This is a genomic window from Streptomyces sp. DH10, from assembly GCF_029813805.1.
GTDB classification, from domain to species: Bacteria; Actinomycetota; Actinomycetes; order Streptomycetales; family Streptomycetaceae; genus Streptomyces; species Streptomyces coeruleofuscus.
Window position 1 is genome coordinate 1 of record NZ_JARVKU010000002.1, and the last position, 107,486, is coordinate 107,486.

The 107,486-nt window shown below is 70.8% G+C and carries 119 protein-coding genes and 1 rRNA gene; 59 read left to right on the forward strand and 61 right to left on the reverse strand.

Going from position 1 to position 107,486, the window contains the following annotated elements:
• Nucleotides 1–10 precede the first annotated feature (10 nt).
• A 5S ribosomal RNA gene (gene rrf, locus QC385_RS03480) occupies nt 11–127 on the forward strand.
• Between the two features lie 62 nt (nt 128–189).
• Here the strand turns inward: rrf and QC385_RS03485 are convergent.
• From QC385_RS03485 to QC385_RS03500, 4 genes are read right to left on the reverse strand one after another with little or no spacing between them, the layout of a single operon-like run.
• Nucleotides 190–861 carry a response regulator transcription factor gene (locus QC385_RS03485; RefSeq protein ID WP_279539771.1) on the reverse strand — a complete coding sequence of 224 codons (672 nt, stop codon included), beginning with the start codon at nt 859–861 and terminating at the stop codon, nt 190–192.
• The gene (locus QC385_RS03490) at nt 858–2,105 is read right to left on the reverse strand and encodes a sensor histidine kinase (RefSeq protein WP_279539772.1); all 1,248 of its coding nucleotides are present in this window, start codon (nt 2,103–2,105) and stop codon (nt 858–860) included. The genes QC385_RS03485 and QC385_RS03490 overlap by 4 nt, the downstream gene beginning before the upstream one ends.
• Before the next feature lie 24 nt (nt 2,106–2,129).
• Nucleotides 2,130–2,909 (reverse strand): ABC transporter permease, encoded by a 780-nt coding sequence (locus tag QC385_RS03495; RefSeq protein ID WP_279539773.1) that lies wholly within the window; start codon nt 2,907–2,909, stop codon nt 2,130–2,132.
• Entirely contained in the window at nt 2,906–3,826 is a 921-nt protein-coding gene (locus QC385_RS03500; RefSeq protein ID WP_279539774.1) for an ABC transporter ATP-binding protein, read from the reverse strand. The genes QC385_RS03495 and QC385_RS03500 overlap by 4 nt, the downstream gene beginning before the upstream one ends.
• Nucleotides 3,827–3,920: 94 nt before the next feature.
• Here QC385_RS03500 and QC385_RS03505 point away from each other — a divergent pair, with 94 nt between their 5' ends.
• The gene (locus QC385_RS03505; protein WP_279539775.1) at nt 3,921–4,484 is read left to right on the forward strand and encodes a GNAT family N-acetyltransferase; all 564 of its coding nucleotides are present in this window, start codon (nt 3,921–3,923) and stop codon (nt 4,482–4,484) included.
• Here QC385_RS03505 and QC385_RS03510 read toward each other — a convergent pair.
• The 7 genes from QC385_RS03510 to QC385_RS03540 all read right to left on the reverse strand — a co-directional run bounded on the left by QC385_RS03510 (nt 4,473) and on the right by QC385_RS03540 (nt 11,769).
• Nucleotides 4,473–6,116, reverse strand: coding sequence for a type IV secretory system conjugative DNA transfer family protein (locus QC385_RS03510; RefSeq protein ID WP_279539776.1), 1,644 nt, complete (start codon nt 6,114–6,116; stop codon nt 4,473–4,475). The two genes, QC385_RS03505 and QC385_RS03510, sit on opposite strands and share 12 nt — an antisense overlap.
• Before the next feature lie 11 nt (nt 6,117–6,127).
• Nucleotides 6,128–7,540: an ATP-binding protein gene (locus QC385_RS03515; RefSeq protein ID WP_279539777.1), complete on the reverse strand. Its 1,413-nt coding sequence runs from the start codon at nt 7,538–7,540 to the stop codon at nt 6,128–6,130.
• Between the two features lie 5 nt (nt 7,541–7,545).
• Complete coding sequence (locus QC385_RS03520) at nt 7,546–9,102, reverse strand: SCO6880 family protein (protein WP_279539778.1); 1,557 nt, start codon at nt 9,100–9,102, stop codon at nt 7,546–7,548.
• Complete coding sequence (locus tag QC385_RS03525; protein WP_279539779.1) at nt 9,099–10,433, reverse strand: hypothetical protein; 1,335 nt, start codon at nt 10,431–10,433, stop codon at nt 9,099–9,101. Before QC385_RS03525 ends, QC385_RS03520 begins: the two co-directional genes overlap by 4 nt.
• Nucleotides 10,423–11,250: a hypothetical protein gene (locus QC385_RS03530; protein WP_279539780.1), complete on the reverse strand. Its 828-nt coding sequence runs from the start codon at nt 11,248–11,250 to the stop codon at nt 10,423–10,425. Before QC385_RS03530 ends, QC385_RS03525 begins: the two co-directional genes overlap by 11 nt.
• Complete coding sequence (locus QC385_RS03535) at nt 11,247–11,369, reverse strand: hypothetical protein (protein ID WP_279539781.1); 123 nt, start codon at nt 11,367–11,369, stop codon at nt 11,247–11,249. Before QC385_RS03535 ends, QC385_RS03530 begins: the two co-directional genes overlap by 4 nt.
• Before the next feature lie 91 nt (nt 11,370–11,460).
• The gene (locus QC385_RS03540) at nt 11,461–11,769 is read right to left on the reverse strand and encodes a hypothetical protein (RefSeq protein WP_003991275.1); all 309 of its coding nucleotides are present in this window, start codon (nt 11,767–11,769) and stop codon (nt 11,461–11,463) included.
• A gap of 697 nt (nt 11,770–12,466) precedes the next feature.
• Between QC385_RS03540 and QC385_RS03545 the strand changes: the two genes are divergently transcribed.
• From QC385_RS03545 to QC385_RS03555, 3 genes are all read left to right on the forward strand, one after another.
• Nucleotides 12,467–13,213 (forward strand): trypsin-like serine peptidase, encoded by a 747-nt coding sequence (locus QC385_RS03545; RefSeq protein ID WP_279539782.1) that lies wholly within the window; start codon nt 12,467–12,469, stop codon nt 13,211–13,213.
• A gap of 156 nt (nt 13,214–13,369) precedes the next feature.
• A complete protein-coding gene (locus QC385_RS03550) occupies nt 13,370–14,371 on the forward strand; it encodes a bifunctional lytic transglycosylase/C40 family peptidase (RefSeq protein WP_279539783.1) in 1,002 nt (333 codons plus the stop codon).
• Nucleotides 14,372–14,616: 245 nt separating this feature from the next.
• Complete coding sequence (locus tag QC385_RS03555) at nt 14,617–15,336, forward strand: phosphatase PAP2 family protein (RefSeq protein ID WP_279539784.1); 720 nt, start codon at nt 14,617–14,619, stop codon at nt 15,334–15,336.
• Nucleotides 15,337–15,384: 48 nt separating this feature from the next.
• Here QC385_RS03555 and QC385_RS03560 read toward each other — a convergent pair whose 3' ends face one another.
• Entirely contained in the window at nt 15,385–16,932 is a 1,548-nt protein-coding gene (locus QC385_RS03560; RefSeq protein WP_279539785.1) for an FAD-binding oxidoreductase, read from the reverse strand.
• A 393-nt stretch (nt 16,933–17,325) separates the two neighbouring features.
• Here QC385_RS03560 and QC385_RS03570 point away from each other — a divergent pair, with 393 nt between their 5' ends.
• Both QC385_RS03570 and QC385_RS03575 read left to right on the forward strand, forming a co-directional pair.
• Nucleotides 17,326–18,162: a hypothetical protein gene (locus QC385_RS03570; protein WP_279539787.1), complete on the forward strand. Its 837-nt coding sequence runs from the start codon at nt 17,326–17,328 to the stop codon at nt 18,160–18,162.
• A 91-nt stretch (nt 18,163–18,253) separates the two neighbouring features.
• Nucleotides 18,254–18,424, forward strand: a complete 171-nt coding sequence (locus QC385_RS03575; protein WP_279540369.1) for a hypothetical protein — start codon at nt 18,254–18,256, stop codon at nt 18,422–18,424.
• A 7-nt stretch (nt 18,425–18,431) separates the two neighbouring features.
• On the opposite strand, the gene QC385_RS03580 is transcribed toward QC385_RS03575, so the two are convergent.
• Entirely contained in the window at nt 18,432–18,800 is a 369-nt protein-coding gene (locus tag QC385_RS03580) for a metal-sensitive transcriptional regulator (RefSeq protein WP_279539788.1), read from the reverse strand.
• Between the two features lie 203 nt (nt 18,801–19,003).
• Between QC385_RS03580 and QC385_RS03585 the strand changes: the two genes are divergently transcribed.
• Nucleotides 19,004–19,624, forward strand: coding sequence for a DUF47 domain-containing protein (locus tag QC385_RS03585; RefSeq protein WP_059418711.1), 621 nt, complete (start codon nt 19,004–19,006; stop codon nt 19,622–19,624).
• A 7-nt stretch (nt 19,625–19,631) separates the two neighbouring features.
• Complete coding sequence (locus QC385_RS03590) at nt 19,632–20,630, forward strand: inorganic phosphate transporter (protein ID WP_279539789.1); 999 nt, start codon at nt 19,632–19,634, stop codon at nt 20,628–20,630.
• Nucleotides 20,631–20,753: 123 nt separating this feature from the next.
• Here QC385_RS03590 and pstB read toward each other — a convergent pair whose 3' ends face one another.
• The 7 genes from pstB to QC385_RS03625 all read right to left on the reverse strand — a co-directional run bounded on the left by pstB (nt 20,754) and on the right by QC385_RS03625 (nt 29,023).
• Nucleotides 20,754–21,530 (reverse strand): phosphate ABC transporter ATP-binding protein PstB, encoded by a 777-nt coding sequence (gene pstB / locus QC385_RS03595; protein ID WP_279539790.1) that lies wholly within the window; start codon nt 21,528–21,530, stop codon nt 20,754–20,756.
• Between the two features lie 44 nt (nt 21,531–21,574).
• Nucleotides 21,575–22,633 (reverse strand): phosphate ABC transporter permease PstA, encoded by a 1,059-nt coding sequence (gene pstA, locus QC385_RS03600; RefSeq protein WP_279539791.1) that lies wholly within the window; start codon nt 22,631–22,633, stop codon nt 21,575–21,577.
• A complete protein-coding gene (pstC, locus tag QC385_RS03605; RefSeq protein ID WP_279539792.1) occupies nt 22,630–23,631 on the reverse strand; it encodes a phosphate ABC transporter permease subunit PstC in 1,002 nt (333 codons plus the stop codon). Before pstC ends, pstA begins: the two co-directional genes overlap by 4 nt.
• A 101-nt stretch (nt 23,632–23,732) precedes the next feature.
• Nucleotides 23,733–24,854: a phosphate ABC transporter substrate-binding protein PstS gene (gene pstS / locus QC385_RS03610; RefSeq protein ID WP_279539793.1), complete on the reverse strand. Its 1,122-nt coding sequence runs from the start codon at nt 24,852–24,854 to the stop codon at nt 23,733–23,735.
• 239 nt (nt 24,855–25,093) lie between these two features.
• Complete coding sequence (locus tag QC385_RS03615) at nt 25,094–25,543, reverse strand: NUDIX hydrolase (protein WP_279539794.1); 450 nt, start codon at nt 25,541–25,543, stop codon at nt 25,094–25,096.
• Nucleotides 25,540–26,676, reverse strand: coding sequence for a CHAD domain-containing protein (locus QC385_RS03620; RefSeq protein WP_279539795.1), 1,137 nt, complete (start codon nt 26,674–26,676; stop codon nt 25,540–25,542). The genes QC385_RS03615 and QC385_RS03620 overlap by 4 nt, the downstream gene beginning before the upstream one ends.
• Nucleotides 26,657–29,023 carry an RNA degradosome polyphosphate kinase gene (locus QC385_RS03625; RefSeq protein WP_279539796.1) on the reverse strand — a complete coding sequence of 789 codons (2,367 nt, stop codon included), beginning with the start codon at nt 29,021–29,023 and terminating at the stop codon, nt 26,657–26,659. Before QC385_RS03625 ends, QC385_RS03620 begins: the two co-directional genes overlap by 20 nt.
• A gap of 561 nt (nt 29,024–29,584) precedes the next feature.
• On the opposite strand from QC385_RS03625, the gene QC385_RS03630 reads away from it, so the two are divergent.
• Genes QC385_RS03630 through QC385_RS03650 form a run of 5 tightly spaced genes read left to right on the forward strand, consistent with a single transcriptional unit; the run spans nt 29,585 to nt 33,993 of the window.
• Nucleotides 29,585–30,127 carry an RNA polymerase sigma factor gene (locus QC385_RS03630; protein WP_279539797.1) on the forward strand — a complete coding sequence of 181 codons (543 nt, stop codon included), beginning with the start codon at nt 29,585–29,587 and terminating at the stop codon, nt 30,125–30,127.
• A complete protein-coding gene (locus QC385_RS03635) occupies nt 30,124–30,960 on the forward strand; it encodes a zf-HC2 domain-containing protein (RefSeq protein WP_279539798.1) in 837 nt (278 codons plus the stop codon). Before QC385_RS03630 ends, QC385_RS03635 begins: the two co-directional genes overlap by 4 nt.
• On the forward strand, nt 30,957–31,817 hold the full coding sequence (locus tag QC385_RS03640) for an ABC transporter ATP-binding protein (RefSeq protein WP_279539799.1): 861 nt from the start codon (nt 30,957–30,959) through the stop codon (nt 31,815–31,817). The genes QC385_RS03635 and QC385_RS03640 overlap by 4 nt, the downstream gene beginning before the upstream one ends.
• Nucleotides 31,814–33,325: an ABC transporter permease gene (locus tag QC385_RS03645; RefSeq protein ID WP_279539800.1), complete on the forward strand. Its 1,512-nt coding sequence runs from the start codon at nt 31,814–31,816 to the stop codon at nt 33,323–33,325. Before QC385_RS03640 ends, QC385_RS03645 begins: the two co-directional genes overlap by 4 nt.
• 17 nt (nt 33,326–33,342) lie before the next feature.
• The gene (locus QC385_RS03650; RefSeq protein WP_279540344.1) at nt 33,343–33,993 is read left to right on the forward strand and encodes an ABC transporter; all 651 of its coding nucleotides are present in this window, start codon (nt 33,343–33,345) and stop codon (nt 33,991–33,993) included.
• A gap of 10 nt (nt 33,994–34,003) precedes the next feature.
• On the opposite strand, the gene QC385_RS03655 is transcribed toward QC385_RS03650, so the two are convergent.
• Both QC385_RS03655 and QC385_RS03660 read right to left on the reverse strand, forming a co-directional pair.
• Nucleotides 34,004–34,507 (reverse strand): hypothetical protein, encoded by a 504-nt coding sequence (locus tag QC385_RS03655; protein ID WP_279539801.1) that lies wholly within the window; start codon nt 34,505–34,507, stop codon nt 34,004–34,006.
• The gene (locus QC385_RS03660; protein WP_279539802.1) at nt 34,501–35,094 is read right to left on the reverse strand and encodes a TIGR03086 family metal-binding protein; all 594 of its coding nucleotides are present in this window, start codon (nt 35,092–35,094) and stop codon (nt 34,501–34,503) included. The genes QC385_RS03655 and QC385_RS03660 overlap by 7 nt, the downstream gene beginning before the upstream one ends.
• A gap of 118 nt (nt 35,095–35,212) precedes the next feature.
• Between QC385_RS03660 and pdxR the strand changes: the two genes are divergently transcribed.
• A complete protein-coding gene (pdxR, locus tag QC385_RS03665) occupies nt 35,213–36,652 on the forward strand; it encodes a MocR-like pyridoxine biosynthesis transcription factor PdxR (protein ID WP_279539803.1) in 1,440 nt (479 codons plus the stop codon).
• Nucleotides 36,653–36,669: 17 nt separating this feature from the next.
• Entirely contained in the window at nt 36,670–37,605 is a 936-nt protein-coding gene (locus tag QC385_RS03670; protein WP_279540345.1) for a LysR family transcriptional regulator, read from the forward strand.
• Nucleotides 37,606–37,611: 6 nt separating this feature from the next.
• On the opposite strand, the gene QC385_RS03675 is transcribed toward QC385_RS03670, so the two are convergent.
• The 4 genes from QC385_RS03675 to QC385_RS03690 are packed head-to-tail and all read right to left on the reverse strand — an operon-like array spanning nt 37,612 to nt 39,397.
• Nucleotides 37,612–38,010: a hypothetical protein gene (locus QC385_RS03675; protein ID WP_279539804.1), complete on the reverse strand. Its 399-nt coding sequence runs from the start codon at nt 38,008–38,010 to the stop codon at nt 37,612–37,614.
• Nucleotides 38,007–38,294 (reverse strand): hypothetical protein, encoded by a 288-nt coding sequence (locus QC385_RS03680; RefSeq protein WP_279539805.1) that lies wholly within the window; start codon nt 38,292–38,294, stop codon nt 38,007–38,009. The genes QC385_RS03675 and QC385_RS03680 overlap by 4 nt, the downstream gene beginning before the upstream one ends.
• Nucleotides 38,295–38,336: 42 nt before the next feature.
• Complete coding sequence (locus tag QC385_RS03685) at nt 38,337–38,567, reverse strand: DUF397 domain-containing protein (protein WP_279539806.1); 231 nt, start codon at nt 38,565–38,567, stop codon at nt 38,337–38,339.
• Nucleotides 38,564–39,397 carry a helix-turn-helix domain-containing protein gene (locus QC385_RS03690; RefSeq protein WP_279539807.1) on the reverse strand — a complete coding sequence of 278 codons (834 nt, stop codon included), beginning with the start codon at nt 39,395–39,397 and terminating at the stop codon, nt 38,564–38,566. Before QC385_RS03690 ends, QC385_RS03685 begins: the two co-directional genes overlap by 4 nt.
• Nucleotides 39,398–39,758: 361 nt before the next feature.
• On the opposite strand from QC385_RS03690, the gene QC385_RS03695 reads away from it, so the two are divergent.
• From QC385_RS03695 to QC385_RS03705, 3 genes are all read left to right on the forward strand, one after another.
• The gene (locus tag QC385_RS03695; RefSeq protein ID WP_279539808.1) at nt 39,759–40,028 is read left to right on the forward strand and encodes a hypothetical protein; all 270 of its coding nucleotides are present in this window, start codon (nt 39,759–39,761) and stop codon (nt 40,026–40,028) included.
• A gap of 139 nt (nt 40,029–40,167) precedes the next feature.
• Nucleotides 40,168–41,016 (forward strand): hypothetical protein, encoded by an 849-nt coding sequence (locus QC385_RS03700; RefSeq protein ID WP_279539809.1) that lies wholly within the window; start codon nt 40,168–40,170, stop codon nt 41,014–41,016.
• 101 nt (nt 41,017–41,117) lie between these two features.
• Nucleotides 41,118–43,175, forward strand: coding sequence for a pectinesterase family protein (locus tag QC385_RS03705; RefSeq protein ID WP_279539810.1), 2,058 nt, complete (start codon nt 41,118–41,120; stop codon nt 43,173–43,175).
• Between the two features lie 57 nt (nt 43,176–43,232).
• Here QC385_RS03705 and QC385_RS03710 read toward each other — a convergent pair whose 3' ends face one another.
• The 3 genes from QC385_RS03710 to QC385_RS03720 form a co-directional block, all read right to left on the reverse strand.
• A complete protein-coding gene (locus tag QC385_RS03710) occupies nt 43,233–44,255 on the reverse strand; it encodes a glycoside hydrolase family 5 protein (protein WP_279539811.1) in 1,023 nt (340 codons plus the stop codon).
• A 163-nt stretch (nt 44,256–44,418) separates the two neighbouring features.
• On the reverse strand, nt 44,419–45,699 hold the full coding sequence (locus QC385_RS03715) for an LmeA family phospholipid-binding protein (RefSeq protein ID WP_279539812.1): 1,281 nt from the start codon (nt 45,697–45,699) through the stop codon (nt 44,419–44,421).
• A gap of 58 nt (nt 45,700–45,757) precedes the next feature.
• Entirely contained in the window at nt 45,758–47,581 is a 1,824-nt protein-coding gene (locus tag QC385_RS03720; protein ID WP_279539813.1) for a bifunctional metallophosphatase/5'-nucleotidase, read from the reverse strand.
• 143 nt (nt 47,582–47,724) lie between these two features.
• Here QC385_RS03720 and mshD point away from each other — a divergent pair, with 143 nt between their 5' ends.
• Nucleotides 47,725–48,651, forward strand: coding sequence for a mycothiol synthase (gene mshD, locus QC385_RS03725; RefSeq protein ID WP_279539814.1), 927 nt, complete (start codon nt 47,725–47,727; stop codon nt 48,649–48,651).
• A gap of 48 nt (nt 48,652–48,699) precedes the next feature.
• Here mshD and QC385_RS03730 read toward each other — a convergent pair whose 3' ends face one another.
• From QC385_RS03730 to QC385_RS03755, 6 genes are all read right to left on the reverse strand, one after another.
• The gene (locus QC385_RS03730) at nt 48,700–50,172 is read right to left on the reverse strand and encodes a sensor histidine kinase (protein WP_279539815.1); all 1,473 of its coding nucleotides are present in this window, start codon (nt 50,170–50,172) and stop codon (nt 48,700–48,702) included.
• A complete protein-coding gene (locus tag QC385_RS03735) occupies nt 50,169–50,906 on the reverse strand; it encodes a response regulator transcription factor (RefSeq protein WP_279539816.1) in 738 nt (245 codons plus the stop codon). Before QC385_RS03735 ends, QC385_RS03730 begins: the two co-directional genes overlap by 4 nt.
• Nucleotides 50,907–51,066: 160 nt before the next feature.
• Nucleotides 51,067–51,288, reverse strand: a complete 222-nt coding sequence (locus QC385_RS03740; RefSeq protein WP_279539817.1) for a hypothetical protein — start codon at nt 51,286–51,288, stop codon at nt 51,067–51,069.
• Nucleotides 51,289–51,313: 25 nt separating this feature from the next.
• Nucleotides 51,314–52,309 (reverse strand): S1C family serine protease, encoded by a 996-nt coding sequence (locus QC385_RS03745; protein WP_279539818.1) that lies wholly within the window; start codon nt 52,307–52,309, stop codon nt 51,314–51,316.
• A 101-nt stretch (nt 52,310–52,410) separates the two neighbouring features.
• Complete coding sequence (locus tag QC385_RS03750) at nt 52,411–53,454, reverse strand: LacI family DNA-binding transcriptional regulator (protein WP_279539819.1); 1,044 nt, start codon at nt 53,452–53,454, stop codon at nt 52,411–52,413.
• Between the two features lie 146 nt (nt 53,455–53,600).
• On the reverse strand, nt 53,601–54,380 hold the full coding sequence (locus QC385_RS03755) for a response regulator transcription factor (RefSeq protein WP_279539820.1): 780 nt from the start codon (nt 54,378–54,380) through the stop codon (nt 53,601–53,603).
• A gap of 174 nt (nt 54,381–54,554) precedes the next feature.
• Between QC385_RS03755 and QC385_RS03760 the strand changes: the two genes are divergently transcribed.
• The 9 genes from QC385_RS03760 to QC385_RS03795 all read left to right on the forward strand — a co-directional run bounded on the left by QC385_RS03760 (nt 54,555) and on the right by QC385_RS03795 (nt 60,186).
• Nucleotides 54,555–55,406 carry an alpha/beta hydrolase gene (locus QC385_RS03760; RefSeq protein ID WP_279539821.1) on the forward strand — a complete coding sequence of 284 codons (852 nt, stop codon included), beginning with the start codon at nt 54,555–54,557 and terminating at the stop codon, nt 55,404–55,406.
• Between the two features lie 38 nt (nt 55,407–55,444).
• Nucleotides 55,445–55,699, forward strand: coding sequence for a MoaD/ThiS family protein (locus QC385_RS03765; protein ID WP_010036212.1), 255 nt, complete (start codon nt 55,445–55,447; stop codon nt 55,697–55,699).
• A 3-nt stretch (nt 55,700–55,702) separates the two neighbouring features.
• Nucleotides 55,703–56,821, forward strand: a complete 1,119-nt coding sequence (locus tag QC385_RS03770; protein WP_279539822.1) for a hypothetical protein — start codon at nt 55,703–55,705, stop codon at nt 56,819–56,821.
• A 272-nt stretch (nt 56,822–57,093) separates the two neighbouring features.
• A complete protein-coding gene (locus QC385_RS03775; protein WP_279539823.1) occupies nt 57,094–57,831 on the forward strand; it encodes an LmeA family phospholipid-binding protein in 738 nt (245 codons plus the stop codon).
• A 204-nt stretch (nt 57,832–58,035) separates the two neighbouring features.
• Nucleotides 58,036–58,116, forward strand: a complete 81-nt coding sequence (locus tag QC385_RS44185) for a putative leader peptide (protein ID WP_350310325.1) — start codon at nt 58,036–58,038, stop codon at nt 58,114–58,116.
• A gap of 138 nt (nt 58,117–58,254) precedes the next feature.
• The gene (locus QC385_RS03780; RefSeq protein ID WP_279539824.1) at nt 58,255–59,100 is read left to right on the forward strand and encodes a sulfurtransferase; all 846 of its coding nucleotides are present in this window, start codon (nt 58,255–58,257) and stop codon (nt 59,098–59,100) included.
• A 43-nt stretch (nt 59,101–59,143) separates the two neighbouring features.
• On the forward strand, nt 59,144–59,431 hold the full coding sequence (locus tag QC385_RS03785; protein ID WP_010036201.1) for a DUF1416 domain-containing protein: 288 nt from the start codon (nt 59,144–59,146) through the stop codon (nt 59,429–59,431).
• An 86-nt stretch (nt 59,432–59,517) separates the two neighbouring features.
• Nucleotides 59,518–59,778, forward strand: a complete 261-nt coding sequence (locus tag QC385_RS03790; RefSeq protein WP_279539825.1) for a DUF3099 domain-containing protein — start codon at nt 59,518–59,520, stop codon at nt 59,776–59,778.
• Between the two features lie 21 nt (nt 59,779–59,799).
• Entirely contained in the window at nt 59,800–60,186 is a 387-nt protein-coding gene (locus tag QC385_RS03795) for a VOC family protein (protein ID WP_279539826.1), read from the forward strand.
• Here the strand turns inward: QC385_RS03795 and QC385_RS03800 are convergent.
• Nucleotides 60,180–60,542 (reverse strand): DsrE family protein, encoded by a 363-nt coding sequence (locus QC385_RS03800; RefSeq protein WP_279539827.1) that lies wholly within the window; start codon nt 60,540–60,542, stop codon nt 60,180–60,182. The two genes, QC385_RS03795 and QC385_RS03800, sit on opposite strands and share 7 nt — an antisense overlap.
• 216 nt (nt 60,543–60,758) lie before the next feature.
• Here QC385_RS03800 and QC385_RS03805 point away from each other — a divergent pair, with 216 nt between their 5' ends.
• From QC385_RS03805 to ygfZ, 3 genes are read left to right on the forward strand one after another with little or no spacing between them, the layout of a single operon-like run.
• Entirely contained in the window at nt 60,759–61,334 is a 576-nt protein-coding gene (locus tag QC385_RS03805; RefSeq protein WP_086849267.1) for an FABP family protein, read from the forward strand.
• A gap of 16 nt (nt 61,335–61,350) precedes the next feature.
• Complete coding sequence (locus QC385_RS03810; RefSeq protein ID WP_086602096.1) at nt 61,351–61,788, forward strand: Fur family transcriptional regulator; 438 nt, start codon at nt 61,351–61,353, stop codon at nt 61,786–61,788.
• Nucleotides 61,789–61,798: 10 nt separating this feature from the next.
• Complete coding sequence (gene ygfZ, locus QC385_RS03815; protein WP_279539828.1) at nt 61,799–62,764, forward strand: CAF17-like 4Fe-4S cluster assembly/insertion protein YgfZ; 966 nt, start codon at nt 61,799–61,801, stop codon at nt 62,762–62,764.
• 19 nt (nt 62,765–62,783) lie between these two features.
• On the opposite strand, the gene dtd is transcribed toward ygfZ, so the two are convergent.
• A complete protein-coding gene (dtd, locus tag QC385_RS03820) occupies nt 62,784–63,209 on the reverse strand; it encodes a D-aminoacyl-tRNA deacylase (RefSeq protein ID WP_010036184.1) in 426 nt (141 codons plus the stop codon).
• 212 nt (nt 63,210–63,421) lie between these two features.
• Here dtd and QC385_RS03825 point away from each other — a divergent pair, with 212 nt between their 5' ends.
• The 3 genes from QC385_RS03825 to QC385_RS03835 all read left to right on the forward strand — a co-directional run bounded on the left by QC385_RS03825 (nt 63,422) and on the right by QC385_RS03835 (nt 66,534).
• Nucleotides 63,422–64,054 carry an RsiG family protein gene (locus QC385_RS03825; RefSeq protein WP_279539829.1) on the forward strand — a complete coding sequence of 211 codons (633 nt, stop codon included), beginning with the start codon at nt 63,422–63,424 and terminating at the stop codon, nt 64,052–64,054.
• A gap of 85 nt (nt 64,055–64,139) precedes the next feature.
• Complete coding sequence (locus QC385_RS03830; RefSeq protein WP_279539830.1) at nt 64,140–65,402, forward strand: GNAT family N-acetyltransferase; 1,263 nt, start codon at nt 64,140–64,142, stop codon at nt 65,400–65,402.
• Nucleotides 65,403–65,604: 202 nt separating this feature from the next.
• Entirely contained in the window at nt 65,605–66,534 is a 930-nt protein-coding gene (locus tag QC385_RS03835; RefSeq protein ID WP_279539831.1) for a FadR/GntR family transcriptional regulator, read from the forward strand.
• A 39-nt stretch (nt 66,535–66,573) separates the two neighbouring features.
• Here the strand turns inward: QC385_RS03835 and QC385_RS03840 are convergent, their stop codons facing one another.
• Nucleotides 66,574–66,762: a hypothetical protein gene (locus QC385_RS03840; protein WP_086849255.1), complete on the reverse strand. Its 189-nt coding sequence runs from the start codon at nt 66,760–66,762 to the stop codon at nt 66,574–66,576.
• A 147-nt stretch (nt 66,763–66,909) separates the two neighbouring features.
• Here QC385_RS03840 and QC385_RS03845 point away from each other — a divergent pair, with 147 nt between their 5' ends.
• From QC385_RS03845 to QC385_RS03865, 5 genes are all read left to right on the forward strand, one after another.
• The gene (locus QC385_RS03845) at nt 66,910–67,788 is read left to right on the forward strand and encodes a GntR family transcriptional regulator (RefSeq protein WP_279539832.1); all 879 of its coding nucleotides are present in this window, start codon (nt 66,910–66,912) and stop codon (nt 67,786–67,788) included.
• Nucleotides 67,789–67,817: 29 nt separating this feature from the next.
• Entirely contained in the window at nt 67,818–68,531 is a 714-nt protein-coding gene (locus QC385_RS03850) for an HAD family hydrolase (protein WP_279539833.1), read from the forward strand.
• 233 nt (nt 68,532–68,764) lie between these two features.
• Nucleotides 68,765–69,829 carry a phosphotransferase gene (locus tag QC385_RS03855; RefSeq protein WP_279539834.1) on the forward strand — a complete coding sequence of 355 codons (1,065 nt, stop codon included), beginning with the start codon at nt 68,765–68,767 and terminating at the stop codon, nt 69,827–69,829.
• A 141-nt stretch (nt 69,830–69,970) separates the two neighbouring features.
• Complete coding sequence (locus QC385_RS03860) at nt 69,971–70,609, forward strand: TetR family transcriptional regulator (protein ID WP_279539835.1); 639 nt, start codon at nt 69,971–69,973, stop codon at nt 70,607–70,609.
• A gap of 41 nt (nt 70,610–70,650) precedes the next feature.
• Complete coding sequence (locus QC385_RS03865) at nt 70,651–72,681, forward strand: HelD family protein (RefSeq protein WP_279539836.1); 2,031 nt, start codon at nt 70,651–70,653, stop codon at nt 72,679–72,681.
• A gap of 89 nt (nt 72,682–72,770) precedes the next feature.
• On the opposite strand, the gene QC385_RS03870 is transcribed toward QC385_RS03865, so the two are convergent.
• On the reverse strand, nt 72,771–73,682 hold the full coding sequence (locus QC385_RS03870) for an NAD(P)-dependent oxidoreductase (protein WP_279539837.1): 912 nt from the start codon (nt 73,680–73,682) through the stop codon (nt 72,771–72,773).
• A 51-nt stretch (nt 73,683–73,733) separates the two neighbouring features.
• Here QC385_RS03870 and QC385_RS03875 point away from each other — a divergent pair, with 51 nt between their 5' ends.
• A complete protein-coding gene (locus tag QC385_RS03875) occupies nt 73,734–74,090 on the forward strand; it encodes a winged helix-turn-helix transcriptional regulator (protein WP_279539838.1) in 357 nt (118 codons plus the stop codon).
• 202 nt (nt 74,091–74,292) lie between these two features.
• Here the strand turns inward: QC385_RS03875 and QC385_RS03880 are convergent, their stop codons facing one another.
• From QC385_RS03880 to QC385_RS03890, 3 genes are all read right to left on the reverse strand, one after another.
• The gene (locus QC385_RS03880; RefSeq protein WP_279539839.1) at nt 74,293–75,474 is read right to left on the reverse strand and encodes a GDSL-type esterase/lipase family protein; all 1,182 of its coding nucleotides are present in this window, start codon (nt 75,472–75,474) and stop codon (nt 74,293–74,295) included.
• A gap of 4 nt (nt 75,475–75,478) precedes the next feature.
• Nucleotides 75,479–76,066 carry a TetR/AcrR family transcriptional regulator gene (locus QC385_RS03885; RefSeq protein ID WP_279539840.1) on the reverse strand — a complete coding sequence of 196 codons (588 nt, stop codon included), beginning with the start codon at nt 76,064–76,066 and terminating at the stop codon, nt 75,479–75,481.
• Nucleotides 76,067–76,159: 93 nt separating this feature from the next.
• Entirely contained in the window at nt 76,160–76,708 is a 549-nt protein-coding gene (locus QC385_RS03890) for a DUF2269 domain-containing protein (protein ID WP_279539841.1), read from the reverse strand.
• Between the two features lie 148 nt (nt 76,709–76,856).
• Between QC385_RS03890 and QC385_RS03895 the strand changes: the two genes are divergently transcribed.
• Nucleotides 76,857–77,510: a class I SAM-dependent methyltransferase gene (locus QC385_RS03895; protein WP_279539842.1), complete on the forward strand. Its 654-nt coding sequence runs from the start codon at nt 76,857–76,859 to the stop codon at nt 77,508–77,510.
• A gap of 19 nt (nt 77,511–77,529) precedes the next feature.
• Here QC385_RS03895 and QC385_RS03900 read toward each other — a convergent pair whose 3' ends face one another.
• A complete protein-coding gene (locus QC385_RS03900; protein WP_279539843.1) occupies nt 77,530–78,258 on the reverse strand; it encodes a hypothetical protein in 729 nt (242 codons plus the stop codon).
• 106 nt (nt 78,259–78,364) lie between these two features.
• On the opposite strand from QC385_RS03900, the gene QC385_RS03905 reads away from it, so the two are divergent.
• On the forward strand, nt 78,365–78,733 hold the full coding sequence (locus tag QC385_RS03905) for a VOC family protein (RefSeq protein ID WP_279539844.1): 369 nt from the start codon (nt 78,365–78,367) through the stop codon (nt 78,731–78,733).
• Between the two features lie 31 nt (nt 78,734–78,764).
• Here QC385_RS03905 and QC385_RS03910 read toward each other — a convergent pair whose 3' ends face one another.
• Nucleotides 78,765–79,658, reverse strand: coding sequence for a LysR family transcriptional regulator (locus QC385_RS03910; protein WP_279539845.1), 894 nt, complete (start codon nt 79,656–79,658; stop codon nt 78,765–78,767).
• Nucleotides 79,659–79,867: 209 nt separating this feature from the next.
• On the opposite strand from QC385_RS03910, the gene QC385_RS03915 reads away from it, so the two are divergent.
• Nucleotides 79,868–80,392 (forward strand): DUF6817 domain-containing protein, encoded by a 525-nt coding sequence (locus QC385_RS03915; RefSeq protein WP_279540346.1) that lies wholly within the window; start codon nt 79,868–79,870, stop codon nt 80,390–80,392.
• 2 nt (nt 80,393–80,394) lie between these two features.
• On the opposite strand, the gene QC385_RS03920 is transcribed toward QC385_RS03915, so the two are convergent.
• Together QC385_RS03920 and QC385_RS03925 are read right to left on the reverse strand one after the other, a co-directional pair.
• Nucleotides 80,395–81,012, reverse strand: a complete 618-nt coding sequence (locus QC385_RS03920; protein ID WP_279539846.1) for an HAD family hydrolase — start codon at nt 81,010–81,012, stop codon at nt 80,395–80,397.
• 52 nt (nt 81,013–81,064) lie between these two features.
• On the reverse strand, nt 81,065–81,586 hold the full coding sequence (locus QC385_RS03925; protein ID WP_279539847.1) for an ATP-binding protein: 522 nt from the start codon (nt 81,584–81,586) through the stop codon (nt 81,065–81,067).
• Nucleotides 81,587–81,717: 131 nt separating this feature from the next.
• Between QC385_RS03925 and QC385_RS03930 the strand changes: the two genes are divergently transcribed.
• The 3 genes from QC385_RS03930 (at nt 81,718) to QC385_RS03940 (ending at nt 83,604) form a co-directional block, all read left to right on the forward strand.
• Complete coding sequence (locus QC385_RS03930) at nt 81,718–82,392, forward strand: helix-turn-helix domain-containing protein (protein ID WP_279539848.1); 675 nt, start codon at nt 81,718–81,720, stop codon at nt 82,390–82,392.
• Nucleotides 82,393–82,481: 89 nt separating this feature from the next.
• Complete coding sequence (locus QC385_RS03935) at nt 82,482–83,153, forward strand: hypothetical protein (RefSeq protein WP_279539849.1); 672 nt, start codon at nt 82,482–82,484, stop codon at nt 83,151–83,153.
• Between the two features lie 118 nt (nt 83,154–83,271).
• Complete coding sequence (locus QC385_RS03940) at nt 83,272–83,604, forward strand: DUF2516 family protein (protein WP_279539850.1); 333 nt, start codon at nt 83,272–83,274, stop codon at nt 83,602–83,604.
• A 36-nt stretch (nt 83,605–83,640) separates the two neighbouring features.
• Here QC385_RS03940 and QC385_RS03945 read toward each other — a convergent pair whose 3' ends face one another.
• The 5 genes from QC385_RS03945 to QC385_RS03965 all read right to left on the reverse strand — a co-directional run bounded on the left by QC385_RS03945 (nt 83,641) and on the right by QC385_RS03965 (nt 89,109).
• Complete coding sequence (locus QC385_RS03945; RefSeq protein ID WP_279539851.1) at nt 83,641–84,990, reverse strand: PP2C family protein-serine/threonine phosphatase; 1,350 nt, start codon at nt 84,988–84,990, stop codon at nt 83,641–83,643.
• 300 nt (nt 84,991–85,290) lie between these two features.
• A complete protein-coding gene (locus QC385_RS03950; RefSeq protein WP_279539852.1) occupies nt 85,291–86,385 on the reverse strand; it encodes a C40 family peptidase in 1,095 nt (364 codons plus the stop codon).
• A 214-nt stretch (nt 86,386–86,599) separates the two neighbouring features.
• Nucleotides 86,600–87,418 carry a class I SAM-dependent methyltransferase gene (locus QC385_RS03955; protein WP_279539853.1) on the reverse strand — a complete coding sequence of 273 codons (819 nt, stop codon included), beginning with the start codon at nt 87,416–87,418 and terminating at the stop codon, nt 86,600–86,602.
• A 56-nt stretch (nt 87,419–87,474) separates the two neighbouring features.
• Nucleotides 87,475–88,110 (reverse strand): dihydrofolate reductase family protein, encoded by a 636-nt coding sequence (locus QC385_RS03960; RefSeq protein WP_279539854.1) that lies wholly within the window; start codon nt 88,108–88,110, stop codon nt 87,475–87,477.
• A 198-nt stretch (nt 88,111–88,308) separates the two neighbouring features.
• A complete protein-coding gene (locus tag QC385_RS03965; protein ID WP_279539855.1) occupies nt 88,309–89,109 on the reverse strand; it encodes a calcium-binding protein in 801 nt (266 codons plus the stop codon).
• A gap of 414 nt (nt 89,110–89,523) precedes the next feature.
• On the opposite strand from QC385_RS03965, the gene mshA reads away from it, so the two are divergent.
• On the forward strand, nt 89,524–90,861 hold the full coding sequence (gene mshA, locus QC385_RS03970; protein ID WP_279539856.1) for a D-inositol-3-phosphate glycosyltransferase: 1,338 nt from the start codon (nt 89,524–89,526) through the stop codon (nt 90,859–90,861).
• Nucleotides 90,854–91,363, forward strand: coding sequence for a YbjN domain-containing protein (locus tag QC385_RS03975; protein WP_279539857.1), 510 nt, complete (start codon nt 90,854–90,856; stop codon nt 91,361–91,363). Before mshA ends, QC385_RS03975 begins: the two co-directional genes overlap by 8 nt.
• Nucleotides 91,364–91,416: 53 nt before the next feature.
• On the opposite strand, the gene QC385_RS03980 is transcribed toward QC385_RS03975, so the two are convergent.
• The gene (locus QC385_RS03980) at nt 91,417–91,950 is read right to left on the reverse strand and encodes a hypothetical protein (RefSeq protein WP_279540347.1); all 534 of its coding nucleotides are present in this window, start codon (nt 91,948–91,950) and stop codon (nt 91,417–91,419) included.
• Nucleotides 91,951–92,331: 381 nt separating this feature from the next.
• Between QC385_RS03980 and QC385_RS03985 the strand changes: the two genes are divergently transcribed.
• Nucleotides 92,332–93,234, forward strand: coding sequence for an SCO1860 family LAETG-anchored protein (locus tag QC385_RS03985; RefSeq protein ID WP_279539858.1), 903 nt, complete (start codon nt 92,332–92,334; stop codon nt 93,232–93,234).
• 381 nt (nt 93,235–93,615) lie between these two features.
• On the opposite strand, the gene QC385_RS03990 is transcribed toward QC385_RS03985, so the two are convergent.
• Complete coding sequence (locus tag QC385_RS03990) at nt 93,616–94,431, reverse strand: helix-turn-helix domain-containing protein (protein WP_279539859.1); 816 nt, start codon at nt 94,429–94,431, stop codon at nt 93,616–93,618.
• A gap of 49 nt (nt 94,432–94,480) precedes the next feature.
• Here QC385_RS03990 and QC385_RS03995 point away from each other — a divergent pair, with 49 nt between their 5' ends.
• Together QC385_RS03995 and QC385_RS04000 are read left to right on the forward strand one after the other, a co-directional pair.
• A complete protein-coding gene (locus tag QC385_RS03995) occupies nt 94,481–94,924 on the forward strand; it encodes a DUF2000 domain-containing protein (protein ID WP_279539860.1) in 444 nt (147 codons plus the stop codon).
• A 116-nt stretch (nt 94,925–95,040) separates the two neighbouring features.
• The gene (locus tag QC385_RS04000; RefSeq protein WP_279539861.1) at nt 95,041–95,745 is read left to right on the forward strand and encodes a YqeB family protein; all 705 of its coding nucleotides are present in this window, start codon (nt 95,041–95,043) and stop codon (nt 95,743–95,745) included.
• A gap of 13 nt (nt 95,746–95,758) precedes the next feature.
• Here the strand turns inward: QC385_RS04000 and QC385_RS04005 are convergent, their stop codons facing one another.
• The 3 genes from QC385_RS04005 to QC385_RS04015 form a co-directional block, all read right to left on the reverse strand.
• A complete protein-coding gene (locus QC385_RS04005) occupies nt 95,759–96,199 on the reverse strand; it encodes a nuclear transport factor 2 family protein (RefSeq protein ID WP_279539862.1) in 441 nt (146 codons plus the stop codon).
• A gap of 140 nt (nt 96,200–96,339) precedes the next feature.
• Nucleotides 96,340–96,954 carry a DinB family protein gene (locus tag QC385_RS04010; RefSeq protein WP_279539863.1) on the reverse strand — a complete coding sequence of 205 codons (615 nt, stop codon included), beginning with the start codon at nt 96,952–96,954 and terminating at the stop codon, nt 96,340–96,342.
• Between the two features lie 290 nt (nt 96,955–97,244).
• Complete coding sequence (locus QC385_RS04015) at nt 97,245–97,844, reverse strand: TetR/AcrR family transcriptional regulator (protein WP_279539864.1); 600 nt, start codon at nt 97,842–97,844, stop codon at nt 97,245–97,247.
• A 55-nt stretch (nt 97,845–97,899) separates the two neighbouring features.
• On the opposite strand from QC385_RS04015, the gene QC385_RS04020 reads away from it, so the two are divergent.
• Nucleotides 97,900–98,364, forward strand: a complete 465-nt coding sequence (locus QC385_RS04020) for an SRPBCC family protein (RefSeq protein WP_279539865.1) — start codon at nt 97,900–97,902, stop codon at nt 98,362–98,364.
• A gap of 352 nt (nt 98,365–98,716) precedes the next feature.
• A complete protein-coding gene (locus QC385_RS04025) occupies nt 98,717–98,992 on the forward strand; it encodes a ribosomal protein L7/L12 (RefSeq protein WP_279539866.1) in 276 nt (91 codons plus the stop codon).
• A 103-nt stretch (nt 98,993–99,095) separates the two neighbouring features.
• On the opposite strand, the gene QC385_RS04030 is transcribed toward QC385_RS04025, so the two are convergent.
• On the reverse strand, nt 99,096–99,857 hold the full coding sequence (locus tag QC385_RS04030) for a phosphoglyceromutase (RefSeq protein WP_279539867.1): 762 nt from the start codon (nt 99,855–99,857) through the stop codon (nt 99,096–99,098).
• A gap of 192 nt (nt 99,858–100,049) precedes the next feature.
• On the opposite strand from QC385_RS04030, the gene QC385_RS04035 reads away from it, so the two are divergent.
• Together QC385_RS04035 and QC385_RS04040 are read left to right on the forward strand one after the other, a co-directional pair.
• Nucleotides 100,050–101,438, forward strand: a complete 1,389-nt coding sequence (locus QC385_RS04035; protein ID WP_443032845.1) for an MDR family MFS transporter — start codon at nt 100,050–100,052, stop codon at nt 101,436–101,438.
• Nucleotides 101,439–101,495: 57 nt separating this feature from the next.
• Entirely contained in the window at nt 101,496–101,639 is a 144-nt protein-coding gene (locus tag QC385_RS04040; protein ID WP_279539869.1) for a hypothetical protein, read from the forward strand.
• A 100-nt stretch (nt 101,640–101,739) separates the two neighbouring features.
• Here QC385_RS04040 and QC385_RS04045 read toward each other — a convergent pair whose 3' ends face one another.
• The 3 genes from QC385_RS04045 to phoU form a co-directional block, all read right to left on the reverse strand.
• Entirely contained in the window at nt 101,740–101,991 is a 252-nt protein-coding gene (locus QC385_RS04045) for an SCO4226 family nickel-binding protein (RefSeq protein WP_279539870.1), read from the reverse strand.
• A 178-nt stretch (nt 101,992–102,169) separates the two neighbouring features.
• Nucleotides 102,170–102,325 (reverse strand): hypothetical protein, encoded by a 156-nt coding sequence (locus QC385_RS04050; RefSeq protein ID WP_167407414.1) that lies wholly within the window; start codon nt 102,323–102,325, stop codon nt 102,170–102,172.
• Nucleotides 102,326–102,458: 133 nt separating this feature from the next.
• Nucleotides 102,459–103,160, reverse strand: coding sequence for a phosphate signaling complex protein PhoU (gene phoU / locus QC385_RS04055; protein WP_086845439.1), 702 nt, complete (start codon nt 103,158–103,160; stop codon nt 102,459–102,461).
• Between the two features lie 245 nt (nt 103,161–103,405).
• Between phoU and QC385_RS04060 the strand changes: the two genes are divergently transcribed.
• Entirely contained in the window at nt 103,406–104,698 is a 1,293-nt protein-coding gene (locus tag QC385_RS04060) for a sensor histidine kinase (RefSeq protein ID WP_279539871.1), read from the forward strand.
• The gene (locus tag QC385_RS04065) at nt 104,695–105,375 is read left to right on the forward strand and encodes a response regulator transcription factor (RefSeq protein WP_004929857.1); all 681 of its coding nucleotides are present in this window, start codon (nt 104,695–104,697) and stop codon (nt 105,373–105,375) included. The genes QC385_RS04060 and QC385_RS04065 overlap by 4 nt, the downstream gene beginning before the upstream one ends.
• A gap of 78 nt (nt 105,376–105,453) precedes the next feature.
• Here QC385_RS04065 and QC385_RS04070 read toward each other — a convergent pair whose 3' ends face one another.
• Complete coding sequence (locus QC385_RS04070; protein WP_279539872.1) at nt 105,454–106,146, reverse strand: DUF461 domain-containing protein; 693 nt, start codon at nt 106,144–106,146, stop codon at nt 105,454–105,456.
• Between the two features lie 583 nt (nt 106,147–106,729).
• Between QC385_RS04070 and QC385_RS04075 the strand changes: the two genes are divergently transcribed.
• Nucleotides 106,730–107,212, forward strand: coding sequence for a CarD family transcriptional regulator (locus QC385_RS04075; protein WP_003953493.1), 483 nt, complete (start codon nt 106,730–106,732; stop codon nt 107,210–107,212).
• Nucleotides 107,213–107,486: the final 274 nt, after the last annotated feature.

Here is a 107,486-nt window from a genome sequence, read left to right on the forward strand (position 1 = left end):
TTCATAGTGTTTCGGTGGTTATAGCGTAGGGGAAACGCCCGGTTACATTCCGAACCCGGAAGCTAAGCCTTACAGCGCCGATGGTACTGCAGGGGGGACCCTGTGGGAGAGTAGGACGCCGCCGAACAATTTTTGAGAAAGGCCCACACCTTATGGTGTGGGCCTTTTTTGTGCTTCCGTGAGGGTTTTTCACGACGGCTGGACCAGCTTCGTGTCGTACGCCAGGATCACCGCCTGAATGCGGTCGCGGGAACCGGTCTTCGCGAGGATGCGGCCCACGTGGGTCTTCACCGTCGACTCGGCCAGGTGGAGGCGTGTGGCTATCTCCGTGTTCGTCCAGCCCTTGCCGATGACCGTGAGGATTTCCCGTTCCCGGTCGGTGAGGGAAGCGAGGCGAGGGTCCTCGTGAGGTGCGGTTTCCGTCGTCGGGTCGGTCGGCAGGTGGTGGACGTAGGCGTCGAGGAGACGGCGGGTCAGGCTGGGGGCGACGACCGCGTCGCCGGTGGCCACCGCGCGGATGCCGGAGAGGAGTTCCTCGGGCTGGGCGTCCTTGACCAGGAAGCCGGAGGCGCCTGCGCGGAGGCCGGCGTAGGCGTACTCGTCCAGGTCGAAGGTGGTGACGATCAGGATGCGGGTGCGGTCGCCGGCGGCGGTGATGCGGCGGGTCGCCTCGATGCCGTCCAGGCCGGGCATGCGGATGTCCATGAGGACGACGTCGGGGTGCAGTTCTGCCGCCATGCGGACCGCTTCACTGCCGTTCGCCGCCTCGCCCACGACCGTCATGTCGTCCTGGCTCTCCAGGAGCATGCGGGAGCCGAAGCGTTGGAGGGGCTGGTCGTCGGCGATGAGGACCGTGGTCACTGCGGGGTTTCCTCCGGGAGGTGTAGGCGGACGCGCCAGCCCTGCTCGGGGTGCGGGCGGGGGCCAGCCTCAAGTGTGCCGCCGTACAGGGCGGTTCGCTCGCGCATTCCGGGTAGTCCACGACCGTCTCGGGACGGGCCGTCGCTTCGGCTGCCGTTGCCTGTGTCCGTGATCGTCGCTGTCACGGCTCCCTTGTCCTCGTACGACAGCTCTATCTTCGCGGTGGCGCCCGCGCCGGCGTGCTTGAGCGTGTTGGTGAGGGCTTCCTGGATGACGCGGTAGACGGTGAGCTGGCGGCCTGGGGGGAGGGTGGGGCTGCCGTGGGTGGTGGTGTGGACGGGGAGGCCTGCGGAGCGGACGCCGTCGAGGAGCTGGTCGAGGTCGGTGAGGCCGGGCTGGGGGGTCAGGTCGGCCTGGTCGTGCTGTTCGTCCTCCCGCATGACGTCCAGGAGGCGGCGGAGTTCGGTGAGGGCCTGGCGGCTGGTGGTGGCGATGGCGTCGAGGGCCTGGGCGGCGCGTTCCGGGGACTTGGCGGCCGCGTATCTGCCGCCGTCGGCGAGGCCGGTGATCACGGAGAGGTTGTGGCCGATGATGTCGTGCATCTCGCGGGCGATGCGGGCGCGTTCCGCGGCGGTGGCGAGTCGCGCCTGCTGGTCGCGTTCGGTCTCCAGGCGGCGGGCGCGGTCCTCCAGGGCCTCGGTGTAGTTGCGGCGGGTGCGGACCGTGATGCCGATGAGGACGGCCACGGTGACGGACATCAGCTGGGAACCGATCTGCTGGTCCCAGGTGCCCTCCCCGTGGCGGGCGACCGATACCAGGACCGGTGCGATCACCAAGCCCGTCGCCCACCACAGGTCGCGCAGGGGGCGGCGCAGGGCGATGTGGTAGACGACGGCGAGCTGGAGCAGGGCTGCCTGGAGGGCCGCGCCGGTCCAGGCGTTGACGAGGGCGAAGAGGGCCATGGCGGCGAGGACGGCCCGGGGGTGGGTGCGTCGCCAGAGAAGAGGCACCGAGAGACCGAGGCTCAGGGTGAGGAGGAGCCAGCCGGGGACGTCGAGGTTGTGGGCGTTGTGGCGCCAGCCGCGACCGACGTAGTCGATCAGGGCCGCTGTCACCCAGAAGCCGGTGATGTGCGCGTCCCACAGCAGGGGGTGGCGTCGGTCGAAGGCGCGCAGCCTGCGGGTGAGGCGGTGCGCGTACTCGGTGAGGGGCTCCTGCGCCCGGTCTTCCGTCACGGGGTTCATCGTGCGGGTTTCCGATGCCGCTTGTCAGACGTCTCGGCGTCGTAGGACCGCCGCGGCCATGGTGAGGGTCGCCGTCGTCCAAAGGATCATGGCGAGCAGGGCGGTGCCCGGGGAGGCCGTGCCGGGCAGGGGCTGGGCGGTGGTGAGGGTTTCCAGGGCCTTGCCGGGGAAGTAGCGGACGGCGTCGTCGACGATCTCGTACGGAAGCATGGCCAGGACCTCCGGGACGATCATGATGAGGCCGATGAAGGCGCCGATCGCCATCGGGACCGAGCGGACCAGGGCGCCGATGCCGAGGGCGAGGACGGCGAGGAGGGTAAGGCCGGCCGCGTTGCCGACGAGGGCGCGCAGGACGCCGGGATCGCCGAGGGCGGCGGACTGGTCGGTGCCGGCGAGGAAGGACTGGGCGAGGGGGAAGGTGACCAGGTTCGTCAGCAGGGTGAGGGGGAAGGCGATCGCGGCCAGGACGGCTGCCTTGGACCACAGGACGGGCAGGCGGCGTGGGACGGCGGTCATCGTGGCACGGATCTGGCCCGTGGAGTACTCGCCGGCCGTGGCGAGGATGCCCAGCACGCCGAGGTTGATCTGGGCGAACTGGGTGCCGAGTAGGACGAAGACGACCGTGTCCATGCCGCCTTCGCCGGTGCCGTCGTAGGCGGCGCCCAGGCCCGCGCCCATGGCGGCGGTGAGGGCGCTGGTGGCGATGAGGGTGATCCAGGTGGAGCGCAGGGTCCAGAGCTTGTGCCACTCGGAGCGCAGGACGCGGGCCGGGGTCACGCGGTAGGGGAGGGTCGCCGTGGTCATGCTGCCGCTCCTTCGAGGGTCGCCGTGTACTCCACCGCGTCGCGGGTGAGGTCCATGAAGGCCTCCTCCAAGGAGGCGGTGCCGGGTGTCAGTTCGTAGAGGGGGATGCCGTGGGCGGCTGCCGTGCGGCCGATGTGCTGGGCGTCCGCGCCGCGGACCTGGAGGGTGCCGGGGCTGTCGGTGGTGATGTCGACGCCGGGTGCGGTGAGCAGGCGTACGAGGTCGCAGGCCTGGGGGGTGACGATCTTGACGGTGCCCGCGCCGGAGTCGCGGACGAAGTCGGTGACCGTGGTGTCGGCGAGGAGGCGGCCGCGGCCGATGATGACCAGGTGCTCGGCGGTGAGGGCCATCTCGCTCATCAGGTGGGAGGAGACGAAGACCGTGCGGCCCTCGGCGGCGAGGGACTTGAGGAGGGTGCGGATCCACAGCACGCCCTCGGGATCGAGACCGTTGACGGGCTCGTCGAGGATGAGGGTGGCCGGGTCGCCGAGGAGGGCGGCGGCGATGCCGAGGCGCTGTCCCATGCCGAGGGAGAAGCCCTTGACGCGGCGGTGGGCGACGTCGGTCAGGCCGGTGAGACCGAGGACCTGTTCGACTCGTGCGCGGGGGATGCCGTGGGTGTGGGCCAGGGCGCGCAGGTGGTGGTAGGCGGTGCGGCCGGGGTGGACCGAGCGGGCCTCCAGCAGAGCGCCGACCTCCGTGAGGGGCGCGGGGTGGGCGGCGTAGGAGCGTCCGGCCACGGTGGCGTGGCCGCGGGTGGGGGCGTCGAGGCCGAGGATCATGCGCATGGTCGTGGACTTGCCGGCGCCGTTCGGGCCGAGGAAGCCGGTGACGGTGCCGGGGCGGACGGTGAAGGAGAGGTCGGTGACGACCGTCCGGTCGCCGTAGCGTTTGGTGAGTTCGTGTGCCGTCAGCATGCTTCGATGGTCGTGCGGGCGGGGGCGGCGGTCGTCGGACCGGCGGCGGTAATCGGGGTGAGGGGTGTCGTACCCGGGTACTACCGTTGCGGGCATGAGCTATGTGATCCGGTCCGTCCGTGCTGATGAGTGGGCCGCGGCGAAGGAGCTGCGGCTCGCGGCGCTGCGGGACCCGGTGGCGCACCTGGCCTTCCTGGAGACGTACGAGGAGGCCGTGGCCAGGCCGGACTCCTTCTGGCAGGAGCGGACGGCCGGCGCCGCCGAAGGGGCGGACGCGAGGCAGCAGATCATCGCCGAAGGGCCGGACGGGCAGTGGGTGGGGACGCTGACCGTGCTCGTGGAGGAGCCCGGGACGACGGACTGGGCCGGGTTTCCGGTGGAGCGGAAGCAGGGGCACGTGGTCGGCGTGTTCGTACGGCCCGAGGAGCGTGGGAGCGGGCTGACCGAGGTGCTGTTCGACGCGGCTCTGGAGTGGGCGTGGGGGCGGGGGCTGGAGCGGGTGCGGCTCATCGTGCACGAGGAGAACGGGCGGGCGCAGCGGTTCTATCGCCGGGCGGGGTTCCTGCCGAGCGGGCTGACCGTTCCTCTGGGGGACGCCCGGGAGTTGGAGTTCGTGCTCGAGCGGAGCTCGGCGGGGGTGCCCTTCTCAGACCGGTAGTTCGTCGTGCGGCCAGCGGGCGCGGCCCTGTTCGCGGGACCGGAGCAGGGCCAGGGTCGGCATGCCCCGGTCCGTACCGGTGGCCAGCAGCTCCGGGAGCTGCGGCAGCGGGGCCACGGCGGCGACGTCGTCCAGGACGAGCGTGAATGGTGGGTCGAGGCGACCGGAGGATGACCGTTCGGCCATGCGCCGGCCGCGCTCGACCACGCTGGAGACGAGGGCCGTCAGGAGGGGCATCGCGCCCGGATTCGTCCTGGGGTCCTCGATGGATTCACCCACCACATAAAGCGTGCCCCCTTCGTCGACGAAGGAATCCAGGGCGAGGGCATCATTTCGGTTGGGCGTGCAGGCCTCGCGGATGTTGACCGTGGAGAGGGCCGCGAGGGCACGGGTCGTCAGCTGCTGGGCCATGTCCCGGCGTTCGGGGTGGGCGGTGAGGGCGCCTTCGAGTTCGCCCGCGGAGCCTGGGGCGGCCTTGGGGTTGGTACGGAGGATCCGTACGGCGTCCTGGATCTGGTTGCCCTGGGACCAGCGGTGGACGTGGCGGATGGTGCGGCCGTCGATGGCGGCGGCGTGCAGGTAGCTCCGCAGGAGTGTCTCGGCCGTGTCGCTGAGGGCTTGATCGAGTTTGGCCGTGGGGCGGACGGGGGCGAGGAGGGCGGTCGCTCTTCCCGTGGCTGTGGCCTTGTCCTCACAGCCGGCTGTGGGCGACCAGTGGAGGCGAGCCGGGGTGGCGCAGAGGTGGGTGGGGTCGTAGAGGTGAGTGGGGCCCAGTTTGGCCCGGGCGTCTTTCGTGTCCTGCCAGAGGGCGGGGTTCGAGGTGACGACCAGGGCTGGGCCCTCCGCGTCGCGTACCGCCTGGGCGGCGGTGGTCTGGCGGGACTCCCTCGGGGCTACGAGGATCTTTTCCCAGCCGCCCACCCGTTCCCGGCCGAACAGGGAGACCGGGGGTGTGGGCGCGGCGGCCGGGGCCGGGGCGAGCGGCGCGGTCGGCTCCAGGATGTGCGTGGGCTCGGGGGCGGCGCGGCGGGGGGTGGGGACGTCGTGCTGCGCCGACGCGGCGGAGTCGTGGTGCGCCGGTGTCTGTGCGTCGTGCGGCGCGGGCGTGGGCGCCATGTGCCGGCCCGGTGTGGGGGCGCCGGGTTGCGCCGGGGCCGGCGCCCCGTGCTGCTCCGCCGCCGGCACCTCGTGCCGCGTCGGTGCCTCGTGCACGGCTCCTCCGGCGGACGCCGCGCGTTCCTCCGCGGCCGCCCGTTCCGCCCGGCGCCTCGCCCGGACCGCCCGCCACCGGGCCAGCGTGCCCATCACGAACACCGTCAGGACGACCAGGATCATCAACTGGCCGATGAACAGGCCCCAGAACAGGCCGTAGCCCGACAGTTCGCCGGGGGGTGTGTCGGGCCAGGCGCCGGGGATGTCGTGGGGCTGGGCGATGAGGCCGCGCATGGCCAGGGGCGTGCGGGCGAAGGTGACGCCGGACGGCCAGGAGCCGTGGGCGAACAGGGCGGCGAGGCCGGTGGCCGACCACACCAGCAGGGTCATGCCGAGGAGGAACGCGAGTATGCCGACCAGCAGGCCGTCGGGGATGCCTCCCTGGGTCTCGTGCCCGCTGCGGCGGTCGTCCGGTCTCACGCGTCCTCCCCCTACGCCACCGTCGATTCGGAGTCGCCCAGGCGGTGTTCCACGAAGGCCGCCGCCCGTTCCTCCGCCTCGAGTTCGGCGGCGTGCAGGGCGTCGTCCTCCGCGAGGTCGGCGGACGACTGGGTCATCGCGCGGTCGGTGAAGACCAGTGGGCGTTCGGTCTCCGTGACCAAGTGTTTGACGACCTGGACGTTGCCGTTGACGTCCCAGACGGCGATGCCGGGCGTGAGGGTCGGGATGATCTCCACGGCCCAGCGGGGGAGGCCCAGGACGCGGCCCGTCGCTCTCGCCTCGTCCGCCTTCTGGGCGTAGATCGTTCTCGTCGAGGCCATCTTCAGGATCGCCGCGGCCTCCTTCGCCGCCGCGCCGTCCACCACGTCGGACAGATGGTGGACGACCGCCACGAAGGACAGGCCCAGTCGCCGGCCGAACTTCAGCAGGCGCTGGAACAGCTGGGCCACGAAGGGGCTGTTGATGATGTGCCAGGCCTCCTCGACCAGGAAGATGCGCTTCTTCCGGTCGGGGCGGATCCAGGTGTGCTCCAGCCACACGCCGACGATCGCCATGAGGATGGGCATGGCGATGGAGTTGCGGTCGATGTGGGACAGGTCGAAGACGATGAGCGGGGCGTCCAGGTCGATGCCGACCGTGGTGGGGCCGTCGAACATGCCGCGCAGGTCACCGTCGACGAGACGGTCCAGCACCAGTGCCACGTCCAGGCCCCAGGCCCGTACGTCGTCTATGGCGACGTTCATCGCCTCGGCCGACTCGGGTTCGGGGTGGCGCAGCTGCTCGACGATGTCGGACAGGACCGGCTGGCGGTCGACGATGGTCGCGTTGACGTAGGCGTGCGCGACCTTCAGGGCGAAGCCGGAGCGTTCGTCCAGGCCGTGGCCCATCGCGACCTCGATGATCGTCCGGAGCAGCGCGAGCTGGCCCGTGGTCGTGATCGCCGGGTCGAGCGGGTTGAGGCGGATCCCCATGTCCAGGGCCGCCATCGGGTCCAGGCGGATGGGAGTTATGCCCAGCTCCTGGGCGACGAGGTTCCATTCACCCACCCCGTCCTCGCCCTGGGCGTCCAGGACGACGACCTGGCGGTCCTTGAAGCGGAGCTGGCGCAGGACGTACGTCTTCTCCAGCGCCGACTTGCCGTTGCCGGACTCGCCGAGGACCAGCCAGTGGGGGGCGGGGAGCTGCTGGCCGTAGAGCTGGAAGGGGTCGTAGATGTAGCCCTTTCCGGAGTACACCTCGCGGCCGATGATGACGCCGGAGTCGCCGAGGCCCGGGGCGGCCGTCGGCAGGTAGACCGCCTGGGCCTGGCCCGTGGACGTGCGCACCGGGAGCCGGGTCGTCTCGACCTTCCCGAAGAGGAAGGACGTGAAGGCGTCGGTGAGGACGGACAGCGGGTCCCGCATAGGTCCTACCTCCGAATGCCGGTGGCGAAGGGAAGGGTGTTCACGAAGGCGCGGTGGTGCTCGCGGTCGCACCACTCCAGCTTCAGGTACGACTTTCCCGCCGAGGCCCTTATCGTCCGCTTGTCGCGGGCGAGGGCCTCTGGGGAGCGGGAGGAGACGGTGATGTAGCCGACGAGGTTGACGCCGGCGGCGCCGCTGGCGAGGTCCTCGCCGCGCTGGTCGAGCCGGGAGTTCGCGGCCACGTCGCGCGGGTCGATGGTGCGGTTCATCTTGGCGGCGCGGGACGCCTCGGCCTCGTCGTTGGTCTTCTCGGTGAGCATGCGCTCGATGGCGACCTCGGTGGGTTCGAGGTCCATGGTGACGGCGACCGTGCGGATCACGTCCGGGGTGTGGACGAGCAGCGGGGCGAGGAAGTTGACGCCGACGGGGGTCATCGGCCATTCCTTCACCCAGGCCGTGGCGTGGCACCAGGGGGCGCGGGTGCTGGACTCGCGGGTCTTGGCCTGGAGGTAGGTGGGCTCCATGGCGTCCAGCTCGGCCGGCCAGGCATTACGTTTCGTCATCGCCTGGATGTGGTCGATGGGGTGGTCCGGGTCGTACATGGAGTGGATCAGCGAGGACAGTCTGCTCTGGCCGAGCGGCTGCCGTACGCGGATGTCGGCCTCCTGGAGGCGCGAGCAGATGTCGGTGAGCTCGCGGGCCATGACGACGGCGAGTCCGGCGTCCCGGTCGGCCTTGCCGCCGTGGGCGCGGGCGGCCCGGGCCATGGCGTTGGCCTCGGCGGCGAGGTCGCGGGTGTAGTGCATGCAGGCGACGAGGTAGGCGCGGTGCTGCTCGCTGCTGGTGGACACCATCGACTGGAGCTGCTCGTACGACTGCTGGAGCCACGGCGGTGCCTTGTCGTCCCCGCGCACGGCGACGTCCTTGGCGTGGGCGTCCGGGTCGGCGGGGAGGGTGCGGGCGAGCATCTGGAGGCGGGTGACGAAGCCGTCGCCGTTGGCCACGTGCTTGAGCAGCGTGCCGAAGCGGTCGACGAGGGCCTCCTGGTCCTCGCTGTCGCGCAGGCCGACGCCGGGGCCCTCGATTTCGATGGCGGCGGTGACGGTCTTGCGGTCGGCGTGCAGCAGGACGGCGATCTCGTCGGGGCCGAAGGGGGCGGAGAGCCAGGTGATCCGGCCGATGCCCGGGGGCGGTCCGACCTCGATCTCCCGGCCGTCGAGCCGCGTCCCGGCCTCGATGACGGAGGAGCGGTAGGCGGCTCCCTGCTTCAGGGTCCGCTTGTAGCTGCGGTTGATCTCGAACCACTTGTAGAACGTGCGGTGCTTGTACGGCACGTACACGGCGGCCAGCGCCAGCATCGGGAACCCGGCGAGCAGCACGATGCGCAGGGACAGCACGGGGACGAGGAGCCCGCACATCATGCCGAGGAACGCGCCCACGACGATCAGGGCGATCTCGCCGGTCTCGCGGTTGCGGCCGATGATCGCGTTCGGCCGGGCGCGGCCGATCAGATATGTACGGCGGGGCGTGACCGGATGGGACACGTGGGACTCGGTCGTCAACGCCCTTCACCTCCCGTGCGATTGGTACTGCTGTTGCGGGTGCTGCTGGCGTGGGGAGTGTTGACGGGGCTGCTCGAACGGGGTGCGGGTGCGGCGGAGGGGACAGATCCACCGCCGCCGTTCGAGGTGCGCGAGCTGTGCGCGGCGACTCCGCCGGAGGCGGGGTTGCTGGGGCGGGGGGCGGAGGACTGGCTGCCTCCGCCGTTGTTGTCGGCGCGGGAGCTGTGGGTCTTGATGCCCTGCGCGACCAGGGAGGCCGGGGAGCTGATGACGGCCGCGGCCTTGCCTTCGGCGCCCTGCATGAGGCGGTTGTTGCGGGAGCCGGCGATCTCGTCGCCGAAGCCGGGGACGAAGCGGTAGATCATCGCGCTGGCGAAGATGGCGAGCAGGATGATGGCGAGGCCGGAGACGACGGCGGAGAAGGCGTCGGGTCCGTCGTCGGCGGAGAGCGCGCCGGCGAGGCCGAGCACGATGACGATCACCGGCTTGACCAGGATCACGGCGATCATGATGCCGGCCCAGCGGCGGACGTGGCCCCACAGGTTCTTGTCGACGAGGCCGGCGTAGACGACGGTGCCGAGGAGGGCGCCGACGTAGAGCAGGGCGGCGCGGATGACGAGCTCCAGCCACAGCACGCCGGCGGCGAGGATGCTGACCAGGGAGACGACGATCAGCATGATCGGGCCGCCGCCGATGTCCTCGCCCTTCTTGAGGGCCTCGGAGAACGTGCCGAAGAAGGCGTCGGTCTGGTCGCCGGTGGCTTTGGCGAGGACCTCGGTGATGCCGTCGGTGGCCGATACGACCGTGTAGAGGATCAGCGGGGTGAAGGCGGAGGCCAGCACGGTCAGCCAGAGGAAGCCGATGGCTTCTGAGATGGCAGTGGTGACGGGGACGCCGCGGACGGCTCGCTTGGCGACGGCCAGGACCCAGAGCAGGAGCGTGAGGATCGTCGACGCGGCGAAGACGACGGCGTACTGCTGGAGGAACTTGGGGTTGGTGAAGTCGACGTTCGCCGTGTCCTTCACGGCCTCGCTGAGCTTGCCGACGGTCCAGGAGGCGGCGTCGGCACAGCCCTTGGCGAGGGAGGAGAGGGGGTCGAGGGTGGAGGTGGGGTCGAGGCGGGAGGTGCCGCCGCCGGAGCCGCCGCCACTGCCGGTGTCGCCTTCGCAGATCTCCCGGGCCCTGCCGGAGAGCAGGGAGCAGTTGTCGTTGCTGGGTGTGGGCGACGGCGTGGGGGCGGCGACCGCCCGCCCGGCGAACAGGACGACGGCGGTCTGTACGGCTGTGAGGGTCGCGGCGAGCTTGGCTGCGCGGCGCGGGCTACCGGGCATACGTGAACCCTCCGAACTCCTCGACGGCCTTGGAGATGTCGTCCGACGTCGACACCCTGTTGTCGCCGTTGACCGGCGCGGGGCCTTCCTTCTGGGAGAAGCTGTCGACCTTCCAGTCACCGTCGGTCCAGCGCAACTGGAGGGTCATGGTGAACCAGTCGTTGGTGACCGGGTTCTCCGACCTCTCCCCCGTCATCCCGTAGACACCTGTGCACCAGACCTCGACGGTGGCGGTGCCGCCTCCGTAGTCGGTGACCTTGGTGCCGACCGGCGTGGTGCGGGAGACGTAGGTGCTGCCCTTCGGCGCGTTGCCGTCCTGGTCCAGGCCGACCTTGTCCAGGAACGCCTTGTCGTACACCCGGTCGAGGTTTCTCTCCAGCTCGGAGACTCTCCCGGCGTCGAACACCTGACGGACGATCTCGGGGCGCCGAGCGGGCTTGAGGATGTCGGCCGAGACGAGCACCACCGCGTAGTTCGCCGCCGCGCTCTCCGCGCCCTCCTGGTCCTGGGCGAAGCCCGACGGGATACCGGCGGCCGACTTGGACTCGACGGGGCGTTGGCCGGAAGGAGCCGTGGCTGCTGTTTCCGGTTTGGTGCCGGCGTCGTCCGACGAGGAGGAATCGTCCCCACCCCGATTCGCGAAGGCGATTGCCGCGATGAGGAGGACGACTACGCCGACCACCGTGACCAGGCTGCGGGACGACGAGCGGCGGCGGGGGGTGCCGTAGGGGTCGGCTCCGTTGTCGGGCAGGCGGGTGCGGGTCTGGCCCGTGCCGCCGTAGCCGCCGGAGGCCTCGTGCTCGTCACCGAGACTCATGCCGCGTACGCCCCCTCGACGTCGTGCGGAAACACCTCGTACCGGTCGTACTGTCCGTACTCCTCGTACGACGGTAGCCGTGCTGGTTCCCGCGCGGGCGCGGTGTGGTGACTCGACATCAGGGAAACGCAACCTTCGCCGGTGGGCACGACGGGCGGGTGGGGTGGAGGGGGAGCCGGGCGTGCCCGGCCGGGGCGGGTGGGGCCCGGCCTACACGGCCATGCCGTAGACGATGGTGAAGAGCGTGCCGAGTGAGCCGATGATGAACACGCCCGTCAGGCCCGCGATGATGAGGCCCTTGCCCTGCTCCGCGCTGAAGGTGTCCCGCAGGGCGGTGGCACCGATGCGCTGCTTGGCGGCGCCCCAGATGGCGATGCCGAGGCAGAGCAGGATGGCGACCGCCATCACGACCTCGATCATCACCTTGGCCTCGTTGCCCAGGCTGCCGAAGGGGCCCCAGTCCGGAGCGATCCCGCCGATGATGGTGTTGATGTCTCCCTTATCGGCCGCAAAGAGCATGTAAGTCACCGCCCCTGTTGGGTAGTTCCGCACCCTCTGCGGTCGTGCAGAGGTCAGGCCTCATTGTCGCCGACGATGACGCTGTCGGATGTCGACTTGGCGTCATTGAGTGGCGGGTTTCGTACGAATACCTTGCCACCGTTCCGCGCCGGCCCCTAAGGGAGGCGACGGACGATGCACAAAGGATCGTATGGTCACTCTGTGTATCACGGCAGGTCACGCCGGGCAATGAGGCCTGAGCGAAACCTGTCGTGTGGTTCCGTCGTTGTGCCCTTCTACGACCTGCGTCACCTTTTCGGACCGTTTCTGACGGTCGGTCGGGTGAGCGGTCGACCCGGCGTTCTCCGGGTGAAGGCTACCTGGCGCGGGGAACGGGCCGCGGCTGGGTTGCCGCGGCCCGTTCGTCCCGCGTTTCTTCCGTGACGGTCTGTCACGACCGTGAGGGGCCAGCCGTGAAGGCGACTCCATTCGGGGTGCCCCAGCCGGTCGGTCCTGCATATCCCGTTCGGGCGGCGCGGAAGCAGCCGGTGGGGCAGGTGCCGTTGCCGCCGCCGGTGACGCCGTTCAGGCGGAGGTGTTCGCGTAGGGGAACTGCGCCGGGCAGGAGCCGCTGGACGGGGGGCCCGCCAGGGCGTAGGCGCCCGTGATGGTCGGGCGTCTGACGCTTCTCTCACCTTCGTCCGACACAGTGGCGCGGATGAAGCGCGTCCTCTCCATCGCCGTGGTTCTCGTGGCCCTCACCTCCGCGTCCACCGCGGTGGCCGACGACGGCGCCGGGCCCTTCGGGGTGACCTTCACCGCGGGGGCGGGTGCGGGGAGCGGGCGGGTCGGGGTGCTCGTCCCCGCCGAGCGGGCGACTCGGCCGGGCGGCGGGCACTTCTGTACCGCGTCCGTCGTGCGTGCTCCGTACCGGAATCTGCTCGTCACCGCCGCGCATTGCCTGGACGGGCGCGGGGAGCTCGTGTTCGTGCCCGGGTACCGGGACGGCCGCGCGCCGTACGGGGTGTGGAAGGTGAAGCGGCGGTTCATGCCCCGGGGGTGGATCGAAGGGCGGCGGGAGGACAGTGACGTGGCGTTCGCCGTGGTCGCGCCGCGGGGCGGAGAGGAGGTCGAGGACGTCGAGGACGTCGTGGGTGGCTACCGGTTCGTCACCGGTGCGGCGACGGGGGCGACGGCCGTGACCCTCACCGGATATCCCGACTCCCGCGAGACGCCCGTCAGCTGTACCAACAAGCCGACCGCGCACAGTCCCACCCAGCAGCGCATCGCGTGCCCCGGGTTCACCGGCGGCACCAGCGGAAGCCCCTGGGTGAACGGGGACGGGCAGGTCGTGGGGATTCTCGGCGGCCATGAAGACGGCGGGTCGACCCCCGATGTGTCCTACAGCGTGGTGTTCGGTGCGCAGGCGGGGCGGCTGTACCGGGAGGCGGCGGGCGACCCGTGACGGGCCGTGCGCCGGTTGCCCCCCGCCGTGCCGACCCGTGCTCTTGGGTGTTCCCCTTTCCGCCCCGACTCTCCTCCCCGTGATCATTCCGGCGCACGGCGGCCGCCTCTACACTGACCAGGCGACGGACTCCTGGCCGGCGAGGGGCGGTTGACGGTGCGTAAGGCATGGATCGTGGCGAGTGTTGCGATCAGCTCCGCCCTGGCCTTCGTGATGCTGCTCGTCGTCGGGGTCTACATCGTCGCCGGGAACCTGGCCAACGGGGTCGGCGGCGGGGCGAAAGCCCTCGCCAAGGGGGCGGTGCCCGCCGCGTACTCGGACCTCGTGCAGAAGTGGGGCAACCTCTGCCCCGCCATCAGCCCGGCCCTGCTCGCCGCCCAGCTCTACCAGGAGAGCGGCTTCAACCCGAGGGCCCAGAGCCACGCCGCCGCCCAGGGGATAGCGCAGTTCATTCCCGGTACGTGGGCCACGCACGGCATCGACGGCGACGGCGACGGGGACCGGGACGTATGGGACCCGAAGGACGCGATTCCCTCCGCCGCGTCGTACGACTGCGAACTCGCGTCGTACGTGAAGAAGGTTGGCGGGAATCCGACCGAGAACATGCTGGCCGCGTACAACGCGGGGGCGTACGCGGTGATCAAGTACGGGGGCGTGCCGCCGTACAGCGAGACGCGGAACTACGTGAAGAGGATCACGTCGCTCTCCGAGAGCTTCGCGGCACCCGTCGGGCGGGTCGACCCCTCCGAGCAGGCCGCCGGCGCCATCGAGTACGCGCAGAAGAAGCTCGGCACGCCCTACCTGTGGGGCGGCACCGGCACCGTTGAGCAGGGCGGACGGTTCGACTGCTCGGGACTGACCCAGGCCGCCTACGAGACGGTGGGCATCAAGCTGCCGCGCGTCGCCAACGACCAGTACAACGCGGGGCCGCACCCCGCTCGGGACGAACTGCTCCCGGGTGACCTCGTGTTCTTCTCGGACGACCTCACCAATTCGCGTGCCATCCGGCATGTCGGCATTTATGTCGGAGGCGGGTACATGATCGACGCGCCGCGAACGGGTGCGGTGATCCGGTTCGACCCGATCGACACCCCCGACTACTTCGGGGCCACCCGGGTGACCGAAGATGGCGCGAAAGCACTGCCCACGACGGTGTGAGCTGAGTGTGAACCCGCCCCCTGAGCTGCGAAGACGTGTCTCTCTTCGATAACGTCTGCGTGATCATTCGGTGGAGTGTGGAACGTATCAGCGGGGACCATGCGTTCCTGGTGACGTAGCCGAGCGGACGTGAGTCGGCACGTGTCACGCACGCGTGCAGCGGAAGCGGATCTACAACCACGGGGGTGGCAGGAGCGGCGCACACACAGGTGCGCCGGGAGAGACGATGAAGGGGCCGCAGCATCATGGCTGGACTCGCCGAATCCGGGTCGAACCCCGACGTCGACCTGCTCTATGACATCAATGGCCTGGCCAAGGACGCGCCGCCGTGGTTCGACCGGGTCATGGAGTTCGTGGGCGAGTACGGGTTGTTGCTCGCCATCGTCCTGCTCGTGCTCTGGTGCTGGTGGTCCGTGCGGCGCCGGGGCGAGGAGGACGCGGCGTCCTCCGTCGCGGCGCTGGTCTGGGCGCCGCTCGCGGCGGGGATCGCCGTGCTGGTCAACGTGCCGATACGGGGCTTCGTGGAACGGCCCCGGCCGTTCCTGGACCACCAGGGGCTCGAGGTGCTCGTCAGCGGCAAGACCGACTACTCGTTCGTGAGCGACCACGCGACGATCGTCATGGCGATGGCGGTCGGGCTGTTCGTCGCGAACCGGAGGTTCGGGCTGGTCGCGTTGGTGCTGGCCGTGTTCGGCGGGTTCATTCGCGTCTACATGGGAGTGCATTACCCGACCGATGTGGTGGGCGGGTTCGCGCTGGGGACGGCTGTGGCGTTGCTGTTGTCGCCGGTGGCGATGGCGCTGTTGACGCCGGTCACCCGGGCGATCGAGCGGTCGCCTCGGGTGGGGTGGCTTGTGCGGGGGCGTGGACGCGGGGTCGGTGGCGACGGGGCGGACGCCGTGGTCTCCGGGGCTCGGAGCGAGCGGGCCGGGGCCGGGGCGTCCGAGCGGGACCTCGCTGCGTAGTTCTCGGCGTTGGGGCTGAGGGCGGGGGCTTCCGCGGCCCAGCGGGTCCTAGAGCGCCTGCGGGTACGTGAAGAAGCGGGTCGGGTCGTATTGCTTCTTCAGTTTTGTCAGGCGGGTTGCCGCGTCGCCGTAGTACGCCTTGCGCCAGTCGGTCAGGGTCGGGTCCGTGTAGTTCTGGTAGGCCGCGCCTGAGGCGTGGGGGCGCATGGACTTGTGGGCCGAGGTGAGCCAGGAGCGGGCCGTGGAGCCCGTCGTGCCCGGGCGCCAGGAGGCGATGTACTGGGCCAGCATGCGGGATCGGCGGTGGACGAAGGCCGTGGAGGTCGGGGAGACACGGTTCACCGCTCCGCCCAGGGCGGTGAGCGCGATGCTGCCCGTGCCGCCGCGTACCGACCCGATCTGGGACAGCAGCGTGCGGATACCGGCCGCGGACAGGGAGCGGTCGAAGAAGTCCGACGCCGCGGCGTACGTCTCGCGGCCCAGCGCGCCCTTCGGGGAGCGGCCCGGAGTCGAGCCGGGCAGATGGCACTGGGCGTCCGTCGGGAACGAGGAGCAGCCGGCGTAGACCTCCATCGACTCCTCGTACGAGCGGCGCCGCAGGGAGACGTTGCTCGCCGGGGCGCCGACGCGGTCGGCGAGGCGGTCGACCGCGTTCTGGAGTTCGCCGTAGGTGCCGAGGGAGAAGGCCGCGACGGAGACGGTCGGCCTGCCGCCGGCGGCGCTCGCCAGGTGGAGGGACGACCAGATCTCGTCCGGCTGGGACGGGCCCCACTCCTGCCAGGCCTTCACCACCGCGGCCGCCTTCGACCAGGGCCAGGACATGTATGCCGAGACGCCCTGCGGGGCCGGGTGGGTCTTGAAGTGCAGTTCCGTCACCACGCCGAAGTTGCCGTTGCCGGCGCCGCGCAGGGCCCAGAAGAGGTCCTTGTGCTCGCGGGCGTCGGCGGTGAGCTGCTTGCCGTCCGCCGTGATCAGCGTGGCCCGGGTGAGGCTGTCGCAGGTCAGGCCGTAGGCGCGGGAGACCACGCCGTGTCCGCCGCCGAGGGTGAGGCCGGAGACGCCGACGGTGGGGCAGGAGCCGGCGGGGATCGTGACGCCCTTCGCGGCCAGCGCGCGGTAGACGTCGATGAGTTTGGCGCCGGCGCCGATCACCGCGGTGTCGCCGGAGGCCCGGACGCGGTTGAGTTTCGAGACGTCGATGATCAGGCGGCCGTCGCCGGAGGACCAGCCGGCGTAGGAGTGGCCGCCGTTGCGGATCGCCACGCGCAGGGCGTGGGCGCGGGCGTAGGCCAGGGCGGTGCGGATGTCGTCCTGGTGGGACACGTACGCGACCGCGGCGGGCTTGAGGGTGTCGAAACGGGTGTTGTAGAGCTGCCGGGCCGTCGCCCAGGCGGTGTCGCCCGGGCGGACGAGGGGGCCGTCGAGGTCGCGGGCGAGGGCGGACCAGTTGGCGGCGGTGACGGTTCTCGTGGTGGCGGCGTGCGTGGTGGTCGTGGCCCTGGAGCGGGTGTCCGAATGCGTGCAGGCGGTGGTGAGGGGGGTCGCGGCCGCGGCGATGCCCGCCGTGCCGACCGCGAGGAATGTGCGCCGTTCCATGGGGCCTCCCGGTGGTTCCGTCGTGGGAGACGGGGTGGTGGGGGTGAGGGTTCCATGGGGACGGCGTCGACGCAGCACTACCGCGTCAGCCGGCCACGTGTCTTTCCGCGTCCGTGCGCGCCTGGCTTCTCGCTCTTCTGGCCGGGCCGCGCCAGCCGCAGGTGCAGTGGGCCATGCAGAAGTGGCCCTTCTCCTTTGTCGTCGTGCGGTGTTCGGGGAGGTTGGGGGGAGCCTCCAGCCCGTCCTGCTGCGCCACGACGACCACGTTACCCAGCGCGGGTAAAGGCTTCGTATGCCGGCTCCCGCGGCTCGCGTGACGGGGGCACATACCGGTCGTTAACCGGAACAACAAGGGGGCCCGTGACGGACGTACCGGCTGGGGGTAGGCAGGCGATGACTGGGCGGCAGCGGGAACGACGGCACAGGCGGACGGGTGCGGCGGTCGTCGCGGCCGGGGTCATGGCCGGGGTGGGGCTGGGAGCCGGCGGGTGCGCGGGCGGTGACGCGGTGGCCGGGGACGCGGTCGTCGAGCTGCACCGGGCCGCGGACCGGCTGGTGGAGGCGGGGAGTTCGAAGGCCCGTACGTCGATGGAGATGGCCGCCGGCGGGACCCGGGTGACCATCCGGGGCGCGGGGGTCTACGACTACCGGAAGCGGATGGGGCGGCTGAGGGTGCTGCTGCCGCAGGATCCCGCGGGCGCCACCGGGCGCCGGCCCATCACCGAACTGCTCGCGCCGGGAGCGCTCTTCATGAAGAACCGGGGCGCCGGTGTGCCCCCGGACAAGTGGGTGCGGGTGGACATCCGGACCTTGTCCGACGGGAACCTCGTCACCGGCGGGGCCACCGATCCGTTCGCGGCGGCCGAGGTGCTGCGCGGGACGCGGTCGGCGAAGTTCGTGGGCAGGACCGAGGTCGCGGGCACCGGCGTGCGGCACTACCGGGGGACGGCGGATCTCGGCGCTGCCGCGAAGAAGGCCTCCGAGGGCAACAAGGAGGCTTTGAAGGCGGCGGCGAAAGGGTTCGCCACCGCCGAAGTGCCGTTCGACGTCTACCTCGACGACGAGGGGCGGATCCGCAAGGTCCGGCACCGGTTCAGCTTCGTGGGCGGGCAGCAGAAGAGCCCCGTGGCCGTCGCCTCGGTCACGTTGCTCTACGATTTCGGGGCCCCGGCGCGCGTACGGCTGCCGGATGCCGACGACATCTACGCGGGCAAGATCGCCGAGGAGTGACCGGCGTGAACTAGCCCGTCCGTGCCATGCGCGGTGTGTATGCCGCTCCCTACTCTAGGAAGTCGGTAACGGCAGAGATGAGGTGATGCACGTGGCTCCGGTCGGCGGTACGGCAGTTCAGGACCACGTGGCCCTCGCCGAGATCGAGCTGTGCGGAGAGCTGATCATCGCGGCCTCGGCCGCCGACGAGGACCGGCTCAGCCTGGAGAGCATCGACGAGGTGCTGAAAGTGGCCGAGGAGCGGGGCGCCCGCGCGGACTGAGCCCGGCTCACGTCCGCAGCATGCGGGCGATCGCCTGGGTCGCCTCCTTCACCTTCGCGTCGATCTCGTCACCGCCCTTGCCGGCGGCGTCGGCCACGCAGTGGCGCAGGTGCTCCTCCAGCAGTTGCAGGGCGAAGGACTGAAGGGCCTTGGTGGAGGCGGAGACCTGGGTGAGTATGTCGATGCAGTAGACGTCCTCGTCGACCATCCGCTGGAGGCCGCGGATCTGGCCCTCGATGCGGCGCAGGCGCTTGAGGTGCTCGTCCTTCTGCTTGTGGTACCCGTGCACGCCACGGTCGTGGTCGGTCACGACATCCGCTCCGGCGGTGACATCCGCGACATCCCCGGCATTCGTAACGTCGGTCACGTCCGTCATCGCGTCCTCCTGGTGGGCTGTGAGCCGACAGATACCCCTACTGGGTATATGGTATCGAACTTTGCTGGGTATACGGCCCTTGGACCGCCCCCGTGCTCATCACTGTGCCCGATGGGCGACACTGGTGGGCGGCCCGATAGCCGTGGCCGGATGATGCGCCTAGCATCAGCCTGACCGAAACCCAAGCAAGCCGAGGACCCCACGTGCGCTTTCGTCTGACCCCCAGGGAGACGAGCTTCTACGACATGTTCGCCGCCTCCGCGGACAACATCGTCACGGGCTCGAAACTCCTCATGGAACTGCTCGGGGCGGACGCTTCCGCCCGGGCCGAGATCGCAGAGCGTATGCGGGCAGCGGAACACGCAGGTGACGACGCCACGCACGCGATCTTCCACCAGCTGAACTCCTCGTTCATCACGCCGTTCGACCGCGAGGACATCTACTCCCTCGCGTCGTCCCTCGACGACATCATGGACTTCATGGAGGAGGCCGTCGACCTGGTCGTCCTCTACAACGTCGAGGAACTGCCCAAGGGCGTCGACCAGCAGATCGAGGTACTGGCGCGCGCGGCCGAACTGACGGCCGAGGCGATGCCGCACCTGCGGACGATGGAGAACCTCACCGAGTACTGGATCGAGGTCAACCGGCTGGAGAACCAGGCCGACCAGATCCACCGCAAGCTGCTCGCGCACCTCTTCAACGGCAAGTACGACGCCATGGAGGTCCTCAAGCTGAAGCAGATCGTGGACGTGCTGGAGGAAGCGGCGGACGCGTTCGAGCACGTGGCGAACACGGTGGAGACCATCGCCGTCAAGGAGTCCTGACCTCTTCATGGACACCTTTGCTCTGGTCGTGACCATCGGGGTCGCGCTCTTCTTCACGTACACCAACGGTTTCCACGACTCGGCGAACGCGATCGCCACGTCCGTGTCGACGCGGGCGCTGACGCCGAAGGCCGCGCTGGCCATGGCCGCGGTGATGAACCTCGCCGGTGCGTTCATGGGCTCCGGGGTCGCCAAGACCGTCAGCGAGGGGCTGATCCAGACGCCCGTGGGGTCGAAGGGGATGGGAATCCTCTTCGCCGCGCTGGTGGGTGCGATCACCTGGAACCTGATCACCTGGTACTTCGGGCTGCCGTCGTCCTCCTCGCACGCGCTGTTCGGCGGCATGGTCGGGGCGGCGCTCGCCGGTGGCACGACGGTCTACTGGCACGGAGTGCTGGAAAAGGTCGTCATTCCCATGTTCATCTCCCCGGTGGTCGGTCTGCTGGCCGGTTACCTGGTGATGACCGCGATCATGTGGATCTTCCGGAAGGCCAACCCGCACAAGGCCAAGCGGGGGTTCCGGATAGCCCAGACCGTCTCGGCGGCCGGTATGGCGCTGGGACACGGGCTTCAGGACGCGCAGAAGACGATGGGCATCGTGGTGATGGCGCTCGTCATCGCGGATGTCGAGGACTACGGCGATCCGATCCCGGTGTGGGTGAAGATCGCCTGTGCGGTGATGCTGTCGCTGGGGACGTACGCCGGTGGATGGCGGATCATGCGGACGCTGGGGCGGAAGATCATCGAGCTGGATCCGCCGCAGGGGTTCGCGGCGGAGACGACGGGGGCGTCGATCATGTTCACCACGGCGTTCCTGTTCAAGGCGCCGATTTCGACGACGCATGTCATCACGTCGGCGATCATGGGGGTCGGGGCGACGAAGCGCGTGAATGCCGTGCGGTGGGGTGTCGCCAAGAACATCATCCTGGGGTGGTTCATCACGATGCCGGCCGCGGCGGCGGTGGCCGCGGTGTCGTTCTGGATCGTGAATCTGGCGTTCCTGTAGGCGCTGCCCGGCGCAGCCGAGTGAGTACGCGAACGGGCCCGCCCCTGGGAGAGGGGCGGGCCCTTTTCGGCCTCGCGGTGGCACCGCCATGCAGCACCGCGAGGGGTCTCGGCGGGGGCGGGCTCAGCCGAAGCGGCCGGAGATGTAGTCCTCCGTGGCCTGGATCGACGGGTTGGAGAAGATGCGCTCCGTGTCGTCGATCTCGATGAGCTTGCCGGGCTGGCCGACCGCCGACAGGTTGAAGAACGCCGTGCGGTCGGAGACGCGCGCCGCCTGCTGCATGTTGTGCGTCACGATGACGATCGTGAAGCGCTCCTTCAGTTCCCCGATCAGGTCCTCGATCGCCAGGGTGGAGATCGGGTCGAGGGCGGAGCAGGGCTCGTCCATGAGCAGGACGTTCGGCTCGACCGCGATCGCCCGCGCGATGCACAGACGCTGCTGCTGGCCGCCGGAGAGGCCGGAGCCGGGCTTGTTCAGGCGGTCCTTGACCTCGTTCCAGAGGTTCGCGCCCTTGAGCGACTTCTCGACGATGTCGCTCAGCTCGCTCTTCTTGTAGTTGCCGTTCAGGCGCAGGCCCGCCGCCACGTTGTCGAAGATCGACATCGTGGGGAAGGGGTTCGGGCGCTGGAACACCATGCCGACCTCGCGGCGCACGGACACCGGGTCGATGCCCGACCCGTAGAGGTCCTCGTCGTCGAGGAGCACCTTGCCCTCGACCCGGCCGCCGGACGTCACCTCGTGCATACGGTTCAGCGTGCGCAGGAACGTCGACTTGCCGCATCCGGACGGGCCGATGAACGCCGTCACCGAGCGCGGCTCGACGGTCATCGAGATGTCCTCGATCGCCTTGTGGGAGCCGTAGTAGGCGGTCAGTCCGCTTACGTCGATTCGCTTGGCCATGATTGCTTCACTTCCAGACAGTCAGATCAGTCGCTGTGGCCGCGTCAGCGACCGGTCTTCGGGGCCTTCCAGCGGGCGATACCGCGGGCCACCAGGTTCAGGATCATCACGAAGGCGATCAGGGTGAGCGACGCCGCCCAGGCGCGGTCGTACGCCGTGACCTCGCCCGATCCGTACTGCTGGTAGATGTACAGCGGGAGCGACGCCTGAGCACCCTCGAAGGGGTTGGCGTTGATGAACTTGCTGCCGAACACCAGCAGCAGCACGGGCGCGGTCTCACCGGCGATGCGGGCGATGGACAGCATGATGCCGGTGGTGATGCCGCCGAGCGAGGTCGGCAGGACCACCTTGAGGATGGTGCGCCACTTGGGCACGCCGAGCGCGAGAGAGGCTTCGCGCAGCTCGTTCGGGACGAGCTTGAGCATCTCCTCCGTGGAGCGGACGACGACCGGCATCATCAGGATCGCCAGGGCGAGTGACCCGGCGAAGCCGAAGGGCTGCATGTCGAACATCAGCATGAGGCTGAGGATGAACAGGCCGGCGACGATCGACGGGATGCCGGTCATGACGTCGACGAAGAAGGTGACGGCCCGAGCGAGGTTGCCGCGCCCGTACTCCACCAGGTAGATCGCGGTGAGCACGCCGACCGGCGCGGCGATCAGCGTCGCGAGGCCGACCTGCTGCAGCGTGCCGAGAATGGCGTGGTAGATGCCGCCGCCCGTCTCCGCGTCGGTGACCACGCCCATCGAGTGGGTCAGGAAGTAGACGTCGAGGACCTTCGTGCCGCGTTGGACGGTCGACCACACCAGCGAGGCCAGCGGCACCACGGCGAGCAGGAACGCGACCCACACCAGTGAGGTGACCACGCGGTCCTTGGCCTGGCGGCGGTTCTCGACCCGGGCCGCGATGACGTACGTACCGAGGACGTGCAGGATCGCGGCGATCAGCGCCCACTGGATCTTGCTGTGCAGGCCGGCGGCGGCGCTGATGCCGAGTCCGAGGGCGACGGATCCGGCGGCGATGGCCCACGGGGCCCACTTGGGCAGCTGGCCGCCGCGCAGGGTGCTGGGGCGCTTGGCGGCGAGGGAGGGTGTGGTGCTCATGCGTTGGCCCCCGAGTACTCCTTGCGGCGGGCGATGATCGCGCGGGCCGCGCCGTTGACCAGCAGGGTGATGACGAACAGGACCAGACCGGAGGCGATCAGCGCGTCACGGCCGAACTCGCTGGCCTCGCTGAACTTGCTGGCGATGTTCTGGGCGAAGGTGCCGCCGCCCGGGTCGAGCAGGCTGGTGTGGATCAGGAAGTCGGGCGAGAGCACGGTGGCGACGGCCATCGTCTCGCCGAGGGCGCGGCCGAGGCCGAGCATCGAGGCGGAGATGACGCCGGAGCGGCCGAAGGGGATGACCGCCATGCGGATCACTTCCCAGCGGGTGGCGCCGAGCGCCAGGGCGGCCTCCTCGTGCATCTGCGGGACCTGGCGGAAGACCTCGCGGCTCACGTTGGTGACGATCGGCAGGATCATGATCGCGAGCAGGATGCCCACGGTGAGCATGGAGCGCGGGGCGCCGTTCTGCCAGGAGAAGATGCCGGTCCAGCCGAGGTAGTCGTCCAGCCAGCCGAAGAGGCCGGTCATGTACGGGACGAGGACCAGGGCGCCCCACAGGCCGTAGACGATCGACGGCACGGCGGCCAGCAGGTCGATCACATAGGCGATGGGGCCGCGCAGCCGGCGCGGGGCGTAGTGCGTGAGGAACAGCGCGATGGCGACCGAGACCGGGACCGCGATGACCATGGCGATGATCGAGGAAATGATCGTGCCGTAGGCCAGGACCGCGATGCCGAAGACCGGCGGGTTGACACCGGTGTTCCACTCGAAGGTCGTCAGGAAGTTGCCGTCGTCCTTGCTGATGGCGAGGACGGCGCGGTAGGTGAGGAAGCCCGCGATCGCGGCCATGATCACCAGCAGCAGAATGCCCGAGCCACGGGACAGACCGAGGAAGATCCGGTCTCCGGGCCGGGTGGCGCCACGGGCCGCGCGCTTCTGCTCGGCGGTGGGCGGCTGCGTGGGGGGAGGTGCGTCAGCTATCTGTGTAGTGTCCATCGGGTTCTCCGGTCTGCGGAACCGCACGTGCTGTGCGGCCCTTGGCGGCGGTGCACCGGACGGTGCGGTCCGGTCCCGCTGGGGACCGGACCGCACTCAGGTCAGCTCAGGCTCTCGACGGTCGTGCGAACCTTGGTGATGATCTCTTCGGGCATGGGCGCGTAGTCGTTCTCGGCGAGGATCTTCTGGCCGTCCTCCGAGGCCGCGTAGCGCAGGAACGCCTTGACCGCGGGCAGGGTCTCCGCCTTGTTGCCCTTGTCGCAGACGATCTCGTACGTCACCAGGACCATCGGGTAGGCGCCGTCGGCCTTGGTCGCGTAGTTCAGCTCCAGCGCGAGGTCCTTGCCGGTGCCGACGACCTTGGCCTCGGAGATCGCCTTGGTGGCGTTGTCGACGGTCGCCTCGACCGGCTCGGCGGCGCCGGTGTCGATGGCGACGGTCTTGATTCCGTCCTTGGCGTACGACAGCTCGAAGTAGCCGATCGCGCCGGCGGTCTGCTTGACCTGCGCGGCGACACCGGAGGACTGCGGAGCGGACTGGCCGCCCTTGGCCTGCCAGGCCTTGCCGCCCTCGTAGGGGAAGTCCTTCTTGGCGGTGGCGATCAGGTACTTGGTGAAGTTGTCCGTGGTGCCGGACTCGTCCGAGCGGTGGAACGCCTGGATCTTCAGGTTGGGCAGCTTCGCGTCGGGGTTCAGCTTCGCGATCGCCGGGTCGTTCCACTTGGTGATCTTGCTGTCGAAGATCTTGGCGATCGTCGCGGAGTCCAGGGCGAGCTTGTCGACGCCCGGGACGTTGTAACCGACGGCGATCGGGCCGCCGACCATCGGCAGGTCGATGCCCTGGCCGCCGGAGCAGATCTTCTTGGAGGCCGCGACCTCGTCGGGCTTCAGGGCCGAGTCCGAACCGGCCCAGGGGACCTGGCCCTGCGTGAACGCGGTGACACCGGCACCGGAACCGCCGGCCTTGTAGTTGATCTCCACCTGGCAGGCCGCCGAGAACTGCTTCACCCAGGCGTCGACCGCGTTCTTCTGCGCGGAGGAGCCGTCGGCGAGGACCTGGCCCGAGGCGTCGTCACACTTGATGTTGCTCGGCGCGGCGGCGTTGGAAGAGCCTCCGCCCGGGTTGCCGGTCTCGTCGGAGCCGCACGCCGTGAGGGCCAGGGCGCCGGAGACGGCGAGAGCACCGAGAGCGAGGGCCCGCCGGTTCATGCGCTGAAGCTTCACTTGAGTTCCTTCCAGGAGCCGCCGTCCTGAATCGGCGGCGTGCGAAGTCTGGTGACGCTGGACGAGACCGCGCACAGCAGGCGCGGCTCGCATCTGGCACGGCCGAAATTAGACAGATCAGGTGAAGGCGCCGATGGCCACACATGAACGAGGGGTGAACCCCTGCCTAAGGTGCGGTTAGGTCACGGAATGCTTACGGGGAGAGCACGTGCGGGTTCCGCTTCCCGTACCGGAAGGGCTCAGTCCGGTCTTCCGGCCTGTTGTGGCGGGTTCAGCACGGCGAGCAGCGCGTCGATCAAGGTGCGGTCGTGGGGCTGGGTGAGGCGGGCGCGGGCGGCGAAAGGTGTCAGCCACAGCACCCGGTCCACCTCGTCCGTCGGGGAGAACGCGCAGGACGTCGCCTCGGCCGCCCAGTAGCGGACCCGCTTGGGGCGGCCGTTCGCCAGGTAGTGCTGGGTGGGCAGCTCGGCGCCCGGCTCGGCCCGGCAGCCCGTCTCCTCGGCCACCTCGCGCAGGGCGCCGGCGAGCGGCTCCTCGCCGCGCTTCAGCTTGCCCTTCGGCCAGGACCAGTCGTCGTATTTCGGCCGGTGTACGAGGCAGAGCTCCAGCTCGCCGGTGACGGGGGAGCGGCGCCACAGGACGCAGCCGGCCGCCTGAACGGTGGTGTCCTCGGGGGAGCCGGAGCTCACCGGGTGCTCACCGCCTCCGCCTCCTTCTGCCAGGCCTGCTGGAACGCGAAGCGTGCTGCCTCCACCTCGTGCCGCTGGTCGGCGTGGAGCACGCCGAGGGCGTACGCGGTGGCCGGGGCGATACGGGGGGTCCGGGCCGCCTGGGCCGCCGCTGCCGACGCCTCCGAGGCGTCGCGGTGGCGGTTGAGGGCCTGGCCGGCGGAGAGCAGGCGCAGGTCCACGACGGAGGTGCCGTCGGGTTCGCCGCGGACCGCTTCGCGGGCGTAGCGGTGCAGGCGCAGGAGCAGGCGGACCTGGTGCCAGGGGGCGTCCTGCGGGTGCGGGACCGTGTCCGGGGACAGGCCGTGGACGAGTGCGGCGGCGTTGTACGGGTGGCCCGCGGTGACGAGGGGGAGGGCGGTTACGGCGTCGGTGAGGCGGTCCTTCGCGGCGGAGGCGAGGGGGCGGAGGTCCGTGGTGGCCGCGGATCGGGTCAGGGGGACCTCGCTGGCCAGGACGGCGACCTTGTCCGCGATGGCGTGGAAGCGGCTGGAGCCGAGGGCTTGCAGGGCCGTGGAGTGGGCCCGGGTGCGGGCGAGTGTGAGCTGGCGGTCGAGTAGGGCGCCTGCTTTTGCTGCTCCTACTGTGAGGTTGCCGCGTTCTTGTGCCGGGGCCGGGGGGTTGCGCAGTCCGGTGTCGCGGGGTGCCGCCCTCTGTGGGACGGGCGCCGCCCCAGCGGCACGACCGCCCGCAGCCGGGGCGGCTTCAGCACCCACCTGGGCCGGCAACGCCGTGGAGCCCGACAAGCGGTGCAAGGCGCTCAGCAGGCGCTCCAAGCGGGCCGTGTACGCGTGCTCCATCGCCAAGGTGCCCGAGACCCAGGCCAGTTCGGGGCGCATTCCCTCGCACCAGTCCGTGTCGAGGAGGGACTGGAACGTGTGCAGGCTGGCGCTGATGCGGCGGGCCGAGCGGCGCAGCGCGCGGGCCGCGTCGACGGATCCCTCCGCGCCGTTCGCCATGGAACCGGTCTCCCGGTGCAGGCGCAGCGCGCGGAGGAACTCCGTGGCCTGGGCCCTCAGGTAGCCCGCGAGGGCGTCCCCGGTGGGGGCAGGGCCGGCCATGGGGTCCGTCGGGTCAAGGTGTCGCTGTGCCACGCCGGCGCCTCCGGGCGTCTATGAGCATCTCCTGGACGTTGCGCAGGGGCTGGCCGTCCGCGTCGGTCGCATGCCGGGTCCACTCGCCGTCCGGGCCGAGGTGCCAGGAGGCGGTGCCGTCGGACATGCCGGTCTCCAGCAGCCGGTTCAGGGCCGCCCGGTGGGCCGGGTCGGTGACCCGGACCAGGGCCTCTATCCGGCGGTCGAGGTTGCGGTGCATCATGTCGGCGCTGCCGAACCAGATCTCGGGCTCGCCGCCGTTGCCGAAGGCGAACACGCGTGAGTGCTCGAGGAAGCGGCCGAGGATGGAGCGGACCCGGATGTTCTCCGACAGGCCCGTAACGCCCGGGCGCAGCGCGCAGATGCCGCGCACCCACACGTCCACCGGCACGCCCGCCTGGGCCGCGCGGTAGCAGGCGTCGATGACGGCCTCGTCGACCATCGAGTTGACCTTGATGCGGACGTACGCGGGCCGTCCGGCGCGGTGGTGCTGGATCTCCTTGGTGATCCGGGAGACCAGTCCGTCGCGCAGCGACTTGGGGGCGACCAGGAGGCGGCGGTAGGTCTCGCGGCGGGAGTAGCCGGAGAGGCGGTTGAAGAGGTCCGAGAGGTCCGCGCCGACCTGCGGGTCGGCCGTGAGCAGGCCGAGGTCCTCGTAGAGGCGGGCCGTCTTCGGATGGTAGTTGCCGGTGCCGACGTGGCTGTAGCGGCGGAGCGTCTCACCCTCCTGGCGGACCACCAGCGACAGCTTGCAGTGGGTCTTCAGGCCGACCAGGCCGTAGACCACGTGGCAGCCGGCCTCCTCCAGCTTGCGCGCCCACTTGATGTTGGCGTGCTCGTCGAAGCGGGCCTTGATCTCGACCAGGACCAGGACCTGCTTGCCGGTCTCGGCGGCCTCGATCAGGGCGTCGACTATGGGGGAGTCGCCCGAGGTCCGGTACAGGGTCTGCTTGATCGCCAGGACGTCCGGGTCGCCGGCCGCCTGCTCCAGGAAGGCCTGGACGGAGGTGGAGAACGAGTCGTACGGGTGGTGCAGCAGGACGTCCCGTTCGCGCAGGGCGGCGAAGATGTCCGGCGCGGACGCCGACTCGACCTCGGCGAGGTCGCGGTGGGTGCCGGCGACGAACTTGCGGTACTTCAGCTCCGGCCGGTCCAGGGAGGCGATCCGGAACAGGCCCGTGAGGTCCAGCGGGCCCGGCAGCGGGTACACCTCGGCCTCGCTGATCTTCAGCTCCCGGACGAGCAGGTCCAGGACCTCGCGGTCGATGGACTCCTCGACCTCCAGGCGCACCGGCGGCCCGAAGCGGCGCCGCATGAGCTCCTTCTCCAGGGCCTGGAGCAGGTTCTCGGCGTCGTCCTCCTCGACCTCCAGGTCCTCGTTCCGGGTGAGGCGGAAGGCGTGGTGCTCCAGCACCTCCATGCCCGGGAACAGCTCCTCCAGGTGGGCGGCGATGACGTCCTCGATGGGGACGTAGCGGCCCGGTGAGCTCTCCAGGAAGCGGGACAGCAGCGGCGGCACCTTGACGCGGGCGAAGTGCTTGTGGCCCGTGACCGGGTTCCGTACGACGACGGCCAGGTTCAGGGACAGGCCGGAGATGTACGGGAAGGGGTGGGCCGGGTCGACCGCCAGCGGGGTCAGCACGGGGAAGATCTGGTGCCGGAACAGGGTGAACAGGCGGGCCTGCTCCTTCTCCTGGAGCTCGTTCCAGCGGACCAGGTGGATGCCCTCCTCCGCGAGTGCGGGGGCGACGTCCTCGTGGTAGCAGGCGGCGTGCCGGGCCATGAGCTCGCGGGAGCGGGCCCAGATCATCTCCAGCACTTCGCGCGGCTGGAGGCCGGAGGCGGAGCGGGTGGCCACGCCGGTGGCGATACGGCGCTTCAGTCCGGCCACCCGGACCATGAAGAACTCGTCCAGGTTGCTGGCGAAGATCGCGAGGAAGTTGGCCCGCTCCAGCAGGGGCGTGTTCGGGTCCTCGGCGAGTTCGAGAACGCGTTCGTTGAACGCGAGCCAGCTGCGCTCCCGGTCGAGGAAACGGCCCTGTGGCAGCTGGGGCCCGTCGTACGGCGACTCCTCGTACGCGTCGAGGTCGGCGTCGATGTCGGGTTCGAGGTCGGAGACGGCCGCCGCGATGGTGTGCGGCCGGTGGGCTGCTATGGAGCCCACGGAGGGCTGCGCGTGCTGGACCTGTGCCTGGGTGTTCGGCTGGCTCATGGACCCATTCTTCCGCGCCGCGAGCATCACGGGCGCGTCGGAAAGCGCGGGCGGGAGCGGGGGCGTCACATGAGTGTTCCCGTTCCCCTCAGGCCCCTCTCGGGGCGGTGAAGGCTCTGGCACGGCGGGAGTCATTGGCCGAGCCTCGCAAGCCCGTCTGAATCGATGGTTACGGAGACATGACGTGTGGGATAGCGCAGGGCGGCTCGCGGGGGTCCGGGAGAGGGCGGTCGGGCCAGGTGCGCGGCCGTCCACAGGTTGTGGACGGTTCCCGCGAGCGCCCCAGGGCGGGTCGCGCGTCCATCCCCTCCCGCTGGAAGGACGCGGGCCCGGTTCAGGGGAGGCGGCGGGCCAGGAGGGCGAAGGCGGCTGCCGTCGCCGTGGCGGCCACTGCCGGGAGGATGCCGGACTCCACGTACTGGAGTGACCGGAAGTGGGATCCGGGGTGGAGCTCGGCGTGGGTGAGCGGGACGTCGTCTCCGGCACGGGGTCTCCCCGACGCCGTCCCGCAGGGGTGTCTTCCAGGAGACCTGGAAGGCCGAGGGGGCAGTTCGATGCCGCCGCGCGACGCGGGTGACGGTCGGCCGGAGGTCCGCCGCTCGGAAGCGTTCCAGGAGGCGGCGAGAGCCGGAAAGTCACCGGAAAGTCAAGGGTGCTTTCGTGAACCGTTCGAGCCGGGCGGTCCGATGAGGAGACGTGAGCGAAATGAGAAGCGACGGGGAGCTGCTGCGGGCCGTTGCCGCGGACGCCGACCGGCGTGCCTTCGAGGAGCTGTACCGGCGGTACGCGCCGTGGCTCCGCGCCCGGCTGCGGGGCCGGTGCGCCGACCTGGGCGTCGTCGACGACGTCGTGCAGGAGACGTTCCTCGCGGTGTGGCGGGGCAAGGCCCGCTACCGGGAGGAGGGCGATGTGGCCGGGTGGCTGTGGCGCATCGGGTCGCGGCGGCTGGTGGACGCGCTGCGCGGTGACGGGGCGCGCGGGCGGCTGCGGCAGGCGCTGGCGCGGCTGCGGCACCGGGACGAGGTGTCGGCGGAGGAGCGCGTGCTCGCGGGTGTGGAGCACGGGGACCTCGCCGGCGCGCTGGTCCGGCTGTCGCCGGAGCTGCGTGCGGTGTTGCAGGCGACCGTCATCGACGGCCTGACGACCCGGGAGGCCGCCGTGCTGCTGGGGATTCCGCCGGGGACGGTCAAGACGCGGGCGATGCGTGCCCGCAAGCAGTTGCGGGAGGCGTTGGCATGAGCTGGCACGTGCCTGAAGAGGATCTGCGCGCTTACGCGCGCGGCGAGCTGGCGGCACCGGCCCTGTGGTCGGCCGACGCGCACCTGGGCGCCTGTGCCGCGTGCCGGGGCGTGCTCGCCGAGGTGAGTGACCCGGTCGCGCTCGACGAGGGGTGGGAGCGGCTCGACGCCGAGCTCGACGCGCCCCGGGTGGGGCTGCTGGAGTCGCTGCTGGTGCGGGCCGGGGTGGCCGGGCACACCGCACGGCTGCTGGCGGCGGCGCCGGTGCTGCGGCGGTCGTGGCTGGGGGCCGTCGTCCTCGTGCTGCTGCTGAGCGTCGGGGCGGGGCATGTCGCGCACAGCGGGGAGTTCCCCACGCTGTTCCTCGCTCTCGCGCCGCTGCTGCCGCTGGCGGGCGTGGCGCTGTCGTACGGGCCCGCGCTGGATCCGACGTACGAGATGGCCGTCGTCGCGCCGATGCACGGGTTCCGGCTGCTGATGATCCGGACGGTGGCCGTGCTGGGCGTGGTGCTGGGGCTGAACGGGCTCGCGACGCTCGCGCTGCCCGAGTACGGACTGCGCGCGCTGGCCTGGCTGCTGCCCTCGCTCGCGCTCACCACGACCGGGCTGGCACTGACGCCCCGGCTGGGGCCGGTGCTCGCGCCGTCGCTGGCCGGCGGGGCGTGGGTCGGGCTGCTGGTGCTGGCCGAGGCGCTGCGGGCGGGGCGCGAGGCGCCGCTCGCGCCGTTCACCGCCGCCGGGCAGGGCGTGGCGGCGCTGGTCGCCGCCCTCGCCGCCGGTCTGCTCTTCCTCCTCCGTGACCGATTCGACCTCTTCCAGGGACGTGCCGTATGACTCCGACCGTGTCCGCCTCCGGGCTCAGCCTCCGCTACGGCGGCACCCACGCCCTCGACGACGTGTCGCTGCGGCTGACCCGCGGCGTCACCGGGCTGCTCGGGCCCAACGGCGCCGGCAAGACCACGCTGCTGCGGGTCCTGGCCACGGCCCTGCCCGCCGACCGGGGCGCCTTCACCGTGCTCGGGCACGACCCGGGGACCGCGCGGGGCAGGCAGGAGGTGCGGCGCCGGCTGGGCTATCTGCCGCAGACGCCTGGGTTCCACCCGGACTTCACCGCCTTCGAGTTCGTCGACTACGTGGCGATCCTCAAGGAGATGACCGACCGGGCCGCCCGGCACCGCGAGGTGCGGCGGGTGCTCGACGAGGTCGGACTCGCCGACGTGCGGGGCAAGCGGATCCGCAAACTGTCCGGCGGCATGCGGCAGCGGGTCGCCCTGGGCGCCGCCCTGGTCGGGGACCCCGGCTTCCTGGTGCTGGACGAGCCCACCGTCGGGCTGGACCCCGAACAGCGCATGCGGTTCCGGGAACTGATCGCGGGAGCCGGGGAGGGACGCACGGTGCTGCTGTCCACCCACCAGACGGAGGACGTGGCGATGCTCTGTCACCGGGTGCTGGTTATGGCCGGCGGCCGGGTCCGGTTCGAAGGCACTCCGGCCGAGCTGACGGCGCGGGCCGCCGGGCGGGTGTGGAGCAGCACGGAGCGCGATCCGGACGCCAAGGCGGGGTGGCGTACGGGGACCGGGGCCTTCCGGAACGTGGGGGATCCGCCGGACGGGGCCGAGCTCGTCGAGCCCACCCTGGAGGACGGCTACCTGCTCACCCTCGACGGCGACGCCGTGGAGGTGACGGCATGACGACGGTGGTGGAGAGGCCGGTCGTGTCCGATGTACGGCCCGGGTCCTCGGGAGCGGCCGTGGTGGCCTTGGCCCTGTTCGAGACGCGCCGGCTGCTGACGAGGCCGCCCGTGATCATCGCCTTCCTCGTGTACCTCGGCTGGACCGTGTGGCGCGGCGGGACGGACTGGGACGGCTACCCGGCCCTCCAGGACGTCGACCGCGCCACCCAGGGCGCGCCGATGCTGGTCGGCCTCGCGGTCCTGCTGTCCGTCAACCACGCCGCGCTGCGCTCGCGACGGCACGGGACGGAGCACCACTTCTCGGTGCTGGTCCTCCAGCCGTGGCGGCGTACGGTCGCCCATGCGCTGTCGGTCGTGGCCGCGGCCCTGCTCACCGCCTTGTGTGTGGCCGCGCAGTTCGGGCGGGAGGCGCTCAGGCCCGGGGCGATCGGGCACGGTTCGGTGGCCGAACTGCTCGTGGGGCCGCTGATCGTGTTGCTGTCCGGGCTGGTCGGACTGCTCATGGCCGGGCTGGTGAGGTCGGCTCTCGCAGGCCCGCTGACGGTGGTGTTCTTCCTGTTCCTGACCCTCTTCAGTACGGGCACGAGCGACGGCTGGAGCCGGTGGCTCATGCCGGTGGTCGTCGAGCCGACCGCCAACACGCTGCCGTCCGACCTGCTGGGCCGGCCCGCCGTCTGGCACGCGCTGTACCTGGCCGGGCTGGCGCTGTGCGCGGGCCTGGTGGCCGTGCTGGCCGCCGGTGGCCGCAAGCCGGTGGTGATGGCCGGGGTCGCCGGGGCGGTGGCCATGACGCTGGTGGGCGGAGTCGCCCAGGTCGGCGGCGACTCGCCCGAGCTGGTCAAGGCCCGGGAGCGGGCCACAGTGAACCCGGAACTGGTGCAGTCCTGCGTCCGGCGGGACGGGTCGACGTACTGCCTGTTCCCCGAGTGGGGACCGCGGGTCGCGGACTGGGCCGGGGTCGTGGACCGGGTGCGGTCCCTGGCCGGGGGAAGCGCCCATGAGCAGAAGGTCGTCGTACGGCAGCGGATCGAGGCCCGTTACGGGCTCTCCGGCGATGGTGCGCTGACGCCCCTGGAGCGTTCGCACGAGGTGACCGTGGGCACCCGGTGGGGCGGAAACCGCGTCCCCGAGTTCTCGGCGGCCGTGGCCGGCGTGCTGGTCGCGGGGAACGAGAAGGCGTCCACCTCGATGTGCGACGGCCGCATGGTCACCGTCATGTGGCTGGCCCTGGGCTGGGAGTCCGACCCGGTGGCGGCCCTGCGCCGAGTCCGCCTCGAAGACAGCGTGACCGGCTCGTCCTTGGTGCTCCAGCCGACCGACGGTATGTACATGACGGACGCCCAGACCGAGGTCCTGCGCGAACTGCTGGACCGGCCCCGCGGTGAGGTCACCGCCCGCGTGAAGTCCCACTGGGCCGAACTGACCGAGCCGAAGGTGACGGCGGCCCGGGCGGCGGCGCTGCTGGGCGTGAAGGCACCCGAGGGGGACGACAAGTGCCTCGACTGAGCGGGGAGTTGGTCGTCATGGCCGGCCGGACCCTGCCCTGGGGCGTGGTCGGCGCGGCCGGCGGGGCGGGACTGCTGCTCGCCGCGCTCACCCGGATCACCGGGGAGACGGGCGAACGGCTCTCCCTGCACCTGCTGCGGGCCGCGGTCCTGGCCTTCGCGATGGGCCTGGTCTTCCTCCTGGACGACCCCGCCCGGCACACCACCGCCACCGTGCCGACCCCGCGCCCGGTCCGCGTCGCGCTGCGGGTGGCCCTCGTCGTCCCCGCCACGGCGGCCTGGTGGACCGCGGCACTGCTGCTCGTGCCGCCGGACCTACGGCCGCCGGTCGCCGACGTCACGCTGGAGGCCGGGGCGGCGTTCGCCCTGGCGGTGGCCGGTGCGGCGGTCGCGGTGCGCTTCACCGAGGTCACGCGGCCCGGCCCCCGGGTCGCGGCCGGCCTGCTGACCTCGGCGGTACTGGCCATGGTGCTCTGGCCCAAGGGGTGGGCGCTGTTCGTGCCGGTGGAGGACGAGCGGTGGGCGGCGGCGCACGACAGGTGGGCGGTGCTGCTGGCCGGGGCGGTGCTGGTGGGGGCGCTGGGGGCGGTGGAGCCGTTGCGGCGAGGGGCAGGCGGCTTGTGGCCGGCGGGTGGCGCAGGCGCCTCCCGATCCCGGCCCCTGAGCTGATGAGCCGTGGTCAGGTCATCCGCCGTGGCGTCTCCCGCACGGCACGGCGGTGGTCGTCCGACATCAGCCAGGCCTCCGCGTCCCGCCGGAGGCGCGCCGCGTCGAGGCTCTCGTACTCCAGGATCACCGACCTGATCGTGCCTCGCCGGCGGTACTCGTTCATGATCGCGACATGCTCCGGCAGGCGTACGAACTCCGCCAGGGCCCGCCGCCCGGTCCACACCGAGACCGATCCGCAGCGCCGGGCCGAGGGCATGACCCACAACCACATGCCGACGGCCCCGTCGAGCTGCGGCCAGCAACGCCGCAGCGCGAAGCCGCGACGAGCGATGCCGGGCAGGTCTCGGTATGCGTCGCTGGTGAAGTCGGTGACGCCGACGATCAGCGGGCCGCTCGGACGACCGAGCCTGCCGGTGCCGGTGCCGGTGCCGGTGCCGCTGCCGACGCCACTCGCCGCGGCGCGATCGCCGAGCCGGTCCCCGGCCGGCCCCTGGCACCAGCGGCTGCTCAGCACGGTGCCGGCGTCCAGGACGGATCGCGGCCGAGCAGGGCGAGCAGCCTCTCGCCCGGCGGGGCGTCGTCGGGGACGGCGATCCGCCGGCGGAACGCGGCACCGGCTCCGCGGCCCTCGTCCGGGACCAGGGCGGCGACGCGCAGCGCGGCGGCGGTGAGTTCGGCGCCGGGCTCCCACGGGGCGCCGATGGTCACCGCGATGTCCCAGGCGTGCACCACGTAGTCGAGCAGGTGGAAGCCGATGGCAATCCGTCCGGGGACAGCGAAACCCTCGCCCACTTCGGGCAGAGCGAACCGCCGCTCCAGCACGTCGTCCTCCGCGAACGCCGCGGTGACCTCGTCCGCCGACGCCTCGTACGCCGCGGCCGGTTCGTCACCGAGGTCGCCGTCGCGCCATACGGCCCACGGCTCGCCCGCGCCGCGGGCGGAGGCGGCGAACCCCTCGTTCTGGCAGACGAGATGGCGAAGCAGGCCGTACAGGGTCCAGTCCGCGCACGGCGTCGCCAGCCTCAACTGGTCGGTCTTCACCCGGGAGACCATCTCCCCGGTCAGTAACAGCGCCTGGTGGTCAAGTCGTCGTATGTCCATGGCTGGAGCGTAATTTCACGCAGCGGTTCAGCCCCAGAGCCAATAACCTGCCAACTGATTGAGCCAATTGCCGTTCAGGGAGACATCAGCGGCCGAGCCGAAGGAGCGGTGAGCCGGGATGGACGTGCACATCAGGCTCGACGGGCGGCGTGACCTGTCCGGCCAGATCTACCGCCGGCTGCGCTCCGCGATCCACGACGGGCTGCTGCGGCCCGGCGACCCGCTGCCCCCGACCCGGGAGCTGGCCCGCCGCCTCGCGGTGGCCCGCAACACCGTCGGCGTCGCCTACGAACGGCTCGTCGCCGAGGGCTACGCGGACAGCAGGGTCGGCTCCGGGACCTATGTGGGGACGACCGGCCTGCCCACGCACGGGGCCGCGACCGCCACCGGCACCACCGCCTCGGGGCTGCGCCCCCGCGCGCTGTGGGCGGGCCTGTCCCCATGGGCGGCCCCGGAGACCACGGGACCGACCACGGCGGCCCACGACTTCCGGGTCGGCCTGCCGGATGCCCGGCTCTTCCCGTACGACGCCTGGCGTCCCCTGATCGCCCGGGAACTGCGCCTTTCGGCGGCCGGGACGGCCGGGTACGGCGATCCGGCCGGCCACGCCGGGCTGCGGGCCGCACTCGCCCGGCACATCGGACTCTCGCGCGGCGTGCGGACCGGTCCGGACGACGTGCTGGTGACCACCGGCACGCAGCAGGCCCTGGACCTCATCGGGCGGGTGCTGCTCGAACCGGGCGACCGGGTGGCCGTCGAAGAGCCCGGCTACCCACCGGCCAGGCTGCCGTTCCTGGCGCAGGGCGCCGAGGTCACGGGCGTACCGGTGGACGCCGAGGGTCTGCTGGTGGACGCCATCCCGCCGGACACCCGCGCCGTGTACGTCACCCCCGCCCACCAGTTCCCGCTCGGGATGCCGATGTCCCTGCGGCGCAGAACGGCGCTGCTGCGGTGGGCGCGGCGGCACGGCGCGGCAGTGATCGAGGACGACTACGACAGCGAATTCCGGTTCGGCGGGCGGCCGGTCGAGACGCTGCACGGTCTGGACCGGGACGGACACGTCATCTACGTGGGGTCGTTCTCCAAGGTGATGCTGCCCTCCCTGCGCGTTGGCTTCCTGGTGGCGCCCGCCCCGCTGCGCACAGCACTGCGCACCGCCAAGTACACCGCCGACTGGCACACGGCGGTCCCCACGCAGGCGGCGCTCGCCCGCTTCGTCGACGACGGGTCGCTCGCCCGGCACATCCGCCGGATGCAGCACACGTACGCGACCAGGCACCAAGCCGTCACCCGCGCGCTCACCGACCAGTTCGCGGACCTGTCCGAGCTGGTGCCGTCCGCCGCGGGCCTGCACGTGACCACGTTCACCCGCGGCCGCCTCGCCGACCCCGAGGCGCTCGCGGACCGTGCCCGCCGGGCTCGGGGGTCCGGCGTGGCGGTCTACACCCTGGCCGAGGTCGCCGCGAACCGCTCCGCACGCCCGGGCTTCGTCTTCGGCTACGGCTTGATCGGCGCCCCGGACATCGCGCCGGGCCTGCACCGCGTACTCGGTCCATGAGATGGAAGGCTGTCGCCGTGGACCTCAAAGCCGTACGGGCCTTCGTCGCGATCGCCGATGCCGGGCAGTTCCAGAAGGCCGCCGTGGACCTGTCGCTCACCCAGCAGGCGGTCTCCAAGCGGATCGCCGCGCTGGAGAAGGACCTGGGGGTGCGGCTGCTGGTGCGCACGCCGCGCGGCGCGGAACTCACCATCGACGGGCAGGTGCTCCTGCCGCACGCCCGGGCCCTGCTCCAGGCGGAGGAGCGGGCGGTGGCAGCCGTGCGCCCCGGGGAGCGCGCGCTACGGGTGGACGTCCTGGGTCGCCGGGCCGCCACTGCGGGGCTGGTACGGGACTTCCACCGGGCGCATCCCGAGATCCCGCTGGACGTCGTCACGCTCTTCGACGCGGATACGGCGGTGACCGCCGTGCGGGACGGGGCCGTCGACGCCACATTCCGTGCCGTCACCATGCCCGGGCGCCGGCTCCCCGACGGCATCGAGGCCGTCTCCGTCCTGGACGAGCCGCTGCGCCTGTGCGTCGGCCCCGGCCACGAGTTCGCCCGAGCCGCCTCGGTGACACCCGCGCAACTGGCCGGGCAGAGGATCTGGATGCCGGGCAACGCGCCCGGCACGGAGTGGTCGGCCTACTACGACGAACTCGCCGAGACCTTCGGCCCGACCATCGACACGATCGGCCCCAACTTCGGCATCGAGGCCCTCCTCGACACCATCGCGGGCTCCGCAACCCTGGCGACCTTCCTCAGCGAACGAACCCCGCTCGTCTGGCCGGCCGACCACGACCTGCGCCTGGTCCCCGTGTGCGACCCGACCCCGGTCTACCCGCACTCCCTCCTCTGGCGCACGGACAATCCGCATCCGGGCCTTGCGGCCCTGCGCGAACACTTGCTGGCGACGCGCCCCCGGTTGACCGAGGGGGAGGTCTGGAAACCGGCGTGGGCGGAGATGGCGTGACGGGGTTCAGTGGAAGCCGAGCATGCCCGGTGAGTGGATGTCGACGGTCAGGATGCCGGGGGGATAGTCGGCCTCTCGTCCGGTCAAGATGATCGACATACCGCCGGTTTCGATATGCGGTGTCGCGACGTAAAGGGTGTGGCAAACATCAGGCCCGCCCCAGCCGTCCCGGATCATCGCGCCGACCGTCGCCGCTGCCGTCTGATGGAACGGGTCGACCAGGACCCCGGGGAGCGCGATCACATCACCGGCCGTCCCCTTCTCCATCGACTCCGCCTGCATCAGACACAGCGCCGGAATGTGAAGCCAGTCTCCGGGCGTGTGAGCGACGTTGTCGGCGAGGTGGTGGAGCGCTCGGTGCCCTTGGGTGAGCGCGACAACCGCGCTCGTGTCCAGAATGATCACGCTGCGTTGCCCCGCTGGGTGTGCATCTTCTCGGCGGCCATCGCGTACACGTTGGCCAGCACGTTCGGACCCTGGTCGAACTCCTCGTCGGTCAGAGTGCAGCCCATCCGCTCACGCAACACCTTCCGAGTGGCGTCGACCCGTTCAGCGATCTGTTCGGCGGTCAGCTGCTGAGCGGCCAGCTGATCGACGAGTTGCCCCAAGGTCACGCCCCGTTCCTTGGCGACCTGAGCGAGATGATCACGGGCCTGCCGGGACACCTGGATGGTTGTGTTCTCTGCCATAGCTCCACCATAGCCGCACCACAACCCATGCCGGGCTGTTGCTCAGCAGGTTCCCCCGCGGGTGTGAACCGCGCTCTCGCCCTTTACGGCAGCAAGGAACGACACCCAGGGGCTCGCGCCGAACACGAGTATTGGGCCGTGCGGCTGCTTGCTGTCACGGACGGGGACTGTGCCGGGGTGGTTGTCGGAGACTTCGAGGCAGTTCGAGGCGCCTCCGTCGCTGTAGGAAGACTTGCGCCACGCCGCGGTGGTGAGGTCAGGGGTTCGGTTCATGGTCTGCACTCCTCCAGTAGGCGCTTGATGAACGCCGTCGACTCCGCCGGGCTCAGCGCCGCATCCCTGACGAGATCGTAGGACAAGCGGTAGGACAGAACCCTGTCCGGATCGTCGATCAACTGCCCGATTCCGTTGCCCTCCACGTAGGCGACGGGATCCCCGACGCGCTGCCACAACAGGATGAGGTCGCTGTTCATAAGGTCGTGCACACCGGCCGTGTAAGGCAGCACCTGGATTGCGACATTCGGCAGCTCCGCGGCATCCACCAGGTAGGACAACTGGTCGGCCCAGACCTTCGGGTCGGGAACAGGTCGGCGTACCGCCCCCTCGTCCAGAATCACGCGCACGCTCGGTGCCGACTGACGATGGAGCAACTCCTGCCGCCCCATCCGCGCCGCCACCTGTTCCTCGACTTCCTCGCTGTTGCCTGCTGTTGTCTGAGCGCCAGACAACCCTGACAACACCGCTCGGGCGTAGTCCTCGGTCTGCAAGAGACCCGGCACGCGCAGCTGGAACATCCACATGATCTGGGCCGTGGCCTCAAGGTCCATGAACGCCTTGTACTTGTCCTTGATCACTTCGCGGCGCGCGTCCCGCCACTCACGAACCAGCAGGTCACCGGATCCGTAGTAGCTGTCCAGGTCCTCCATGACCGCCCGCTTGGAGAGCCGCTCCCCCTTCTCCAAGCGGCTCAAGTAGCTCTTGTCGTACCCGGTGTCCTCGGCCAATTGCCCGAGCGACTTGCCCGCCTGCTCGCGCAGGAACCTCAGTGTCCGGCCGAGTGCAGCTCGCCCCGATTCCCGCTCCCCGTCAACAACTTGCTCCACGTCACCCCTCACCGTTGCCTGGAGCGCCAGGCAACACCTGGCCCCTTCCGCAGCGTACGTGCGACCAGTGACGATGAAGGCACGAACGGTAATCACCGCTCGTCACACCCCTGTCGCCTGCCCTGAGAAGGGACGCTTCCGTGCGCCTGCGCATCGCTGAACTCTGCGAGTCGGTCCTGCTCCTCCTCGTGCGGATCCTGCTGCCCGCCCGAGGGCGTCACCGGGCGACGCCGGCCCGATGGCCGTCGGCCATTCCCCCCTCCCCGCCGACATCCACACCCCGGCCCCTCACCGCGGAAGAGCCCCTCGTGATGGACACCCCCCTCGTACGGCCGTACCTCCACACCGTGGAGGTCTTCGCATGAGACTGCTCCCCTGGACCGGCGCCGACGGCAAGCCCTGTTACCTCTCCACCGACAACCCCGACAGCCTCCTCTCACGGCTCGCCGACGACGTCGAGGCCGCTCAACTCGCCTCCGCCGAGCAGGTCCTCGCGGGCTCCAAGGCCGTACTCGGGGACCCCAAGGCCGGTGAACGCGCCGTGCGCTTCGCACTGGCAAGGGCGGTGGAGTCCCTGGGGGACGTGTTACGTGTCGCGGTCAGTCGTAGCCGTGAGGGCGACGGCCGATAAAGCAGGAGGCCGATAAAGCCGGATATGAAGCCCGGTCACCTGTCGATGTCCTGTCATACTCACCAGTACTGCAAACTCCTGCGCCCGTTCTGGCATCTTCACCGCCGTAACAGAACCCCACAGGAGTGAGCGACCCCCCATGCGTCTCATTCGTAAGTCAACTCTCAGGAAACACGGCGTCGTTGCCGCTACCACCGCCCTCGCCGTATCCGGTCTGCTGGCCGGCGCGGGGACCGCGACGGCCGGGCCCGCCGGGGCGACCAACATCCGGGGCGTCGACCCCGGTGACACCGACCGGATGATCGAGCGGCTCTGCAACCAGGAGACGAGCCTGACGGGCGTCTACGGCGCCCTCAACGTCGAGACCGGTGAGTTCAAGACCCAGGACGAATACCTCCGGGACGTCTTCGGGCTGTGGAAGCCCGCCGGGCCGTGGGAGCTGTTCCGCGGCTGGTGCGGGTACGCCGAGGCCTCGACCTGGTCCATCAAGGGCGACACCGTCCGCACGTCCCGGTGGATCGGCAACCAGGGCTCCGCCGACGACAAGGAGACCTTCGTCAGCAGCTACAGCACCAAGACGTTCGCCAAGAAGAGCGTCGGCGGGACCATCAGCCTCTCCCTCGCCAAGAGCATCTTCTCCGGCACCGTCGGCGGCAGCGCCGGCTACGAGTGGGGCTGGGAGAAGGAGTCCAAGTTCGAGACCCGGAGCGAGAAGACCATTCCGCCCTGCCGGCAGGTCGCCGTCACCTGGACGCCGTACCAGCGCGTGGTGCGTGTGAACCCCGTCTTCCACGTCGAGGACTACGAGTGGAACAAGGGCGACGGCGACCACACCGTGCACAGCTGGCGTGACCGGGGATACCAGACCATCTACTCCCACGGGTACTACATCGACGGCATCTCCGACAAGCTCCTCCCCAACGGCCAGCCCGACGGCCGCGAGGACAAGATCGAGGAGAAGCTCGACCCCAACTCCTGTGTGAAGTAAGAGACATACGCAGTAAGGACATACGCACGGCGCGGCAACCTTTCCGTGCGGGGCGGCGACCCACCCCCGGATCATCCCCCCGCACGGAACGGATTCGCCGCATGAGTGAGCCGCACAGCAAGCCCCGGCACCGCAGAAGCCGCACGGCCCTGGCGGTCGGTGTGCCGCTGGCCCTGACCGCCGCCGGCACCCTCGCCTACGGCACCGACCTCGGCGTCCTCGGCTCCACCGCCCAGCAGGCCTCCGCCGCCGCCGCCTGGGCCGCCGACACCGCCGACGGGTTCGCCTCCGTCAACTCCCTCGGCCAGAACGGGACGTACGGCGGCCGGGACGGCAAGACCGTCACCGTGAAGACGCAGGCCGACCTGGAGAAGTACGCCACGGCCGCCGAGCCGTACGTCATCGTCGTCGCCGGCACCATCAACATGAACCCGGTCGGCAAAGAGATCAAGGTGCAGTCCGACAAGACCATCGTCGGGTCCGGTACCTCCGGGCACATCGTCGGCGGTGGGTTCTTCCTCGGCCAGGGCGTGCACAACGTGATCATCCGAAACCTGACCATCCGGGACTCGTACCAGGGCGTCTGGAACGACAAGGACCACGACTTCGACGCGATCCAGATGGACGGCGCGCATCACGTCTGGATCGATCACAACGATCTGCGGCACATGGCCGACGGGCTCATCGACGTCCGCAAGGACAGCACGAACGTCACCGTCTCCTGGAACAAACTGAGCGACAACAACAAGACCTTCGGCATCGGCTGGACCGAGAACGTCAAGACGGACATCACGATCCACCACAACTGGATCCGCGAGACCGAGCAGCGCAACCCGTCCACCGACAACGCCGCGCACGCCCACCTCTACAACAACTTCCTCGAGGACGCCCCGGGCACCGACATCAAGTCGTCGTACGGCAACTACTCGCGCGGCGCCACCAAGATGGTCCTGGAGAACTCCCTCTTCCAAGGCGTCAAGAACCCCGTCATCAAGGACAGCGGCGCCGCCATCGTCCAGCGCGGGAACTCCTTCTCCGGCACGAGCGGGCGCAACGAGAGCGGCGGGACCGCCTTCGATCCGAAGGCCTACTACCCCTACACTCTCGACAAGGCAGCCGACCTCCCGTCGATCCTCAAGTCCGGTGCCGGGCCCCGCGCTTCCATCGGTACGACCGCCGCCGCCTCCACCAAGGCCGCCGCCGCGACGACCCTCACCGTGGCCAAGGACGGCAGCGGGCAGTACACGACCGTGCAGGCGGCCGTGAACGCCGTACCGGCGAACAACCCGTCGCGCGTCGTGATCGCCGTCAAGCCGGGGACGTACCGGGAACTCGTCAAGGTGCCGTCCAACAAGCCGCACGTCACCATCCAGGGCACGGGCGGCAGCCGCAAGGACACGACGATCGTCTACAACAACGCCTCCGGTACGCCGAAGCCCGGCGGTGGCACCTACGGCACGGGCGGCAGCGCCACCGTCGCCGTCGAGGCCGACGACTTCCAGGCGCGCAACCTCACCATCTCCAACGACTTCGACGAGAAGGCGAACCAGCAGCTCAGCGGGCATCAGGCCGTCGCCCTGCGGACCGCCGCCGACAAGGTGTTCCTGGACGGGATCATCGTCAGCGGCGACCAGGACACGCTGCTGCTCGACACCGCCGCGAAGGACCGGCTGGGCAGGGTCTACGTCAGCAACTCCTACGTCATCGGCAACGTCGACTTCATCTTCGGCCGGGCCACGGCCGTCGTCGACAGGTCCGTCATCACGCTGAAGAAGCGCTGGGACGGCACCTCGGCCGGCTACGTCACCGCCCCGAGCACCGCCGCGAACCGCAAGGGCATCCTGATCGCCAACTCGACCGTGAACGGCGATGTGTCGGCCGGCAGCTTCTACCTCGGGCGGCCCTGGCACGCGGGCGGTGACGCCTCGCTCGACCCGCAGACCACGGTCCGCAACACCAGCCTGAGTGCCGCGATCAGGTCCACGCCGTGGACCGACATGAGCGGCTTCTCCTGGAAGGACGATCGCTTCGCCGAGTACAAGAACACCGGTGCGGGGGCGGGTTCGGCGAGTTCCAACCGTCCTCACCTGACCGACGCGCAGGCCGCGAACCAGGAGGTCGCGGACTGGCTCGCGGGCTGGACGCCTTCGGCGTCCTGACGGCTCCCTTCCGGGTCCGGCTGACGAGCGGCGCCGGACCCGGAAGGGCCACCATGCCTACTGCTTCCAGGCGTAGTGCAGCCGGTCCAAACCGCTCTGGTTGTTCACCGTCAGGCTGAGGTTCGTGCCCGTGCCCTGGAGCGTGGTGAGCGAGTAGGTGTCACCGTTGCGCAGACCGGGCCAGTAGACCGAGCCCAGGCCCAGCTCCCGGATGGTGTCGGTCGCGGCCTGGATGTACGCGACCTCGTTGGAGCCGTTGACCGGGCCGTTGTAGTCCAGGCCGGTCGTCATCGACGCGCCGAACTCGTCGAGGATCGTGCGCGAGGCGCAGTCGCCGATGCGCGCCTTGAAGTCCTGCTTCCACTGGTCGACGCTGGTCCAGTCGGTGTGCCAGAAGCCGTAGTTGTGCAGGGCGATCCGGGTGCCCTTGAGGCGCGGGTCGGCGCAGACCGGCTTGACGTCCTCGCTGTACTTGTAGCCGCCTATCAGCATCCGGTCGCGGGGCACGTTGCGGTGGGTGGTCACCCACTTCGCGGCGATGTCGGTCCACTCCTGGGCGGTGTAGCCGAACGGCTCGTTCATCGGCTCGAAGTACACCTTGGAGTTGCGGGCGTAGGCGGAGGAGATCCGCGCCCACATCTGGTCCCAGGAGGCCTGGTTGTCGATCTTGCCGTCCTTGGCGTTGTCGGCCTCCCAGTAGCCCAGGATGACCTTGAAGCCCTTGGCGGTGGCGGCGTCGATCGCGCCCCGGTACGACTTCCAGAACGGGCCGTTCACGGAGGTCGGGTTCACCGGCAGGCGGACGGTGTTGGCGCCCAGCTTGGAGAAACCGCCGATGATCGCCCTGGACTTGGCGTAGGTCGTGGCGTAGCCGTCGGAGGTGGACAGGCCCGAGGGCACGACCGCGTCGTCGGCGTAGTTGTCGCGCGGGTCGGCCCAGTTGACGCCCTTGAAGTCGCTGACGGGCGGCGGGGCGGTGGGGGAGGCGGCTGCGGGGGAGGCCAGGGCCCCGCCGAATGCCGTGGCGCAGGCGAGCAGCGCCCCCAGACCGGCTGTCCCCCGGTGAGTCTTCAGTGACACGACGTCCCCTTCTGAGCAGTTGCGTCCGCGGAACTCGCATGCAGATCGGCGGCTCGTTGGCTCCCGCAAACTAGAAGAGAACTCGAACAGAGGTCAACACATCTGCACACCAAATCTCATCAGGAATGCAGGTTGCCGACGCGTGTGGCTCTGACGTGCGGGGCTACGAACCCACGGTCAGCCCCGAGCCCGACACCCGCACCCGGATGCCGTCCTCCTCCACCCGCACGTCGTCCAGCCGTACGTCCCCCTGCTCCGGCTTCGGCAGTTCGAACGCCAGCGCCAGCCGGTCGGCCAGGACCGGACGGGTCAGGCCGGACAACTCGTCGAGGAGGTTGGGGTCGAGGCCGAGGCGGCGGAGCACCTCGGGATTGTCCAGGGCCAGGTCGATGAGGTTGAGACGTTCTGCCTGGCGGGCGAACTTCGGGGAGCCGGTCAGCTCGGCGAGCTTGCCGTCGTCGGCGAGGGCCTCGCGCACGGTCGCCTCGGGCACGCCCATCCGCTGCACGATGGCCGGGACCGAGAGCAGCGCCTTGGCCTTGCGGGTCTGACGGGAGAGGTCGGCGCTCCCCTTGGGCGTCAGGTGCAGGCCCTCGGCGGGGCGGGTGCCGGGGCGGTAGGTCGCCAGGTCCCCGATGTCGAGCCGCATGCCGCCGATCTCCGTGGCGATGCCCCGCTCGCCCTGCCGCTGGATCCGCGCCTCGGCGCGCAGCCGCAGGTCGTGTCCGGCGACGGGCAGGGTGCCGCGGGCCCGGACGCGGTCGCGGCCCTCACCGGTGAACGTCACCTGGGAGGCGCCCAGTTCGCGGTTGAGGTCCTCGAAGGACAGCAGGACGTCCCCGTCGAACCGGGGGACGTGGGCGCCGCGCACGGACGTGAGGCCGTCGGCGTCCAGCCGGATGTCGTGCGCCGTGGCCGACACCCTCGCCAGGGAGACCCGGTCGGCGGCGACGTCCGGGACGGTCACCTTCACCGACTCCAGCCGCTTGTCGGCGAGTTGGGTGAGGAAGGGGAATCCGCCGATCTCCACTTCGGGCGCCGCCGCGAGGTCGAGCCGGTCCTTGAGCGTGTCGGCGGCCCGGTGCTCGGCGTACAGCACGGCCCAGCGGTCGCCGAGGGCGACGAAGGCGGCGAGTACGACCAGCGCGACCACCGCCTTCATCGCGAGCGGCAGCCCGGCGAAACGATTCCGCCGACGCCGGCCGCCACGGCGGTGGTCGGGCGGCGACCACTGAGGTTCCGGCTCGTCCCGCCGCTCGGCGTCCTCGCCGAGGAAGTCCTCCAGAGGGGTCTCCTCCAGCGGGCCGTCGTCGAGTGCGGCGAGTTCCTCGTAGGGGTTGCGGGGCTGCTCGTACGTGTTGCGGGCCTGCTCGGAGGGGGCGTGGGGGTGCTCGATGCGGTCGTGGGGCAGGTCTTGCATGTCCATGCGGTGGGGGGTGCGCATCGTCTCATCCGACCATGCGCACCGCCCCTGGCCGCAACTTGAATCCCCTGTATGCGATTTACTTCACGATCGCGATACGGTCCGCCTTCGGCGGGGCGATCGGGTTCGTGGCCGAGGAGTTGGCCGTGAGGTACTGCTCCAGCGCGGTCAGGTCGTCGGCGCCGACGACGTCGTTCGTGCCCTGGCCGAGCGTGGGGAAGCCGTCGCCGCCGCCCGCGAGGAAGCTGTTCGTCGCGACGCGGTAGGTGGCCGCCGGGTCGATGGCCGCGCCGTTCAGCTTGATCGAGTCGGTGACCACGCGGTCGACGCCGGACTTGGTGAGGTCCAGCGTGTAGGTGAGACCGGACGACACCTGGAGGACCTTCGGCGCCGCCGCGTTCGGGCCGGTCACCTGCTCCTTGAGCACCTGGATGAGCTGGGCGCCCGTGAAGTCCTGGAGGTTCACGGTGTTGGCGAACGGCTGGACCGTGAAGCCCTCGGCGTACGTCACCACGCCGTCGCCCTCACCGGCCTTGGCCGCGTACGTCAGCGGTGCCCGGATGCCGCCCGGGTTCATCAGCGCCAGGTCCGTCTCCGGGTCGAGCTGCTTGCCGTGGGCGAGCTGGGCGTCGGCGATGAGGTCGCCGAGCGGGGACTCGGTGCCCGTGTTGCCGATGTCGCCGGAGACGTGGCCGATCGCGCGGTTGCCGATGGGCGCCGCCAGGGTGTTCCACTTGCTGATCAGCTCGGTCATGTCGGGCGCCTTGGGGACGTCCCGGGTGACCACGTGGTTCGCGGACTTCACGGCCGTACGGGCGATGTCGCCGGTCCGCCGGTCGTACGTCAGCGTGGTGTCGGTGTAGAGGCGGCCGAAGGACGCGGCCGAGGTGACCATGCGGGGCTTGCCCGCCGGGTCGTCGATCGTGCACACGTACGCGTTGTGGGTGTGGCCGGTGACCAGCGCGTCCACCTGCGGCGTGATGTTCTTGGCGATGTCGACGATCGGGCCGGATATGCCGTCACCGGCGCCCGGGGCGTCACAGTCGTAGTTGTACGACGTCGACGCCGGGAAACCGCCCTCGTGGATGAGCGCGACGATCGACTTCACGCCCTGCCTCTGGAGCACCTTGGCGTACTTGTTGATCGTCTCGACCTCGTCCTTGAAGGACAGGCCCTTGACGCCCTCGGCGGAGACGATGTCCGGGGTGCCCTCCAGGGTCACGCCGATGAAGCCGACCTTGACGTCCTTCTTCTTCCACACCCAGTACGGCTTGAGGATCGGCTTCTTCGTCTTCTCGTCGAGGACGTTGGCGGCCAGGTAGGGGAAGTCGGCACCCTGGAACTTCTGGTCCGTGTAGCAGCCGTCCTTGGGGTGGCAGCCGCCGTTCTGGAGGCGGGCCAGTTCCTTGGCGCCCTCGTCGAACTCGTGGTTGCCGACGGAGGTGACGTCGAGGTCGAGCTTGTTCAGCGCCTCGATGGTGGGCTCGTCGTGGAAGAGGCCGGAGATCAGCGGGGAGGCGCCCACCATGTCGCCGCCGGCCGCGGTGATGGAGTACTTCTCGCCCTCGCGGGCCTGGCGCAGATGGGTGGCGAGGTATTCGACACCGCCCGCGTCGATGGTCTTCGTCGTGCCGTCGTGCTGGTGTTCGGTGACCCGGCCGGAGGAGCCGGTGGGCGGCTCCAGGTTGCCGTGCAGGTCGTTGAACGACAGCAGCTGGACGTCCTGGTAGCGGCCCGGCCAGTGGCCGCCCCCGCCGTGGTTCTCGCCGGCCGACGCCGACCCGGGCACCGTCGCCGCGGCCAGCGCGCCGACGGTGGCGACACCGGCGGCGAGAGCGACGAGACGGTTCCTGCGGCGTCTGTGGCGCTCCTGGTGCGCCGGTGCCGGTGAAGTGGCTGGCATACGCCCCCCTGTGGTTCTGCTGGGACAGTGATGTCGTCCGGCGCAGCCTAGAGTCAACGCGCGTAGCGCGACAGAGCTTTCGGGTCACATCCTGGTTGCTTCTTGCCGCCGATTTACCGGCAGTCCCCCGTACCCTCGTACGCATGACCAGCGACGACACCGCACGGCCCGGACGCACCCGCTCGATCGACACATATGCCGCGCTCCCCCCGGAGCAGACCGAGGCCGTCCTCGCCCTGCTCGCCGACGCCGCCGGCACCGACGGACAGCAGGCGGTCTCCGAACAGGGCCGGTTGCAGCTGCGCGGCGGCGAACGAGAGGGCGTCGCCCATCTGCTGCTCACCGTCGACGGCGAACTCGTCGGGTACGCCCAACTGGAGGACACCGACCCGGTGGAGCCGCCGGCCGCCGAACTGGTCGTGCACCCCGGGCACCGGGGCCACGGGCACGGGCGGGCGCTGGGCTCCGCGCTGCTGGCCGCGTCCGGCAAGCGGCTGCGGGTGTGGGCGCACGGCGGTCACTCCGCCGCCCGGCACCTCGCGCAGGTCCTCGGCCTGACCCTGTTCCGCGAACTGCGCCAGATGCGCCGCCCCTTGACCGGCTTCGACGCACCCGAGCCGGTGCTCCCCGAGGGCGTCACCGTCCGCACCTTCGTCCCCGGCCAGGACGACGCGGCCTGGCTCGCCGTCAACGCCGCCGCCTTCGCCCACCACCCCGAGCAGGGCTCCCTCACCCAGCGGGACCTCGACGACCGCAAGGCCGAGCCGTGGTTCGACCCCGCGGGGTTCTTCCTCGCCTTCCGCGACGACGAACTCATCGGCTTCCACTGGACCAAGGTCCACGCCGAGGAGGGCCTGGGCGAGGTCTACGTCCTCGGCGTCGCCCCCGGCGCCCAGGGCGGCGGCCTCGGCAAGTCCCTCACGACGATCGGCCTGCGGCACCTGGCGGACCAGGGGGTGCCGACCGCGATGCTGTACGTCGACGCCGACAACAAGGCGGCGGTGTCGGTGTACGAGCGGCTGGGGTTCGTGACGCACGAGGTGGATCTGATGTACCGCACGGAGACGTGACGGCGCTGGTTCCGGCTGTGCCCCGCCGAGCGGGCTGACCTGCTCGTGCTATTCGGCGGCGAAGGCCGGACTGTCCGGCGGGGGCACGGCCGCCCCCGGCAGTCGTACGGTCGCCACCGTGCCGCCGCCCTCGCCATGGGACAGCGACACCTCGCCGCCCGCCTGCTGCACCGTGCGTGCCACGATCGACAGGCCCAGGCCCGAGCCGGGCAGCGCCCGCGCGCTCGGTGAGCGCCAGAAGCGGTCGAAGACGTGGGGGAGTTCGTCGTCGGGGATGCCCGGGCCGTGGTCGCGGACCGTCAGGGCACCCTCGGACAGGCGCACCTCGATCGTGCCGCCCTCCGGGCTGAACTTCACCGCGTTGTCGAGGATGTTGACCACCGCCCGCTCCAGTGCGGACGGCTCGGCGCGCACGAACCACGGCTGGACGTCCGCCGTGATCGTCAGCTCCGGGCCGCGCAGCCGCGCCCGCCGCAGCGCCGAGTCGACGATGTCGTGCCAGGCGACGATCTGCGTCCGGACCGAGTGCTGGCCCGTGTCCGGCCGGGACAGTTCCTGGAGATCGCCGATGAGCGCGGCCAGTTCCGTCATCTGTGCCTTCACCGACGCGAGGAGCGCCTTGCGGTCGGCCTCGGGGATGGGGCGGCCGGTCTCCTCGCTGCGGGTGAGGAGTTCGATGTTCGTGCGGAGGGAGGTGAGCGGCGTGCGCAGCTCGTGGCCGGCGTCCGCGATGAGCTGCTGCTGGAGGTCCCGGGAGCTGGCCAGGGCCGAGGTCATCGAGTTGAAGGAACGGGAGAGGCGGGCCACCTCGTCCTCGTCGGCGTCGTCGACCGGGATGCGGATGTCCAGGTCCTCTGTACGCGCCACGTGCTCGACGGCTTCCGTGAGCTTGTCGACGGGCCGCAGACCCGCCCGTGCGACCGCGAGGCCGGCCGCGCCGGCGCCCACCACCCCGATCCCGGAGACCAGCAAGAGAATCAGGGCCAGCTCGTTGAGGGTGGACTCGGTTCCCTTGAGGGGGATGGCGATGACGAGGGCGTAGTCGGCGGCCACGCCCTGCGGGAAGGGCCCGTTCTTGACGACGACCGCAGTGGTCAGGACGCGTACCGGGTTGCCCTCGCTGTCGGTGCCGCTGCGCAGCGTGATGGTGGTGGGATCCGGGTTCCTGGCCACCTCCTTGTCGCTGCTCGTGACCTTCACCGGCGCCATGGAATTGCTGAAGAGGCACACCTTGCCGTCGGCGTCGACCACCTGGGCGTAGGTCTTGGGACGCGGCCCCCCTCCCAGCGTGTCCGAGGGTGTCTGGGGACACGTCTTCGTCAACGCCTCGAAGTCGTCCGCCTGAAGCGTCCGGGACGCCGACTTCAGGTCACCGTCCACCTGGTCGTACAACTGGCCCTGCACGATGAACCAGCACGTCACCGAAACCGCCGCCACCGCGAACGCCACCGCCGCCGCCACCAGCAGCGCCAGCCGGGACCGGATCGGCAGGGAGCGGAACCGGCGTACGACCTTGTTCACTCCGCGCCGCCCTGCCGCAACACATAGCCCACACCGCGCACCGTGTGGACGAGGCGCGGCTCGCCAGCGGCCTCGGTCTTGCGGCGCAGGTACATGACGTAGACGTCCAGGGAGTTCGACGACGGCTCGAAGTCGAAGCCCCAGACCGCCTTCAGGATCTGCTCCCGGGTGAGGACCTGGCGCGGGTGCGCCATGAACATCTCCAGCAGGGTGAACTCCGTGCGGGTCAGCTCCACCGGGCGGCCGCCCCGGGTGACCTCGCGCGTCGCGAGGTCCATGCGCAGGTCGGCGAAGGCGAGGACGTCCTCGTCGTCCGGAGAGCCCGCGCCGACGGCCGCCGCGTAGGAGCTGCGGCGCAGCAGGGCGCGGATGCGGGCGAAGAGTTCGTCCAGTTCGAAGGGCTTGACCAGGTAGTCGTCGGCCCCGGCGTCCAGTCCCGTGACCCGGTCGCCGACGGTGTCACGGGCGGTCAGCATCAGGATGGGGGTCGTGTCGCCGGTGGAGCGGATGCGGCGCGCCGCCGTCAGGCCGTCCATGCGGGGCATCTGGATGTCGAGCACGACCAGGTCGGGCCGGTACGCCGCGGCCTTCTCCAGCGCGTCGGCGCCGTCCACGGCGACTTCGGTCCCGTATCCCTCGAAGGCGAGGCTGCGCTGGAGTGCTTCGCGTACCGCCGGCTCGTCGTCGACGATCAGGATGCGCTGGGGGTCACGGTCGCCGTCTGCGGGGCTCATGGGTCGGGGTCCTCGGGTGTGGTGTGGTGGGGCGGGACGGGGTGTCGCTGACGCTCTCAGCCTCGCACGTCGGCGGAGCGGGCCGGGGGAAGGATCAGCCCCGGTCAGCTGCGGGGGCAGCTGCCGATCAGCGCGGATCAGCCGCAGCTCGGCCCCCGGCTCAGCCTCGTACCTTGCGGCGACGGGCCGCGGCGGCCCGGCGGGCGGCACCCTTGCGCGCGGGCCGGACCTCGGTCGCCGCCACCTCGGGCGCTCGCGTCGCCGATGCCGATGCGGATGCCGACGCCGCTGCCGGTGCGTGCAGTTCGGACGCCACCGCCAGTGCCAGCGCGACCCCCGCAGGGTCGGCCCCCGGCATCGTGTGCGGAACCTGCTGGATCATCGCCGTACTCCTCCTCGGAAAGGACTCAGTCGGTGGCGCCGGCCCGCAGCTTGGCGAGGTCGGCCTTGACGGTGTTGACCGGGATGGCGAAGCCCAGGCCGACACTGCCCGCGTCGGAGGACGAGGAGGCGGCGCCCGCCGGCGAGTACATCGCGGAGTTGATCCCGATGATGTTGCCGTTCATGTCGATCAGCGCGCCGCCGGAGTTGCCCGGGTTGAGGGACGCGTCGGTCTGGAGCGCCTTGTACGTCGTGGTGTCCGAGCCGGTGTCGCCGTTGAACTGCCGCCCGCCGAACTCGAACGGCCACCCGTCGTCCTGCGGGGACTGCTGCTGGCCCTGGTCCTCGTCGGTCGGGACGGTGACGTCACGGTCGAGGGCGGAGATGATGCCGCTGGTGACCGTGCCGGACAGGCCCTCGGGGGAGCCGATGGCCACGACCTGGTCGCCGATCTGCAACCCGGAGGAGTCGCCGAGCGTGGCCGCCTTCAGGCCGGAGGCGTTCTCCAGCTTGATCAGTGCCAGGTCCTTCTTGCTGTCGGTGCCGACGACCTTGGCGGAGTACGACTTGCCGTCGTTGGTCGTCACCTTGATCTGCGAGGCGCCGGAGACGACGTGGTTGTTGGTGACGATCTCGCCGTCGCTGGTGATGATCACGCCGGAGCCGGTGGAGGAACCGGCGTTGGAGTCGGCGCTGATCTCGACGATGCTGGGGCTGACCGCCTTGGCGACCCCGGCGACCGTGCCCTTCTGGCTGGACGGCACCACATTGGTGCTGGTGGAGCTGGAGGCGACGGTGTCGTTGCCCGCCAGCTCCTGTATGCCGTAGGCGGTGCCGCCGCCGATCGCCGCGGCGACGATCGCCACGGCGGCGAGCAGGGCGACGGTGCCACGGTTGCGCTTCTTCGGAGCGGGTGCCGGGGTGTACCCCGGCGGAGGCGGCCACTCGGGGTTCACCGGGGCCTGCTGCTGACCCTCGTAAGGGTTCTCGTACTCGCCACTGCGGTGGAAGCTCTCGGTCATGTCTCAGAGCTTGGAGCCCGACCATGAGAGCTTCCTGAGTCCTCCCTGAGAAGCCCGACAGAACCTCGTATGCCCGATATAAAGGCGCCCCGGGAGGGGTGTCAGGGCCTGTCTGACGGGTTCTGCGCGCAGCCGCAGGAGTGCCGTACCACCAGCCGCGACGGGAACACCTTCAGCCGCTCCCGCCGGGCCCCCGCCACGCGCACTCCGTCGTCCAGGACGAGGTCCACCGCCGCACGCGCCATCGCCGAACGGTCCGAGGCGATCGTCGTCAGCGGCGGATCGGTCAGCGCCGCTTCCTTGATGTCGTCGAAGCCGGCCACCGCCAGCTCGCCGGGCACGTCGATGCGCAGTTCGCGCGCGGCCCGCAGCAGGCCGATCGCCTGGTCGTCGGTGGAGCAGAAGATCGCGGGCGGGCGCTCGGGACCGGAGAGGATCTTCAGGGCGGCCTGGTAGGCGTCGTAGCGGTTGTAGAGGGCCTCGAAGAGGCGGCCCTCCGTGGAGATCCCGGCCTCGTCCATCGCGCGCCGCCAGCCCTCGACGTGGTCGGAGACCGGGTCGCCGACGGCCGGGGTCTCGGCTATGCCGCCCATACAGGCGACGTACTCGTAGCCGTGCTCCAGCAGGTGCCGCACGGCGAGCTCGGCGCCGCCGAGGTCGTCCGTGACGACGGCGACGTCGTCGATGGCCTCGGGCCGCTCGTGCAGCAGCACGACCCGGGCGTCCCACGCCTCGATCTCGGCGGCGGCGAGGTCGTTGAGCGCGTGGCTGACGAGGATCAGGCCCGAGACCCGCATCCCCAGGAAGGCGCGCAGGTAGTGGACCTCGCGCTCGCCCACGTAGTCCGTGTTGCCGACGAGCACCATCTTTCCGCGCTCGGACGCGGCCTGCTCGACCGCGTGCGCCATCTCCCCGAAGAAGGGCTGGCGGGCGTCCGGGATGATCAGGCCTATGAGGTCCGTACGCCGGGACGCCATCGCCTGCGCGACCCGGTCCGGCCGGTACCCCAGCTCCTTGATCGCGGCGAGGACACGCTCGCGCGTGGCCGGGGCGACCGGCCGGGGTCCGTTGTTGATGACATAACTGACCACGGCAGTGGAAGTCCCTGCCAGCCGCGCCACATCATCCCGAGTCACCTTGGCCACGCGCGGAGTCTACGCGGATATACCCGCTCTGGGCAGGGCGTAAGGGAGCTTCCGTACTTCCGTACGATATTCCGACCGCCGTCCGGCGCCCGCCCGCGTGCTCCGTGCGGAAAGCGATGCCCAGGCGGGCACCGCCATACGCCTCATTACGCCTTGGTACGCGCCTCGTTGGCGTCCAAAGCGGCCGACTCGTCCTCGTTGTCCGGGTTTCCCCTGGCCGCCTTGGCCTTCGCCTCCTCGGCGGCGCGCTCCACCTTCTCCGGCGTAACGAATCGATAACCGACGTTCCGGACGGTGCCGATCAGCGACTCGTGCTCGGGACCGAGCTTGGCGCGCAGCCGCCGTACGTGCACGTCGACCGTGCGGGTGCCGCCGAAGTAGTCGTAGCCCCAGACCTCCTGGAGCAGCTGGGCGCGCGTGAAGACGCGGCCGGGGTGCTGCGCGAGGTACTTCAGGAGCTCGAACTCCTTGAAGGTGAGGTCGAGGACGCGGCCCTTGAGCTTGGCGGAGTACGTCGCCTCGTCGACCGACAGGTCGCCGTTGCGGATCTCCATGGGGGAGTCGTCGCTGACGATCTGCTGCCGGCCCATGGCCAGCCGCAGCCGGGCCTCGACCTCGGCGGGGCCGGCGGTGTCGAGCAGGACGTCGTCGATGCCCCAGTCGGCGGTGACGGCCGCGAGACCGCCCTCCGTGACGACGAGGACGAGCGGGCAGCCGGGGCCGGTCGAACGGAGCAGCTGACACAGGCTGCGGACCTGCGGCAGGTCGCGGCGGCCGTCGACGAGGATGACGTCGGCGCCGGGGGTGTCGACGAGGGCGGGGCCCTCCGCGGGGGCCACCCGCACGTTGTGCAGGAGCAGGCCGAGGGCGGGGAGCACCTCCGTCGACGGCTGGAGGGCGTTGGTCAGGAGCAGCAGAGAACTCATACGTCTGGTTCCTCCTCGGTCCCTGCGAGGACGTCTGTTGGTACAGCACTTGGCTCTGCGATCCCGAAGGCCCCGTACACCTGCGGTTTCCCGCCTCGTATACAACGCTTCCGAAAGCACAAAAGGACCCGGGGGCTACGCTGCCCGAGTCCTCTGCCCAGCAGAATAGCCCACATGAGCTCTGGTCCGGCAGGTCATGTGGCGCGTTCCACCGTTCGTCCGCACTCCGAGACGACCCGGGGAACGCCTGTGCGGTCGCAATTGCGGACGTTTCTGCGCACGTCCGACGGTGTGACGATCGATGCCGTATACGACCCGGGTGCGGTTGTATACGACGTCTCCCGGACACCTGCCGATCATCCCGTGTTCGTCGTCGCCCACGGCTTCACCGGTGCCGTGGACCGGCCGCACGTGCGGCGGGTGGCGCGGGCCCTCACCCGGTACGGGGCCGTCGTCACGTTCTCCTTCCGGGGTCACGGGGCGTCCGGCGGGCGGTCGACGGTCGGGGACCTGGAGGTGCTCGACCTGGCGGCGGCGGTGCGGTGGGCCCGGGAACTCGGGCACGCGCGCGTGGGGACGGTGGGGTTCTCCATGGGGGGTTCGGTGGTGCTGCGGCACGCGGCGCTGCACCCGCGGCAGACCGACGCGGTGGTGTCGGTGAGCGCCCCGGCCCGCTGGTACTACCGGGGAACCGCCCCCATGCGCCGGCTGCACTGGCTGGTGACGCGGCCGGAGGGCCGGGTGGTGAGCCGCTACGGGTTCCGTACCCGCATCCACCACCGGGACTGGGACCCGGTCCCGCTCTCGCCGGTGGAGGCGGTGCCGAGGATCGCGCCCACGCCCCTGCTGATCGTGCACGGCGACGCCGACGGCTACTTCCCCGTCGACCACCCCCGCATGCTGGCCGCGGCCGCCGCCGACCAGGGCGAACTGTGGCTGGAGCCGGGCATGGGCCATGCCGAGCACGCGGCGAGCGACGCACTGCTGGGGCGGATCGGGGAGTGGGTCGTGGCCCGGGCGGGCTAGCCTGACGGAGTTCACCGACAAGCAGATCGAGGAAGCAGATGCCAAAGGTCACGGTGCGCTACTGGGCCGCCGCCAAGGCCGCGGCCGGGGTGGCCGAGGAGCCGTACGAGGCGGCCACGCTCGCCGAGGCGCTCGACGGGGTGCGTGAGCGGCACCCCGGCGAACTCGAGCGCGTGCTGCGGCGGTGCTCGTTCCTCGTGGACGGTGACCCCGTGGGCACCCGCGGACATGAGACGGTACGGCTGGCCGACGGCGGCACGGTCGAGGTGCTCCCGCCGTTCGCAGGAGGGTGAGCGATGACCAACCAGCCGTACGACGGCTATGACCCCTACGGGCAGCAGCCGCAGGCCCCGGAGAACCCGCAGACGCCGCAGGGGTGGCCCGGGCAGGGGCACCAGCAGGGCTATCAGCAAGGCCATCAGGGGTATCAGGAGTATCAGGGGTACGACGATCCGTACGCCGCTCAGCAGTACACGCAGCAGTGGCAGGGGCAGACCTGGGAGACGCAGACGCAGTCGCCGGTGTCCGCGCCGGTGACGGCGGCGGAGGAGACGGCGTATCTGCCGCCGCAGGGGTACGAGCCTCCCGCTCCCGCTCCGGCCCCCGCTCCCACTCCTGCTTCCGCCGACGGGTACGGCCCGGCCACCGTCGCCGGGAACCCGCGGATCACGGACGCGCAGCGGGCGCGGGCGGAGGGGCGGTCGCCGATCATCGAGCCCGGAATGCAGCCGGCCGCGCTGACGGCGCTGCTGGGGCTGTTGCTGGCGGGTGCGGCGGCGGTCGGCACGTATGCGCTCCTGGTACCGCTCGTCGCCCTCCAGGCCGTCACGGCGGCGGGCTGGTTCCGGCTGAACGGGATGTGGCCGGCGCGGCAGGGCATCGCGCTGGGCTTCGCGGGCGCGCTGGCCGCGGACGCGGCGCTGCTGGCGTCGGACCGCTCGCCCTCGGCCATCCTCGGCACGCTCGGGGTGTGGGTGCTGCTCGCGCTGGTGCTCCAGCTGCGGTCGCACGCCGACCCGGACGAGCGGATGTACGGCCTGATGGCGACGGTCGCGGCATCGGCGCTGGCGATCGTGGCGGGCGGGTACCTCGCGGCCGAGGCGGACGCGGTGACCGTGGGCGCTATCGCGGTGGCGGTCGCGGTCCTGGCCCGCGCGCTGCCGCTGCCGACCCCGGCGTCGGTGGTGGTGGCGCTGCTCGCGGCGGCGGGTGGCGGTGCCGCGGCCGGCTCGATGACGGGCCTGGGCACGTCGGGCGCCCTCCTGGGCGCGGGCGCGGCGGCCTGCGCCCTGATCGGCCACCGAGTCGCCAGCTACGACTACCCGTCCCGCTTCGTCCACTTCACGGCGGGCGTTGCCCTGCCGTTGGCCGCCGCGGCTCCGGTGGTCTATGTGCTGGGGCGGGCCTTGGTCTAGCGCACCCAGCTGCGGGCAGTCGTGCCTCCCCCAGTGCCTTAAGGGCCTGGGAGGTGCCCCCAGGGCGGCACCCGTCCCAAAGATGCGGCACCCCGTTCCGCCGGGTTGCGGACCCACCCGGCCAGGGGCGCAACGCCGCGCACCCGCGTGTCACAGATGATCCACAAAACCCACGGCCCCCACCCACCACGGAGTTACCCTCACGCAAGGACGGCCGCTCGGTCGTCGAACACCGGACCGCCGTCCAACCGCCTAGGTGGGGGAAACACCGCATGCGCGCACTGCGAATACTGCTGATCGTCGTCGTGATCCTGGGCGGGCTCTTCGTGATCGCCGACCGCGTCGCCGTGAACTTCGCCGAGGGCGAGGCCGCCGACCGCCTGAAGGCCACCGAGAACCTCTCCACCACCCCGGACGTGTCCATCAAGGGCTTCCCGTTCCTCACTCAGGTCGTCGGCGGTTCCCTGGACGACATCGAGGTCGGCATCACGAACTACGAGGCCGCCGCGGGCAACGGCACCGAGAAGATCCGTATCGACGACCTCCGGGCCGACATGCGGGGCGTCGAGTTCTCCGGCGACTACAGCTCCGCCACCGCCACCAGCGCCACCGGCACCGCGACCATCGCCTACGACGAGCTGCTGAAGACGGCGAAGTCCGAGCCCACCCAGGTCGCCCCGGGCGTCACCGCCAACGTCGTCGGCCTCTCCGACGGCGGCAACGGCAAGATCAAGGTGACCGTCGAGGCCACCGTCCTCGGCACCAAGCTGCCCGAACCGGTCTCCGTGCTCAGCTCGGTGACGGTGATCGACGGCACCGTGCGCGTGAAGGCCGACGGTCTGCCCAAGTTCGGCGGCGTCGAGATCGCAGAGTCCCGGGTCCGGGCCATCACCGACTTCCAGCAGAAGATCGACGGCCTGCCCGGCGGCATCAAGCTGGACAAGGTGCAGGCCGCGCCGAACGGCGTCGAGATCACGGTGAAGGGTTCCAACGTCCGACTGGCCGGGTAGTAAAGGCGCCAGACGGACCGGACCTGGGCTGTCCGGTGGGCGAGACGGTGACGTCCGTAGCTCAGATGTGACGGCGGATACATTCGGGCACAACCCCTGTCCCACGCCTCCCTGAGCTCCCTCTATCCCACATCGTGGATTTTCCCGTCTCAGTATGCGACACGCCGGTGACACGCGTGCCTGACCGTCCCTACGATCGACGGCATGAAGCGACAGGCGGATCTCACGAAGCGGCGGGCAGTAGACCTGTGCCGCGTCGCCGCCATGCTCTGTCGCACCTTCTGAGCGACCGCGTCGGCCCATGCGCCGGCGCGCGCATCCCCGCCGCCCTGCATCAAGGGCACTCGTGCGCCGCCCTCGTCATGGGCACGCGCCCCGCAGATCTCGCACGCCCCGCCGTAACTGCCCCGGAGGAGAAAGAGCATGAGCCGCAGCGACGTCCTGGTCGACGCCGACTGGCTCCAGGAGCACCTGGACGACCCGACCATCGCCATCGTCGAGGTGGACGAGGACACGTCCGCCTACGAGAAGAACCACATCCGCAACGCGATCCGCATCGACTGGACCCAGGACCTCCAGGACCCGGTCCGTCGTGACTTCGTCGACCAGGAGGGCTTCGAGAAGCTCCTGTCGGAGAAGGGCGTCGCGAACGACCACACAGTGATCCTGTACGGCGGCAACAACAACTGGTTCGCCTCGTACGCGTACTGGTACTTCAAGCTGTACGGCCACGAGAACGTCAAGCTCCTCGACGGCGGCCGCAAGAAGTGGGAGCTCGACGCCCGCGAGCTGGTCCCCGGCGACGAGGTGCCCGAGCGCCCGAAGACCGACTACAAGGCCAAGGCGCAGGACACGTCGATCCGTGCCTTCCGCGACGACGTCGTGGCGGCCATCGGCTCGCAGAACCTCGTCGACGTGCGCTCGCCCGACGAGTTCTCCGGCAAGCTGCTCGCCCCGGCCCACCTGCCGCAGGAGCAGTCCCAGCGCCCCGGCCACGTGCCGAGCGCCCGCAACATCCCGTGGTCCAAGAACGCCAACGACGACGGCACCTTCAAGTCGGACGAGGAGCTCAAGGAGCTCTACGCCGCGGAGAGCGTCGACCTGGCCAAGGACACCATCGCCTACTGCCGCATCGGTGAGCGCTCCGCGCTGACCTGGTTCGTGCTGCACGAGCTGCTCGGCGTGGAGAACGTCAAGAACTACGACGGCTCCTGGACCGAGTACGGCTCCCTCGTCGGTGTGCCGATCGAGCTCGGCGCCAACAAGTAAGCGAACCGACCGACCTTTCAAGACCTCTCTTCAGGAGTACGACATGTGTGGAGCGAAGGCCGGCGGCCCGGACGCCTCGACGATCAAGCCCGGTGAGACCACGATCCAGGGTCAGGTGACCAAGGACGGCGAGCCCGTGACCGGCTACGTCCGTCTGCTGGACTCGACCGGCGAGTTCACGGCCGAGGTGCCGACCTCGGCGACCGGACAGTTCCGCTTCTACGCGGCCGAGGGCACCTGGACCGTCCGTGCCCTCGTGCCCGGCGCCACCGCCGACCGCACGGTCGTCGCCCAGAAGGGCGGCCTGGCCGAGGTCGCGATCGCCGTCTGACGGCGACAGTGCCAGGAGGGGCCGCATCCCACGGGTTGGACGCCTGGGGTGCGGCCCTCCGGCATGCCCGGACCTACGCTGGAGGTATGTACGCACGACGCCGGCGCACGTACTTCGCGATGATGGGCGGCTGCATCGGGCTGTTCGTCCTGGCCTGGGGCGTCGTACGCCTGTGGTCCATGCCCGTCGCCGTCGGGATGTGCCTCGTCGCCATGGTCATCCCGCCCGTCGCGGCGATGGTCGCCAACCGGCGCGGCCCGGACGACCGCTGGTGGGACGACCCCTCCGGTGACCACAAGAGCGACGAGTGGTGGGACGAGCTGGACGGCAAGAAGCACCGGCACTGAACCGACGAGGGGGGAGCGACCGTGCGCCTGACGGCGGCGACTCTGGACGCACCGAACGCCCGTGAGCTGGCCGCCTTCTACCTGCGGCTGCTGCCCGGGTGGCGGGTGTGGCGCGGGGAGGACTGGCAGGACTGGGTGCACATCCGGCCGCCCGACGGCGGCACCGGACTGTCCTTCCAGACCGAGCCCGCCTACCGGCCGCCCGTCTGGCCGAGCACGCCGGACCGGCAGCAGATGATGATCCACCTCGACATCGAGGTCGACGACCTGGAACGCGAGACCGCACGGGCCCTGGCCGAGGGCGCGCGTCTGGCCGACTACCAGCCGCAGGACGGCGTCCGGGTGCTCCTGGACCCGGTGGGCCACCCCTTCTGCCTCTTCACGGAGGCCGCGGAGGCGTCTCAGTAGACGAGCGCCTGGGCGTCCTCCGCCACGGCCTCCTGGACGAAGACCTGGGCGCCGGCGATGCGGACGCCCTTGATGACGTCCTGCTCCGTGATCTCGCGGCGGGCCGCGCACTGCGTGCACAGGGTGACGCGGCCGGCCGCCAGGACCGAGTCGAGCAGGTCGGGGAGCGGGGCCGCGTGCGGCAGCTCGAACTCGGCGGCGCGGCCGGGGAGCGCGTACCAGGCGGACTCACCGGTCAGCCACAGGGAGACGTCCACGCCGCTGGCCACCGCCACCGCCGCCACCGTGAACGCCTGGGAGCACCGCTCGGGGGCGTCGGCCCCCGCGGTCACCTTGATCACCAGCTTCTTCGCCATAGCCGGAATCGTAGTCCGGAATCGTAGGGCCGAAGGGGCCCGCGTAAGCTGGGCCCGGCCCCGTGCACACATCCGCAGCCCGCTCAAGGAGCACCCCGTGGAGCTTTTCTTCGAAATCCTGTTGGTCCTGGTCGCCGTCGGTGTCCTCGCCTTCGCCGGACTGACCGTGAAGAAGCTGTACCAGGGCCAGCGCTGACCCACGTCTAGGAACCTCTCATGATCGAGATCCCGTCCGACCTCCACAAAGACCTCGTCCCGCTCGCCTTCCTGCTCGGCAACTGGGCCGGTGCCGGTGTGCACGACTTCCCCGGCTCCGAGAAGTGCAACTTCGGGCAGGAGGTCGCCTTCACCCACGACGGCCGGGACTTCCTTGAGTACCGCTCCCACAGCTGGGTGCTGGACAAGGACGGCAACAAGGTCCGGCCGCTGGAGTCCGAGCACGGCTTCTGGCGCATCGACGCCGACCGCAAGGTCGAGGTGACGATGACCCGCGACGACGGCGTCATCGAGATCTGGTACGGCGAGCTGGCCGACAAGAAGCCGCAGATCGACCTGGTGACGGACGCCGTGGCCCGCACCGCCGCCTCCCAGCCGTACACCGGCGGCAAGCGGCTGTACGGCTACGTCAAGAGCGACCTGATGTGGGTGGGCGAGAAGCAGACCCCCGAGGTCGAGCTGCGCCCCTACATGTCGGCTCACCTGAAGAAGGTCGTGACCCCGGAGGAGGTCGAGCGCTGGGCCAAGGCCCTGCCCGACGACATGCCGGACGACGGGATCGCTTTCTTCAAGTAGTTCTAGACTGGCCGGTGTGGTGAGCACCGACTGGAAGAGCGATCTGCGGCAGCGCGGTTACCGGCTGACCCCGCAGCGGCAACTCGTGCTCGAAGCCGTGGACACCCTGGAGCACGCGACCCCCGACGACATCCTCGTGGAAGTGAGGAAGACGGCGTCGGGGGTCAACATTTCCACGGTCTACCGGACGCTGGAGCTGCTGGAGGAGCTCGGCCTGGTCAGCCACGCCCATCTGGGGCACGGCGCGCCGACGTACCACCTCGCGGACCGGCACCACCACCTCCACCTGGTCTGCCGTGACTGCCAGAACGTCATCGAGGCGGATGTGGCCGTGGCCGCCGAGTTCACCGCGAAGCTGCGGGAGACGTTCGGCTTCGACACCGACATGAAGCACTTCGCGATCTTCGGCCGGTGCGAGGACTGCACACTCAAGGCTTCAACTACCGAGTCGTAGGCTTACGCATATGAAGAGCCCCCTGCTGACCCTGCCCGGTGCCGTCCCCGCCGAGGGTGTGGACGAAGGCGTCGCCGCCCACTACGGCGATCTGTTCCGCGAGCAGCGTGCCCTCGCCGACGGCACCGGTTTCGTGGACCTCTCGCACCGGGGGGTCGTCACCGTCACCGGCGACGACCGGCTCGCGTGGCTGCACCTGCTGCTCACCCAGCACGTCAGCGACCTCCCGGCGGGCCAGGCCACCGAGGCGCTGATCCTGTCCGCGAACGGCCACATCGAGCACGCCCTCTACCTCGTCGACGACGGTGAGACGGTCTGGGCCCATGTGGAGCCGGGCACCCAGGAGGCGCTGATCGCGTACCTGGAGTCGATGAAGTTCTTCTACAAGGTCGAGGTCGCCGACCGGACGGCCGACATCGCCGTGGTGCACCTGCCGGCCGGCTCCATCGCCGAGGTGCCTCAGGGCGTGGCCGTACGGGAGACGCCGTACGGACGGGACCTGTTCCTGCCGCGGGCCGACCTGGAGGCGTACGCCGGGCAGGCCGGGCCGCCCGCCGGGATCCTCGCCTATGAGGCGCTGCGGGTGGAGCAGCACCGGCCCCGTGTCGGGTTCGAGACCGACCACCGCACCATCCCGCACGAGCTGGGCTGGATCGGTTCGGCGGTGCACCTCCAGAAGGGCTGCTACCGCGGCCAGGAGACGGTCGCCCGGGTGCAGAACCTGGGCAAGCCCCCGCGTCGGCTGGTCTTCCTGCACCTGGACGGCAGCGAGGTCCACCTGCCGGTGGCCGGCACCGAGCTCCGGCTGGCGGACGACGGCCCCGACGGCCGGAAGATCGGCTTCATCACGACCTCCGTACGCCACCACGAGCTGGGGCCGGTCGCCCTCGCGCTGGTGAAGCGGAACGTGGCCCTGGACGCGCCGCTGGTGGCCGGTGACACGGCCGCGGCCCAGGAAGTCGTCGTCGAGCCGTAGAGCTTGTCATTCTTTCGGGTCAGATCTCGATCAGCACGGTGAACGGGCCGTCGTTCGTCAGTGATACGCGCATGGCCGCGCCGAAGCGGCCCGTGGCCACCGTCGCGCCCAGCGAGCGAAGCTGGGCGACCACCTCGTCGACGAGCGGCTCGGCGACGTCGCCGGGGGCGGCGGCGTTCCAGGTGGGGCGGCGGCCCTTGCGGGCGTCGCCGTAGAGGGTGAACTGGCTGATCACCAGGAGCGGGGCGTCGATGTCGCTGCACGACTTCTCGTCGTGCAGCATGCGGACCGACCAGAGCTTGCGGGCCAGCTGCGCCGCCTTCTCCTTGGTGTCCTCGTGCGTGACGCCGACGAGGACGCACAGCCCCTCGCCTTCGATCGCCCCTACGGTCTCGCCGTCCACGACGACGCTCGCGCCGTCCACCCTCTGCACCACTGCTCGCATACGTCCATCATGCAGGGCGGTGAACGCGCGGCCGCCGGTGGTTCGCCCATGGCCCGAAAGGGTGGTTTGCGCAAGGCGCCAACAGACCGCGCACGGCCGTATTTTGCTGCTTAACCGCCCATCTGGGGTCTATCGGGGGCACTCGTTCCCATAGCGGCCACTTGGGGTGGCACGATGCTTTCACGCACCGGTCGAGGGGACGGTTGAGGCACATGAGCACATCAAGCACGGGGCATCCGCTGGGGGCTGTCTGGTCCAGCCAGACGGGGATCGGGGTGTCGGAGTACCACCGGCCCCCCACACAGCGCACCGACAGTCCACCGCTGCCCTCGGACGCACCCGAACACGAACTGGCCGCACTGAGCCTGCCCGAGCTGCGCACGCTGCGCCGCGAGGCCCAGCGCGACGAAGCCGACCTCAGCTACCTGCGGCGGCTGCTCCAGGGGCGGATCGACATCCTGCGGGCGGAGCTGACGCGGCGCACCCCGGTGGGCTCGGCCTCCGTCGCCGCACCCGCGGAGGCGTCCGTCATCGAGCGGCTCGCGGAGATCCTGCTGGACGCCCCGGCCCGCCACCGCTCCTCCGCCCGCCACGTGACCATGGGGACACCGCAGGGGGAGGAGTACCGGCGGCTGGCCGCGGAGATGCTCGCCGAGGTGGAGCTCTCCGACCTGGACGCCCGGACGGACCTGGAGCTGAACACCGCGATGGGGCGGCTCGTGCGCTACGAGCAGCAGGTCTCCCGGCGGCGGCAGCGGCTCCAGCGCACGGCCGACGAGTGCAGCGCGGAGATCGCGCGCCGGTACCGCGAGGGCGAGGCGCAGATCGACGATCTGCTCGTGTGAGGCTCCGGGGTGGGGGGGCCGGGGGAGGGCCGGCGGACGGATATCTACGCGACACCGGCCGGCCCCTCCGCCTAGCGTGAAGTCCATGACCCCCACCGCTCGTGCCGACGGCATCGACGTACGCCCGATCACCGAAGCCGAGTTCACCGACTGGCTGCGTGCCGTGAACGCCGGTTTCCTGCGCGTGCCGGTCCTGTCCGAGGAGGAGATCGAGGGGCGTCGCCGGCAGTTCGTCCCCGGCCGCTACCTCGGTGCCTTCGACGGCGGCCGGTGCGTGGCGACCTTCCGGTCCTTCGACCAGGAGCTCACGGTCGTGGGCGGGGCGAGGGTCCCGGCCGACGCCGTCTCGGGCGTCACCGTCACCGCCACGCACCGCCGCCGCGGACTGCTCAGCCGGATGATGGCCCAGGACCTGGCGGCCGCGAAGGAGCGCGGGGACGTCGTCGCCACGCTGATCGCCGCCGAGTACCCGATCTACGGCCGGTACGGCTTCGGGCCGGCGACCTGGACGGCCGAGTGGACGGTCGATGTGCCGCGCGCCGGTCTCGACGCCCGCTGGGCGGGCCCGGCGGACGGCGGGCGGATCGACCTCGTGGACGGCGAGGACGTCCGCAAGCTCGGCCCGGAGCTGCACGAGCGGATGCGCCGAACCCAGGCCGGCCTCATCACCCGCGACGAGGTGTGGTGGAAGCTCAACACCGGCGCCATACGGTTCGACCCGTCGTGGAAGCCGCCCTACTGGGCCGTGTACCGCTCGGCGTCCGGCGAGGTCGAGGGCATGGCCGCCTACGAGGTCGACGACAACTGGGGTGACGCCAAGCAGCCGTTGAACACGGCGAGCGTGCAGTGGCTGCTCGGCGCGACACCGGCCGCGGAGCGGGCCCTGTGGCGGTACCTGTGCTCCATCGACTGGGTCGTGAAGGTCAAGAGCGGCGGGCGGGCTCCCGACGACCTGCTGCCGTTCCTCCTGCCGGATCCGCGGGCGGCCGCGATCACCTCGCTGGCGGACTGGCTGTGGGTGCGGATCCTCGACGTCGAACGGGCGCTTCAGGCGAGGACGTACGAGGGGGAGGGGACGCTGGTGCTGGAGGTCACCGGCGTGGACGGTCTGACCGGCGGACGCTACCGGCTGGAGGCCTCGGCCGCCGGGGCGTCCTGCACGCCGACCACCGAGAGTGCGGACATCGCGCTCGGGCTGGTGGAGCTGGGGGCGCTGTGGCTCGGGGACGAGTCGGCCGTGCGGCTGGCGGCGCTGGGCCGGGTGCGGGAAGAACGAGCGGGCGCCGCCCGGAAGGCCGACGCCCTGCTGCGTACGTCCAGGCGTCCTTGGTGCCCGGACCTGTTCTGAGCCGCTCCCTTCCGCCGACGACAGGGATCCCACATCCGTAGCGAGCTGTTCGGGGCTCCCGGCTCCCCTCCGGAAGGGAGCCCCATGATGGACGGCCAACCCCTTGAAGGGCTGACCATGTCACCCAAGTTGGCTACCAACTCTCTGTACTTATCTCCGCTTGGAAGCGGCTCATAACCACCTGGTGCTGAACTGCCCTGATATGGCGGGAAGTTGTACTGTTCGGGTTGTGGACCCGGAACACGCCTCCGTCAGTGGACGGAAGAGGTCGCAGCGGCCACAGAGAACACATCACGAGGTGGCCGACGAACTGCGCGCCCGGATCAGGTCAGGAGCACTGCGGCCGGGCGAACGCATGCCCACCCAGGCCCAGCTGGCCCACGAGTTCGGCGTCGAGCGCGGTGCCGTACGCCAGGCCCTGCGCGTCCTCCAGTCCGAGCGGTTGCTCACCAATGTGTCCAAGGGCAGCCCGGCGACCGTCGCCCCCGACCCGGACAGGACGCCGACCGGCCCGCAAACCCCGCCGCTGCCCACGACGGTGGCCCTGGCTCCCCGGATCGCGGCGGCTTTCGCGGCGGAGCACGTCGAGATCGACGCCGTGTGCCTGACCGCCGTCTCCCTCACGCTCGCCATCGGTGAGCCGCTGCGGCAGATCCACGCCGGACGACTGAAACCGGCCAAGGTCGACGTCCGGGTCCTGCTGCCGAGCCGGGACATCGACCTCGCCTTCCCGGTGCCGGTCGAGGGGCGCGGCGACGACTGGGTGCACGACCGGTGGCTGGCGATGCGCAACGCCCAGGGCCAGGTCCTCCGGCACAACCTCCTGGCCCTGCGCGCCACGCACGGCATCGACGTGCGCGTCACGTTCCGGGCGCTGCCCTTCACCCCGCCGGTGAAGCTGTACCTGCTCAACAACACGGAGGCACTGTTCGCGTACTACACGCTGATGCGCCGGGAGGCCGAGATCGACCACGAGCACCTGGAGATGTACGACGCCCAGGGCACCCGGTCGATGCTGTTCTCCTTCCGGCAGGGCCCCGGCCCGCGCGACACGACGTTCGTCGAGCAGTCGCACCTGTGGTTCAACGCGCTGTGGGAGACGATCAGTTCGGAGCTGGTGCTCACGAACTGACGTCTCCCACGGTGGGTTGAACCGGGGCGGTGCGGTGACTCATCGGGCGGGGCCCGCCATCAGCAGCGCGAGCACGACCGCCCCGGCGGAGCTGACGGCCGGGCTCTTGGCCTTGATGCCCACGGTGAGAAGGATCAGGCCGACGATGCCGGCCGGACCGTACTTCCACTGGACGAGCTGCTCGAAGGCGACGACGAAGGCGGCGGAGAGGAGAGCGAGGGCGGGCATCGGAGTTCCCCCTTCGGAAGTTCGGAAGCAAAACTTCCGCCAACTCTGAGAAGTTGGCAACCAACTCTGATTAAGTTGTCCCCACTTGGCCCCTACTCATAAACAACTTTCAAACAACTCCCGCTAGATGGATCAAAGTTGTAGCGTTTGGTCGTGACCCAGGAGAACGTGGCAGTGAACGGCAGCAGCAGGCTCTCGCCCCAGCAGATCGCCGACGACCTGCGGAAACGCATCCGTGCCGGTGAGCTCAAGCCGGGGGACCGCCTGCCCACCCAGGCCGAACTCGCGGAAGAGTTCGGTGTGGAGCGCGGCACCGTGCGCCAGGCCCTGCGGGTACTCCAGGAGGACGGACTCCTCACCAACGTCAGCAAGGGCAGCCCGCCGCGCATCGCCGTACCGGCCCCGGCCCGCGACGAGCCCCAGCCCACGATGGTGGGCCTGGCACCGCGGCTGACGGAGGCGTTCTCGACGACGGCCGTCCATCTCGACGTGGTCTGCCACACGTCCGAGACCCTGATGGTGGCCCTCGGGGAGCCGTTGCGCCGTATCCACGGGGGCGGCAGCCGCCCCGAGTCGATCGACCTGCGCGTGCTGCTCCCCTCCCGGGACATCAACCTGGCCTTCCCCCGTCTCGTCGAGGAGCAGGGGGAGGACGACCCCGTGCACGAGCGCTGGCTGGAGATGCGCAATGCCCAGCTCCGGGTCCTCGAACACAACCTGCTGACCCTGCGCGCCACGCACGGCATGGACGTACGGGTCCGCTTCCGGGCGCTGCCCTTCACTCCGCCGGTGAAGCTGTATCTGCTCAATCAGGAGGAGGCGCTGATCGGCTACTACATGCTGACCAGGCGCGCGGAGGAGTGGGGCAGCCAGACCCTGGACATGTACGACGTCCTCGGCTCCCAGTCGCTCCTCTTCTCCTTCGTGAAACGAGCGGGCCTGCGGGACGCGGCGTTCGTACGGGAATCCCAGAAGTGGTTCGACGCCCTCTGGGAAACCATCACGACGGACCTGACACTCTCCTAGTGACTCCTGATACGACGCAGACTGGTTCGGTGACAGTCGAGACCGAGAACGAGCAGCACCACATCCTGACTCTGATCAAAGGCGCCCGTGTCGTGCTCTGGGACTTCGACGGGCCCATCTGCCGTCTGTTCGCCAGGCACTCCGCGGACGGCGTGGCGAGCGACCTGGTGTCCTGGCTGGCGGGCCGGGGCCTGCACGGCCTGCTGACCGAGACGGAACGCCAGTCGCTCGACCCCCAGGTCGTCCTGCGTGCCGTGGACCGCCGGCATCCCGGCAGCGACCTCGTCTCCGAGCTGGAGGAACGTCTCACCCACGAGGAGCTGCGGGCCGCGTCCTCTGCGATGCCGACCCCGTACGCGGATCCGCTGATACGCACCTGGTCGGCGGTGGGCTCCCGCCTCGCGGTCGCCACCAACAACTCCCCGCGGGTAGTGCGCAAGTACCTCGAAAGCCGCGGCCTCGTCGGCTGCTTCGCGCCCCACATCTACGGCCGCACCCAGGAGCTGAGCCTCCTGAAGCCGGACCCCCACTGCCTCGTCCGGGCGCTGAACGCCACGGGTACCGCCCCGGCCGACGCCCTGATGATCGGCGACGCACCCTCGGACCGCGAGGCCGCGGCACGTGCCGGGGTGCCGTTCCTCGGGTACGCGAGCAACAGCCGGAAGGCCAAGCTCCTGAGGGAGGCGGGAGCCGACGCCGTGGTCGAATCCCTGGAGCCCGTACTGGAGTTGCTGCGCGGCTAGGACCTGTCGTTTGGATCAGGTCGCAGACGCGGGGCCTGGCACGCGCATCTGCGGCGTTGTCGTCAGTCGCCTGGGAGGGGACGAGTTCGGCTCCGATAGCCGGGTTCTCCCCTGATGACGGCGTCCGGTGGAGTAACGTGCCTTCCCCCTTACACCATCGGCACCACCGGGGCAGGCTGAACCACCCAATGACACCCCCATCGGTCTCCGGTGCTCGGCAGCGAGCAGTCGAGATGAGCGGCGACCCGAGCCTGGTCAAAGGGCCGCTCAAGGGGTACCACCACGAGACGTACGTCCTCGCGTTGCCAGGCGGGACAGGCACCGTCAAGGTCCGTGAGCCGCGCTCCGAGATCCTGTGGTTCGACCGGAGGTGCTTCAGGTCGGAGGAGGAGCTGCTCCGCGCCCTCCAGGGGCACATCAGCCGGGTCCCCGGCATCGTCGATGTCGCCGGCATGGCACTTCAGGGCTTCATCGAGGGACGGACGCTCGGTGAGCAGCGGCGGCCGGGACGGCACGTTCCCGACGCGGCGTTCGAGCAGATCGTCGGTCTCTTCCAGGAGATGGTGCGGGTCACGCCGGACATGCTGAGCGTGGAGCGGCGCTGTGAGGACCGGGACCGCGCCGAGGACGGGGACAGCGACGGTTTCCTGGAACGTCTGCTCGCCTTCGTCGAGGAGCGGGTCTACCGGAAGAACCACGCGGCGTTCGCGGGACTGTTCCGCGCGCTCGGCATCTCGGATGAATCGTTCACCCTCCTGAGGAAGCACGTGCTGGGCCTCCAGGAGCGCCCGTTCTGTCTCCTGCACGCGGACCTGCACCGTGAGAACTTCGTCCTCGATCCGAAGGGTTGGCTCTGGGTCATCGACTGGGAGCTGGCGATGCTGGGGGATCCGCTCTACGACCTGGCCACCCACCTCTACCTGATGCGCTATCCGGGCGATCAGGAGAGCCGTATGGTCCGGGAATGGTGCCGGCTGGTCGAGCGGATCCGGCCGGGCAGCTCGTCCGGGTGGGAGCGGGATCTGTCGCTGATCCTCGACTTCAAGAGGGCGCAGTCGGTGTTCACCGATGTCATCCGTGTGTCACTGTCCCTGCGCGATGACGCGGGCTTCAACTGGGTGGCCCTGCCCGTGGCCGCAGGCAAGCTGCAGAAAATCCTCACCGCCGCCGCACAACCGCTCGGCCTGCCGCGAGTGCCGAGCCGTCCGCAGATCATGGCCGCACTGATCCGCTGGCACGGCGGACAGGAGGCGGCGCAAGGTGATCGGGCCGTGCTCACCGGACCGGGCGCTTCCTGACGCGGACGCCTTGCGTGGGCCGTACGGTGCCGGCCGGCTCCGCCGGCCCACCCGAGCACTGCCGGGCGGCGGACTCCTGCGCGACTTCGCGGACACCCCGTAGCCCCGCCTCGGCCGTCGCGTACTGCGTAGGCTCGCCGCATGAGCGAGATCGGGCTGCGGGAGCGCAAGAAGCAGCGGATGTACCAGGTCGTGTCGGACATCGCCATCCGGCTCTTCCTGGAGAAGGGGTTCGACGCGGTGTCCGTCGCCGAGGTGGCGGCGGCGGCCGAGATCTCCAAGCCGACGCTGTTCCGGTACTTCCCGGCGAAGGAGGATCTGGTCCTGTACCGGATCGCCGACCACGAGGGGGAGGCCGCGCGGGTGGTGGCGGAGGCGGCGGGGGAGCCCGTGGAGGCCTTGCGGCGGCACTTTCTGGAGGGGCTGGAGCGGTCCGATCCCGTGACCGGGCTGAACGACGATCCCCGGGTGCTCGCCTTCCACAAGCTGCTCTACGGGACGCCCTCCCTGGTCGCCCGGGCGTACGCGCACCAGGAGCGGGCCGAGGCCGCGCTCGCCGAGGTGCTCGGGGGTGATCTGGACGCGCGGCTCGCTGCCGGGCAGATCATGGCCGTGCGGCGGATCCTCGCGATGGAGAACTGGCGGCGGATCGCGGACGGGGAGCGGGTGGCGGACGTGCGGCCCGACGCGGTGGCGGCGGCGGAGCGGGCCTTCGGGCGGCTGGCGGTGGGGCTGCCGCCACGGATCCGGGCGGCACGGCCCGATGGTGATACCGAGTAATAAATTTAACTCGGTTACATTCTTTCGGTACGCTCGGTGGAATGACGCCGACCGACCCCGCCCTCCAGCACGCTCTCAGCCGTGAACGCGCCCACCACGACCGTTGCCGGGCCGCCCTCGCCGCGATGGTCGAGGGGGCCGACGAGCAGGTCGTCACCGGCGAGGACGTCTCCGCCTCGGGTGCCGACGCCGAGGTTCTCGGATACCGGCTGCGCAGCCAGGCCAAGGCACTGCGCGAACTGCCGGAGGCGCCCTTGTTCTTCGGGGCCTTGCACGGTCGGCAGGGGGAGCAGGGTGAGCTGCACATCGGGCGGCTGAGGATCACCGAGCACCCGGCCGAACCGCCGCTCGTCGTCGACTGGCGCGCACCCGTGTCGCGGGCGTTCTACCAGGCCTCCGCGCGTGATCCCCAGGGCGTCGCGGTGCGCCGGCGGTTCGGGTGGGCGCCCGGCAGCCGGGGCGACTCCGGCGACCTCACCGGTCTGGAGGACGAGCACCTGGGGGAGGGCGAGGCGCGGGCCAGCGAGATCGTCGCCCGGGAGATCGAACGGCCCCGCGTCGGGCCCATGCGGGACATCGCCGCGACCATCCAGCCCGAGCAGGACGACCTCGTACGCGGCGACCTGGCGGTGTCGGTCTGCGTGCAGGGGGCGCCCGGCACCGGCAAGACCGCCGTCGGACTGCACCGGGCCGCGTATCTGCTCTACACGCACCCGCAGCGCATCCGGCGCGGCGGTCTGCTGATCCTCGGGCCCAACCGCACCTTCCTGTCGTACATCGCGGAGGTCCTGCCGTCACTCGGCGAGACCGGGGTACGGCAGTCGACCCTGGCCGAGGAGATCGCACGGCATCCGGTCGGCGGCCGCGACGAACCCGCGACCGCCGCCGTCAAGCACGACGCCCGGATGGCCGAGGTGCTGCGGCGGGCGCTGTACGCGCGCGTGCGCGCCGGCGGCGGTGACGGTGACGGGCTCGCCGTGCCCGACGGGGCGTACCGGTGGCGGGTGCCGGCGGCGGAGCTGGCGCGGATCGTGGCCCGGGTGCGGGAGGAGGCGCCGCCGTACGGGGTCGGCCGGGAGCGGGTGCGGTCGCGGATCGTGCGGTCGGTGCGCGAGCAGGCCGAGCGGCGGGCCGGGCCGCAGACCAACGCCTGGGTGCGCCGGGTCGAGCGGGCGCGGCCGTTGTCCGCGTACGTCGACGCCGCCTGGCCCCGGGTGCGGCCCGAGGAGGTCGTGGCCGGACTGCTCGGCGACCCCGGGGTGTTGGCGGAGGCCGCCGACGGTCTGCTGGACCCCGGCGAGCAGCGGGCGCTGCTGTGGCGCAAGCCGCCCCGGTCGTGGAAGTCGGCGCGTTGGTCGGCCGCCGACCTGGTGCTCCTCGACGAGGTGGCCGGGCTGATCGAGCACCCGGAGGGTTACGGGCATGTCGTCGTCGACGAGGCACAGGACCTGTCCCCGATGGAGTGCCGGGCCATCGCCCGCCGGGCGCCCTTCGGCTCGCTGACAGTTCTGGGCGACCTGGCGCAGGGGACGACGCCGTGGGCGGCGCGGTCGTGGCACACCGTCCTGGCGCACCTGGGGAAACCGGACGCGGCCGTGGTCGGGCTGACCACCGGCTTCCGCGTGCCGCGGGCGGTCGTCGGCCTCGCCAACCGGCTGCTGGAGCGGCTGGACGTGGACGTACCGGCGGCCCGCTCGCTGCGCGGCGACGGGGAGTTGCGGATGCGGGAGACGACCCCGGACGGCCTGCCCGGAGCGATGGTGGAGGCCGTAGGGGACGCGCTGGGGCGGGAGGGCTCGGTCGGGGTCGTCGCGGCGGACGCGGACGTGCCCCGGATGCGGGCGGCCCTGGACGCGGCCGGCATCGCGGCGGCGGGCCCGGAGGAACTCGGCGCGCGGGTGTCCCTGGTACCGGCAAGCGTCGTCAAGGGACTTGAGTACGACCATGTCGTGGCCGTGGAACCGGCGGCGATCGCCGAGGCGGAGGAACGGGGGCTGCACCGGCTGTACGTGGTGCTGACGCGGGCGGTGTCACGGCTGGAGGTGGTGCGGGGGAGGCCGTTGCCGTTCTGAGCCTGGTGGACCAGGGCGTGTCCGGCGGATCACGCAACGCGCGACGCCGCCCGGGCCGAGCCGGCCGGGGAGGCCCGGCCCTCCTGGGCTCACTCCCGCCCGATGACCTCCGCGATCCGGATGAAACCGTCCGTCCCGTGTCCGAGCCCGATCGCGCGGCGGGCCATGCCCTCGGCCGCGCGCATGACGCCGGCGTCGATGCCGTGGGACTCGGAGACGTGGACGATGTGGGCCATGGACGACACCGCCGACGTGAGCGGGTTGCCCTCTCCGGAGTACGTGCCGGCGTCGGCGTCCGCCGCGGCCTCGGCGAACACCGGCGGCAGGATCGCGCCGATGCCCTGGGCGAAGGGCGCCAGCTCGCCGGCGGTGACACCCTCGGCGCGGGCCACCGCCAGGGCGTGCGCGTAGCCCGCCATCGCCGTCCAGAAGATGTCGAGCAGGGCGATGTCGTAGGCAGCGGCCCGGCCCGTGTCCTCGCCGAGGTGGGTGTGGGTGCCGCCCAACGCCCGTCGCACGGGCGCCAGTTCCTCGTAGAGGTCCGCCGGCCCGCTGTGCAGGAACACGGCGTCGGGTGTGCCGATGGTCGTCGTCGGGGTCATGATCGCGCCGTCCAGGTAGCGGACGCCGTGCGCGGCGGCCCAGTCGGCGGCGTCGCGGGCCCGGGCCGGGGTGTCGGCGGTCAGGTTCACCACCGTACGGCCCTTGAGGGCGGTGACGACGTCGTCCTGGCGCAGGACGGCGTCGACTGCGTCGTAGTTCACCACGCAGACGACGATCACCTCACCGGCGGCGACCGCCTCGGCCGCCGAGCCGGCGCCCACCGCCCCACGTTCGACGAGTTCCCGGTCTCTGCCCGGGGTGCGGTTCCAGACAGTGGTCGGCAGTCCCGCGTCCAGGAGGGCACCGGCCAGCGCACGGCCCATCGGGCCGAGCCCGAGGACGGTGACGGCGGGCCGCGCGGAATGTTCCGGGGACGAGGACGTGCTGTACGTGGACACGCTTGAACTCCCTTGCAGGCATGTGCGATTGATGAGGAATGGGGCAAAAGGATGACGCGTCGGCGCCAGGACCCGAACGTCTGCGGAGTGACCGCCGCGATCGCCGTGATCGACGGCAAGTGGAAGACGACCCTGCTCTGGCTGCTGGAGTCGGGCCCGCACCGCCCGGCGGAACTGCGCCGGCGGCTGCCGGGCCTCACCGAGAAGGTGCTGACCGAGGCGATGCGGGAGATGGAGACGGACGGGCTGGTGCGCCGGGAGGTGTACGACGTGCTGCCGCCGAAGACCGTCTACTCCCTGACTCCGTTCGGCCGCGAACTCGCCGGGGCACTGGCCCCGCTGTCCGACTGGGGCCACCGCCGCCTGGAGAAACTGGCCGGGACGCAGGCCACCCGGTCGGCCTCCTGACGCCCACGTTCACCTCCGTCCCTCCGGGATCCGGCGCCTCACCGACGGCCCACCACCAGGTTCGTCCCATCCGGGCCCGCTGCCAAGTACCCACAAAAAAGTGGGTGTTCGGCCCTGTCCGACTCGTCAGCCGGTCAGCTTCGGTCATCCGGCCCAGACAGTCGCGGCGGTGTCCACAGGGTGTGGACGCCGCCGCGCCAGGTCATGAGCTCGGGGCGAAGGGGCCGCCTCCGGTGAAGGCCAGTTCGTGGAAGCGTTCGCCGATGTGGCGGTGGGTGGCCGCGTCCGGGTGGACCTCGTCGGGGAGGGGGTGTTCGGCCGCGTCGGACTCGCCGTAGAGGTCGAGACCGTCGAGGTAGTGGATGTTCGGGTCGTCCGCGGCGCGCTGCCGCACGATGCGGGACAGTTCCTCACGGATGACGGTGAGCGTCAGCTTCCCGGCGGGCACCTCCGCCGGGTCGCCCATCGCGGCGAACCGCAGCCCGCCCTCGCCGAGCGCGCTGATGTCCGGGGCCGTCGGCCCGGGCGTGTCCTCGTGGATGGAGCAGTGGACGGAGGAGACGACCAGCAGCGGGGTGTCGGGGTGCCCCTCACGGATCGTGTCGAGGAAGCCGTGCACGGCCGGGCCGAAGGCGCGCAGCCGCATCACGTCCCCATTGACGATGTTGATGCCGATCTTGACGCTGATCAGGTCGGCCGGGGTGTCCCGCATGGCACGCGCGGTGAACGGGTCGAGCATCGCGCTGCCGCCGAGACCGAGGTTGATCAGTTCCACACCGCCCAGGGACGCGGCGATCGCGGGCCAGATGGCCGTGGGGCTCGCGGCGTCGGAGCCGTGACTGATCGAACTGCCGTGGTGCAGCCACACCCTGCGGCCCCGGTCCGGCAGCAGCTCCACGGGCGCGTCCGTGCGCAGGGCGACGAGCTCGGTGGTCTCGTTGTGCGGCAGCCAGATCTCGACGTCCTTCTCGCGCGCGGGCAGCCCGGTGAAGCGGACGGTGCCGACCGGGCCCGGCGTGACCTCGCCGTCCCAGGTGGCCATGTCGATCGTGAGGACGTTGCCGCCGGTCCCGGAGGCCTGGCCCGCCGGACGGCCGTCCACGAGCAGGTCGTACAGGCCGTCCGGCCTGGGCGGGAAGCCGGCGTAGTCGCGCTTGGTGCGCAGCGTGTCCAGCTCGACCGCGGTCGCGGCGGTGCGGAACGCCAGCCGTACGCCGGACGGCTGGGCCTCGGCCATGGCCAGCTGGGCGTTGGTGTTCTGCGCACGGGCCCGGGCGGGCAGCCGGTGCGGGAGCAGTCCGTGTTCGGTGCGCTCCACGTCGAGGGCGCCGCGCAGCAGGTCCGCCGTGAGGGGCGTGGTGATCCAGTCGTGCTCGGTGTGCATGGTGTCAGCCTCGGGGGTCGGTGGGGGGCGCGGGCCAGTTCCGCAGCAGCGTGTCGAGGGCGTCGAGGATCCGGGCCCAGGTGTCGTCGGTGTCGGGGGCGCTGTGGCTGAACCCGCCGCCCATCTCCAGGCTGACGTAGCCGTGGAAGACACTGCCCAGCAGCCGGACCGCGTGGGTCTGGTCCGGTTCCGTCAGGTCGTAGCCGCGTAGCAGCGCCCGGGTCATCTGCGCGTGCCGGACCCCGGCGCTCGCGGCCGCCGTCTGCGGGTCCAGCCGCAGCTGGGCCGCGGCGTAACGGCCCGGGTGCTCCCGGGCGTAGTCGCGGTAGACGTTTGCGAGGGCGGCCAGGGCGTCCTTGCCGGACCGCCCGGCCAGGGCGTCGGCGGCCCGGTCGGCGAGTTCCGTGAGCGCGAGCAGGGCGATCCGGGTTCTGAGGTCCTGGGAGTTCTTCACGTGCGAGTACAGGCTCGCGACCTTGACGTCGAACCGGCGGGCGAGCGCCGAGACGGTCACCTGGTCAAAGCCGACCTCGTCGGCCAGTTCGGCACCCGCCTGGGTCAGGCGTTCCGGTGTCAGTCCTACGCGTGCCATACGGCCACTCCCTTCTGCCAGAAGGAAGTGTGCACCTGCCTAATAGTATTAGGCAAACTGTGTGGTGCCTTAGGTGTGCTGCCTTAGGGTGTCTCAGGCGTCCTCCAGAGCACGCCGAGCCGGCTCCGGCAGCCTCCTGCCCCGCCTGGTCAGCCCCCAGGGCTTCAGGACGGAGATCACGGTCATGAAGACGTAGGCGGACAGCGAGACGGCCGGCCCGGACAGGACGTCACCGGCGTCGGGCAGGGGCCCGCCCGCGGCGACGGCGGTGACCGCGGAGTTCACCCCGGGGCGCAGGGCGAACACCGTGGCGGTGGTCGTGGCGAGGGTCAGCCAGAACTTCGTGCAGACCCAGCGGTACCGGACCAGTCCCCACGGTGTGCCCAGGGACAGCACCAGGCCGCTGAGCAGCGTGAGGAACGCGACGGGGAGCAGGAGCCAGTCGGCGAAGAGCTTCATGGCCCGGACGGACGCCTCCACGGTCACGGCGGCCCCGGTGCCGGCCGCGGTGGTCCCGAGCGCGAGCAGCCCGAGCGTGAGCCCGAGCCAGCTCGCGGAGGCGGTGACGTGGACGACGAGAACGGCCCGGCGCGCCGGGCGGCCGAGTCTCGTAATCGGCTGGGGCTTCTGCTTCGGCTTCACGCTGCCACCGTGCCGGGACGGGGTGGCGGAGGCGTCTTACGGCGGGAGTAATCCGGCGTACTGGCGTCGGCGTACGAGCGGGGCACCGGCCTGTACTCGCCCGGCGTGACGGCCCGGCCCTGTCAGCGCCGTCGTCTAGCTTCATGGCATGACCGAACCCTCCTACGTCACCGCCGTCCGAGAGTCCTACGACACCGTCGCCGCCGACTACGCCCGGCTCGTCAAGGAGCCTGCCGGGCTGGACCCGGTGTCCCGCGCGATGCTGGCCGCCTTCGCCGAGCTCGTACGGCCGCCGCACCCCGGGCCGGTGGCCGACCTGGGCTGCGGCCCGGGCAAGGTGACGGCGCACCTGGCCGCCATGGGGGTGCCGGTGTTCGGCGTGGACGTGTCGCCGGAGATGGTCGAACTGGCCCGGGCGGCGTACCCGGATCTCCGCTTCACCGTCGGCTCGATGACCGCGCTGGAGATCGGCAACGGCGAACTCGGCGGCATCCTGGCGTACTACGCCACCCACCACACCCCGCCGCAGTGGCTGCCGGCCGTGTACGCCGAGTTCCACCGCACCCTCGCGCCCGGCGGCCGGCTGATGCTGGCCGGCCCGGTGGGCGGCGGCGAGCACCTGCGCCCGTCGCACGCCTACGGCGACCATCCGGTGTCCTACGAGTCGTACCTACTGCCGCCGGACCGGATCGCCGAACTGCTCCACCGGGCCGGACTGGTCGTCACGACGCGTGTGGTGCAAGAGCCGGACGAGGGGACCAAGAGGCAGATCGGCACGTTCCTGGCGTACAAGCCGCGGTAGTGACAGGCGGGCCCCGCCGTTATCCGCCGTGCAGCCACACCCGCAGCGGACCGACCGGCTCGAAGCCGTGCCGGACGGCGGTCTCCAGGTCGTCGCCGCTCTCGTAACCGACCACGGGCAGGGTCGGGAAGAGCCGGTCGAGCGCGTGCAGCACGACCGGCCAGGCGGCGTCGGGCCCGCCGCCCCGCCCGAAGACGTTGGAGATGCCGACCACCTGCTCGCCGCGGCCGGCCACCGCTCCGGCGACGACGCGCCCGTCGCCGGACCGTCCCGTGATCACGAAGGTCTCCGGGTCGGCGAGCAGCCCGCCCCGGAACAGGTCCGCGTTCCCGGCGCCGCCGTCCCAGGCCTGCGCCCAGGCGCGCAGCGTCTCCGGATCGCCCGCCACGTCCCACGCGAGATCCGCCGGCTCCGGCGGGCCGGCGGGCGCGGCCGCACCCGCCGGACGGTGGATCCACTGCGCCTCGAACAGCACCCGGAACCCGGCCCCCGTCAGATCGAGATCGGCGAAGCTGTCCTTGACCGAGGCGCCGGGCGAGTCCATGTCGATCCGTGCCACGAGCGCGTCCGGATCGGCGCCCGGCTCCAGCGTCACCGCGTCGGGGTAGTAGAGCGGCGCCCGCTCCGCAGCGGCCCACGCCTCGTCCCCGAACTCTCCCGCCACTCCGTGGGCCCGGCACATCACCGCGCACCACTCGGCGTTGTTACGGGCGGCGGTACGGACCAGGGACTGCCGAGAAGTCGTCACGAGTGCGGATCATGGCCGTACAGGACCCGGCTCGTCGAACTGTTTTGAGGGCCGGCCCTTCTATGGTGATCGCCGGGAGTCCACCGATGACCGGCCTGGAGGCTGCATGTCCGTACGCATGAAGTTGAGCGCGATAACCCTGGACTGCCCCGATCCGCTCGCGCTGGCGGCGTTCTACCAGGCGGCCACCGGCCTCGAACCGCACCCGAGGTCGAACGCCGAATTCGCCGCTCTGGGCGGCGGGGACGGACTTTCCATCGGCTTCCAGCGGGTCGACGACTACCGGGCTCCGAGCTGGCCCGGCCAGGACGTGCCCCAGCAACTGCACTGCTGCTTCACGGTCGCGGACCTGGAGGAGGCCGAGGCCCGGCTGCTGGCGCTGGGAGCGGGCAGACCGGAGCGGCAGCCGAACGAGAGCAGGTGGCGGGTGCTGACGGATCCGGCGGGGCATCCCTTCTGCATTGTCGGGGAGTGAGAGAGCAGGCGGGCATGGACGAGGCCGGACCCTAGGGACTGTTCGTACAGCTGCGGGCGACGGTGTCGGCGAAGGCCCGGGCGAGGGGGGTGAGGGCGTCCCAGCGGCGGACGGCCCAGCCGACCGGGAGCGGGGGCAGGCCGGGGACGGGGACGAGGCGGAGGGGACCGTCACCGGGTACCTCCCAGCCGGGCAGGACGGGAACGACGGCGTGTCCGAGGCCGAGCTCCGCCAGCAGGAGGGCGGTGTCCCAGTCGGCGACGCTCGTGTCGGAGCTGGTCCGGACGCCCAGCTCGGCGAACGCGGCGTCGAGGCGGGCGCCCGAGGTGGAGTTCCGGGGGAGCCGGATGAGGCTGATGTCGCCCAATTCGGCCGGGTGGACACAGGGCCGGTCCGCCAGCGGATCGTCGGCGCGGACCGCCAGTACCCAGGGCAGGGCGACGACGGGGCGCTGCTCGATACCGCGCACCGGGCCGTCGATCGTGACCCAGGCGAGGTCCAGGTCGCCGGCGGTGAGGGCGTCGAAGCAGCCGCGGCTGGAGGTCTCCGTCCGGAACTCCAGGCTGACCTTCGGGTATCGCTGCCGGAAGCTGACGACGGCCTCGGACATGAAGTGCCGCACGGTGGTTCCGCCCGTGGTGACCCGCACGGAGCCGCTGTCGCCGTTGACCAGGTCCCCGAGGCGCCGCAGGGCCAGGTCCAGACCGGCGATGCTGTCCGAGGCGGCATCGCACAGGACGTGCCCCGCGTGTGTGGGCACGACGCCCCGGGGCCTGCGCTCCAGGAGGCTCACACCGGCCTCCCGCTCCAGCCGTTTGACGTGCTGGCTCACCGCTGACTGCGTGCAGCCCAGTTCCCGGGCGACGGCGCTGAGGCTTCCCGCCCTGCACACGGCCACGAAGACGCGCAGGTCCTCCAAAGTCATAACTCCCAAGCTACAGCTTGGAGATGGTGAGAAATCCATAGGATTGACTGGGGTCACGGGGCGCACGATCATCAGTGCAGGGCCCAGGCGGCAACCCGTCCGGCGCCTTCGCGGGTCCGGACCACAGGCGAAGGCGCGGACGGGTGCCGACCCCGAGCGACGGAAGGACACCACCCTTGTCCGCTTCCCCCACCGCTGCCGACCAGGCCATGGTGCTGCTGCGCGAGCTCGGTGGCGCGGACATCGCCCACCCGGGCGGCACCCTCGTGGCCCATCTCCAGCGCGTCCGGGGACAACTCGCCGTATGGGGCGCCCGCCCCGCCCTCCAGATCGCGGGCCTGTGCCACGCCTTCTACGGCACCGACGGCTTCCCCACCGCCTTGCTGTCCCCGGACAGGCGCCCCGAACTCGCGGAGGTGATCGGTGCCGAGGCCGAAGCCATCGTGTATCTCTACGCGTCGTGCGACAGGAAGGCCACCTATCCGACGCTCGCGGATGCCGACGGGGCCTTCCGGAATCGGTTCACGGGCCGTCTCCACACTCCGGAGCCCCAACTGCGGCGGGACTTCGCAGAGTTGTCCGTCGCCAACGAACTCGACCTCGCCCGCGTCGACTCCGCCTTCCGCGAGCAGTGGGGGGCCGGACTCCTCGCCCTGTTCACCCGGCTCCGGCCCCTGCTGAGCCGACCCGCGTGGTCGGACTGCCGTACCGTGCTCGCCGCCGAGGGCCGGTGACGTCAGCCGAGCAGCGGTGCGACCAAGTCCCGCAGCTGGTCGAAGCGTTGGTAGTGCAGGCCGGTGAGGCCCGCCGCCCTGGCCGCGTGGACATGGGTGAGGGTGTCGTCGACGAACAGGCAGCGCCGCATGTCGGCCCGGACCCGCTGGGCCGCTGTCGCGAAGACGCGCGGGTCGGGTTTGGCGACTCCGATCCGGGCGGTGTTGATCACCGCGTCGAAGGCTTCGGCCAGTCCTGCCGAGGCGAGATACGTCTCCAGCCGGGTAGTGGCGTTGGAGACCAGGACCACCGGCACCTTGCCGCGGAGTGCGGTGAGCAGTTCGACGACATCGGTGTCGATCCGGCCGGTGAGCCCGCTCCACGCCCCGACCAGGTCCTGGGCCCGGGCGAGGGATCCGCAGACGGGTGCCAGGACCTCCGCGACCCGGTGCCGCCACTGCTCGTCGCTGAGCCGGCCCGTGACGGCCGCCTGAAGAAGCTCGTCGTCGAACGCCGCGCCGGCCAGCGTGCCCTCGGCCAGTCCCCAGGACCGGTCCAGCGCGTTCATTCCGTCGGGGTCCCACAGGTGCACGACTCCGTCGAAGTCGCACAGCACCGCGTCGAACGGCAACCCATCCATGAGACGCGATCATGCCAGCTCCCCCGTGGGCTGTTCGAGTGGCGGGCGGGCCTCAGCCCTTGACGGCCTCCGCGATCCGCTGGGCGGCCTGGGCGGGCGTGAGGTGCGTGGTGTCGACGACCTCGGCCTCGGCGTGCAGCCACGAGCGGGCCGCCTCGGCGTAGGGCTCCAGGTACTTGAGACGGAACGGGGAGGGGCCGAGAACGGTGTCCCCCAGGATGCGCCCGCGGAGGGTGTCCTGGTCGGCGTGGAGGACGAAGTGCCGTACAGGAATGTCGTGTTCGGCGAGTCCTGCGCTGATCTCGCGCCAGTACTCCTCGACCAGGACGGTCATGGGCATCACCAGGGTGCCGCCGGTGTAGTCGAGTACCCGGCGGGCGGTCTCCACCACGAGCGGCCGCCACGGCGGCCAGTGCTGGAAGTTGTCCGTCCCGGGCAGCCCCGGCCTGATGTCCATGAGTGTCTCGCCGACCTTCTCGGCGTCGAACACCCGTGAGTCCGGGATCAGCCGCTGCACGAGTGCACTGGTCGTCGTCTTGCCCGCGCCGTGGGTGCCGTTGATCCATACGATCATGGGACCTCACGCTAGCGCTGTGCGGGCCGCGGGAACGGGTACTTGACGGCACGCACCCCCGGGCGCGTGGCGTGGCGCACTATTGCAAGCGGGTGCTTGCAATAGTTAGCGGGGTGCGGCACTGTGGAGTCATGGCATCGCTCAACGTCGGCAATCTCGGTGACTACCTGCGCGAACAGCGGCGCAACGCGCAGCTGTCGCTTCGGCAGCTCGCCGACGCCGCCGGGGTGTCCAATCCGTACCTGAGCCAGATCGAGCGCGGACTGCGCAAGCCGAGCGCGGAGGTGTTGCAGCAGGTCGCCAAGGCCCTGCGGATCTCCGCCGAGACTCTGTACGTCCGGGCCGGCATCCTCGACGCCGAGCGGGACCGGGACGAGGTGGAGACGCGCGCCGTCATCCTCGCGGACCCGGCGCTGCACGAGCGGCAGAAGCAGGTGCTGTTGCAGATCTACGAGTCCTTCCGCAAGGAGAACGGGTTCGGGACCGGCGACGGCTCCGCGGTCGTCGACCTCGTGGTCGCGCGGGACGAGGCGGACAGGGACGGGGACGCTCCCGACGACGGCACCGGGATACGACGGACCCGCACGGCCGACGGCGGCCGGCCCGCCGAACGCCGTACCCGCGACGGCGACGGCGGTGCGTCCGCGGCACCGCCGGCGACCCGCCGCACGCACAAGGACGACAGCGGTACGTCACCGTCGCCCGCCCGTCGTGCTCGCAAGGGCACCGGCGGTACGTCCGCCGCCCGCCGGACCCGCAAGGACACCGGCGGCAGTGACACCGATCCGCAGCAGACGGCCGGCTGAGCCGGACCAGGGCACCGGCCGTACCGCCGCGGATCACACAACCCTCAGCCGAACCCTCAAGCGAAAAAGAATCCGGGAGGACCATCACCATGGCCATCACCGACGACCTGCGCAAGACCCTCAGCGACCCGACGCCGCTCTACTTCGCCGCAGGCACCGCCGACCTCGCCCTTCAGCAGGCCAAGAAGGTGCCGGCCCTGGTGGAGCAGCTGCGCTCCGAGGCCCCCGCGCGGATCGAGGCCGTACGCAACACCGACACCAAGGCCGTCCAGGAGAAGGCCACCGTCCGGGCCAAGGAGGCCACCGCCCGCGTCAAGGAGACGCAGCAGACCCTCCAGAACAAGGTCACGGAGTTCATCGGCTCCATCGACGTCGACATCAAGAAGCTCGGCAGCACGATCGACGCCGACCTGAAGAAGATCGGCAAGACCGCCCAGGACGTCGCGCTGCGCAGCGTCGGCGTGGCCGCCGAGTACGCCGTCAAGGCCCGGGAGACCTACGAGAAGGTCGCCGAGCACGGCGAGCAGGCCGTGCGCACCTGGCGCGGCGAGGCCGCCGAGGGCATCGAGGACGTCGCCGAGGGCGTGGAGGAGCTCGCCATCGCCGTCGAGCCGAAGGCCGAGCCGGTCGAGGTCAAGACGGAGCCGGCGAAGCCCGCCGGCACCACGACCGCCGCCGCCCCGGAGAAGAAGGCTCCCGCCAAGAAGGCCCCGGCCCGCAAGACCACCACCGCCAAGAAGAGCACGCCGCCGGCCAAGTAGGACCGCACAGGCCGCGAAGCGACGGCAACGGGCCGGGCACCCCGGGGGTGTCCGGCCCGTTGTACGGGTACGGTGACCGCGTAGGGACGAGCCGAGTCAGGTGGTGGACGTTGTGCTGATGCAGGGCTTCGCAGGGTTGATGTGGCTTCTGAGCATGGCCCTGATCGTTTTCAGCGGCTTCGCGTTGATCGACGCGGCCGTACGGCGGGAGGACGCCTACCGCGCCGCCGACAAGAAGACCAAGCCGTTCTGGCTGATCATCCTCGGGATCGCCTTCGTGGTGAACCTGCTCTTCCCGATCCTGTCGTTCCTGCCGATCATCGGGCTCATCGCGACGATCGTGTACATGGTCGACGTACGCCCCGCCATCCGGGCGCTCCCCGGCGGCGGCCGCAGCCAGCGCGGCTCCAGCAGCGACGGCCCGTACGGCCCCTGGAACGGCGGCCGGTAGGACCCCCGGCGGCCCTGGAGCCGGTTGGAGCCGGGGCTACGGCACCCGGTCCAGCAGCAGTACCGCCACGTCGTCCGTCAGCTCGCCACCGTTGAGGTCGCGCACCTCGTTCACCGCTGCCCGCAGCAGCTGCTCGCCCCGCAGTCCCTCGGCGATCTGGCGGCGCACCATCTCCGTCATGCCGTCCTGGCCGAGCCGCTCCCGGCCCTCGCCGACACGGCCCTCGATCAGGCCGTCGGTGTAGAGCATCAGGCTCCACTCGGCACCCAGCTCCACCTGCATACGCGGCCAGCGGGCACCCGGCAGCAGCCCGAGGGCCGGCCCGTTGTTGTCGTACGGCAGCAGGCGGGCCGGCTTGCCCGGACTGGCCAGCAGGGGCGACGGATGACCCGCCAGGCACAGACCGGCGCGGCGGCCGTCCGGCGCGATGTCCACCGTGCACAGGGTCGCGAAGATCTCGTCGTCGGCCCGCTCGTGCTCCAGCACCTGCTGGAGCGTGCCCAGCAGCTGGTCCCCGCACAGGCCCGCCAGCGTCAGCGCGCGCCACGCGATCCGCAGCTCCACGCCCAGGGCGGCCTCGTCCGGGCCGTGCCCGCAGACGTCACCGATCATGGCGTGCACGGTGCCGTCCGGCGTGCGCACGACGTCGTAGAAGTCGCCGCCGAGCAGGGCGCGCGAGCGGCCCGGGCGGTAGCGGGCGGCGAACCGGAGCGGGGAGCCCTCCAGCAGCGGGGTCGGCAGCAGACCGCGCTCCAGGCGGCGGTTCTCCTGGGCGCGCAGCCGTCCCTCGGCGAGCCGGCGCTCGGCCGACTCGGAGCGCTTGCGCTCCACCGCGTAGCGGATCGCCCGGCTCAGCAGCCGGCCGTCCAGCTCGTCCCGGAAGAGGTAGTCCTGGGCGCCCACGCGCACCGCCTCCGCGCCGCGCTCGGCGTCGCCCGAGGCGGTCAGCGCCAGGACGGCATGCCGGGGCGCGAGCTCCAGCACGTGCTTGAGCACGGCGAGCTCGTCATCGGTGTCGCCGCGGCCGGGCGCGGGCAGCGCCAGGTCCAGCAGGATGCAGTGGACGTCGTCGGTCAGCAGCCGCCCGGCCTCGGTGAGGTTGCGGGCCGTGCGGACGCGGATCGGCTTGCCCGCCTGGTCGAGCATGTCGGGCACGATCGGCGAACCGGCCGGATCGTCCTCGATCAGCAGCAGGGTCAGGTTGGTGTGGGCGGTGTTGTTCTCCACCTTGTCCGTGGTGTTCCCTGCGGTGTCCGGCATGCGCGGGGCCGTCGCCGAGGCGTCCTTGACGGACTGCTCGGCGGGGCGGTCGCACGGGGACTCGGCCTGCGCCTGACCACTCTCCGCGACCGGGATCGCTCTCTGCCGCGGTATGGGTACGGGCATCGTCTTGGGTTCCTTCCCTCCCCCCGAGGGCACGGCGGGGGCGAGGGACCTCGACCCACCGACGGGGACCATAGCGGGTGTCGGCGCCGCATTGGAATGGTGTGAGCCACGCCGCTGCGCCATCGGCCAGTGTCATATGCCGCGATATGCACCTCAGTTGGACACCGCCGGGATGCTGCGGGGATGACGAACGTCACGTCAGCGCGCGGCCGGGCGGCGGTTTCGGGGTGGGCTGCGTCACGTGGCCCAGGTCACCGGCAGGGGTATCGCGACCTGTTGTCCGCTATCCGGTGTCCGGCCTCAGTCGGTGCCGGCGTCGGTGTCCGGCCGTACCACCCCGAGGATGGGCATCGTCCCCGCCCCCGCGAGGGTCACCGACCGCCCGGGCCGCGGCGCGTGCACGATCGCCCCGTCGCCGACGTACATCGCGACGTGGCTGGCGTCGTCGAAGTAGATGATGAGGTCGCCGGGCCGCATGTCCTCGATGTCGATGTGCCGCAGCCGCTTCCACTGCTCCTGCGAGGTGCGCGGAATGCCCTGTCCGGCGGACATCCAGGCCTGTGAGGTCAGCCCCGAGCAGTCGTACGTCTTCGGGCCCTCGGCGCCCCACTGGTACGGCTTGCCGATCTGGGCCGTGGCGTAGGCGACGGCCTTCTTGCCCTGCTCGGAGGCCTTTCCGTTGATCTCGTCGAGGATGCCGGAGTCGAGCCAGGCGGTCTGCGCCTTGCCGGCCGCCTCCTTCTCCAGCTCGGCGAGGCGCTCCTGCTCCTCCTTCTGGAGCTCGGACTCGAGCTTCTCCGCCTGCGCGATCTGCTGCTCGATCCTCTTCTGCGCGGCGGCCTTGGCCTTGCGGCCCGCCTCCAGTTTCTTCCACTGGGCGGAGGCGTCCTTGGCGTACTGCTCCAAGTCCTCCTGGGTGCGCGTCAGTTCGCCGAGCAGGCCCTTGGTCGCGTGCTGGCCCTGGCGCACCCGGCCCGCCCCGTCGAGGAACTCCTGCGGATCGTCGCTGAGCATCAGATGGGCCTCGGGCGGCAGTCCACCGCCGCGGTACTGGGCGGCGGCCGAAGCGCCCGCGCGGTCCTTCAGCTTCGCCAGCTTCTCCTTGCCCTTGACGATCTTCTTGGCCAGCTTGACGATCTCGGCGGACTGCTGGTCCGCCTTCTCCTCGGCGGCGTTGTACTCGTCGGTGGCACGGGCCGCGGCGCGGTAGAGCTTGTCGAGCTTCTTCCGTATGGCCTCGAGGTCCTTGCCGGGCGCGAGCGTCGTGCCCGCGCTCGGGGTGGGGGTGGGTGTGGGACTCGGGCTCGCGAACGCCGTGCCCGGTGCCGCCAGCACGGTGACCGCGCAGACCACGGCCACGGCCGTCGCGATCAGGCCACGCTTGCCCGTACCCATACCTCAGCCCCCAAACTGATTAACCGTCAGTAACGTCCGGCTCGCCTGGGGATGCTGCCACGTCGGCGCGCGAAGCGACAGGGGTAGTCCTTCCCGCGCTCCCCACCCTGATATGCCTCCGGCATGACGATCTCCCCGCCTGTGTGACGAACGACTCAAAGAGATCGTTCCCCGCGGGGAGGCGCCGAGGAGCTTCCGCCGCGTGCCCGGGAGATCAGCCCCGCGGCGCCAACGCCTCCCAGCGCACCGTCACTTCGCCCTGCCGCCACCGCACCGGCCCGTCCGACACCGGCCAATCGGCGGTCAGGTCCTGTACCGCCCGGATCCAGCGCTGGCGGGCGCCGTATGAGGCGTAGGGCGCGGCGGCGGCCCAGGCGCGGTCGAAGTCGCGCAGGAAGGCGTGCACCGGCTCACCCGGGACGTTGCGGTGGATGAGCGCCTTCGGCAGGCGTTCCGCCAGGTCCGAGGGGCGCTCCAGGGAGCCGAGCCGGGTCGCGAAGGTGACCGTGCGCGGCCCCTCCGGCCCGAGCGCGACCCAGACGTGCCGTCGTCCGATCTCGTCGCAGGTGCCCTCGACCAGCAGTCCGCCGCGCGCACCGGTCGCCGGATCGGCGGGCGCCAGCCGCCCGCACAGCCGGTGCCAGACGGCGGCGACCTCGCCCTCGTCGTACTGGCGCAGGACGTTCGCCGCGCGGACCAGCAGGGGCCGCTGCGGGATCGGGATCTCGAAACCGCCGTGCCGGAAGACGAGCCCCGCCCGCTCGTACGGCAGCGCCGCCGCGACCCGGGCCGGCTCGATCTCGACGCCCACCACACGCGCGCGTGGCGCGACCGTACGGAGGCGGTGCAGCAGCTCGACGGCCGTCCAGGGGGCGGCACCGTATCCGAGGTCGACCGCGACCGGGTCGGCGGCGCGACGCAGCTCGGCGCCGTGCGTGGCCGCGATCCAGCGGTCCATGCGGCGCAGGCGGTTGGGGTTGGTCGTCCCGCGCGTCACTGTTCCCAAGGGGCGGGTGGCTGCGCGGGAAGTCATGCGTACGAGGTTAAGCGGCTCGTCGGGGCTGTACGGTCCCCGGCGCTGAGCGGCCCCTAACTCCCGGCGCCACCCCCACCCTCACCCCCGCCCCCGTACCTCCCGAACCCCGGAACGCCCGCCGTCTCGAACACATGCACCGACAGGCCCCCCGGAGTCGTCCGGTGCTCGGCCAGCCGCAGCCCGGCCGGTGCGCCCCCGTCCGGGAAGAGGCGGCGGCCCTGGCCGACCACGACCGGGGCGATCACGAGCCGCAGCGTGTCGATCAGCCCGGCGGCCAGCAGGGACTGGGCGAGCCGGGCGCTGCCGTGGATCTGGAGCTCCCGGCCGGGCTGCCGCTTCAGCTCCGCCACCTGGGCGGGGACGTCGCCGGACAGGATGGTGGTCGGGTCCCAGCCGGCCGTGGTCAGGCTGCGGGAGGCGACGTACTTCGGCAGGCCGTTCATGATCCCGGCGAGTGGATGATCGGTCATCGCCGGCCAGTCCCGGGCGAAGTTCTGGTAGGTACGCCGCCCGAACAGCAAGGCATCCGCCTCACCGAGCCAGCTGCCGGCCAGCCGCTCGAACTCCTCGTCCAGATGCGGCACGAACCAGCCGCCCCGCTCGAAACCGTCGCTGGTGTCCTCGTCCGGGGCGCCCGGCCCCTGGGAGACACCGTCGAGCGACAGGAACTCCTGCACCACCAGCTTCATCAGGCACCACTCTCTTCTCGCTCGTCGCCACCGGTACTTCCGACGCCGGGGGAGGCGGAAACTCATCGGTGGGCCGTCCGGGGAACCGCGCGGTTCCCCGGACGGTGAGAAGCGCCAGTGCTGGCGCTGGATGCTGTCGCTGTCAGTGCTGGCGGACGATGCTGTCGCTGTCAGTGCTGGCGGACGATGCCGTCGCCGTCAGTCCTGGCGGACGATGTTCCTGCCCGGCCCCCCGGAGAGCGTGTCCGCGCCCGGCCCGCCGTACAGCTCGTCGTCGCCGCTGTTGCCCCAGATCCGGTCGGCGCCGCCGTTGCCGTACAGGATGTCGTTGCCCCTGCCGCCGTACAGCTCGTCGTCGCCGGCCCCGCCGTAGACCGTGTCGTCACCGTCGTCGGCTCGCATGACCTGGTCGCCCGCGCCGCCGCGGAGGACGTCGTCGCCCGCGCCGCCGTCCACGATCTCGCCGTCGATGCCGGCGTGGAGGGTGTCGTCGCCGTCACCGCCGCCGGCGTAACCCAGCGCGCCCACCCTGATGATGTCGTCGCCCGCCCCGCCCAGGGCGGAACTGCCGTCGACTCGGTCGCCGGTGGCGCCGGTCCACTGGTCGTTGCCGTCGCCCAGCTCGATCCGGTTGAAGTAGTAGACCTGGTCGGTGGCGTTGTGGAAGGAAGCGGTGTCGTCGCCGTCGGCGAGGTCCATCTCCATGGAGATGACCGGGGACTGGCTCTCGGGGGCCTCGACCGTGCAGGAGATCTTGGTGTGGTCCGCGCTGTCGGGGTGGCCGCAACCGTTCCCGGCGTCGATCGGGACGGTGTCGTCGATCAGGTAGGTGAACCGTGAGCGGTCGCTGGTGAACGACTGCGTGATGGCCACCTTGTTGGCCTGCCCGGGGGCGGCCGTGTAGGTGAGCTGCCAGCCGTACTCGTTCACCGCGGCGGTGGCCGTCGGCTCCGCGGCGGCGGCCGTGCCGGCCAGGGCGATCGGAACGGCCAGAGCCATGCCGAGAACCGGCGTCAGAGCCGATGAGGCGCGTAACAGTCGGCGGCTGACGAGGCGAGAGGGCATTGCGAACCTCCGTGAGGCAGTCGTTGGTCCTTTCGCACGTTGTGACCGGCCGGGCAGGCGCCGGGTTGTCCGCAGTACCGGCCTCGTCACCCTTTCCGCGGCCTTTTCATAGCGGAGACAGCGCGAGTGACCTGCGATTTCCGATCGGGTTCACCTGCCTGTCACCCTCCCTCGGCCAGGGGTGCGGGCCGTTGGGGGAGCCCACCCATCTCGAACGGTTGAGCGAGGAGCGGTAATGATTCGGTAAAACTCGCGAATCGGGAAATGGAGCCATCCCCTCCGGTGTTCCACCCCCTGGAGGGCACGTGCGCCCTGCAATGGCATGCCCGGAGCGAGGAGGAACGCCACGTGAGCCAGTACATCGGCAGGCTCGGGCGGCGCTCCGCGTCCGCGCCCGCGCGCCTCCGGCTGCACCGCAGGCCCCGCCGGATCGCCATGCTCTCCGTGCACACCTCCCCGCTCCACCAGCCGGGCACCGGCGACGCCGGCGGCATGAACGTCTACATCGTGGAGCTCGCGCAGCGCCTCGCCGCGATCAACATCGAGGTCGAGATCTTCACGCGCGCGACCTCGGCCGCCCTCCCGCCGACCGTCGAGCTGGCCCCCGGCGTCCTCGTCCGGCACGTCGACGCCGGCCCCTACGAGGGCCTCAACAAGGAGGACCTGCCCGCCCAGCTGTGCGCCTTCACGCACGGCGTGATGCAGGCCTGGGCCGGCCACCGCCCCGGCTACTACGACCTGGTGCACTCCCACTACTGGCTCTCCGGCCACGTCGGCTGGCTGGCCGCCCAGCGCTGGGGCGTCCCCCTGGTGCACGCCATGCACACCATGGCCAAGGTCAAGAACGCCAACCTGGCCGACGGCGACACCCCGGAACCGGCCGCCCGCGTCATCGGCGAGACCCAGATCGTCGGCGCCGCCGACCGCCTCATCGCCAACACCACCGAAGAGGCCGACGAACTCGTACGGCACTACGCGGCCGACACCGACAAGGTCGCCGTGGTTCACCCGGGTGTGAACCTCAGCCGCTTCTCGCCCGCCGACGGCCGCGCCGCCGCCCGGGCCCGCCTCGGCCTGCCCCAGGACGCGCTGATCCCGCTCTTCGCGGGCCGCATCCAGCCCCTGAAGGCCCCCGACGTGCTGCTGCGCGCCGTCGCCGTCCTCCTCGACGAGCGCCCCGAGCTGCGTTCGCGCATCCTCGTCCCCGTCGTCGGCGGACCCAGCGGCAGCGGCCTGGCCAAGCCCGAGGGCCTCCAGAAGCTGGCCGCCCGCCTCGGCATCGCGGACGTCGTACGGTTCCACCCGCCGGTCGGCCAGGACCAGCTGGCGGACTGGTTCCGCGCCGCCTCCGTCCTGGTCATGCCCTCCTACAGCGAGTCGTTCGGCCTGGTCGCCATAGAGGCGCAGGCGGCGGGCACGCCGGTGCTGGCGGCAGCGGTCGGCGGCTTGCCCGTCGCCGTGCGCGACGGCCACACCGGCTTCCTGATACGCGGCCACAATCCCGCCGACTACGCGCGCGTGCTGCGCGACTTCGCCGACGACCCGCGGCTGTCGCCCCGGCTGGGCGGGCAGGCCGCCCGCCACGCCCAGTCCTTCGGCTGGGACACCGCGGCCGCCACCACGGCGGACGTCTACACGGCCGCGATGCAGGCACACCGCCGTCGCGTACGCTCGCAGCATGGGTGAAACCGATCTGGAACAGCGTGCGGCACAGGTCATCGAGGGAGTGCTGAAGGACGCCGAGCTGGAGTGGGAGAGCCCCGAACCCGGCACCTACGTGGCCCAGCTTCCCGGCACCCGCAAGCTCAAGACGACGGTCTCCCTGATCGTCGGCCGCCACTCCCTCTCGCTCAACGCCTTCGTCATCCGCCACCCCGACGAGAACGAGCAGGGCGTCCACCGCTGGCTCCTGGAACGCAACCTCAAGCTCTACGGCGTGAGTTACGCCGTCGACCAGCACGGCGACGTCTACGTCACCGGCCGGCTCTCTCTGTCCGCCGTCACGGCCGACGAGATCGACCGCCTGCTCGGCCAGGTCCTGGAGGCCTCCGACGGCAGCTTCAACACCCTCCTGGAACTCGGCTTCGCCTCGGCGATCCGCAAGGAGTACGAGTGGCGGGTGTCCCGCGGGGAGTCGACGCGCAACCTGGACGCGTTCGCGCACCTCACGCAACGCCCCGACCGCTAGGCGGATTTCTCCTGAATCGCGGCTTCCCGTCGGCATGGCAGCCGACGACCTGGCTACTTGATCAGGGCGTTCGCGACAATGATCGCCAGGCCGATCAGCATGTCCATGGCTCCTGACCGGCACGCGGACGGCCATCCGCGCCCAGCGGTGCGAGCGGCCCAGGTGCCCGAGCCGAACAAGGCGACGGTGTTGAACAGCAGGGCCGCGTCCACAGCCGTGGCCTCGGCCCACCACCCGGCCACCGCGCCGAGCAGGATCCCCACCGTGGGCAGCACGGCGGCGACCAGTGGCCACTCGGCGAGCACCGACCGCAGTCTGCTCGTGGCGGCTCCGTCGTCGGACGCACGCTGGGCGATGACGTGCGCGTACCCATGGGCGGCACCCGACGCCAGCGCGGTGAACAGGACCCACAGCGCGTCCGGGCCGGGCTCGGCCTTCTCGCCCGTCGCGTCCAGGGCGGCCACCAGTGCGCTGGCCAGCACCAGTCCGTAGATGCCGCTGAACAGCGACTGCTCCGGCGGTCGGCGCCGCTCGATCCACCGTCGTGCCACGTTCGCGGGGCGGACCTGGTCGGTGCGGTCGGACATCGCATCGCCTCGGTGCGGGAAGAGGGGGTCCGCCCGGTGACGCGCGGTCGCGGACCGCGCGGCCAGCAGCACGTGCAGACCCGCCTGACGGCTCGTGAACAAGATCTCCAGGAGTGTGCCGATCGCGATGGCCGGTGAGGACTTCGGCGCGCCGTGGCAGCCGTAAAGCCAACATTAGAACTCTTGCCCGCAAACGTCCTCCTTGTAGTGAAGAATCCGTATTGAACCTAACTAGCGGCTTTCGCCCGAGCAGGATGGTGCCTTGCTGCCCGGCCGGCCGGTCACCGGCTGGTTCCGGGCGGTCCCCGCATCTCCGCACGCAAGGACACTGCGTTGACCAGAATTTCGCCTCGGGCCGCACACGCCCGTCGCCTCGCTGCCATGTCAGCCACGGGCTTTCTCCTGGCCGGCTCCGCACTCGCCGCCGAAGCCACCGCGGTTCCCGCGAACGACAGTTCCCGGGGCAGCGCCACGGCAGTGGCTTTCCGCGCGGCGCTGGACGTCTCCCGTGCCGGTTCGGCCGGAACGATGCCTCTGCGGGCCACGCTCAATGAGGTTCAAGCTCCGGGGACCGCGGAGAAGAAGACCCTCGACGTGACCGTCGACCAGGTCAACCGCGACCGCCCGGTCCGTCTGCTTCAGGCAGACGCCGTGAGGGCAAAAGCGGATGTCGCCGACGGCCGCGCCGAAGGGACGTCCCATCTCGTACGGGCGCGAGTCCACGTGCCGGGGCTGCCTGCGGTGCCCCTGGTGGAGGTCGCCGAGGTCACCGCCACGGCAACTTGTGTCCCCGGGCAGAAACCGGTCGCCGAGTCCCAGGTACTGGGCCCTGTCACCGCTCTCGGCAAGCGGGTGCCGCTGGAAGCCGGCGGCACCGCCACCGTCGAGGCCCCGGGCGTCGGCACCATCCGGCTTTCCCTGTCCCAGAGGGAGACGACCAGCGTGACGGCCGCCGCCACGTCACTTCGCTTGCAGGTCTCCGTGGATCCCCTGCGGCTGGGCGTCGAGAAGGTGGAAGGCACCGTGACCCTGGCGCAGGCCACCTGCCGTTCTCCTCAGCAGGCGGCCGAGAGCCCGGCACCGTCCGCCACGCCGTCGGCCCAGGCACCGTCCGGCCGGTCGGCACCCCGCGCGCAGTCGGTCGCGCCTTCCCAGGACACCGGTCTGGCGGAGACCGGCGGCAGCCCCATGACGCCGTACCTCCTGGCAGGCGGGGCGGTGCTGGTCACCGTGGGCGCAACAGCCGCCGCACTCGCAGGCAGGCGAGGCCGCCGGAACCCCTGATCCGGCGCGCTCGACGCCGACATGATGTGGCGGGCGACGGACACCCCGGAGAACCGGGAGATGCCACCACGCTCCGTCCCTGGCCGACTCCATGCAGACCGGCGCCCGGTGCTCACCAGCACTGCGGGCGCCGGCCGGGCCGCAACTCCGACGGCCACCGCCGCGCCTTCGGCCGACCCCCTAGGTCGTGTCCGCAAAGTCCCACCTGCCCCGCGACGCCCGGCACGCCCTCTCGCCGCACCGGGCGAACACCCACGTACAACCAGTACGCGGGCGTCCGCCCGGCACTCCCCCAGCCTTCGGCCGGGGGGACCCCCAGAGCACGCACCGGACGCCGCGAGGCCCGCCCTCCGGGCGGACGACGGGACTTTGCGGACACCCCTAGGGGCGCGGGACACCAGGCCGTCCCCTTCGGTAACGCCCCGGCGGCACGCCCACCAGCCTGCGGAAGTGCCGGGTGAGGTGCGACTGGTCGTAGAAGCCGGTCTCGGCCGCCACCTCTCCCGGCGAGCGCCCCTCGAGCAGCAGCCGCCGGGCGCGGCCGACGCGCAGGGACGTCAGGTACTGGTGCGGGGCGATGCCGTAAGCGGCACTGAACGCCCTTACCAGATGGGCGGGATGAGCCCCCACGAGCCCGGCCGCCTCCTGGAGCCCGACACCCTCCACGACCCGCTCGTCCAGCAGCTCCCGAAGCCGCCGCGCGAGGACGGGATCCGCCGGCCGGGGCTTGTCGCCTTCGCCCCGCAGATGGCCGCGCAGCCGCTCCCCGACGAACATCAGCCTGCTCTCGGCCTCCAGTTCCTCACCGGGCCGCAGCAGCGCGCCGTGCACCTGCCCCACGCGCTTGCGCAGCAGCGGATCGCGCAGATCGGGCCGGTCGACGGCGGCCCCGATCAACTCGTCCCCGAGATAGGTCCCGTCGAGATACAGCACCCGCTTGCGGAAGCCGTCCGGGGTGACGGGGGAGCCGTTGTGCGGAACATGCGGCGGCAGCAGCGACACCGTGTCGTGCGGGGTGCCGTGCTCGTGCCGGTCGAGGTCGTACCGTACGGCGCCGGTGTCGACGATCAGCAGCGTCCAGGCGTCGTGGACGTGCATCGGGTACGCGTACTCGGTGAAGCGGGCGTGGAAGACCTCGACGACACCGGATACGGCGGGCCGCCAGGCGGAGACGATCCGGGCGGGCTGGGTGGCCATGCAAAAAACGTACAAGACCCCGGCGAGGGCCGCCGGGCACGCTCGCATCATGAACACGCACACCGAACCGGCTCCGGAGCCGATCCGCTTCGACACGAAGATCGCCGTCCTGCTGCGCGCCGACCTGGAGCCCTGGCAGCGGCTCAACGTGACGTCGTTCCTCGTCAGCGGTCTGGGCACGCGGCTCCCCGAGGTGATCGGCGAACCGTACGAGGACGCGGACGGCGTGCCCTACCTGCCGATGTTACGCCAGCCGGTCCTGGTCTTCGAGGCGACGAAGGAAACCCTGACCACGGCCCACACCCGCGCCCTCTCCCGCTCCCTGCCCCGTGCGATCTTCACCTCGGACCTCTTCGCCACGGGCAACGACCGCGACAACCGCGCGGCCGTACGGTCGGTGCCGACGGCGGACCTGGACCTGGTCGGTCTCGCGGTCTACGGCCCGAAGAACGCGGTGGACAAGGTGGTGAAGGGGGCGCGGATGCACCCGTGAGACGGGACCTGTCCCCGCCCGGCGACCAAAGTCGCGGACGCGTAGACCAACGGCTGACGACAGCGCATGCCCCGCCCGACGAGACTCGCCTCATGGAGGACGCGAGGAACGTTCAGATGGGGCAGACGCGGGTGCCGCAGGCGGGCGCGGGCAAGGACACGGAACTGGCCGAGTCGGCCTGGCTGATCACACTCTTCTGCGTGGCCTGCGGCGTCGGCATCGGCGGCGTGCTCCCGCTCCTCGCCCGCTTGCTGCTGAAGCTGCCGTGGGCACCGCTGGAGGGCCCGGCCGAACTGCTGACGTCGGTCCCGGAACCCGCCCTCACCCTCGGCACGGTCGGGGTCGGCGCGCTCGGCGGCCTGCTGCTGGGCCTCTTCGCCGTGCACGAGTCGCTGTCGGTCCGTGTCTCCGACACGCACCTGGCCCTGACCATCAGGGACACCACCCAGGAGTTCACCCGCGAGGAGATCGCGGTGCTGTGCAGGGACGGCAAGCAACTCGTGGTGCTGGCCCCGGACGGCATGGAACTGGCCCGGGAACACTCCGGCCTGCCCTGGCAGCGTCTGGCCGACACGCTCGCCGAGCACGGCTACCGCTGGGCGGAGGAGGACCCGTACCGAGCCGAGTTCCGCCGCTGGGTCCCCGGCACCCCGGGCCTCCCGGAGGGCGCGGACGCCCTTCTGCGGGCCCGCGCGAAGGCCCTGAAGAGCGACGACGACGCCAAGGACGCCCGTGAGCTGCGCCGCGAGCTGCTGCGGCTCGGCGTGGTCGTCAGGGACGAGGAGAAGCGTCAGTACTGGCGGCCGGCCCGCCAGAACTGAGCAGCCGCGGCACTCACGGAGTACAGGCCTCGGCGATCGACAGGCTGTTCTCGTAGAGGTGGTGCCGGGTGATCCGGCCGTTCTCGACGGTGAGGCGCAGCGCGAACGGCCCCTCGAAGGACTTCCCCGTCGCCCGTACGGTCCCCGACAGGTGCCCCGTGAGCACGGCGTCGGCGCCGTCGACGAGAAACGCGTCGAGGGAGGCGCGGGCGTCCTCGGGCACGGTGTGCTCCATCAACTCGGTGAACTGCGCGGCGCATTCGGCGGCGGTGGACCGAGGCCGGATCCACGGGACACCCGGATTGTCGGCGAGCACCCAGTCCACCTCGTCGGCGAACAGCTCGACGAGCCGCTCGGTGTCCCCGGCGAGCCGCGCGGCGAGGAACTCCTGCACGACGGCCCGGGTGGACTCGGCAACGGAAGTCGTGGTCAGCGGGCTGGACTTCAGGGACATGGCACTCTCCTCGCGACTACGGCCGGCCGGATCCCGGACGGGCTTCGTGGGAACAGGTCCGATCCTGCCGGGGACGGCCGAGCCCGGTCGATTACCCGAGAGGTAATGGTCGACGGCCGGGCCACTTCCCGGCGTCGTCGTCATTGCCCGACCCGGCCGTCGATCAGCTCGCGCAGAAGATCGGCGTGCCCGCAGTGGCGCGCGTACTCCCCGACATGCGCCACCAGGACGTCACGGAGCTGGAGCTGCCCGCCGGGCTCGGCCCCGTAGTCGGAGTACCCGGCGTTCAGGGTGGAGAGGTCCGTGACACCGGCCAGATACCGGTCGGTGAGTTCCACGTCGGTCCACCACTGCCGCCACGCCGCCTCCACGACCGCCGGGTCCGCGACCGCCCCGTTGAAGTCACCGTCCCGGTCCTCCTCGGTGCGGTACAGCTTCGGCGCGTCCTCCCCGGCCATCACCCGCCGGAAGTGCCGCTCGTCCTCGGTCAGATGCCGCACCAGCCCCAGCAACGACATCGTGGACGGCGCCGCCGACCGCCGGGCCATCTGCTCCGCGTCCAGCCCCGCGCACTTCATCTCCAGCGTGAGGCGATAGTGACGAAGACTCTCCAGCAACGCACTGCGCTCATCCACGACTTCGACCACGTCGGTCTCGCGCGGGTCGTCGTCCGGGTCCACCCACATGTCGGGATACACGGTCGCCCGCGTCCATCGACTCACCGCTGGTTCACTGATGTGCTCGTCCGAGGCCATGGGGGGATGGTGGACGGCAGCGGGCGGCTCCGCCACTGAATATCTCCGCCACTGAATATCGGAGCCCCCAGGCCGCCAGCCTGGAACAGGTCTCGGACGAGTCGCCGCGCTTCGTGGCCGCAGGCGCGGCCCCGCCGGTAGACGGCAGTCAGATGATCGCCGGACCGATTGGATGGCGGAATATCAACGCATAACTCGGGGACGGCGCTTGTGCGAGCCAGCCGTCCGCCAGGCCGTCGAGAGCGACGCGGACGATGTCGGCGGGGTCGCTTTGCCTGATCGGTGACTCGTCACTCCGAGCCGTAGTACAGCCGGAGGAACTCCTCCATTGCCGAGTCGACGCCGGCGCGGTCACCGGTGGCGAGCAGGTCGAGCAGCAGGCCGCGGACCGTGGCGAGTCCCAGCCTGGCCCGGTGCCGGGCTCTGGCGGGCTCGGTGCCTGCGCCGACCTCAGCGGCCACGAGCGGCTCCAGCCAGTCCGTCACAAGCCCTTCGAGGGCCGGGACGGCCTCGGGGCGGCCGCGCAGCGCGTATCCGCAGATTTCGAAGAAGAGCCGCTCCTGACCGGCCAGCCGAGGGTCCGTCAGTTGCTGCCAGAGCAGCCGCGCGACATCGACGGGCGAGAGGCCGGGCTCCTGGTGGAGCCGGGACAGCACATCGCGCTGGCGCCGCTCCGACGTCCGGACGATCTCGACGAGCAACTGTTCCTTGGAGCCGAAGTAGTGGATCAGCATGCGGTGACTGACACCGATCGCGGCGCCCAGGCCGCGCAGGCTCAGATCCGCGATGCCGTGTGCAGCAACGTGGTCGACAGCCGCGTCCACCAGTTGTGCGCGCCGATCCCCACGCGCGCCTTGCTCGGCCTCGCCCTCGGGGTGCGAGTCATCCATAGTCACCACCTCACGACTGTACCAATCGGTACATGTCGCATGTACCGTGTGGTACATGAAGTCTGTCACCGTGTCGATCGATGTACCTCAGACGCCCGAGCAGGTCTACGGCTTCCTCGACGTCATGGCTCACCACGAGCGGTTCACCGACCACTACCTGACCAACTGGCGCTATAGCGGCCCCGCCCGTGGCATCGGATCGTGCGCCACGGTCACTGCCGCGCTGGGCGGCACGAAGACCGATGTCACCATCAAGGTCGTCGATGCCGAGGCGCCGCGGCGCATCGTCGAACACAACGTCAGCGCGGCCGGTCGGCGACTGGCCCACGGCACCTACGCCATCGAACCGCTGCCAACGGGTGGGACTCACATCTCGTTCACGTACACGTGGGTGCGCGCCCCTCTCGCCGACCGGCTGCTGGCCCCTGTCGTGCGGACCACGATGCGGCACGCCAACCGCACGGTCATGCGACGCCTGGCCACCGAGTTGGCTCGCCACGTGTCCGCCGCCAGGCCCTGACGGCGGTACATCTGCACGGCCCGACCGGCCCCGAGGCCGTGGGATGGCTGTGTGGGGGAGTTCGTAGTGGGGACGCTGTTCGGCCTGGCATTCGTCGGCGCCGCCGTGGCCATGGGGCGCCACGCCTGGATGCCAGAAGGGGTCCACCTCCGAAATGTCGGAGGTGGACCCCTTCTGAACTGGCGCGGCCACTCGGACCCCGGCCTCACCCTTCGCGTGTACGCACACCTCATGCCGTCCAGCCAGGAGCGCATTCGTAAGGCCGTGGCCTCCATCTTCGAAGCAGCCAAACCGACCCGACATGGCGGTTGAGGGCTCGTACGCTCCGATACGGAGAGGGGCTGGAGTGGCGATGGCAGACGAGTACGTCTCGCTGGTGTGCGACGACGTGCCACATGACGTAGTGCTCACTGACACCGGCGTCCGTGTGCTGGACGTCGTTCAGGTCGTTCGTCGACTGACGGGACTGAGCCTCTGGCGCAGCAAGGTTCTTGCAACACAGATCCCAGCCGTGGTCCTCGTCGGCGTGCCTCAGGAAGACGCTGAGGAAGCCGTGACGGCCCTGCGCGAGGTGGGAGCACAAGCAGGAGCGAGGGAACAGCCGGAGCCGGGCTTCCCCAGGCACTGAGCACGGCCAGACCAAGCAGCTGACGGCCCACAGACGGCCCCACCCCAGCAACAAGGCCCCTGCCAGCGGAGAAACCGCAGGTAGGGGCCTTGATCAGCTCTGCTTACTTCTTCTTGCCCTGGTTCTTGACCGCCTCGATAGCCGCCGCAGCCGCATCGGGGTCCAGGTACGTCCCGCCCGGGTTCACCGGCTTGAAGTCGGCGTCGAGTTCGTAGGACAGCGGGATGCCCGTCGGGATGTTGAGGCCCGCGATGTCCTCGTCGGAGATGCCGTCCAGGTGCTTGACCAGGGCGCGCAGGCTGTTGCCGTGGGCGGCGACCAGGACCGTGCGGCCGGTGAGCAGGTCGGGGACGATCGCGTCGAACCAGTACGGGAGCATGCGGACGACGACGTCCTTGAGGCACTCCGTCTGCGGGCGCAGCTCCGGCGGGAGGGTCGCGTAGCGCGGGTCGGAGAACTGGGAGTACTCGGCGTCACGGTCCAGCGCCGGCGGCGGGGTGTCGTAGGAGCGGCGCCACAGCATGAACTGCTCCTCGCCGAACTCGGCGAGCGTCTGGGCCTTGTCCTTGCCCTGGAGGGCGCCGTAGTGGCGCTCGTTCAGGCGCCAGCTGCGGTGGACCGGGATCCAGAGGCGGTCGGCGGACTCCAGGGCGAGCTGCGCGGTGCGGATGGCGCGCTTCTGGAGGGACGTGTGCACCACGTCGGGGAGCAGGCCGGCGTCCTTCAGCAGCTCGCCGCCGCGCGTCGCCTCCTTCTCGCCCTTCGCGGTCAGGTTGACGTCCACCCAGCCGGTGAACAGGTTCTTCTCGTTCCACTCGCTCTCGCCGTGGCGGAGGAGGATCAGCTTGTACGGTGCGTCGGCCATGCCCCAGAGCGTAATCCACGCATTCGCCCGTTCGCGTGGCTGCCCGGCAGGCGGACGTTTGACGGGTTCTGTTAATTGAGTGGCCGCGGTCAATCGCGGCTTTGTAATTTGTGCCTGCTGGCTGTGCCACTTACACCGCCGCGTCGTCCTCGCATCTCTGCACTCTTGCGCCCGGGGGAGCCCATGCCGTCCATGCCGTACGCCCTGCGTGCCAGACGTGCCGTCCGGGAGACCGTCTCCGGACTGCCCCGCGAGTTCTGGTGGCTGTGGACCAGCACCCTCGTCAACCGGCTCGGCGCCTTCGTCGCCACCTTCATGGCGCTGTACCTGACACTCGACCGCGGCTACTCCGCCACGTACGCCGGCCTGGTCGCCGCCCTGCACGGGCTCGGCGGGGTGATCTCCTCACTGGGCGGTGGCGTGATGACTGACCGGCTGGGGCGGCGGCCGACGCTGCTGATCGCACAGGCCTCGACCGCCGTGTCCGTCGCGCTCCTCGGGTTCATGCACCACCCGGTCGCGATCGCCGCAGTCGCGTTCCTCGTCGGCATGGCCAGCAACGCGTCCCGGCCCGCCGTGCAGGCGATGATGGCCGACATCGTCCGGCCCGAGGACCGTATCCGCGCCTTCTCCCTCAACTACTGGGCCATCAACCTCGGCTTCGCCGTGTCCTCCATGGCGGCCGGGTTCATCGCCGAGGTCAGCTATCTCGCCGGGTTCCTGATCGAGGCGGGGATGACGATGGTCTGCGCGATCCTCGTCTTCCTGCGGCTGCCGGAGTCCAAGCCCGCCGAGACGGTGAAGACGGCCTCCGCTTCCGAGAAGACGGCCGCGGTCTCCGACAGCTCCGTCAGCCTCGGGACCGTACTGCGCGACGGGCGCTTCATGGGCGTCGTCGGGCTGTCCTTCCTCATCGCGTTGATCTTCCAGCAGGGAGCGATCGGACTGCCGGTGGCGATGGGCGAGGCCGGGTTCACGCCGGCCGAGTACGGCATGGCGATCGCTGTGAACGGCGTCCTGATCGTCGTGCTCCAGATCCCGGTCACACGGTTCATCGAGCACCGCGACTCCCGTCGGCTGCTCGTCATCTCCTCGCTCCTCGCGGGGTACGGCTTCGGACTCACCGCTTTCGCGGGGTCGGTCGGCGTCATCGCCCTCACGGTGTGCGTGTGGACGCTGGCCGAGATCGTCAACGCCCCGACGCAGACGGGTCTCGTCGTACGGCTGTCCCCGCTCCACGGACGCGGGCGCTACCAGGGGATGTACACCATGTCCTGGTCCGTCGCCGGCCTGGTCGCGCCGCTGATGTCCGGCTTCGTCATCGACCGGTTCGGGGCGGAGTGGCTCTGGGGGCTGTGCGCGGTGGTCGGGACGGTGGCAGGACTGGGGTACGGCGCGTTGATGCGGCGGGTGCCGGAGGAGGAGCCGGCGCCGGTTGAGCCCGCGGAGTCCCCTGATCCCACTGAGCCCAAATCCGTTGGGTACCGTGAGTTGTCTGGGCCTGCTGAGCCCGCCGCGCCTGCTGAGCCCGCTGTCGGGACCCTAGGGCAGGTCCCGGAGCGTTCCGCGTCCGCTCCCTGATCCGCTTCCGGGACGTTCCCGATGGTGTGGCGATACGGGGCTTGGTGAGCTGTTCCCATGACCCGTCACCGCCGCCGCCCTCTCCTCCGAGTGCTCCTCGCCGCCTTCGTCGCCACGACCACCCTCGCCGTCACCGTCAACATCACCGCCTCCGCGGGCTCCCGTCCCTCCGGTGACCGACAGACCAGCCGACCGGGGTGACCGACAGGCCGGCCGACCGGAGCGACCGACAGGCCGGCCGACCGGGGTGACCGACAGGCCGGCCGACCGGGCGACCGACCGGCCGGCCGCACCGCTCACGTCACGTGACGCTCAACGGCACCGGATGGACCTCGTCCGCCTTGTGCCCCGCGCGTTCGTGAATGCGCTGGACCGCTTCCGCGGAGGGTGCCTCGGAGAGGCAGTAGACGACGCCCGACTCCGGGTCCGCCCAGGCCGCCTCGAAGTGGACGCTCTCGTCCTTCTCTATGGCGAGGTCCGCGTTGTGCGCCTCGCGCAGCTGCTCTTCCGTGATGCCCTTCATGCTGTGGTGGACATCCATGAACTTGGCCATGACGTCGTCCCTCCTTCGCAGTGCCCGGCGGTACGCCAGTAGCGCGGTGTCCGGCGGTACGCCAGGACAGCGGGCGTACTTCCATGGTCCGCCCGTACGGGCACGGAGGCGACCACAACGCAGCAGGGCCCCGGCGGAGAACCACCGGGGCCCTGCTGGCCGTACGAAGGTGCCGGCGTCAGCCGCACTGGCAGGGGCTGCCCGACTGGCACCCGCAGCCGCAGCCCGAGCCGCAGCCGCACGCGGCGACCAGGGGCAGGCTCCTGATCTCCACGGGCTGCTCGGTCTCGCGCTCCTGCGTGGGGTCGGGCGTGGTGCTGGGGGATTCGGCCATGGGTCCCTCCTCAAGGCTGGTGCCTGTGCCCATTGGATGCCCGTTCCGCTGGGCGCATCAACGGCGCACAGAGGCGACCGCGCGCCCCGGCCGATTCCCGCCCGGCCCTTTCACGCCGGAGCAGGACCGGGCGTCAGGCGCTCTCCGACCCCGCCACCGCCTGGATCTCCGGCTGCGAGTCAGCCTGGAGCTCGTCCGCGTGCTCACCCGTCACCAGGTACACCACCCGCTTGGCGACCGAGACCGCGTGGTCGGCGAACCGCTCGTAGTAGCGGCCGAGCAGCGTCACGTCCACGGCCGTCTCGATGCCGTGCTTCCAGCGGTCGTCCATCAGGTGCCGGAAGAGGGTGCGGTGCAGCAGGTCCATCTCGTCGTCGTCCTGCTCCAGCTGGAGCGCCAGGTCGACGTCCTTGGTGATGATCACCTCGGCGGCCTTGGCCATCAGGCGCTGGGCGAGCTGGCCCATCTCCAGGATGGTGGCGTGCAGGTCGCTCGGGACCGCGCGGTCCGGGTAGCGCAGGCGGGCGAGCTTCGCCACGTGCTGGGCGAGGTCGCCCGAGCGCTCCAGGTCGGCCGACATGCGCAGCGACGTGACGACGATGCGCAGGTCCGTCGCCACCGGCTGCTGCCGCGCCAGCAGGGCGATGGCCCGGGCCTCCAGGTCGTGCTGGAGCTCGTCGACCTTCTGGTCGGCCTCGATGACGTTCTCGGCCAGCTTCAGGTCGGAGTCGAGCATGGCGGTGGTGGCGCGCCCGATCGCCGAGCCGACCAGCCGGGCCATCTCCACCAGACCGTCGCCGATCGAGTCCAGTTCCTCGTGGTACGCGTCCCGCATCAGGCTTCCCTCTCGTGCGTCTGTGTCGGGGGTTCATGGGCCGGGGCCCACCGAACAACCGGCGGTACGACCGTCGTATAACCAACGGTCCGAACCCCACGCTCCCACGTTCCGGCCCGTACGCGTCCGTTTCCGTCATCCCAAATGAACCAGTACTGGCTCCAAGGTGAACTCTGGGCGACGAGTGTTCGAGCTCGCAGCCCGACGGCTGTGGCCCGTGCCCGACCCATGCCTAACCTGGGTGCATGGACGTGAACGCGGCGGTCGCCGCAGCGGCTGCGATCGCCGGAGTGCTCACCGGCGTCATCGCCATGCTGGCGTTCCGCTGGAGCGAGCGCGAACAGAAGCGCCCCACTCGGACCTCCCTGCACACGGATCCCGTGCTGCCACCGGGCGTGGACACCGTCCTGTCGGTCCTCAGGTCCTCCGCCGTCGTGCTCGACGAGGCGGACGCCGTGGTCAAGGCCAGCTCGGCGGCGTACGCCCTCGGCCTGGTCCGCGGCGGCAAGCTCGCCGTCGAGCCGATGCTCCAGATGGCCCGGGACACCCGGCGCGACGGGGAGATACGCCAGGTGGAGCTGGACCTGCCGCGGCGCGGGACCGGACGCGGGGAGGCCCTGGCCGTCTCCGCCCGGGTCGCGCCGCTCGGCTCCCGGCTGGTGCTGCTGCTCGTGGAGGACCTCACCGAGGCCCGCCGGATCGAGGCGGTGCGGCGCGACTTCGTCGCGAACGTGAGCCATGAGCTGAAGACGCCCGTCGGTGCCCTCTCCCTGCTCTCCGAGGCTGTCATGGACGCCTCCGAGGACCCCGAGGCCGTCGAGCGGTTCGCCGGGCGCATGCAGATCGAGGCGACCCGGCTCACCAGCCTGGTGCAGGAGCTCATCGACCTGTCGCGGGTGCAGAACGACGACCCGCTGGAGGACGCCGAGCCGGTCCGCGTCGACGAGCTCGTCGCCGAGGCCATCGACCGCTGCCGGCACCAGGCCGGCACCAAAGAGATCACCATGGCCGCGGGCGGCACCGCCGACCTGCATGTGTGGGGCAACCGCGGCCAGCTCGCCGCCGCCCTCGGCAACCTCGTCGAGAACGCGGTCAACTACTCGCCCGCCCGCACCCGCGTCGGCATAGCGGCCCGCAAGGTGAACGCGCCCGGCGGGGAACACATCGAGATCGCCGTCACCGACCAGGGCATCGGCATCTCCGACAAGGACAAGGAGCGCATCTTCGAGCGCTTCTACCGCGTCGACCCGGCCCGCTCCCGTGCCACCGGTGGCACGGGACTGGGGCTGGCGATCGTGAAGCACGTGGCCGCCTCGCACGGCGGGGAGGTCACCGTGTGGAGCGCCGAAGGCCAGGGCTCCACCTTCACCCTGCGGCTGCCGGAGGCCGGTGCGGCCCGCGACCGCGCACATCAGCAGCCCGCCCGAACAGCACGCGCAGGAGGCGCGGGCCTCGACGAAGAGGCCGGGCGGTCCACCCCCACATCCCCCGAATCAACCGCGTACGAAACGCTTCCTGCCCCGGAGGTCCTTCCGTGACCCGAGTGCTCGTCGTCGAGGACGAGGAGTCCTTCTCCGACGCCCTGTCGTACATGCTCCGCAAGGAGGGCTTCGAGGTCGCCGTCGCGACCACCGGGCCCGACGGACTCGACGAGTTCGAGCGCAACGGCGCCGACCTCGTCCTCCTCGACCTGATGCTGCCCGGCCTGCCGGGCACCGAGGTCTGCCGCCAGCTGCGCGGCCGTTCCAACGTCCCCGTGATCATGGTGACCGCCAAGGACAGCGAGATCGACAAGGTCGTCGGCCTGGAGATAGGAGCCGACGACTACGTCACCAAGCCCTTCTCCTCCCGCGAGCTGGTCGCCCGTATCCGTGCCGTGCTGCGCCGCAGAGGCGAGCCGGAGGAGGTGACTCCGGCCGCGCTGGAGGCCGGCCCGGTCCGCATGGACGTCGACCGGCACGTGGTCACCGTCGGCGGCACCAAGGTCGACCTGCCGCTGAAGGAGTTCGACCTGCTGGAGATGCTGCTGCGCAACGCCGGCCGCGTGCTCACCCGCATGCAGCTCATCGACCGCGTCTGGGGTGCCGACTACGTCGGTGACACCAAGACCCTCGACGTCCACGTCAAGCGCCTGCGCGCCAAGATCGAGCCGGACCCGGGCGCCCCGCGCTACCTGGTCACGGTCCGCGGCCTGGGCTACAAGTTCGAGCCGTAAACCGGCCGCGTAGGGCGAACGCGAAGGGCGGGACCTCCCAGGAGGTCCCGCCCTTTCGTACGACTGCCTCGCGCGGGCTCAGTGCCCGGCGCCCGCGCCCGTCGACGCGCTCGCGGAGGCCGCGTCGGTCGGCGTGCCCGGCGACTCCTGGCCGCCCGGCGTCTCGCCCGCGGCGGGACTCTCGGTGCCGGCCGGCGAACCGGAGGGGCTGCCCGACGGCGAACCGGACGGGGACGCCGAGCCGCCCGGCGCGGCCGGGACCTCGGTCGGGCCCCACTCGGTGAAGTGGTGCTCGGAGGGGACGACGAACGCGCGCAGGCTCACGTCACCGGTCTTGCTGAAGGTGAAGGTGACCTTCTGGGCGTTGCCGTCCTGGGCGGCCTCGCGGCCGCTCGGCAGCACGGCCGTGGCGTTGTCCTTGCCGCCCAGGACGAGGCTGCCGCCGGCCGGGATGCTCAGGCTGCCGCCCTTGGCGGGCTTGAGCTCGGCCTTTTCGCCGGTGCCGGGGAGGGTGATGGACTCCAGCGTCTCGGCGGTGCTGCCGGAGTTGAAGAAGGTGGCGGAGACCGCGGCCGGGCCGGTCGACTCGAGGTCGGGCTGCGTGATCACGATCGCGTTCTGGACCTTGATGTTGCCGACGCTCGTCGCCGCGTGGTCCGGCTGGATCTCGAGGGTCTGCGCGTTGTTGCCGGCACCGCACGCGGCGAGCGAGGCAACGGAGAACGCGATGGCGGCAGCGGCGAGGACGCCGCGTCGAAGGCTGCTGCTCACGGCGGCGGCAACTCCTTGACTCGAGAGCGGAGCGGCCGGAAAAGCCGCCCTATGTGTCTGTCAGCGGGCCTTAGGTTACCGAGCCGTTCCCGCCTGGCCGCACCCGACCCCCCGGCGCCTGTGGCCCCGCTGAGCCACAAGTGACGGCTGGGTCACATTGCGGGGTGCCCGTCCGCCATTCACATAAGAGCCTCGGGCGGCAGCGCGAAATTTACGTGAAGGAATGTGCGGACCACCTGGGAATTGATCACCGTGGGGCTCGTCCGGACGCCCGGTGATCAATTCCGGATTCGACCGGAACCCGGCTCGGGCCGCCGAACGGAGTAGCGGAAGTCGATCATACGGAACCGGACATATGGGGATGTTCGGCCGCTTGGGGGAGGCTCCGGATGCGTGTAACGTACGCGTTTCGCTCGGCCCGGAGAGCCGCTCCGACCTGCGAATACCTTCCTCCACTCCCTGTCCGAAGCACGTTCCTGTTGGACTTGTCAAGCCCCGAGATACGCCCTGACCTGCGAAAACGCCATTCAGAACCCACAGTTTCCGTGTTACTCTGGATAGCCACGGAAGGGGTACCTGTCACATGACGTTCAAGGTTGGCGACACCGTGGTCTATCCCCATCACGGGGCCGCGCTGATCGAGGCTATCGAAACTCGCCAGATCAAAGGCGTGGACAAGACCTACTTGGTGCTGAAGGTCGCCCAGGGTGACCTGACAGTGCGTGTGCCAGCGGACAATGCGGAGTTCGTCGGCGTGCGTGATGTGGTCGGTCAGGACGGGCTGGACCGAGTCTTCGAGGTGCTGCGCGCGCCGTACGCCGAGGAGCCCACGAACTGGTCCCGTCGTTACAAGGCAAACCTGGAGAAGCTCGCCTCGGGCGATGTCATCAAGGTCGCGGAAGTCGTGCGTGACCTGTGGCGTCGTGAGCGCGAGCGCGGACTCTCCGCTGGTGAGAAGCGCATGCTCGCCAAGGCCCGCCAGATTCTGGTGAGCGAACTCGCTCTCGCGGAGAACACCAACGAGGACAAGGCCGAGGCCCTGCTCGACGAGGTTCTCGCCTCCTGAGGCGACGCCTGTCGCTCAGCACTCAGCAACATCGAAATGCCGCGGTGCCCGATGACGATTCCTTTGTCGCCGGGCGCTGCGGCATGTTCGCACTCGGACGCCGAATGCGCCGTCACCGCCGGATGTGTTATCACTCACGACCCGGTGCTTGGTGTGCCGGGCCCGGGCAGCCGGCTCGACCAGCGTCACGGAAGGGTCCGGTCGAGCGCGTCGCGCCCGGCACTCCTCCAGGCCATACCCACGCCAGGGCAACACACAAACCTGACAGGAACCG

What these genes read in the sequence shown, in the direction of transcription:
- QC385_RS03705 (WP_279539810.1), top strand. Translation starts at nt 41,118, where the DNA reads ATGAGTGAGCCGCACAGCAAGCCCCGGCACCGCAGAAGCCGCACGGCC.
- QC385_RS03835 (WP_279539831.1), top strand. Translation starts at nt 65,605, where the DNA reads ATGGCGGGAAGTTGTACTGTTCGGGTTGTGGACCCGGAACACGCCTCC.
- QC385_RS03700 (WP_279539809.1), top strand. Translation starts at nt 40,168, where the DNA reads ATGCGTCTCATTCGTAAGTCAACTCTCAGGAAACACGGCGTCGTTGCC.
- QC385_RS03885 (WP_279539840.1), bottom strand. Translation starts at nt 76,066, where the DNA reads ATGGCACGCGTAGGACTGACACCGGAACGCCTGACCCAGGCGGGTGCC.
- QC385_RS04050 (WP_167407414.1), bottom strand. Translation starts at nt 102,325, where the DNA reads ATGGCCGAATCCCCCAGCACCACGCCCGACCCCACGCAGGAGCGCGAG.
- QC385_RS03935 (WP_279539849.1), top strand. Translation starts at nt 82,482, where the DNA reads ATGGCCATCACCGACGACCTGCGCAAGACCCTCAGCGACCCGACGCCG.
- QC385_RS04020 (WP_279539865.1), top strand. Translation starts at nt 97,900, where the DNA reads ATGAAGTCTGTCACCGTGTCGATCGATGTACCTCAGACGCCCGAGCAG.
- QC385_RS04075 (WP_003953493.1), top strand. Translation starts at nt 106,730, where the DNA reads ATGACGTTCAAGGTTGGCGACACCGTGGTCTATCCCCATCACGGGGCC.
- QC385_RS03980 (WP_279540347.1), bottom strand. Translation starts at nt 91,950, where the DNA reads ATGTCCGACCGCACCGACCAGGTCCGCCCCGCGAACGTGGCACGACGG.
- QC385_RS03560 (WP_279539785.1), bottom strand. Translation starts at nt 16,932, where the DNA reads ATGGAACGGCGCACATTCCTCGCGGTCGGCACGGCGGGCATCGCCGCG.
- mshD (WP_279539814.1), top strand. Translation starts at nt 47,725, where the DNA reads ATGACCAGCGACGACACCGCACGGCCCGGACGCACCCGCTCGATCGAC.
- QC385_RS03625 (WP_279539796.1), bottom strand. Translation starts at nt 29,023, where the DNA reads ATGACTCCCGCCGTGCCAGAGCCTTCACCGCCCCGAGAGGGGCCTGAG.
- QC385_RS03695 (WP_279539808.1), top strand. Translation starts at nt 39,759, where the DNA reads ATGAGACTGCTCCCCTGGACCGGCGCCGACGGCAAGCCCTGTTACCTC.
- QC385_RS03745 (WP_279539818.1), bottom strand. Translation starts at nt 52,309, where the DNA reads ATGACCGAGAGCTTCCACCGCAGTGGCGAGTACGAGAACCCTTACGAG.
- QC385_RS04000 (WP_279539861.1), top strand. Translation starts at nt 95,041, where the DNA reads ATGGGGCAGACGCGGGTGCCGCAGGCGGGCGCGGGCAAGGACACGGAA.
- QC385_RS03925 (WP_279539847.1), bottom strand. Translation starts at nt 81,586, where the DNA reads ATGATCGTATGGATCAACGGCACCCACGGCGCGGGCAAGACGACGACC.
- pstB (WP_279539790.1), bottom strand. Translation starts at nt 21,530, where the DNA reads ATGGCCAAGCGAATCGACGTAAGCGGACTGACCGCCTACTACGGCTCC.
- QC385_RS04010 (WP_279539863.1), bottom strand. Translation starts at nt 96,954, where the DNA reads ATGGCCTCGGACGAGCACATCAGTGAACCAGCGGTGAGTCGATGGACG.
- QC385_RS03945 (WP_279539851.1), bottom strand. Translation starts at nt 84,990, where the DNA reads ATGCCCGTACCCATACCGCGGCAGAGAGCGATCCCGGTCGCGGAGAGT.
- QC385_RS03770 (WP_279539822.1), top strand. Translation starts at nt 55,703, where the DNA reads ATGACCAACCAGCCGTACGACGGCTATGACCCCTACGGGCAGCAGCCG.
- pdxR (WP_279539803.1), top strand. Translation starts at nt 35,213, where the DNA reads ATGGACGTGCACATCAGGCTCGACGGGCGGCGTGACCTGTCCGGCCAG.
- QC385_RS03535 (WP_279539781.1), bottom strand. Translation starts at nt 11,369, where the DNA reads ATGTCGAGTCACCACACCGCGCCCGCGCGGGAACCAGCACGGCTACCG.
- QC385_RS03490 (WP_279539772.1), bottom strand. Translation starts at nt 2,105, where the DNA reads ATGAACCCCGTGACGGAAGACCGGGCGCAGGAGCCCCTCACCGAGTAC.
- QC385_RS04030 (WP_279539867.1), bottom strand. Translation starts at nt 99,857, where the DNA reads ATGGCCGACGCACCGTACAAGCTGATCCTCCTCCGCCACGGCGAGAGC.
- QC385_RS44185 (WP_350310325.1), top strand. Translation starts at nt 58,036, where the DNA reads ATGAAGCGACAGGCGGATCTCACGAAGCGGCGGGCAGTAGACCTGTGC.
- QC385_RS04045 (WP_279539870.1), bottom strand. Translation starts at nt 101,991, where the DNA reads ATGGCCAAGTTCATGGATGTCCACCACAGCATGAAGGGCATCACGGAA.
- QC385_RS03525 (WP_279539779.1), bottom strand. Translation starts at nt 10,433, where the DNA reads ATGCCCGGTAGCCCGCGCCGCGCAGCCAAGCTCGCCGCGACCCTCACA.
- pstA (WP_279539791.1), bottom strand. Translation starts at nt 22,633, where the DNA reads ATGAGCACCACACCCTCCCTCGCCGCCAAGCGCCCCAGCACCCTGCGC.
- QC385_RS03960 (WP_279539854.1), bottom strand. Translation starts at nt 88,110, where the DNA reads ATGAAGCTGGTGGTGCAGGAGTTCCTGTCGCTCGACGGTGTCTCCCAG.
- QC385_RS03555 (WP_279539784.1), top strand. Translation starts at nt 14,617, where the DNA reads ATGGCTGGACTCGCCGAATCCGGGTCGAACCCCGACGTCGACCTGCTC.
- QC385_RS03930 (WP_279539848.1), top strand. Translation starts at nt 81,718, where the DNA reads ATGGCATCGCTCAACGTCGGCAATCTCGGTGACTACCTGCGCGAACAG.
- QC385_RS03825 (WP_279539829.1), top strand. Translation starts at nt 63,422, where the DNA reads ATGAGCACATCAAGCACGGGGCATCCGCTGGGGGCTGTCTGGTCCAGC.
- QC385_RS03975 (WP_279539857.1), top strand. Translation starts at nt 90,854, where the DNA reads ATGGGTGAAACCGATCTGGAACAGCGTGCGGCACAGGTCATCGAGGGA.
- QC385_RS03865 (WP_279539836.1), top strand. Translation starts at nt 70,651, where the DNA reads ATGACGCCGACCGACCCCGCCCTCCAGCACGCTCTCAGCCGTGAACGC.
- pstC (WP_279539792.1), bottom strand. Translation starts at nt 23,631, where the DNA reads ATGGACACTACACAGATAGCTGACGCACCTCCCCCCACGCAGCCGCCC.
- phoU (WP_086845439.1), bottom strand. Translation starts at nt 103,160, where the DNA reads ATGCGGGACGCGTACCACGAGGAACTGGACTCGATCGGCGACGGTCTG.
- QC385_RS03775 (WP_279539823.1), top strand. Translation starts at nt 57,094, where the DNA reads ATGCGCGCACTGCGAATACTGCTGATCGTCGTCGTGATCCTGGGCGGG.
- QC385_RS03720 (WP_279539813.1), bottom strand. Translation starts at nt 47,581, where the DNA reads ATGCCAGCCACTTCACCGGCACCGGCGCACCAGGAGCGCCACAGACGC.
- QC385_RS03540 (WP_003991275.1), bottom strand. Translation starts at nt 11,769, where the DNA reads ATGCTCTTTGCGGCCGATAAGGGAGACATCAACACCATCATCGGCGGG.
- QC385_RS03715 (WP_279539812.1), bottom strand. Translation starts at nt 45,699, where the DNA reads ATGCGCACCCCCCACCGCATGGACATGCAAGACCTGCCCCACGACCGC.
- QC385_RS03500 (WP_279539774.1), bottom strand. Translation starts at nt 3,826, where the DNA reads ATGCTGACGGCACACGAACTCACCAAACGCTACGGCGACCGGACGGTC.
- QC385_RS04040 (WP_279539869.1), top strand. Translation starts at nt 101,496, where the DNA reads ATGACCCGTCACCGCCGCCGCCCTCTCCTCCGAGTGCTCCTCGCCGCC.
- QC385_RS04015 (WP_279539864.1), bottom strand. Translation starts at nt 97,844, where the DNA reads ATGGATGACTCGCACCCCGAGGGCGAGGCCGAGCAAGGCGCGCGTGGG.
- QC385_RS03805 (WP_086849267.1), top strand. Translation starts at nt 60,759, where the DNA reads ATGATCGAGATCCCGTCCGACCTCCACAAAGACCTCGTCCCGCTCGCC.
- QC385_RS03650 (WP_279540344.1), top strand. Translation starts at nt 33,343, where the DNA reads ATGGCCGGCCGGACCCTGCCCTGGGGCGTGGTCGGCGCGGCCGGCGGG.
- QC385_RS03515 (WP_279539777.1), bottom strand. Translation starts at nt 7,540, where the DNA reads ATGCGGGACCCGCTGTCCGTCCTCACCGACGCCTTCACGTCCTTCCTC.
- QC385_RS03985 (WP_279539858.1), top strand. Translation starts at nt 92,332, where the DNA reads ATGTCAGCCACGGGCTTTCTCCTGGCCGGCTCCGCACTCGCCGCCGAA.
- QC385_RS03545 (WP_279539782.1), top strand. Translation starts at nt 12,467, where the DNA reads ATGAAGCGCGTCCTCTCCATCGCCGTGGTTCTCGTGGCCCTCACCTCC.
- ygfZ (WP_279539828.1), top strand. Translation starts at nt 61,799, where the DNA reads ATGAAGAGCCCCCTGCTGACCCTGCCCGGTGCCGTCCCCGCCGAGGGT.
- QC385_RS04060 (WP_279539871.1), top strand. Translation starts at nt 103,406, where the DNA reads ATGGACGTGAACGCGGCGGTCGCCGCAGCGGCTGCGATCGCCGGAGTG.
- QC385_RS03580 (WP_279539788.1), bottom strand. Translation starts at nt 18,800, where the DNA reads ATGACGGACGTGACCGACGTTACGAATGCCGGGGATGTCGCGGATGTC.
- QC385_RS03505 (WP_279539775.1), top strand. Translation starts at nt 3,921, where the DNA reads ATGAGCTATGTGATCCGGTCCGTCCGTGCTGATGAGTGGGCCGCGGCG.
- QC385_RS03740 (WP_279539817.1), bottom strand. Translation starts at nt 51,288, where the DNA reads ATGATCCAGCAGGTTCCGCACACGATGCCGGGGGCCGACCCTGCGGGG.
- QC385_RS03955 (WP_279539853.1), bottom strand. Translation starts at nt 87,418, where the DNA reads ATGACTTCCCGCGCAGCCACCCGCCCCTTGGGAACAGTGACGCGCGGG.
- QC385_RS03530 (WP_279539780.1), bottom strand. Translation starts at nt 11,250, where the DNA reads ATGAGTCTCGGTGACGAGCACGAGGCCTCCGGCGGCTACGGCGGCACG.
- QC385_RS03895 (WP_279539842.1), top strand. Translation starts at nt 76,857, where the DNA reads ATGACCGAACCCTCCTACGTCACCGCCGTCCGAGAGTCCTACGACACC.
- dtd (WP_010036184.1), bottom strand. Translation starts at nt 63,209, where the DNA reads ATGCGAGCAGTGGTGCAGAGGGTGGACGGCGCGAGCGTCGTCGTGGAC.
- QC385_RS03950 (WP_279539852.1), bottom strand. Translation starts at nt 86,385, where the DNA reads ATGGGTACGGGCAAGCGTGGCCTGATCGCGACGGCCGTGGCCGTGGTC.
- QC385_RS03875 (WP_279539838.1), top strand. Translation starts at nt 73,734, where the DNA reads ATGACGCGTCGGCGCCAGGACCCGAACGTCTGCGGAGTGACCGCCGCG.
- QC385_RS03755 (WP_279539820.1), bottom strand. Translation starts at nt 54,380, where the DNA reads ATGAGTTCTCTGCTGCTCCTGACCAACGCCCTCCAGCCGTCGACGGAG.
- QC385_RS03880 (WP_279539839.1), bottom strand. Translation starts at nt 75,474, where the DNA reads ATGCACACCGAGCACGACTGGATCACCACGCCCCTCACGGCGGACCTG.
- QC385_RS03840 (WP_086849255.1), bottom strand. Translation starts at nt 66,762, where the DNA reads ATGCCCGCCCTCGCTCTCCTCTCCGCCGCCTTCGTCGTCGCCTTCGAG.
- QC385_RS03680 (WP_279539805.1), bottom strand. Translation starts at nt 38,294, where the DNA reads ATGGCAGAGAACACAACCATCCAGGTGTCCCGGCAGGCCCGTGATCAT.
- QC385_RS03920 (WP_279539846.1), bottom strand. Translation starts at nt 81,012, where the DNA reads ATGGATGGGTTGCCGTTCGACGCGGTGCTGTGCGACTTCGACGGAGTC.
- QC385_RS03645 (WP_279539800.1), top strand. Translation starts at nt 31,814, where the DNA reads ATGACGACGGTGGTGGAGAGGCCGGTCGTGTCCGATGTACGGCCCGGG.
- QC385_RS03915 (WP_279540346.1), top strand. Translation starts at nt 79,868, where the DNA reads ATGGTGCTGCTGCGCGAGCTCGGTGGCGCGGACATCGCCCACCCGGGC.
- QC385_RS03800 (WP_279539827.1), bottom strand. Translation starts at nt 60,542, where the DNA reads ATGGCGAAGAAGCTGGTGATCAAGGTGACCGCGGGGGCCGACGCCCCC.
- QC385_RS03785 (WP_010036201.1), top strand. Translation starts at nt 59,144, where the DNA reads ATGTGTGGAGCGAAGGCCGGCGGCCCGGACGCCTCGACGATCAAGCCC.
- QC385_RS04005 (WP_279539862.1), bottom strand. Translation starts at nt 96,199, where the DNA reads ATGTCCCTGAAGTCCAGCCCGCTGACCACGACTTCCGTTGCCGAGTCC.
- QC385_RS03640 (WP_279539799.1), top strand. Translation starts at nt 30,957, where the DNA reads ATGACTCCGACCGTGTCCGCCTCCGGGCTCAGCCTCCGCTACGGCGGC.
- QC385_RS03765 (WP_010036212.1), top strand. Translation starts at nt 55,445, where the DNA reads ATGCCAAAGGTCACGGTGCGCTACTGGGCCGCCGCCAAGGCCGCGGCC.
- QC385_RS03965 (WP_279539855.1), bottom strand. Translation starts at nt 89,109, where the DNA reads ATGGCTCTGGCCGTTCCGATCGCCCTGGCCGGCACGGCCGCCGCCGCG.
- QC385_RS03570 (WP_279539787.1), top strand. Translation starts at nt 17,326, where the DNA reads ATGACTGGGCGGCAGCGGGAACGACGGCACAGGCGGACGGGTGCGGCG.
- QC385_RS03780 (WP_279539824.1), top strand. Translation starts at nt 58,255, where the DNA reads ATGAGCCGCAGCGACGTCCTGGTCGACGCCGACTGGCTCCAGGAGCAC.
- QC385_RS03855 (WP_279539834.1), top strand. Translation starts at nt 68,765, where the DNA reads ATGAGCGGCGACCCGAGCCTGGTCAAAGGGCCGCTCAAGGGGTACCAC.
- QC385_RS03635 (WP_279539798.1), top strand. Translation starts at nt 30,124, where the DNA reads ATGAGCTGGCACGTGCCTGAAGAGGATCTGCGCGCTTACGCGCGCGGC.
- QC385_RS04035 (WP_443032845.1), top strand. Translation starts at nt 100,050, where the DNA reads ATGCCGTACGCCCTGCGTGCCAGACGTGCCGTCCGGGAGACCGTCTCC.
- QC385_RS03830 (WP_279539830.1), top strand. Translation starts at nt 64,140, where the DNA reads ATGACCCCCACCGCTCGTGCCGACGGCATCGACGTACGCCCGATCACC.
- QC385_RS03495 (WP_279539773.1), bottom strand. Translation starts at nt 2,909, where the DNA reads ATGACCACGGCGACCCTCCCCTACCGCGTGACCCCGGCCCGCGTCCTG.
- QC385_RS04025 (WP_279539866.1), top strand. Translation starts at nt 98,717, where the DNA reads ATGGCAGACGAGTACGTCTCGCTGGTGTGCGACGACGTGCCACATGAC.
- QC385_RS03990 (WP_279539859.1), bottom strand. Translation starts at nt 94,431, where the DNA reads ATGGCCACCCAGCCCGCCCGGATCGTCTCCGCCTGGCGGCCCGCCGTA.
- QC385_RS03660 (WP_279539802.1), bottom strand. Translation starts at nt 35,094, where the DNA reads ATGGACATACGACGACTTGACCACCAGGCGCTGTTACTGACCGGGGAG.
- QC385_RS03760 (WP_279539821.1), top strand. Translation starts at nt 54,555, where the DNA reads ATGAGCTCTGGTCCGGCAGGTCATGTGGCGCGTTCCACCGTTCGTCCG.
- QC385_RS03905 (WP_279539844.1), top strand. Translation starts at nt 78,365, where the DNA reads ATGTCCGTACGCATGAAGTTGAGCGCGATAACCCTGGACTGCCCCGAT.
- QC385_RS03735 (WP_279539816.1), bottom strand. Translation starts at nt 50,906, where the DNA reads ATGAGCCCCGCAGACGGCGACCGTGACCCCCAGCGCATCCTGATCGTC.
- QC385_RS03940 (WP_279539850.1), top strand. Translation starts at nt 83,272, where the DNA reads ATGCAGGGCTTCGCAGGGTTGATGTGGCTTCTGAGCATGGCCCTGATC.
- QC385_RS03910 (WP_279539845.1), bottom strand. Translation starts at nt 79,658, where the DNA reads ATGACTTTGGAGGACCTGCGCGTCTTCGTGGCCGTGTGCAGGGCGGGA.
- QC385_RS03685 (WP_279539806.1), bottom strand. Translation starts at nt 38,567, where the DNA reads ATGAACCGAACCCCTGACCTCACCACCGCGGCGTGGCGCAAGTCTTCC.
- QC385_RS03790 (WP_279539825.1), top strand. Translation starts at nt 59,518, where the DNA reads ATGTACGCACGACGCCGGCGCACGTACTTCGCGATGATGGGCGGCTGC.
- QC385_RS03590 (WP_279539789.1), top strand. Translation starts at nt 19,632, where the DNA reads ATGGACACCTTTGCTCTGGTCGTGACCATCGGGGTCGCGCTCTTCTTC.
- QC385_RS03860 (WP_279539835.1), top strand. Translation starts at nt 69,971, where the DNA reads ATGAGCGAGATCGGGCTGCGGGAGCGCAAGAAGCAGCGGATGTACCAG.
- QC385_RS03995 (WP_279539860.1), top strand. Translation starts at nt 94,481, where the DNA reads ATGAACACGCACACCGAACCGGCTCCGGAGCCGATCCGCTTCGACACG.